The organism is Vibrio rarus (assembly GCF_024347075.1).
Lineage (GTDB): Bacteria > Pseudomonadota > Gammaproteobacteria > Enterobacterales > Vibrionaceae > Vibrio > Vibrio rarus.
The window spans coordinates 1,441,543-1,556,885 of record NZ_AP024900.1; the positions used below are offsets into that span (position 1 = coordinate 1,441,543).

General features: G+C 42.9%; 96 protein-coding genes and 1 pseudogene (2 of these 97 only partly in view). 37 read left to right on the forward strand and 60 right to left on the reverse strand.

Annotated features, from left to right (window positions below; all coding sequences use genetic code 11):
- The 7 genes from OCU56_RS06780 to brxL all read left to right on the forward strand — a co-directional run.
- Positions 1–110 carry the final stretch of a DUF1788 domain-containing protein gene (locus OCU56_RS06780; RefSeq protein WP_261872477.1) on the forward strand. It extends 454 nt beyond the left edge of the window, so the window shows 110 of its 564 coding nt (coding positions 455–564); its start codon lies beyond the left edge, outside the window; its stop codon occupies positions 108–110.
- 51 nt (positions 111–161) lie between these two features.
- Positions 162–3,881, forward strand: a complete 3,720-nt coding sequence (gene brxC / locus OCU56_RS06785) for a BREX system P-loop protein BrxC (RefSeq protein ID WP_261872478.1) — start codon at positions 162–164, stop codon at positions 3,879–3,881.
- Between the two features lie 72 nt (positions 3,882–3,953).
- On the forward strand, positions 3,954–7,709 hold the full coding sequence (gene pglX / locus OCU56_RS06790) for a BREX-1 system adenine-specific DNA-methyltransferase PglX (protein ID WP_261872479.1): 3,756 nt from the start codon (positions 3,954–3,956) through the stop codon (positions 7,707–7,709).
- A gap of 129 nt (positions 7,710–7,838) precedes the next feature.
- Complete coding sequence (locus OCU56_RS06795) at positions 7,839–8,981, forward strand: AAA family ATPase (RefSeq protein ID WP_261872480.1); 1,143 nt, start codon at positions 7,839–7,841, stop codon at positions 8,979–8,981.
- Between the two features lie 2 nt (positions 8,982–8,983).
- Positions 8,984–9,730 carry a hypothetical protein gene (locus tag OCU56_RS06800; protein WP_261872481.1) on the forward strand — a complete coding sequence of 249 codons (747 nt, stop codon included), beginning with the start codon at positions 8,984–8,986 and terminating at the stop codon, positions 9,728–9,730.
- Between the two features lie 3 nt (positions 9,731–9,733).
- A complete protein-coding gene (pglZ, locus tag OCU56_RS06805; RefSeq protein ID WP_261872482.1) occupies positions 9,734–12,508 on the forward strand; it encodes a BREX-1 system phosphatase PglZ type A in 2,775 nt (924 codons plus the stop codon).
- Between the two features lie 45 nt (positions 12,509–12,553).
- Complete coding sequence (brxL, locus tag OCU56_RS06810) at positions 12,554–14,593, forward strand: protease Lon-related BREX system protein BrxL (protein WP_390904863.1); 2,040 nt, start codon at positions 12,554–12,556, stop codon at positions 14,591–14,593.
- A 251-nt stretch (positions 14,594–14,844) separates the two neighbouring features.
- Here brxL and OCU56_RS06815 read toward each other — a convergent pair.
- From OCU56_RS06815 to OCU56_RS06830, 4 genes are all read right to left on the reverse strand, one after another.
- Positions 14,845–15,929 (reverse strand): IS3 family transposase gene (locus OCU56_RS06815; RefSeq protein WP_261872484.1). Its coding sequence is split into 2 segments (ribosomal slippage): positions 14,845–15,677 and positions 15,677–15,929, totalling 1,086 coding nucleotides; the frame shifts between segments, so codons are not numbered across the junction.
- A 426-nt stretch (positions 15,930–16,355) separates the two neighbouring features.
- Complete coding sequence (locus tag OCU56_RS06820; RefSeq protein ID WP_261872485.1) at positions 16,356–17,519, reverse strand: PcfJ domain-containing protein; 1,164 nt, start codon at positions 17,517–17,519, stop codon at positions 16,356–16,358.
- Between the two features lie 69 nt (positions 17,520–17,588).
- Complete coding sequence (locus OCU56_RS06825) at positions 17,589–17,828, reverse strand: hypothetical protein (RefSeq protein WP_261872486.1); 240 nt, start codon at positions 17,826–17,828, stop codon at positions 17,589–17,591.
- Positions 17,829–17,937: 109 nt separating this feature from the next.
- The gene (locus OCU56_RS06830; RefSeq protein WP_261872487.1) at positions 17,938–18,090 is read right to left on the reverse strand and encodes a hypothetical protein; all 153 of its coding nucleotides are present in this window, start codon (positions 18,088–18,090) and stop codon (positions 17,938–17,940) included.
- Positions 18,091–18,186: 96 nt separating this feature from the next.
- Between OCU56_RS06830 and OCU56_RS06835 the strand changes: the two genes are divergently transcribed.
- Positions 18,187–19,200, forward strand: coding sequence for a helix-turn-helix transcriptional regulator (locus OCU56_RS06835; RefSeq protein WP_261872488.1), 1,014 nt, complete (start codon positions 18,187–18,189; stop codon positions 19,198–19,200).
- A gap of 58 nt (positions 19,201–19,258) precedes the next feature.
- Here the strand turns inward: OCU56_RS06835 and OCU56_RS06840 are convergent, their stop codons facing one another.
- From OCU56_RS06840 to OCU56_RS06895, 13 genes are all read right to left on the reverse strand, one after another.
- Positions 19,259–20,320, reverse strand: coding sequence for a polysaccharide deacetylase family protein (locus OCU56_RS06840; protein WP_261872489.1), 1,062 nt, complete (start codon positions 20,318–20,320; stop codon positions 19,259–19,261).
- Positions 20,304–20,744 carry a lysozyme inhibitor LprI family protein gene (locus tag OCU56_RS06845; RefSeq protein ID WP_261872490.1) on the reverse strand — a complete coding sequence of 147 codons (441 nt, stop codon included), beginning with the start codon at positions 20,742–20,744 and terminating at the stop codon, positions 20,304–20,306. The genes OCU56_RS06840 and OCU56_RS06845 overlap by 17 nt, the downstream gene beginning before the upstream one ends.
- Positions 20,745–21,124: 380 nt before the next feature.
- Positions 21,125–22,078 carry a lactate/malate family dehydrogenase gene (locus OCU56_RS06850; protein WP_261872491.1) on the reverse strand — a complete coding sequence of 318 codons (954 nt, stop codon included), beginning with the start codon at positions 22,076–22,078 and terminating at the stop codon, positions 21,125–21,127.
- Positions 22,079–22,316: 238 nt separating this feature from the next.
- Positions 22,317–22,868 (reverse strand): bifunctional adenosylcobinamide kinase/adenosylcobinamide-phosphate guanylyltransferase, encoded by a 552-nt coding sequence (cobU, locus tag OCU56_RS06855; protein ID WP_261874785.1) that lies wholly within the window; start codon positions 22,866–22,868, stop codon positions 22,317–22,319.
- Positions 22,862–23,683: an adenosylcobinamide-GDP ribazoletransferase gene (locus tag OCU56_RS06860; protein ID WP_261872492.1), complete on the reverse strand. Its 822-nt coding sequence runs from the start codon at positions 23,681–23,683 to the stop codon at positions 22,862–22,864. Before OCU56_RS06860 ends, cobU begins: the two co-directional genes overlap by 7 nt.
- 73 nt (positions 23,684–23,756) lie before the next feature.
- Complete coding sequence (gene cobT, locus OCU56_RS06865) at positions 23,757–24,806, reverse strand: nicotinate-nucleotide--dimethylbenzimidazole phosphoribosyltransferase (RefSeq protein ID WP_261872493.1); 1,050 nt, start codon at positions 24,804–24,806, stop codon at positions 23,757–23,759.
- A 55-nt stretch (positions 24,807–24,861) separates the two neighbouring features.
- Complete coding sequence (locus tag OCU56_RS06870; RefSeq protein WP_261872494.1) at positions 24,862–25,620, reverse strand: histidine phosphatase family protein; 759 nt, start codon at positions 25,618–25,620, stop codon at positions 24,862–24,864.
- A 462-nt stretch (positions 25,621–26,082) separates the two neighbouring features.
- Positions 26,083–27,057: a nicotinate phosphoribosyltransferase gene (locus OCU56_RS06875; RefSeq protein ID WP_261872495.1), complete on the reverse strand. Its 975-nt coding sequence runs from the start codon at positions 27,055–27,057 to the stop codon at positions 26,083–26,085.
- Positions 27,058–27,214: 157 nt separating this feature from the next.
- Complete coding sequence (locus OCU56_RS17510) at positions 27,215–27,445, reverse strand: cysteine-rich CWC family protein (RefSeq protein WP_390904827.1); 231 nt, start codon at positions 27,443–27,445, stop codon at positions 27,215–27,217.
- A gap of 130 nt (positions 27,446–27,575) precedes the next feature.
- Positions 27,576–28,067 carry a porin family protein gene (locus OCU56_RS06880; protein WP_261872496.1) on the reverse strand — a complete coding sequence of 164 codons (492 nt, stop codon included), beginning with the start codon at positions 28,065–28,067 and terminating at the stop codon, positions 27,576–27,578.
- Positions 28,068–28,141: 74 nt separating this feature from the next.
- Entirely contained in the window at positions 28,142–32,047 is a 3,906-nt protein-coding gene (hrpA, locus tag OCU56_RS06885) for an ATP-dependent RNA helicase HrpA (protein ID WP_261872497.1), read from the reverse strand.
- Positions 32,048–32,192: 145 nt separating this feature from the next.
- Positions 32,193–33,530 carry a MipA/OmpV family protein gene (locus tag OCU56_RS06890; protein WP_261874786.1) on the reverse strand — a complete coding sequence of 446 codons (1,338 nt, stop codon included), beginning with the start codon at positions 33,528–33,530 and terminating at the stop codon, positions 32,193–32,195.
- Between the two features lie 180 nt (positions 33,531–33,710).
- The gene (locus OCU56_RS06895) at positions 33,711–34,400 is read right to left on the reverse strand and encodes a sulfite exporter TauE/SafE family protein (protein WP_261874787.1); all 690 of its coding nucleotides are present in this window, start codon (positions 34,398–34,400) and stop codon (positions 33,711–33,713) included.
- A 139-nt stretch (positions 34,401–34,539) separates the two neighbouring features.
- On the opposite strand from OCU56_RS06895, the gene OCU56_RS06900 reads away from it, so the two are divergent.
- The gene (locus OCU56_RS06900; protein WP_261872498.1) at positions 34,540–34,989 is read left to right on the forward strand and encodes a tellurite resistance TerB family protein; all 450 of its coding nucleotides are present in this window, start codon (positions 34,540–34,542) and stop codon (positions 34,987–34,989) included.
- Between the two features lie 65 nt (positions 34,990–35,054).
- On the opposite strand, the gene OCU56_RS06905 is transcribed toward OCU56_RS06900, so the two are convergent.
- Entirely contained in the window at positions 35,055–35,585 is a 531-nt protein-coding gene (locus OCU56_RS06905) for a 3'-5' exonuclease (protein ID WP_261874788.1), read from the reverse strand.
- Between the two features lie 161 nt (positions 35,586–35,746).
- Here OCU56_RS06905 and OCU56_RS06910 point away from each other — a divergent pair, with 161 nt between their 5' ends.
- The 4 genes from OCU56_RS06910 to msrB all read left to right on the forward strand — a co-directional run bounded on the left by OCU56_RS06910 (position 35,747) and on the right by msrB (position 42,491).
- Positions 35,747–36,379, forward strand: coding sequence for a DUF2760 domain-containing protein (locus OCU56_RS06910; protein WP_261872499.1), 633 nt, complete (start codon positions 35,747–35,749; stop codon positions 36,377–36,379).
- The gene (locus tag OCU56_RS06915) at positions 36,379–38,223 is read left to right on the forward strand and encodes an Hsp70 family protein (protein ID WP_261872500.1); all 1,845 of its coding nucleotides are present in this window, start codon (positions 36,379–36,381) and stop codon (positions 38,221–38,223) included. The genes OCU56_RS06910 and OCU56_RS06915 overlap by 1 nt, the downstream gene beginning before the upstream one ends.
- An 80-nt stretch (positions 38,224–38,303) precedes the next feature.
- Positions 38,304–41,129, forward strand: a complete 2,826-nt coding sequence (locus OCU56_RS06920) for an Hsp70 family protein (RefSeq protein WP_261872501.1) — start codon at positions 38,304–38,306, stop codon at positions 41,127–41,129.
- A gap of 207 nt (positions 41,130–41,336) precedes the next feature.
- Positions 41,337–42,491, forward strand: coding sequence for a peptide-methionine (R)-S-oxide reductase MsrB (gene msrB, locus OCU56_RS06925; protein ID WP_261872502.1), 1,155 nt, complete (start codon positions 41,337–41,339; stop codon positions 42,489–42,491).
- Between the two features lie 168 nt (positions 42,492–42,659).
- Here the strand turns inward: msrB and OCU56_RS06930 are convergent, their stop codons facing one another.
- The 8 genes from OCU56_RS06930 to OCU56_RS06965 all read right to left on the reverse strand — a co-directional run bounded on the left by OCU56_RS06930 (position 42,660) and on the right by OCU56_RS06965 (position 50,390).
- Positions 42,660–43,133 (reverse strand): DUF2947 domain-containing protein, encoded by a 474-nt coding sequence (locus OCU56_RS06930; protein WP_261872503.1) that lies wholly within the window; start codon positions 43,131–43,133, stop codon positions 42,660–42,662.
- 1 nt (position 43,134) lies between these two features.
- Complete coding sequence (locus OCU56_RS06935; protein WP_261872504.1) at positions 43,135–43,725, reverse strand: HD domain-containing protein; 591 nt, start codon at positions 43,723–43,725, stop codon at positions 43,135–43,137.
- A complete protein-coding gene (gene rimJ, locus OCU56_RS06940; protein WP_261872505.1) occupies positions 43,713–44,306 on the reverse strand; it encodes a ribosomal protein S5-alanine N-acetyltransferase in 594 nt (197 codons plus the stop codon). Before rimJ ends, OCU56_RS06935 begins: the two co-directional genes overlap by 13 nt.
- A gap of 4 nt (positions 44,307–44,310) precedes the next feature.
- On the reverse strand, positions 44,311–45,855 hold the full coding sequence (gene tyrR, locus OCU56_RS06945) for a transcriptional regulator TyrR (RefSeq protein ID WP_261872506.1): 1,545 nt from the start codon (positions 45,853–45,855) through the stop codon (positions 44,311–44,313).
- Between the two features lie 92 nt (positions 45,856–45,947).
- A complete protein-coding gene (locus tag OCU56_RS06950; RefSeq protein ID WP_261872507.1) occupies positions 45,948–47,090 on the reverse strand; it encodes a YcjF family protein in 1,143 nt (380 codons plus the stop codon).
- A gap of 4 nt (positions 47,091–47,094) precedes the next feature.
- Entirely contained in the window at positions 47,095–48,465 is a 1,371-nt protein-coding gene (locus tag OCU56_RS06955) for a YcjX family GTP-binding protein (protein ID WP_261872508.1), read from the reverse strand.
- A 72-nt stretch (positions 48,466–48,537) separates the two neighbouring features.
- Positions 48,538–48,723 carry a hypothetical protein gene (locus tag OCU56_RS06960; RefSeq protein WP_261872509.1) on the reverse strand — a complete coding sequence of 62 codons (186 nt, stop codon included), beginning with the start codon at positions 48,721–48,723 and terminating at the stop codon, positions 48,538–48,540.
- Between the two features lie 149 nt (positions 48,724–48,872).
- Positions 48,873–50,390: a fumarate hydratase gene (locus tag OCU56_RS06965; RefSeq protein WP_261872510.1), complete on the reverse strand. Its 1,518-nt coding sequence runs from the start codon at positions 50,388–50,390 to the stop codon at positions 48,873–48,875.
- A gap of 161 nt (positions 50,391–50,551) precedes the next feature.
- On the opposite strand from OCU56_RS06965, the gene pabB reads away from it, so the two are divergent.
- From pabB to OCU56_RS06985, 4 genes are all read left to right on the forward strand, one after another.
- Entirely contained in the window at positions 50,552–51,913 is a 1,362-nt protein-coding gene (pabB, locus tag OCU56_RS06970) for an aminodeoxychorismate synthase component I (protein ID WP_261872511.1), read from the forward strand.
- Positions 51,914–52,000: 87 nt separating this feature from the next.
- Positions 52,001–52,612, forward strand: coding sequence for a CoA pyrophosphatase (locus tag OCU56_RS06975; protein ID WP_261872512.1), 612 nt, complete (start codon positions 52,001–52,003; stop codon positions 52,610–52,612).
- A gap of 116 nt (positions 52,613–52,728) precedes the next feature.
- Positions 52,729–54,129, forward strand: a complete 1,401-nt coding sequence (asnS, locus tag OCU56_RS06980) for an asparagine--tRNA ligase (protein WP_261872513.1) — start codon at positions 52,729–52,731, stop codon at positions 54,127–54,129.
- A 190-nt stretch (positions 54,130–54,319) separates the two neighbouring features.
- Entirely contained in the window at positions 54,320–55,510 is a 1,191-nt protein-coding gene (locus OCU56_RS06985) for an amino acid aminotransferase (protein ID WP_261872514.1), read from the forward strand.
- 64 nt (positions 55,511–55,574) lie between these two features.
- Here OCU56_RS06985 and OCU56_RS06990 read toward each other — a convergent pair whose 3' ends face one another.
- Positions 55,575–56,219, reverse strand: coding sequence for a porin family protein (locus OCU56_RS06990; protein ID WP_261872515.1), 645 nt, complete (start codon positions 56,217–56,219; stop codon positions 55,575–55,577).
- A 177-nt stretch (positions 56,220–56,396) separates the two neighbouring features.
- Here OCU56_RS06990 and OCU56_RS06995 point away from each other — a divergent pair, with 177 nt between their 5' ends.
- Positions 56,397–58,274, forward strand: coding sequence for a DUF294 nucleotidyltransferase-like domain-containing protein (locus OCU56_RS06995; RefSeq protein ID WP_261872516.1), 1,878 nt, complete (start codon positions 56,397–56,399; stop codon positions 58,272–58,274).
- A 4-nt stretch (positions 58,275–58,278) separates the two neighbouring features.
- Complete coding sequence (locus OCU56_RS07000; protein WP_261872517.1) at positions 58,279–59,013, forward strand: 3'-5' exonuclease; 735 nt, start codon at positions 58,279–58,281, stop codon at positions 59,011–59,013.
- A gap of 94 nt (positions 59,014–59,107) precedes the next feature.
- On the opposite strand, the gene yqfB is transcribed toward OCU56_RS07000, so the two are convergent.
- The 11 genes from yqfB to gyrA all read right to left on the reverse strand — a co-directional run bounded on the left by yqfB (position 59,108) and on the right by gyrA (position 71,843).
- Positions 59,108–59,422 carry a N(4)-acetylcytidine aminohydrolase gene (yqfB, locus tag OCU56_RS07005; protein WP_261872518.1) on the reverse strand — a complete coding sequence of 105 codons (315 nt, stop codon included), beginning with the start codon at positions 59,420–59,422 and terminating at the stop codon, positions 59,108–59,110.
- Between the two features lie 73 nt (positions 59,423–59,495).
- A complete protein-coding gene (locus tag OCU56_RS07010) occupies positions 59,496–61,067 on the reverse strand; it encodes a BCCT family transporter (RefSeq protein ID WP_261872519.1) in 1,572 nt (523 codons plus the stop codon).
- A gap of 108 nt (positions 61,068–61,175) precedes the next feature.
- On the reverse strand, positions 61,176–62,465 hold the full coding sequence (locus tag OCU56_RS07015) for a TRAP transporter large permease (RefSeq protein ID WP_261872520.1): 1,290 nt from the start codon (positions 62,463–62,465) through the stop codon (positions 61,176–61,178).
- Positions 62,462–62,983, reverse strand: coding sequence for a TRAP transporter small permease subunit (locus OCU56_RS07020; RefSeq protein ID WP_261872521.1), 522 nt, complete (start codon positions 62,981–62,983; stop codon positions 62,462–62,464). The genes OCU56_RS07015 and OCU56_RS07020 overlap by 4 nt, the downstream gene beginning before the upstream one ends.
- 78 nt (positions 62,984–63,061) lie before the next feature.
- Positions 63,062–64,150 carry a TRAP transporter substrate-binding protein gene (locus OCU56_RS07025; RefSeq protein ID WP_261872522.1) on the reverse strand — a complete coding sequence of 363 codons (1,089 nt, stop codon included), beginning with the start codon at positions 64,148–64,150 and terminating at the stop codon, positions 63,062–63,064.
- Between the two features lie 344 nt (positions 64,151–64,494).
- Positions 64,495–64,977, reverse strand: a complete 483-nt coding sequence (locus tag OCU56_RS07030) for a type II secretion system protein (RefSeq protein WP_261872523.1) — start codon at positions 64,975–64,977, stop codon at positions 64,495–64,497.
- A 68-nt stretch (positions 64,978–65,045) separates the two neighbouring features.
- Positions 65,046–65,684 (reverse strand): MBL fold metallo-hydrolase, encoded by a 639-nt coding sequence (locus tag OCU56_RS07035; RefSeq protein WP_261872524.1) that lies wholly within the window; start codon positions 65,682–65,684, stop codon positions 65,046–65,048.
- Positions 65,685–65,746: 62 nt separating this feature from the next.
- Positions 65,747–66,229, reverse strand: a complete 483-nt coding sequence (locus OCU56_RS07040; RefSeq protein ID WP_261874789.1) for a DUF882 domain-containing protein — start codon at positions 66,227–66,229, stop codon at positions 65,747–65,749.
- Between the two features lie 185 nt (positions 66,230–66,414).
- Positions 66,415–68,013 carry a L,D-transpeptidase family protein gene (locus OCU56_RS07045; RefSeq protein WP_261872525.1) on the reverse strand — a complete coding sequence of 533 codons (1,599 nt, stop codon included), beginning with the start codon at positions 68,011–68,013 and terminating at the stop codon, positions 66,415–66,417.
- Between the two features lie 184 nt (positions 68,014–68,197).
- Positions 68,198–68,794: a GTP cyclohydrolase II gene (locus OCU56_RS07050; RefSeq protein WP_261872526.1), complete on the reverse strand. Its 597-nt coding sequence runs from the start codon at positions 68,792–68,794 to the stop codon at positions 68,198–68,200.
- 391 nt (positions 68,795–69,185) lie between these two features.
- Positions 69,186–71,843: a DNA gyrase subunit A gene (gene gyrA, locus OCU56_RS07055; protein WP_261872527.1), complete on the reverse strand. Its 2,658-nt coding sequence runs from the start codon at positions 71,841–71,843 to the stop codon at positions 69,186–69,188.
- Positions 71,844–72,109: 266 nt separating this feature from the next.
- Here gyrA and ubiG point away from each other — a divergent pair, with 266 nt between their 5' ends.
- The 4 genes from ubiG to yfaE all read left to right on the forward strand — a co-directional run bounded on the left by ubiG (position 72,110) and on the right by yfaE (position 77,166).
- The gene (ubiG, locus tag OCU56_RS07060; protein WP_261874790.1) at positions 72,110–72,817 is read left to right on the forward strand and encodes a bifunctional 2-polyprenyl-6-hydroxyphenol methylase/3-demethylubiquinol 3-O-methyltransferase UbiG; all 708 of its coding nucleotides are present in this window, start codon (positions 72,110–72,112) and stop codon (positions 72,815–72,817) included.
- 536 nt (positions 72,818–73,353) lie between these two features.
- Positions 73,354–75,636 carry a class 1a ribonucleoside-diphosphate reductase subunit alpha gene (nrdA, locus tag OCU56_RS07065; protein ID WP_261872528.1) on the forward strand — a complete coding sequence of 761 codons (2,283 nt, stop codon included), beginning with the start codon at positions 73,354–73,356 and terminating at the stop codon, positions 75,634–75,636.
- Between the two features lie 70 nt (positions 75,637–75,706).
- Entirely contained in the window at positions 75,707–76,840 is a 1,134-nt protein-coding gene (gene nrdB, locus OCU56_RS07070; protein WP_261872529.1) for a class Ia ribonucleoside-diphosphate reductase subunit beta, read from the forward strand.
- 44 nt (positions 76,841–76,884) lie between these two features.
- Positions 76,885–77,166, forward strand: a complete 282-nt coding sequence (gene yfaE / locus OCU56_RS07075) for a class I ribonucleotide reductase maintenance protein YfaE (RefSeq protein WP_261872530.1) — start codon at positions 76,885–76,887, stop codon at positions 77,164–77,166.
- Between the two features lie 351 nt (positions 77,167–77,517).
- On the opposite strand, the gene OCU56_RS07080 is transcribed toward yfaE, so the two are convergent.
- Together OCU56_RS07080 and OCU56_RS07085 are read right to left on the reverse strand one after the other, a co-directional pair.
- Positions 77,518–77,865: a hypothetical protein gene (locus tag OCU56_RS07080; RefSeq protein ID WP_261872531.1), complete on the reverse strand. Its 348-nt coding sequence runs from the start codon at positions 77,863–77,865 to the stop codon at positions 77,518–77,520.
- A gap of 147 nt (positions 77,866–78,012) precedes the next feature.
- Positions 78,013–79,281, reverse strand: coding sequence for a molybdopterin-binding protein (locus tag OCU56_RS07085; RefSeq protein WP_261872532.1), 1,269 nt, complete (start codon positions 79,279–79,281; stop codon positions 78,013–78,015).
- A gap of 187 nt (positions 79,282–79,468) precedes the next feature.
- Here OCU56_RS07085 and OCU56_RS07090 point away from each other — a divergent pair, with 187 nt between their 5' ends.
- Positions 79,469–80,362, forward strand: coding sequence for a DUF3943 domain-containing protein (locus OCU56_RS07090; RefSeq protein WP_390904828.1), 894 nt, complete (start codon positions 79,469–79,471; stop codon positions 80,360–80,362).
- Between the two features lie 65 nt (positions 80,363–80,427).
- Here the strand turns inward: OCU56_RS07090 and OCU56_RS07095 are convergent, their stop codons facing one another.
- From OCU56_RS07095 to OCU56_RS07120, 6 genes are all read right to left on the reverse strand, one after another.
- Positions 80,428–82,716, reverse strand: coding sequence for an acyl-CoA dehydrogenase (locus OCU56_RS07095; protein ID WP_261872534.1), 2,289 nt, complete (start codon positions 82,714–82,716; stop codon positions 80,428–80,430).
- 27 nt (positions 82,717–82,743) lie between these two features.
- Positions 82,744–83,370 (reverse strand): TetR/AcrR family transcriptional regulator, encoded by a 627-nt coding sequence (locus OCU56_RS07100; protein ID WP_261872535.1) that lies wholly within the window; start codon positions 83,368–83,370, stop codon positions 82,744–82,746.
- Positions 83,371–83,881: 511 nt separating this feature from the next.
- Complete coding sequence (gene nhaA / locus OCU56_RS07105; RefSeq protein ID WP_261872536.1) at positions 83,882–85,051, reverse strand: Na+/H+ antiporter NhaA; 1,170 nt, start codon at positions 85,049–85,051, stop codon at positions 83,882–83,884.
- Between the two features lie 765 nt (positions 85,052–85,816).
- Positions 85,817–86,932: a lipocalin-like domain-containing protein gene (locus tag OCU56_RS07110; RefSeq protein WP_261872537.1), complete on the reverse strand. Its 1,116-nt coding sequence runs from the start codon at positions 86,930–86,932 to the stop codon at positions 85,817–85,819.
- A gap of 9 nt (positions 86,933–86,941) precedes the next feature.
- Positions 86,942–89,395: an ABC transporter permease gene (locus OCU56_RS07115; protein WP_261872538.1), complete on the reverse strand. Its 2,454-nt coding sequence runs from the start codon at positions 89,393–89,395 to the stop codon at positions 86,942–86,944.
- Entirely contained in the window at positions 89,376–90,047 is a 672-nt protein-coding gene (locus tag OCU56_RS07120; protein ID WP_261872539.1) for an ABC transporter ATP-binding protein, read from the reverse strand. The genes OCU56_RS07115 and OCU56_RS07120 overlap by 20 nt, the downstream gene beginning before the upstream one ends.
- A gap of 157 nt (positions 90,048–90,204) precedes the next feature.
- On the opposite strand from OCU56_RS07120, the gene OCU56_RS07125 reads away from it, so the two are divergent.
- The gene (locus OCU56_RS07125; protein WP_261872540.1) at positions 90,205–91,656 is read left to right on the forward strand and encodes an SDR family oxidoreductase; all 1,452 of its coding nucleotides are present in this window, start codon (positions 90,205–90,207) and stop codon (positions 91,654–91,656) included.
- 23 nt (positions 91,657–91,679) lie between these two features.
- Here the strand turns inward: OCU56_RS07125 and OCU56_RS07130 are convergent, their stop codons facing one another.
- The 3 genes from OCU56_RS07130 to rsuA all read right to left on the reverse strand — a co-directional run bounded on the left by OCU56_RS07130 (position 91,680) and on the right by rsuA (position 94,351).
- On the reverse strand, positions 91,680–92,351 hold the full coding sequence (locus tag OCU56_RS07130; RefSeq protein ID WP_390904864.1) for a DUF2913 family protein: 672 nt from the start codon (positions 92,349–92,351) through the stop codon (positions 91,680–91,682).
- 74 nt (positions 92,352–92,425) lie between these two features.
- The gene (locus tag OCU56_RS07135) at positions 92,426–93,622 is read right to left on the reverse strand and encodes a Bcr/CflA family multidrug efflux MFS transporter (RefSeq protein ID WP_261872542.1); all 1,197 of its coding nucleotides are present in this window, start codon (positions 93,620–93,622) and stop codon (positions 92,426–92,428) included.
- A 30-nt stretch (positions 93,623–93,652) separates the two neighbouring features.
- Positions 93,653–94,351, reverse strand: coding sequence for a 16S rRNA pseudouridine(516) synthase RsuA (gene rsuA, locus OCU56_RS07140; RefSeq protein ID WP_261872543.1), 699 nt, complete (start codon positions 94,349–94,351; stop codon positions 93,653–93,655).
- 185 nt (positions 94,352–94,536) lie between these two features.
- Between rsuA and OCU56_RS07145 the strand changes: the two genes are divergently transcribed.
- A complete protein-coding gene (locus tag OCU56_RS07145; RefSeq protein ID WP_261872544.1) occupies positions 94,537–96,273 on the forward strand; it encodes a DEAD/DEAH box helicase in 1,737 nt (578 codons plus the stop codon).
- 177 nt (positions 96,274–96,450) lie between these two features.
- The gene (gene rplY, locus OCU56_RS07150) at positions 96,451–96,729 is read left to right on the forward strand and encodes a 50S ribosomal protein L25 (RefSeq protein WP_261872545.1); all 279 of its coding nucleotides are present in this window, start codon (positions 96,451–96,453) and stop codon (positions 96,727–96,729) included.
- Positions 96,730–96,961: 232 nt separating this feature from the next.
- Here rplY and OCU56_RS07155 read toward each other — a convergent pair whose 3' ends face one another.
- The 3 genes from OCU56_RS07155 to OCU56_RS07165 form a co-directional block, all read right to left on the reverse strand.
- Positions 96,962–97,156, reverse strand: a complete 195-nt coding sequence (locus OCU56_RS07155; RefSeq protein ID WP_261872546.1) for a hypothetical protein — start codon at positions 97,154–97,156, stop codon at positions 96,962–96,964.
- A gap of 99 nt (positions 97,157–97,255) precedes the next feature.
- Entirely contained in the window at positions 97,256–97,792 is a 537-nt protein-coding gene (locus OCU56_RS07160; protein WP_261872547.1) for a nucleotidyltransferase family protein, read from the reverse strand.
- Positions 97,793–97,927: 135 nt separating this feature from the next.
- A complete protein-coding gene (locus tag OCU56_RS07165) occupies positions 97,928–98,824 on the reverse strand; it encodes a hypothetical protein (RefSeq protein ID WP_261872548.1) in 897 nt (298 codons plus the stop codon).
- Between the two features lie 234 nt (positions 98,825–99,058).
- On the opposite strand from OCU56_RS07165, the gene OCU56_RS07170 reads away from it, so the two are divergent.
- Entirely contained in the window at positions 99,059–99,301 is a 243-nt protein-coding gene (locus OCU56_RS07170) for a type II toxin-antitoxin system Phd/YefM family antitoxin (protein WP_261872549.1), read from the forward strand.
- A gap of 8 nt (positions 99,302–99,309) precedes the next feature.
- A complete protein-coding gene (locus OCU56_RS07175) occupies positions 99,310–99,609 on the forward strand; it encodes a type II toxin-antitoxin system RelE/ParE family toxin (RefSeq protein WP_261872550.1) in 300 nt (99 codons plus the stop codon).
- A 155-nt stretch (positions 99,610–99,764) separates the two neighbouring features.
- Here the strand turns inward: OCU56_RS07175 and OCU56_RS07180 are convergent, their stop codons facing one another.
- From OCU56_RS07180 to OCU56_RS07190, 4 genes and pseudogenes are all read right to left on the reverse strand, one after another.
- The gene (locus OCU56_RS07180) at positions 99,765–100,067 is read right to left on the reverse strand and encodes a type II toxin-antitoxin system RelE/ParE family toxin (protein ID WP_261872551.1); all 303 of its coding nucleotides are present in this window, start codon (positions 100,065–100,067) and stop codon (positions 99,765–99,767) included.
- A complete protein-coding gene (locus OCU56_RS07185; protein ID WP_261872552.1) occupies positions 100,055–100,312 on the reverse strand; it encodes a type II toxin-antitoxin system Phd/YefM family antitoxin in 258 nt (85 codons plus the stop codon). The genes OCU56_RS07180 and OCU56_RS07185 overlap by 13 nt, the downstream gene beginning before the upstream one ends.
- A 236-nt stretch (positions 100,313–100,548) precedes the next feature.
- Positions 100,549–100,719: pseudogene (locus tag OCU56_RS17465) on the reverse strand (integrase); the annotation flags it as partial.
- A gap of 307 nt (positions 100,720–101,026) precedes the next feature.
- On the reverse strand, positions 101,027–101,284 hold the full coding sequence (locus OCU56_RS07190; RefSeq protein WP_261872553.1) for a DUF1289 domain-containing protein: 258 nt from the start codon (positions 101,282–101,284) through the stop codon (positions 101,027–101,029).
- Positions 101,285–101,441: 157 nt separating this feature from the next.
- Here OCU56_RS07190 and OCU56_RS07195 point away from each other — a divergent pair, with 157 nt between their 5' ends.
- Positions 101,442–101,924 carry an META domain-containing protein gene (locus OCU56_RS07195; RefSeq protein ID WP_261872554.1) on the forward strand — a complete coding sequence of 161 codons (483 nt, stop codon included), beginning with the start codon at positions 101,442–101,444 and terminating at the stop codon, positions 101,922–101,924.
- 19 nt (positions 101,925–101,943) lie between these two features.
- On the opposite strand, the gene OCU56_RS07200 is transcribed toward OCU56_RS07195, so the two are convergent.
- A complete protein-coding gene (locus OCU56_RS07200; protein WP_261872555.1) occupies positions 101,944–102,333 on the reverse strand; it encodes a hypothetical protein in 390 nt (129 codons plus the stop codon).
- Between the two features lie 458 nt (positions 102,334–102,791).
- Here OCU56_RS07200 and OCU56_RS07205 point away from each other — a divergent pair, with 458 nt between their 5' ends.
- The 5 genes from OCU56_RS07205 to cydC all read left to right on the forward strand — a co-directional run bounded on the left by OCU56_RS07205 (position 102,792) and on the right by cydC (position 109,966).
- Positions 102,792–104,480, forward strand: coding sequence for an NAD-dependent malic enzyme (locus OCU56_RS07205; protein ID WP_261872556.1), 1,689 nt, complete (start codon positions 102,792–102,794; stop codon positions 104,478–104,480).
- 149 nt (positions 104,481–104,629) lie between these two features.
- Positions 104,630–105,271: a SanA/YdcF family protein gene (locus OCU56_RS07210; protein ID WP_261872557.1), complete on the forward strand. Its 642-nt coding sequence runs from the start codon at positions 104,630–104,632 to the stop codon at positions 105,269–105,271.
- A 125-nt stretch (positions 105,272–105,396) separates the two neighbouring features.
- Positions 105,397–106,353, forward strand: coding sequence for a thioredoxin-disulfide reductase (gene trxB, locus OCU56_RS07215; RefSeq protein WP_261872558.1), 957 nt, complete (start codon positions 105,397–105,399; stop codon positions 106,351–106,353).
- Between the two features lie 108 nt (positions 106,354–106,461).
- Positions 106,462–108,234: a heme ABC transporter permease/ATP-binding protein CydD gene (gene cydD, locus OCU56_RS07220; protein WP_261872559.1), complete on the forward strand. Its 1,773-nt coding sequence runs from the start codon at positions 106,462–106,464 to the stop codon at positions 108,232–108,234.
- Complete coding sequence (gene cydC, locus OCU56_RS07225; protein WP_261872560.1) at positions 108,227–109,966, forward strand: heme ABC transporter ATP-binding protein/permease CydC; 1,740 nt, start codon at positions 108,227–108,229, stop codon at positions 109,964–109,966. The genes cydD and cydC overlap by 8 nt, the downstream gene beginning before the upstream one ends.
- Before the next feature lie 64 nt (positions 109,967–110,030).
- On the opposite strand, the gene OCU56_RS07230 is transcribed toward cydC, so the two are convergent.
- A complete protein-coding gene (locus OCU56_RS07230; RefSeq protein WP_261872561.1) occupies positions 110,031–111,044 on the reverse strand; it encodes a zinc-binding alcohol dehydrogenase family protein in 1,014 nt (337 codons plus the stop codon).
- A 102-nt stretch (positions 111,045–111,146) separates the two neighbouring features.
- On the opposite strand from OCU56_RS07230, the gene OCU56_RS07235 reads away from it, so the two are divergent.
- The gene (locus tag OCU56_RS07235; protein WP_261872562.1) at positions 111,147–112,064 is read left to right on the forward strand and encodes a LysR family transcriptional regulator; all 918 of its coding nucleotides are present in this window, start codon (positions 111,147–111,149) and stop codon (positions 112,062–112,064) included.
- 224 nt (positions 112,065–112,288) lie between these two features.
- On the opposite strand, the gene serC is transcribed toward OCU56_RS07235, so the two are convergent.
- Positions 112,289–113,377 carry a 3-phosphoserine/phosphohydroxythreonine transaminase gene (gene serC, locus OCU56_RS07240; RefSeq protein ID WP_261872563.1) on the reverse strand — a complete coding sequence of 363 codons (1,089 nt, stop codon included), beginning with the start codon at positions 113,375–113,377 and terminating at the stop codon, positions 112,289–112,291.
- Between the two features lie 149 nt (positions 113,378–113,526).
- Positions 113,527–114,792, reverse strand: coding sequence for a YdgA family protein (locus OCU56_RS07245; RefSeq protein ID WP_261872564.1), 1,266 nt, complete (start codon positions 114,790–114,792; stop codon positions 113,527–113,529).
- Between the two features lie 164 nt (positions 114,793–114,956).
- Between OCU56_RS07245 and OCU56_RS07250 the strand changes: the two genes are divergently transcribed.
- Positions 114,957–115,343, forward strand: the beginning of a protein-coding gene (locus tag OCU56_RS07250; RefSeq protein WP_261872565.1) for an ATP-binding protein. 1,545 nt of this gene lie beyond the right edge of the window; the window shows 387 of its 1,932 coding nt (coding positions 1–387); it begins with the start codon at positions 114,957–114,959; its stop codon lies beyond the right edge, outside the window.

Here is a 115,343-nt window from a genome sequence, read left to right on the forward strand (position 1 = left end):
GGCTGGTGCCAACCGTATTATTTTACCCAGGCGTTTACAATAATGGTGAACTACAACCATTCGGACGCTTAACGTCAGACAACTATTACCGAGCCTTCCAACTGGTTTAACACCAAATTTGACAAGGCAACCTTTAAGTAATCGTTTAGCTAGGAAATAAAATGCAAGTAAAACAGCTATTTAACAAAGACATTACTCGCCAAATCAATGGCGTAGTTAAAGCAGATCAGCTCGGTAACGAAACAGTCTTTACAGAATTAGATGAATACGTAGTGACATCTGAACTTCATGAACACATTACACAGTTCTTTGACTACTACATGCCATCTGTCGATAACCCTGATGAAGCATCAAAAACTGGTAAGTCTGGCATCTGGGTATCTGGCTTCTTCGGTTCAGGTAAATCGCACTTCATTAAAATCATGTCTTACTTGCTTAAGAATGAGGCGACATCTCACAGCGGTATCACCAAAAAAGCGATTGAGTTCTTTGAGGAAAAACTAAGCGAAGACCAAATGTTGCTTGGTGACATGCGTAGAGCTATCCAAAAAGATAACCACGTGATCCTGTTTAACATAGACAGTCGTGCAGATACCGATGACAAAGAAGATGCGATCCTCAAGGTATTCCTAAAAGTATTTAACGAATATCTAGGTTACTCATCAGATCACCCTCACCTAGCAAACCTAGAGCGTACCTTCGATCAACAAGGTCAGTTTGATGATTTTAAAGCGAAATTCAAAGAAATTTCGGGTAAAGAGTGGGTGGATGTACGACACAACTACTACCACTACTTGGATCAGTTAATTGATACCTTCTCTCACCTCACAGAACAGAGTGAAGAGTCGAGTGAACTGGCTATCGAAATGCTTGATGAGAACTTCACACTCGATATCCAAAATTTTTGTAAGTGGGTTAGCCAGTTCCTAGAGCAAAACCCAGAAAGTCGTATCAGCTTCTTCGTGGATGAGATCGGTCAGTTCATCGGTCAAAACACCCAAATGATGCTCAAACTTCAAACCATCACAGAGAACTTGGGTACACACTGTAATGGTAAAGCATGGGTTGTCGTGACATCTCAAGAAGATATCGATGCTGTACTAGGTAAGATGCAGGAAGGCTCACGTAAAAACGACTTTTCTCGTATCCAACAGCGTTTCCAACGTCTTTCTCTATCTAGTTCGAACGTAAACGAAGTTATCGAAAAACGTCTACTAGACAAAACTGAGCCTGCACAAGTTGCCCTAGCCTCTCTGTATGAGCAGAAAGGTGATATTATCCGCAGTCAGCTTAGCTTTGAAAAAACCAATACCGCTGAATTTTCTAACTTCTCTGGTATAGATAACTTTGTTTCTAGCTATCCGTTTGCCCCTTATCAGTACAACCTGATTCAGAAAGTATTCTCTGGAATCAGTCAAACTGGTGCTGCTGGTACACACCTTGCTAAAGGTGAACGCTCACTGATTGAAGCTTTCCAAACCGCAACAAATCAATTCTCAGATGATGATATTGGTCGCCTAATTCCGCTTTACAGCTTCTATCCTTCCATCAAGAAGTTCTTGGATACGGCTGTAGTGCGTGACATTAACCACGCTGCTGAGAAAAGTTCGATCTCAGATTTCTCAGTAAAAGTTCTACAAACACTGTTCATGATCCGCTATGTGGAAGAGATGAAATCGACCATCGATAACATCGTAACTCTTTGTATCTCGGAGGTTGATCAAGATAAACGTGAACTGCGCATCAAGATTACAGATAGCCTAGATACTCTAGAGAATAACCTACTTATCTCTCGCCAGAATGACGAATACATTTTCCTGACCAATGAAGAAAAGGAAATTGAAAAAGAGATCCAGAATACAGACATCGAAACGTCAGATGAAACACTGGAGTTAAGTAAGATTCTGTTTGACGAAATCCTAAAGAAAAGCAAAGTCTACCGTTACCCAGAAAACAACCAAGACTTCCCTGCTTCCCGCTTCTGTAACGGTCAGCCTTTTGAAAAAGGTTCAACGGACAATGACCTATGCTTGAAGATCATCTCACCAATTGACGCAAGTTACGATGAAATGAGTGATGCGGTTTGTGGTAATGAATCAAAAGAAACGGTACTGATTAAACTTCAAGATCACCCACGCCTGTTCTCGGAGCTTCGTACCTACATCCGCACCGCTAAATATACTCGTAAGAACTCTGGTCGTGATGCTGAAATGGAACTGCTTATTCGTGCCAAAGCAGCAGAGAACAGTGCGAGACGCAAACAAATTGTTATCGACCTTGAAGACATTATCAAAGAGTCTGACTTCTACCTGTTAGGTCAAAACTACAATGCAAAAGGCACATCCTCTACTGCAATTATCGAGAACGCTTACCATCAGTTCATTGAAGACACGTTTGATAAACTGAAATACGTACAACCGTATAAAGGCAGCATCAGAGAGCAGATCCAACAAACCTTGATTGTTGACGATCTAAGCCAGATGAACATCGACCTTACTGATGTAGAAGCAAATCCAAGAGCACTACTAGAACTTGAGCAGCATATTTCGATCAGTGATGAGTATAACCGTACTCTAACGGCTGGTGATTTAGTGAAGAAATTCTCTCGTAGACCGTTTGGCTGGCATGATAACGAAATCATTCTGATGATTGCCCGTCTTGCTGCATCTGACAAAATCAAGTTCCAGGCAAACCAACAACATGTACCACTTCGTGGAGCGTTTGAGCACCTTGATAAGCCAGCGAAGCGTGCAAACCTACGAATTCGTAAGGTTCAAAAGCAATCAGATGCCAACCTAAAGAAAGCATCAAAACTGTATAAAGACGTATTTGAGAAAAACGCTCCAGCTTCAGAGAGTGAGTTACACACCCAAGCCATCAATGCATTTAAAGCTATTCTGGCTAAACTGAAAGACTTTAAGGCAAAATCAACGACTGGTCGCTACCCAGGTACTATCGTCATCGAAGAAGGCATCGATATGCTGAATATCCTAGTGGAGCAACAAGGCAGCTATAAGTTTATTGATGAGTTCCTACGTCAAGGCAATGACCTAGAAGAGTTCATCGAAGAGTACGAAGAGATCGAAGTCTTCTACGACAAACACTTCAACACTTGGCAAAACTTGGCAACAGCGTTAAATGTTGAGTTTGCAAAAAACCGAAAACTACTTGAGACCTCTTCTGAAGCAAAAGCTGCATTAGAGAAGCTAGAAGCGATCTACAACAGCAAACAGCCTTATGGAAAGATCAAGCAGATTAAACCTCAAATAGACATCGTAGCGGGTGTTAATAACGACCTACTGAACGCTCGCAGAGCTGACGTAACAAGCAAGATTGAAACTGCCATCCTTGACGTACAGCAACATATTGCTGACTGTCATGCACCTGACACCATCAGTAATCAAGCACTGCGACCTTTACAATTATCTATTAAGCGCCTTGAAAGCCTGATGAGCATCGCTGAAATCAATGAAGAGTTACGTAGCTCCGACAACCTTGTGGAAGATGCCGAAGCCATTATTAACAGCTACATCGACCAGCAAGAAAAAGAAGCTAAGCGCTTAGAAGAGCAACGTAAAGCTGACGAAACGAAAAGTAACGAACCAAACTCCAATGGCTCACTAGGTTTAGACGAACCGAATAGCCATACAGGTTACAACACGACTAACACAGGTGGTAAAGAGACTGGAACCATTAATGAGCCAACGCCAAGCAAACCTGCTGGTAAAAAAGTAGTGACCGTTAAACCAAGTACCATCTTCCAAGAGGTAGCGCATAGTGCTTACCTAGAAACCGAAGAAGAGCTTGATAAGTACCTAGCTGCGTTAAAGTCTGAACTCTCTGGGCTTATCGCTGCAAACCACAAAGTGCGCATCAAATAACTAAACGGAACAAATTATAGATTGAAGCCACGCTCATAGAGCGTGGATTTTCTAACTGAATAGAGACTTAGAATGAATACAAACAAACTAAAAGCTTACGCACCAAAAGCTCGTATCGCTTTTATGGATGCAGTAGAGAAAAAAGCAGCTACGCTCGGTTTATACACTGATCGAATCGCAGACATGTCTACTGATGGCGATAACGCAGTAATTGAAGGGCGTATCTTCACTCGCAAGCAAGGTCAGCAGCGTAACCAGTTAGTAAGACGCATCAACGAGCTTGGTACTACGAATGGTAAGTTAGATTTAGAGCTAGGCTTTAAACAGTTCGTCAATGAAACCGCTTTTACTTGGTTTAACCGTTTAACAGCAATCCGTTTCATGGAAATCAACGACTACCTCGATCATGGCTACCGTGTATTGAGTAAAGGTGAAAACGCTTTATTTGGTGAAGGTTTTGAAATTCTTGGTGCTGCGGCAGATATTGCTGATGATTTAGGTTTAAACAAAGACCAAATCATCGACATGGTGCTCGATGGCGGCAAAGAAGAAGAGCTATACCGCACCATTCTGCTTGGTCAATGTCACCAGTTAAGTGGAGCAATGCCCCAAATTTTTGGTGGCATAGGGTTTGAGAAACTTGATGACGCAACAGAGCTTCTCCTACCTGACAACCTAACCAAGACGGATTCCATCTTAAAAGATCTGATCAATGAAGTACCAGAAGATAACTGGACTGAAATTGAAGTGATCGGTTGGCTTTACCAATTCTACATCTCGGAATACAAAGATACCGTCATCGGTAAAGTGGTAAAAACAGAAGATATCCCAGCGGCGACACAGTTATTCACGCCTAACTGGATTGTGAAATACATGGTCCATAACTCGCTTGGACGTAAGTGGTTGGCTACCTACCCAGACTCTGAACTAAAAGATAAAATGGAGTATTACATTAATCCCGCAGAGCAAAGCGAAGAGGTTATCGAGCAACTTAAAGCGATAACGCCAAAAAGCATTGATCCTGAAACCATCAAAGTGATCGATCCCGCTTGCGGAAGTGGACACATTCTGGTTGAAGTCTATGATGTTCTTCGTGAAATCTACCTTGAGCTAGACTACCGTCCTCGTGAAATTCCAGAGCTTATCTTAACCAAGAACATCTTTGCCCTTGATATTGATGACAGGGCGGTTCAAATGGCAAGTTTCGCATTGCTAATGAAGGCTCGTGAAGATGATAAACGTATATTTAGTCGTGACATTACTCTTAATATCCACTCTATCCAGTCTACTGAAAGCTGGGATGTTAATCAGCTTTGGAATGATCTAGATCTAGAGGGTCAGAGGCAAACAGGCTCAACAGCTGATCTTTTCGCATCCAATGCTCCTGAAAGCATTAATTTGAGCGATAAGAGCAAGCGATATATCGAGTTGCTCAATTACCTTAAAGAAACCTTCATTGAAGCTAAAAGCTTGGGTTCATTAATTCAGATAGACGCTGGGTATTCCGAAACGGTAGAACAATTGAAGTCTGAGAGTTTGAAAAAATTATCTTCAAACTCTCAGGTTGCTGAGCTGGCTGCTCAGCAGGTACTGCCTGTTTTATATCAAGCACAACTTCTAGCTACTACGTATGATGTAACTGTGGCAAATCCACCTTATAACGGTAGTAAATACCAAACACCAAAAATAAAAAAGTATCTTAAAGATAATTTTAAAGGCTATGAAAAAGATTTATTTTCTGCATTTATAGCTCGAAATCTACAACTAACTAATAAACATGGTGAATTAGGGTTTATGACACCATTCGTTTGGATGTTTATATCAAGCTATGAAAAGCTTAGATCTAATTTGATTAATAAAGAGATAATATCAACACTAGTACAGCTTGAATATTCTGGTTTTGATGGAGCAACGGTACCGATTTGTACTTTCACTTTGACAAAAGGCCATATTCCCAATTACAAAGGCTCTTATATTCGTCTATCTGAGTTTAAAGGTGCTGCAAACCAAGGACCAAAAACGCTTGAAGCAATACATTACTCTAAATGTAACTATCTTTTTGAAGCAAAGTCTGATGATTTCAGTCGCATACCAGGTAACCCTATAGCCTATTGGGCTTCAGAATCTACCTTCAGTCAGTTTGGCAAAAGTTCATTAGGTGAAATAGGAAAAGTTAGACAAGGACTATTAACCTCGAATAATGATCGTTTTCTACGAAGATGGACTGAAGTTTCAATATCTAAAACTGGATTAAACTTAGATAGAGAGTCTGCTCGATTAAGTGGAAAAAAATGGTTTCCAATCAACAAAGGGGGGGACTACCGAAGATGGTATGGAAATCTTGAATTTGTTGTTAATTGGGAAAATGATGGTGAAGAACTACATAACTTTATCATATCAAAATATGATTATTTAAATGGAAATTCAGGTCTTGTACTTAAAAGAGGGAATCCCTACTTTGAGCCTGCCGTGACTTGGACCGATATTAGTAGTTCATATTTTGGTGCTAGATATATGCCTAAAGGAATGCTTTATGAGAAAGGTGGATCATGTGCTTATTACAACAACAATAAAGTACTGTTAGCATGTTTATGTTCAAATGTTACAACTCACTTTCTCAGATTTTTAAGTCCCACTCTTCATTATCAAGTAGGAGACATTGCAAACCTTCCAGTAATTGATGATATCGACTTAGATACTACCAATGAAATAGAAATGATACATGATAGAATCGTTAATATTTCTAAGTTGGACTGGGATAGCCAGGAAACTTCTTGGGATTTTAATACTTTACCTCTTGTGAACTATGTAGATGATAAAAACCTGGAAGAAAACTACAATGCTCTTATTAATGACCAAAATAACAGCTTATACGAATTAAAGAACCTTGAAGAACGAAACAATACAATTTTTACGATGCTATTTGGTTTAACGGATGAACTTGAATGTGAAATGCAGTTAAAGAGCTTAACTCTTTCTACCAATCCACACTTTAACGGAAAAAGAACAGACTCGGATTCTGCCAAAGAACTAATTAGGCAATCAAAGACTTTCATTGAACTACTTTCTTTTTGCATAGGATGCATAATGGGTCGCTACTCACTAGACACTGGCGGCCTACTTTATGCTAATTCAGGAAATAGTGGTTTCAAAGAACTTGTCTCTGAACATGCATATAAAAGCTATGCTGTTGACGATGATGGTATTGTACCACTAGCGGATGAAGAGTGGATCTTCGAAGATGATGCTACTATTCGCTTCCGTGAATTTGTAAAAACCGTTTGGGGAGAAGAACATCTTCAAGAAAACTTAGATTTTGTTGCAGAAAGCCTGTGCTTAGATGCTATCAAAGCCAAGAAAAATGAAAGCTCTATGGATACCATTAGACGCTACTTCTCAACACAGTTCTTTAAAGACCATGTGAAGACCTATAAGAAGCGCCCTATCTACTGGCTATTCAGTTCTGGTAAGGCTAAGGCATTTGAATGTTTAGTTTACCTACACCGTTACAATGAAAGTACGCTGTCACGCATGCGGACTGAATATGTAACACCACTGATGGGTAAACTGGAGAGTCATAAAGGCATTCTTGAGGATTCCAAGCCGACAGCTTCAGGTGCTGAGCTTCGAGCTATCGACAAAGAACTAAAAACCATCGAGAAGAAACAAGCTGAACTAGCCACTTTCGATGAAGAGTTGAAGCACTTGTCAGAGATGAAGATCTCCCTTGATCTTGATAATGGCGTAAAAGAAAACTACGGTAAATTTGGTAACTTACTCGCAGATGCTAAAGCCATTCACGGCAAGAAGCCTGCCGAAATCAAATAAGTAGAAGTCATAGCAGCCTTCGGGCTGCTATGTTGCCTATTAAGGCTCGGTTTTTATCCCTCAACCTCTCTCGCTGAGTTCCGTTAAATGATACAATTAACTCAGAGAAAAATTCTAAGTAAGGTCAGCATGATACAGTCCGTTAGCATCGATAATTTCAAGTCATTAGTAGACTTCAACATCGAGTTGTCAAACTTCAACGTATTAGTCGGTTTAAATGGTGCGGGTAAGTCTACCGTACTCCAAGGTATCGATTTATTGTCGCAAATGATGCAAGGCGAAATCGACCAATGGCTGACTCAGAGACAATGGGAAAGCTCAGATCTAAACTCTAAGCTAAGCAGCAAGAAGAACATTGCTTTCACTGTAAAGTTTGCACTTAACCCAGAGCAGACTTTAACGTGGACTGGTAGCTTCAATCTTACTTCCCTACACTGCACAACTGAAACCGTAAAGCTTGGAGTAGATACACTTCTTCAAGTTCAGAAAGGCACAGTGAAGTACCTTTCTAACAAGGGTAAATCAAGCCAATCTGACATTATGTTCACCTACCAAGGCTCTATTCTTTCAGCTTTAAAAGAGCATAACCTAGACGACTCACTATTAAGCTTCAAACAAAGCTTACTTAATGTTCGCTCGCTAGATCTGCTTTCACCAGAACAACTTAGAGCAAAATCCATTTCAGCTAATGGCAAATTAGGCTTAGGTGGTGAAAGGCTATCAGCTTTCTTGCATGAGATTAAAGCCGATGAAAAGAACAAGATAAGCAGTGAGCTAAAAAAAGTTTATTCGCAGCTAGCAAGCTTTAAAACCAAAGCTCTCTCAAATGGTGAGAAGCAACTCGATGTTACGGAGAAGTTCGGTGAAAAAGACATCACGACATCTGCTCGACATCTAAACGATGGCATGCTGCGACTCTTGGCTGTCCTATCTCAGATCGGATTAAAAGACGATTTTTTGCTATTTGATGAAATAGAAAACGGCATCAACCCAGAGCTTATTGAGTTTCTCATTGATCACTTAGTTAATGCTAAACAGCAAGTTATGCTGACCACTCACAGCCCTCTCGTTCTTAACTTTATTGAAGACGATGTAGCCAAACAGAGCGTGACTTATCTGTACAAGACCTCGGAGGGTAAGACAAAAGCCATCAAGCTATTTGATATACCTTCTATTGCCGAAAAGCTGAGTTTCATGGGTCCTGGGGAGGCATTTATCGATACAGATATGCTTTCTATCTGGAAAGAAATAGTTCAAATATCTGAGGGTTAAACATGCACTTTATGTTTAGTGGTGAAGGTCCTACAGATATGGGAAAGTGCTTCCCTGCTGCTGATGTATGTACAGGGGCGAACTATGTTCCAGGTGAAATGGCGCACATTGTCGACAAGTTGACAAATAATTGGCTTATCCAAAATAGGCAATACGAGCTTTCACATCTCGATTTCCACATGGTGACATTTGTATCAAAATCACACCTAGTAAACTCTAAACCACCAGCTAAAAGTAAAAAAAGCATGGGGCTTCGAGGAAAAGGAACACCACCAGAAACCAAATACTACTACGCAAATGCACGAGCACTTGCACAACTTGCAAAACAAAAAGCTGCTGAGCTAAATGATGATGTTGTTGCCGTACTTTTTCGAGATGCTGATGGTACGGCTTCAGCAGGACGTGGTATGTGGAAAGACAAATGGGATTCGATGGTCTTAGGATTTACCGCAGAAAACTACGAAGATAAAAGTGTTCCGATGATCCCAATGCCTAAATCAGAGGCATGGCTTTTGTGCGCATTGAAAAACAACTACCAAAATTGTAATGCGCTTGAGCAAGCTTCAGGTAATGACAAAGTCGAAAACTCACTAAAAAAGCAACTCGAAATTGTCATTGATGACCAAGACATCACAGACCCGCTTGTTGACCTAATCAAAGATGATCGTATTGACGCTTCAAAGATCAACATGGACTCCTTTGACCACTTCAAAGCTCATCTACACAAAGTATTAGCGAATGTATTGTAACGTATGAATATCGAAAAAATTAAACAAGCACTGAACAAAAAGTTCAAACAAGAAAACGGGCGCATCGTTTTTTGGCTAGATGTTGATAATGAGTTTAACGACTTAGTCGATACCTTAGAACTTGAATCGAATTATGACGATACACAGACCATCCATATTGATGCTCTATCCCACTTTGAAGTGAAGTATAGAATTGAGTTGCTAGAGCCGAACACAGCTTTCTTACTCTACTCAAACAAGAAGCCTAGTGAACCGACTCGTGACTGGTTATATGACATTCGACTATACGCAGAGGAGTTCTTTGCAGATAGAAGCTCGATGATCCTTAACGAAATTGGCATGAAAATGGAGTTCCGCTCTGTTATTGCTAAGTACAAGAATTTCTTCAATAGCGATCAACGCACAGCACGTTTACTCAAAGTTCTACCGCCAAACTCTGCAACTGAGCAGCAATTGGAGTTAGCTCTTATTGCTGCAACGTTAAAGCTTGATACAGCAACTTTTACTTCGATCCTGCAAACTCTGCTTTCCAAACTCTCTGATGATTTTGATTCTGATTCTGATTCTGATTCTGATTCTGATTCTGATTCTGATTCTGAAGAGATCTTAGCTGAACTGGATAAATACAACCTCACCAGCGCATTCTGGTCTTTCGCCAATAGTGAGATGGGTTATATCGTAGAGTCAAAAGAGGATGATGAAGTTAAACGCTCACCGACCCTTCAAGACTTTACCGTTAAACTGCTATTCACTGAGTGTTATCAGTCACTGCTCAATAGTAACTGTACTAACGATGATGAAGTGGTAAGTCGTTTCAAAGCTCACCTTCTTCCGATTCCGACACTAGAGCAAATTGAAGCGGGTTATTCAGCCGACAGAATTGGACTCAACTCACCAAGAAGAGCGCAAGTTGTAAGCTTTATCTCACAGCTTCGTGAAAGTCGCAGCTATCAAGATCAATACAACAAATTAGCTCACCGCATTGAGACGGATTATGAAATTGCATCGAAGCTGAAACTGGTAGAACGTGCAGATAAACTGACTCAAGTGGAGACCTTTGAGTTTGCCGATAAGCAACTATCTGTCCTTCTCGCTAAGAACATCGACACCTATGATCAAGAAGAACTCAATGCGATAGTAGCTCACCGTTTAGAAACTCACTGGTGTCATGTTAAGCCTGAATCTGCTGACACTAGCTACACCAGTGTTTACGAAGCAATTAAAACGGCTAAACAGCTATTTACCCTGAAAGCTAAGTATATCGATGGTCTAAATTTTGACTCGGCTAAATCACTTTACCGAGCTTACGAAAGTGACCTTTATCAATTTGATTCTGCATATCGTTCATTTACCGAACATGCAAACTACGTAGCCCATCACGGCTCTGATATTCTAAAGAAATTAAAACTGGTTGATACAATTGAAGACCTTTACGTGAACTGGTACTTACATGACTTAGCGATTGAATGGGGTAAGCATGTAGATAATGACCAGTTGCTTGAAAAGTGGAATATTCCAGGTGTTCTCCGTCAATCAGACTTTTACAAAAACGAAGTTGAACGCATCTTCCAAACCAGTCAGGTCAAGCGTGTATTTGTCATCATTAGTGATGCTCTTCGTTATGAAGTTGCTCATGAAGTCCATGAACAAGTTAATAAACAGCCTCGCTCAAAATCGACCATCACCAGTCAATTAGGTGTAGTACCGAGCTATACACAATTGGGAATGGCTTCTCTACTACCTCATAAAGAGTTAACGGCACATCTGGGTAATGACGTTAAGTACAAAGCTGATGGATTGAGCACACATGGGCTTGAAAATCGCAATGCCGTTCTAGGAAAATATCAGGGAATGGCAGTTAAGTCTTCTGATGTGCTGAACTGGACAAACGAAGAAGGACGTAAAGCGGTAGCTGATGCCAGAGTAGTATACATTTACCATGACCACATTGATGCAATCGGTGACAAGTCTGCAACAGAAAACAGCACTTTCGAAGCGTGCTCTGATGCCATTGAGCAAGTTAAATTACTGATTGACCGTATCATTAACAAGCTCAACGGTAATAGAATTTTAGTGACTGCTGATCATGGTTTCTTATTTAAATCGAGTGAGTTACAAGAGTCAGACAAAACACCTCTTTCAGTTAAACCTGTTGGAACAGTGGAAGCGAAAAAACGTTACTTAATTGGACAACAGTTGCCTGAAGAAAGCTTCTACTGGCGTGGAAGCTTAGCTACTACTGCCAATTTATCTAGCAATGGAGATGATGCTGAGTTCATCATTCCACGAGGAACGAACCGATTTAATTTTGTTGGTGGGGCTAAATTTATTCATGGCGGTATCATGCCACAAGAAATTTGTGTGCCTGTTCTTCGTATTGAACACTTAAAAACGACCAAGCAAAAGAGCACTGCGAAACAGAAAGTTGGTGTTGTTCCACTAACAAACGGGTTAAGGATGGTCACGATCAGCGAAAAGATTCCATTCTTGCAAACTAATGCTATCGGTGACGATTACAAAGAACGTCAATTGGGTATCTGGATTGAAGATCAGGAAGGTAACTTGCTTTCCAACAAGGCACCAGTGCTCTTTAACTCAACGTCTACCAACTCTGATGACCGTACTCGCAGCGTAATTCTCACCCTAAATGGTGCGAGTTTTGATCGTACCGCAACCTACAAGATGATCATGTGGGATACAGAGCAAGACGATTTATATGCTACTCATTCAGTAACTATCGATCTTGCCATTCAAGACGACTTTGATGATTTTTTCTAACGGAATTTACTAATGACGACAAATGAAGAACAAATTGCACAAGAAATTAGTGATGTGAAAGACATGACTCTTGATGACCTCATGACAACTGAGTTTAAGGGACGTGTGGTTAGAAAAGACCTAACAAAACAGTTGAAGGAAGGAGCAAACGTTCCAGTCTATGTACTTGAGTACCTACTCGGTATGTATTGTTCTGCGACTGATGAAGAGCTTATCGAACAGGGTATGGAGCGTGTTAAGAAGATCCTGACTGATAACTATGTTCGTCCCGATGAAGCGGAAAAAGTAAAATCAATGATCCGTGAACGTGGCACTCATAAAGTCATTGATAAGATCTCTGTAAGACTCAATCAGAAGAAAGACGTTTACGAAGCAACCCTATCTAACTTGGGAATCAAAGACGCTGTAATCCCTGCCAAAATGGTCAAAGATAATGAGAAACTGTTAACGGGCGGTATCTGGTGTATTGTCACGTTGAGTTACTTCTTTGAAGAAGGGCAAAAAACTTCCCCGTTCTCTGTGCTTGGACTGAAAGCGATTCAAATGCCCTCTATGAACATGGAAGAAGTGTTTAATGCTCGCAGAAACTTCAGCATAGACCAGTGGTTGGATTTACTTCTACGCTCTATTGGTATGGAGCCTGCGAACCTTGAGCAACGTGCAAAGTGGCATATCCTCGCTCGGATGATTCCATTCGTAGAAAACAACTACAACGTGTGTGAACTGGGTCCTCGTGGTACTGGTAAATCACACGTCTACAAAGAGTGTTCGCCAAACTCCCTACTTGTTTCAGGTGGTCAGACAACAGTTGCTAACCTTTTCTACAACATGTCGAGTCGTCAAGTTGGTTTGGTTGGTATGTGGGATATCGTTGCCTTCGATGAAGTAGCAGGTATTCGTTTTAAAGACAAAGATGGTGTTCAGATAATGAAAGACTACATGGCTTCTGGGTCATTTAGTCGTGGGCGAGACTCTATCGAAGCTAAAGCATCGATGGTGTTTGTCGGTAACATTGATCAAAGTGTCGAAACGTTGGTTAAGACAAGCCACCTTCTGGCTCCCTTCCCCACAGAAATGATTGATTCTGCATTTTTTGATCGTTTTCATGCTTACATTCCAGGGTGGGAAATTCCAAAAATGCGCCCTGAGTTTTTCACTAATCGCTTCGGCTTGATCACTGACTATCTTGCTGAGTATATGCGTGAAATGCGAAAACACGCCTTTGCAGATGCTATCGATAAGTTCTTTAAGCTCGGTAACAACTTAAACCAGCGTGACGTTATTGCTGTGCGCAGAACAATATCAGGCTTACTTAAGTTGCTTGTCCCTAACGGTGAGTATGACAAAGAAGATGTACGTACCTGCCTTACCTATGCTCTTGAAGTAAGAAGACGAGTAAAGGAACAGCTCAAGAAAATTGGTGGTATGGAGTTTTTCGATGTGAACTTCTCGTACATCGATAACGAAACGCTAGAAGAATTTTTCGTTAATGTACCAGAGCAAGGTGGTTCTCAGATCATTCCTCCTGGCACACCAAACGCAGGCGTTATTCACTTTGTAAGCCCAGGAGCAAACGGTAAACTTGGTGTCTTCCGTATCGAGACTCAAAAGACTGCGGGTAACGGCAAGCTAACCACTTCTGGGTTAGGTTCGGATACTGGAGCGAAAGAGCAAGTGAAAGTCGGCTTTGAATATTTTAAAGGCAACCTATCACGCATTGCCGCAAATACTCAATTCTCGGATTTTGAGTTCCACCTGCACTTTGTTGATCTTCAAATGTCTGGCAACTCTCACACCTCAAGCCTTGCTTCGCTAATCGCTAACTGTTCGACCCTGTTAGGGAAACCAATGCAAGAATCGATGGTGGTTTTAGGCTCAATGACATTAGGTGGAGTGCTAAATCCCGTTCAGGATTTAGCAAGCTCTATGCAGGTGGCTCTTGAAGCTGGTGCAACTAAGATCTTGATACCTATGGCTTCTGCTACGGATATTCCGACTGTGCCAGCAGAGACATTTACGAAATTTCAAGTTAGCTTTTACAGTGATCCCGTTGATGCGGTTTATAAAGCACTAGGAGTCAATTAAACTAAGAAATAAACACTTTTAATACAAAGTTTTACTCTTCCATTTCGTTTGTTGGTAGATAATCACGGGAAACCGTGGTTATCTATATTCGCAAAAGAAATATACAAAACTCAACACATATCTATACAAGCTGTATGGTCTTTTCTTAGGTTGTAGATACTATTCTTTATTTAAATATTGAACGCCCTCTCGTCCAGATCTTCTCTTTAGCCGGTAATCCCCCCATTAATAATTGCATTCAATCGTAGAATCTATGCTGCAACTTGTAGTGGTGGGTACCCTCCATTAGCTAAATGTGGACGCTGGTGATTGTAGAACCATAGCCACTGAGTTGCTTGATCTTGAACCTCTTCTAAGCTGTCGAACAGGTACTTACTCACCAAGCTGAACCTTACGGTTCGATTAAATCTTTCGATATACGCATTTTGTTGTGGGTTCCCTGGCTGAATATAGTCTATTCGGATGCCATGCTTGTCTGCCCACTTTGTAAATAAGTGGCTAATAAATTCGGGACCATTATCACAACGTATCGCTATCGGTTTCTGACGTTGTTCAATTAGGTTATCTAAGATCCTTGTGACGCGCTCTGCTGGCATCGAAAAATCAGGCTCTGCGGCTAAACCCTCACGTTTGTAGTCATCTATCACATTGAATAAGCGATATTTCCGCCCATCCGATAGTTGGTCATGCATAAAATCGACCGACCACACTTGGTTCGCTTTGATGGGTTCCTTGAGTGGCTCAGGTGCATGACGATTTAGGCGACGCTTAGGCTTGATACGTAAATTCAATGACAACTCACAGTAGATCCGATAAACCCGCTTGTGGTTCCATTTATACCCTTCCAAATGGCGAAGATGATGGAAGCACATGCCAAATCCCCAGTCGGATCTTTCCTCGCTGTTGCACAGCTCTAGGAGCAAGTTAGCAATGTGCTCATTCTCTGATTGCAACTTAGGCTCATAGCGATAGCACGTCTCACTAATTTTAAACCAGCGACAGGCATTTCTAATACTGACATGTTGATTCGCCACTGAATTCTGAGCCATCAAACGACGCTCACAGGGCTTCACCACTTTTTTGCCATAGCTTCGGAGATAACTTCAGCTTTGAGGCGTTCCTCTGCATACATTTTCTTGAGCCGTCGATTCTCTTCTTCAAGCTCTTTCATTCGAGTCATAAGAGATGCATCCATACCACCGTATTTAGATCGCCACTTGTAGAATGTGGCGGTGCTCATGCCATGTTCTCGACAAAGCTCTTGAATAGGGGCTCCAGCCTCTGCTTGCTTTAAGATCGCTAAGATCTGACTGTCCGTGTAACGTGATTTTTTCATAGTGAATCTCCTGTATAAATCATACGAGAAAATTCTACTTTTTCATGCTGTTATTTTTCGGGGGGATTACCCCCCTATTACAGCCACTTTACAGTTTACTTATCTAGATCGTAAGAGCGTGTCGATGTGGTTTTATTTTTCGTCACAAGCTCTTTCCAACGATTATAAAATTTGGGCGTCGAGATTATCTGGGAAACGAAAGCTTTAACTCGCTCAACGAAGTTTCTAGCCCTTTGAGCATCATACTATTAATATATTTATGTACCTATTTAACCTAAACAAACGAACGACTAATCTTCGCTCCTTAATACATAGCTTTTGCCAACTGTGCTGTTTTGTATTGGTTATCTTCTTCAATAATCACGTCCTGACTTACGCCACTTGGAAACTAAATACGCCCTTTAATCCTTTCTCATTTTATTAATTCTATTGCTTGCTACTTAAAAATGGTAATTCGCTAGATCTTGCCTTTTCGTTTTGCTTACATTGCTCAAACCAAATATGAATCAAGGCTTTACTTTCTGCTGTCGGTAGCCTATTCCTCTTTCCGCAAATTTGATCGATTTCAAACGGAAAGATCCCTTGAGGTTTTCGCCTGATTCCGATGGTTAGTCGCTGTGGTTGATGCATTTGAAATGCGAGATACCTCCCTCCTTTAATTCGGTGGTGATATACAGCAATGCAATGCATTTGTTCTTTTCCTTCTTTATGTAGCTGACGATAATTGATGATCGGTTTTATCAAATCATTACCGTTCAGAGATACCTCGTAAGGAGCATCCCAATCTATATCACCTTCACTCTCTACTTGAGAAGCCCACCGATTATGACGAATAGCCCAGCGGTCATGCAGCTCTCTAAATCTGTCTAAATTACGTTGGTTACTTATTACATCTACTGGGTTATCAACACCTAGTGCAACACCTAGCTGAATTGCATCTTGAAATTCCGATAAACGCACTCTCTGAGCTATTGAGCCTTGCTCGATAAGAGAGCCTCCAAGTCGGCTACCACTCAAGAATGGGAAAATTTGGTCAAGGCGAAGAGCTGTATAGTCAACCGTAGAGTAATGGCGCAGCTTAAGGTAACGCTGTTCTAGAGGGCTAAGCATGCGCTTTACCTGCTCTACTTCGTCGCCTTTAGTAAAGTCTAGAGTCAGTTTATCAATAAACTTCAGAGAGGCTTTAGTCCCATCAAGCCCTAACTCAGCCAGGATTTGCTTTTGCCCTAAATGGCACATAGCTAACGCCTGATCGTTATCAACGCTATGCCTATTACACACTAAAGCAAGGAGTATTGGCCTTGTTTCTAATAGTTGTTTTGCTGCCTGGCTATTAGCCGCAAGCCAGAGCATTTGATATTGGAATTCTGGAAAATCCTCTGTCGCTTTTAATAAATCTTGAGGAATAGTGTCCGTCCAACCATTGTCGTCATATTGACGTAAATAATTGAAGCCTACTCCTATACCTCCATCCAGAGGGATACGCCATTGACCTGCTGTTCTATATCCCTGAAGTTTCTGATTCCATGCTTCTAATTCAAGGTCATACTCAAAACCAAGTTCAGTGGTTGGGATGGTTAGTACTGTCATCTATTTAACTTCCTCAGTCAGGTTCTCAGGACACCAATCAGATAAATTCTCATCCTCTGATTCATCTCATCAATCTTCATCATATTCCCAGTCTTCTTCAAAGTTATCGTCAAATTCAGAAGCTTCGTCATCATCAAGAAATGCATGTTCATCTTCATCGTTCTCACTGAAAGCTGCACCAAATGATTTGATTGCCAACCAACTGAACAAACAACCTAAAAGCCAGTCTTCATCTTCATCGTTCCCAAAAAATGATTCGATTGCCAGCCAACTGAACAAACCACCTAAAAATAAATAAACAATAAACATCACTATCTCCTACTTACGCTTTGCTTTTTTTGCTAGTTTACGCTTATTCTTCACTTTCTCAGCCGAGTGGGTGTAATGTGAAGTGCTCCCCTAGCTCATGACAGCAAGTTCAACAAATAACCGTATCTTCGCCATACTCGATTGAGTCTGTAAAATAGTAACGCTTAGCTAAAACGGCTTGTTTATATAGCTCCCCCGAACCCTCTTTTAGAAAAGCGAAGTTATCTTTATTTCCATGATCAAAGTGTGGTTGTGGTTGCATTTTTGCGCTCTTAATTACGGTCTATGAACGTTATACTAAATAGACAGGCGACAATTATTATCGCTTATGATGTTTATTTTTCATCAAGAGGAAAATATGAGTAAGCAGATACTGAGATATCAAAAAATACTAGAGTCCATACCTTGCTATCCAGATTCTATATCTAGCTTAGAGTTACGAGATACGTTGATTTCCTATGGGTTGTTAGCGACTGATACGGATGATAAAAGCCAACTTCGAACTGTTCAACGCTATATTAATAAGGTCGTTGAAGATAACACCAGCATTGAAACTGAAGATGATTGTCGCCCATATCGCTACCAAATAGCTCAGGGACATCGTCATCCCATTAAGCCTGATGGGATGTCCTCCGTTGTATCATTACAAGTCATTGAGAAAGAGATTAAGTCGATGCTACCGCCAACGTTGCGCTCTGATGTCGATGCTATATTTTCTTCACTAAAGCAAGAAGACACCAAGCAAACAAAACTATGGAGTGAACGATTTTGCTATTTCCAACAAGAGCTACCGTTAGAAGCTCCACACGTAGGTAACGAGTTTTTTAAGCAGATTGAACAAGCGCTCCTCAATAGAAAAGATATCGAGTTCTGCTATCAAAAACGTGGAGCAACAGAACCAAAAGCTTATGAATTAACCCCACTAGGTCTCTTTCTTCACGGTAACAGCTTTTACCTGATAGGCATGACTCCAAACCAACCGAATAACATTCGCACCTATGCCCTGCATCGGATACACACATTAAAGGTTGGTTTTAGTAGTCACAACACTTTGGATAAGTTTAACGTCAAAGAATATGTAGAAAAAAACGCTCGTCACTTCTCTGGAGGAAACATGCAAACTGTCATACTGAAGATAGATAACCTAAATGGTTTACACCTTATTGAAGAAACTCGGCTGTCGCCCACCCAAAAAATAATCGACCAAGATGAAAAGTACACGACTGTTGAAACTGAGGTTCGCGACAGTCTGACCTTTGAATGGTGGCTGATGAAGAATGCCAATATTGTGGAGGTTATTTCTCCTATCCCGTTACGAAACAAAATTATACAAACTCTGCATGCTAGCTTAAGGTTTTACGGTCAGAGTTAGTCGTCAATGTCTATCGTTTGGGTATACCTGTTAAATAGAACGTACACTTTCTCTGGAGTTATTTAGTTATCAAGCCTTTACATTGCCCAATACTTATCAATCCAGAATGTGAATAATTACCTATAGTGTCAATTAGAGGTAATGATTTATCATTAGTGTCGTGAAATAAAATTACCCCTCTTCTTTTTAATAGCATCAATGATATAACGCGATCAGAAACTAAGTTTGAAGTCATACTTTTATGCCAGTCTTGACTATCTATATTCCACAGAACAATAGGGATATCAAGAGCTTGTAATTCCAAAGATGTTTTTTTACTCCTCATACCATAAGGAGGTCTAAATGCATGTTTTTCATTCAAGCGTTCATAGCCTTCAACTAGTTTATTCGTCCTACGAACTGACTTTATTGTTGCTGCAGTTTCGGCATGAATATTGTGTTCAAAACCATGACTGTACAGACAGTTATCTTTGTAAATACTGTTCGGCTTTCTTAACTTATACCCCAAAGCAAAAAAGCTAGCTGTTAAGTCGTTCTTCCTGAGTGAGGAAATAACTTTAGGGGTCACATTATCGTCCATACCATCATCATACGTTAGATAAAAAACGAGATCTGGAAAGTCATCCCCAGAAATTTCATTTTGTGAAAGCAACTTAATTTCGCTACTTACTTTTGAAGATAAAATAAATAGCCTTAGTTGCTCGCGTATATAACTAGTATGAAATCGAATTGAATTGACTTTTGAGTTAATGTCTTCTCTTGCTATAGCTTTATAAATTAAATCACTCCATTCAAGACTATTCCCAGATGCATAGGAATAGTTGTTCAATAGCATTTTCTTCTGTATTTCAACCCATTCGCGTGATACTTCACTATCGACGTCCATGTCAAAATCTAGAGAGTGAAAATTTTCTTTCTCTAGTTTGTTTAGCACAAAAGCATGAATTAGAATTTCGGTTTCAGAAGCTTTATTGAATTCATCTATTGAAGAAATATTATAAATACGTTCATCTTGCTCAATTATAGCAGGCGAGTCAAAAACCAACTTTGCCACCCCTTGGGATGGCAAAGTAAATAATATAAATACCAATAGTATCGTTATTTTATTGTTCTTCTGCATATTCACTCAGTAAAGCTGAAAAATCATTAGGGTTTTCGATAATTTCCCATAAATATACAATACTTGTAAGAGTTGCTTTTTTTGCACAGGTTAAATTCATAATCACAGAGTCACTTGTCACTGAAGCACAATTATCATCTCTATTCCTAATCCATTTTTTCTGAACGTTTTTTAGAGCATTTCTTTGATTTTTATTTATAACCCTTCTAGCATTACTGTATGATTCGTTCAATTCTTCATCAAGAATTGAATATATTTTTGCAGAGCAATACACTTCGTCATAGTACGTTTTAGGTGATTTACAATTAGGGAGTTCCTGTTCTATTATTATATTCTCTACACTTCTAAGCTCGCTATTTCTTACGCCAGCATTAACTGTCGAAGAAAGCAGTGCTATAAGTAAAACACTTAAGCATTTTTTCATTATTAATTCCATTTATTGAAAGGTTAAAAATCACGAAGAGTATACTAACTCATTAATATATTACGCCATGAAATCAATTTAATATTGTGAACACTATCACTACTAAAAGCTATTAAATATAAAATAACTTTTAATTATTAAGGTATTGTTAGTGCGTTGTTATGCATATCACAATATATTGATGCGTTCTTGAATATTTAGAGTTGAGTTATCGAATAAACGGCAAATAGAGAATACCGAAGGATATTTGAAATGTTTACATTCGCCTTTGCAATGCTGCTCTAGTCAGAAAAACACCTGACTAGAGAGCACATGGCATATAAAAAAGCGGCTGCGTCAAAATAAGAGATGGGCTATTTATAGCTATGCTTCAAACACTATTAATGGTGCAATCCTGTCCCTTTGGCCACGGACGCCACGTCTTGTTGGATATTTTCGGCTATATTAGCTAATACTGCTAACTCTTGAGTGGTGAATGGATGAATTAACACAGACTCTCGCCCATTTTTACCCACAACCGTAGGTAGACTCATCACTACATTGTGTAATCCATACTCGCCATCAATCATAGTGGCAATAGGAAGTACTGAACGTTCATCTATCATGATCGATTGGATAATGCGAAACACACTAGCGGCAATACCGTGAGAGGTGTTTTGCTTACGCTTAAAAATCTCAAACCCAACATGTTTTACTGATTCCAGTAATTCGTCGGCATCAATTCGATCTAACTGGTTGGTATCACAATAGTAATCTGCGGGTTGACCGGCAATACTGATGAGGCTTTTCGGTGTAAAACAGTTGCTACCGTGCTCTCCTAGCACGTAACCAAAGACGTTCTTAGGATCTAGGTTGACGCGACTCGCTACAATGGACATTAAGCGTGCTGTATCTATCACACAGCCACTACTGATCACCTTACTGGCGGCAAAGTCGGTATTTTTGACAATGAAATGAGTGACAATGTCACAAGGATTACTGACTACAATTAAGGTGGTATTGGGGGCGACAAGGTTCACTTGCTGCGCAATATCTACACCAATCTTGGCATTAATCTCTGCCAGATCCATACGAGTCTGACCTTGTTTAATTTGCGCACCTGCGGTGATCACAACAATGTCTGCATTCTTAAGGGACTGGTAATCATCACTTCCAATAATTTGAGTATTTTTAGAAAAGGTCAGCGCCGCCGTATGGCGAAAATCAAGCACTTCCCCTTCTGCTCTCTGTAAGTTTTGATCCAGCACCACCAACTCACTCACACTCCCCAGTGTCAGTAAATAATTACAGATCCCAACACCGACCGAACCTGCGCCTATCACACCAATTTTCATCGTCACTCCATGATTTAAACTATTAGAAATTAGTCTATTTTACTAACAGCAAGCGCAAAAACACCAACTTTATTTTAGCTTTTAAAATTAATTAAGTGTTATGTGCTGACTACTGACTAAAACTTAGAATATAACGATGAGCAGTAGGCAAATATTCTCCTTGTACACTAGCACTGCTACCTTTTAATTTCGCATAAAGAGGAGAAGTGCCAGCCAGCAAAACAGTACGTTATGGCTTTTACGCTTGTTTAAGCGATAGCGGCAAGCCTGCCACGACTAAGGTTACGTTATCCGCTTTCTGCGCTATCGCTTGGTTGAGCCAACCGGCTTCATCGGCAAAGCGGCGAGTTAACTCCCCTAATGGTACAATGCCAGAGCCGACCTCATTACTGATAAAAATAACCTCGCCTTTCAGCTGAGGTAAACACGCTAATAACGCCTGCTTTTGTTGTTGCCATAGTGCATCACAAGCTTGTGAATCTTCACTGGCGATAAGGTGATTGGTCAGATATAAGGTGAGACAATCGACTAAAATAACGCAGTCATCGGCGCTGTGTTGCTGTAATGTGCTGGCCAATGCCATGGGGGTTTCAATTAATTGCCAATCAAGTTTTGAGTCCATTCTATCTTGTTGGTGTCTGGCGATGCGCTCGGCCATCTCTCCATCTAAGGCGGTGGCCGTTGCAATGTAAATACAGCGCAAGCCTTGCTCTGCATACTGTTTGGCCATGGATTCCCCATAGCGACTTTTTCCCGAACGCGCCCCCCCTAATACCAGATGGATCATGATGATAAACCTATAGTTAAAATGATGATGTAACACACCAGTTCGCTGACTTGTTGCGCAGCGCCTAATGTATCACCGGTATAGCCCCCGATTTGGCGATGAAATCCCCATACCAGAAGCTGTCTTGTGACCACTAATGTCAGCAACAAGATACACGACAACGTCAGCGTCAATATACCGCTTAAACCCCCTAACACAATAAGACCCGTTACGCATAAAATGAGGAGATCATTGATGTGCTGAAATTGTGCTAACGGCTTGGATTTACTTCCATTATCTTCGCTGACGTATTGCTCAGAGTAAATGATACTGGCGGCCACTACGCGACTTAAACAATGCGCTGCAATTAACGCAACCACCGCATACACCGGATTAAAAGCCGCAATTTCCACCAACAGTTGCCACTTTAACAGTAAGGTGAGCCCTACCGATAAAGTGCCGTAAGTGCCTATGCGTGAATCTTTCATAATGCGCAATTTGTCAGCCACTTCCCAGCCACCGCCAAACCCATCGGCGGTATCGGCAAGGCCATCTTCATGGAAACCGCCCGTCACCATTACGCTGGCCATCATAGCTAAAACGACACTGACCCCATTAGGTAACACATATTGGCAAAGCCAAAATACGGCGGCGCTGACTAGACCAACCAACAAACCCACCACAGCAAAATATCGGCTGGCCTTATTGAGTTTATCACCATCAAATTCCACCCATTTTGGAATAGGTATTCGGGTAAAAAAGCTCACCGCAATCAACAATAAATTGAGCTGTGTTTTAAACCAATGAGGCTTTGTTACTGAACCCGATTGCTGCGACATGATCATCCTTGCTTATATAACTGATTATTCTAATTTTATGGCTCATTAACCTGACTCACTAGCCAGTATGCCGTTACACCACATTGCTCACGCCGGCATGTTCAAAACTGGCCATTTCGTTATAAAAGTTTACCGCAGCTTGAACAATGGGCAACGAAAGTGCGGCTCCCGTCCCCTCACCTAAGCGCAATCCTAATGATAACAAGGGGCTAGCTTGTAGTGATTGCAACATTTTTTGGTGTCCTTGCTCATCAGATTGATGGGCATAGATAAGATAATCTTTACAGTTTTCCTGTAATGCTACCGCCACGAGCGCAGCCGATGTGGCAATAAAGCCATCAATGACCACCAGCATTTTCTTTTCTGCCGCGGCTAAAATGGCTCCCGTCATTTGGACTATTTCAAAGCCCCCTAAGCAGGCCAACACATTCATTGGATCGCTAATGTTCTCTTGATGCAAGTCCATTGCTTGGCTTAGCAGTTCACGCTTAATGGAAAGTGACTCGTCATCGATTCCTGTACCGCGCCCAACGCACTCTTTAACATCTAAGTGAAGCATAGCGGCCATAATGGCAGACGCGGGTGACGTATTACCAATACCCATCTCCCCTAAAGCAATGAAGTTACAACCTGCATCAAAATGGCGTTGTACCGCATCACGGGCGAACAAAAAGCCCTGTTCAACGGTCTGCCGATCCATTGCTGGCTGTTGATGAATGGCTTGTGTGCCTGAGCCTAATCTATGGTTGGTCACGCTAGGATGATCCCATGGGGTTAACATGCCGCAATCGATGACTTCTAATTTCAGCCCCATTTGACGACAAAAAACATTCACCGCCGCCCCGCCGCTGGCAAAGTTCATCACCATTTGCTTGGTCACTTCACTTGGGGCAATGGATACGCCATGTTTGGCAATGCCATGATCGCCAGCAAACACCAACATCGCAGGCTTGTTGATGGCTAATTGCGCAGTGGGATCAAATGTATCACCCAACTGCACTCGTGCAATCTGCATAGCGAGTGACTCTAACTCACCTAATGCACCTAATGGTTTGGTTTTTTGGTCAATTTTATGTTGGATTTGCTCATCCAATTGATGATTAACGGGATCGACTGCAAACATACTTGTTCTCCAAAATACGCCCAAATGGCGTAGACATAAAAATAATAAAAACAGATTACCAGTGAAGCCTAAATTTAGGCTCCTTTTCCTCATCAACCCAAAAAAGTGAGATGGATACCGTCGCGGCATATTCAATGGCTAAGGTATCGTAAATACCTCGGCACTGTTTCAGCCCTAGCACTAAGGAAATAATGGCGCGAATAACACCGCCATGGGTAACAATAATCGCCATGGGCTCTTGGCTTTGTTGAGAGACTTTTTGAGGAAGGTGGTCTAACTCAAGTTGGTTTATCCATTGACGCAATTGATTACACGCTTTATAAAATCCACTGGCTACTCTTTGCTCAAAATGCTGCATGGTTTCAGCATTTGGCGGCGTGTGTTGCCATGGATTTTGCCAATATTGATTCATACTGTCGCCAAACTCAGCATATAAGCGTTCAAAAGAGAGTCCGTCCCAGTCACCAAAATCAATCTCTGCCAACTCCGGCATTAATTGCAGTGCGGGCAACGTTAACCCATCACCCTGGCTAAGGTTGTCATTAGGATTGGGGGTTAAAGACGAACTCGAGACGGAAGGCTCCCTTAAATCAGATAACAGCTGCTCAGCAAACTGGCTACAGCGGTTTAATGGAGAGCTGAACACTTGGATTTGTGGCCAGTGCGGTTTAAAATCCAACTGTTGGATGCTACTGCGCATCTTCGCAAACCCTTGCTCGGTAAGCTCAACATCAATTTTGCCACGTAAAATATTACCCCCTTGGCATTGACCATGGCGTAATAACACAATTTTAGCTTGCCTTATTTTCGTCACTTAACCAGCCCTCCCTATGGCTTAGGCACTCACATCATTCGCTGAATATCATGCCCATTATCTTGTGATCTACTACAAGCACACATTGCTGAGGGAAGTGTATTGGATTTAATTGCCCTTTTACACAGTAAATCAAGATATGCTTATTTTTTATCAATTAATTCTATGGTTTACAAAGGAAAATCACGGGTAACAGGCGCTGGAAGCACCAAGCCTACATGAACTAGTTATTGGATAAACTTAGGATTTGATCAACCAAAACACACTTATGAGGGAAATAGACGTAAAGTTACCGCATAATTAGCGTTTTTTGGGTCAATCATAGCAGCTTCGACTTGATAGTTTCGTATGACTTGTTGAAAGTAGATGAGGTTCATTTCAAGCGACTCAAAGAATAGGAGATACTCTATCTTTAACTAATTCAAAAACGACTGGATCATTACAATCGCCACGGTCAATATCTCAACCTTTCAACGAAAAAGGCTTATACCCTCGCCCTACTTTAGCGATCTCTTTACCGTCAATACGCACGGCGTCAGCGGTAAAAGTATTATGGATAGTGAGTAAGGATGCGCCAACCCCATAGATGTCCACAGGGGCGTTGTGCTGTTCAAACCGTTTAATTTTAGCCACATCAAAACCAGAAGAAACAATAATTTTGACGTGTGCGCCGTTATGTTTATCCAGTGCTTCTCTTAACTTGGTCACCATATTAGGGGTCACACCAAACTCTTCATCATTGGTAAACATTGCATCGGACATGTTAGCGGAAGTGTCTACTCGCACCGAAACAAGACGCTTCCCAAATGCGGCTAATGCTTTTAGTGAGTCTTGAATAACATCATTGTTAAAATCAACCAATGCACTGAGGTCTTCATCGGGGAAAGTTTCATGGTATGCATGTAATGCTGCCACTAAATCCCCTTCAAACATTTGAATCAATGCATGAGGAATGGTACCCACTGCGTTTCCGTCATGTCTCGACACTTGCGCATCGGTAACTTGGGTTTTGATCCCGCCTAGAGCAATGGCATAGCCATCTAGTTCTTGATTAAGATAATGGTCAGCTCTATCACCCATAAAAATGACTTTTTTGCCGTTGGCCACTTGCATCACTTGGTGAGCGTTAGTTGCCAAAGAAGTATTTCGGGAAAGGATGCCATCAATAATGCCTTCATATTCCCCAAATAAGGAATAGTGCCCTTGCAACTCAAGCACCACCTCACCTTTAGCAATATGCGCCCCTTCATTTAAATGCTTAATTGAGTAGCTTGCAGTATTCGTCTGACTGTTTAGCAGTTGCAACACTTCATTCATGCCACCTAAGATTGAATCATCTAAGCGCTGAAAAAATTGTAAAGTGACCACCGAGTTCGGTTTGTGCTTACTCACTATTCTTGACGTTTTATCAAAGTATTTAGCCGAATACTTAAGCATTTTGACTTCCTTTAAAAGAGGGGCTAGGCGTGGTTGACTGTTGCATTTTTATGCACATTTAACCGCCACCTTTAAAACAGTGCCACATTAGCAACTTAATAGTGCAAGGTAAATGACTGCCGATGCAATCGTCTATAAACAGAGCAAAGATGCACTATTATTGCTGTTTTAAGGACAATTTTGCCGAAAATGTCTCAGGATTTGCCTTATAGGCCGTAATGCATGATAAGCAAATACAAGATTTACCCTGAAATTGCGTCGGCAGCAGCTGCAATAATTCTGCCGGTATATGAATATTTTGACACCAACACGGCATCAAAGACTTTGCCGTGCAGGCATTCAACTCCTGACAAAAAGGGCAACGCTGCTCATTTATGTTGTTGTTCATTTTATGCACTTATCTTCATCATCTATCATAGGAGCGACCTTGGGTTCAAAAAAAAGGCAGAGTGTTATTGAATAACATCGCTGTACTCAATAAACGCTCCACCCCTTTATGAATAGGGAACGGTTAACTCTTACAAGAAATGGAAAGTCGCATTTAATGTAAATGAATCCACATTGCCGTCACCTACCTCAAAGTTTTGGTAGCCAGCACCAACAGAAACCATGTCAATGACAAAGTATTCAACGCCAACACCGTACATAATATCAAAACCATCGTCGTCTTTAACTGCGCCAGACTTACCATTTAGGTCATAGTTATGAGCGCCTAAACGACCGTATAGGTGCACAGGGCCAAGATCGATACTTGGTTTAATACCTGCATAAAACGTTTGGAAATCGTATTTTTCCGGACCGTTTTCAAAGGTACCTAATTTCCAGTAACCTGCTTCTAAACCAATAATAGGTAAGATGCCTGTACCTACATGAAAACCAAAGGTAGAGGTGTTGTCACTTTTAAAAGAAGACTGCCCTACAGAGCCCCCAGCGTACAGCCAAGAATCTGCAGCTGCCATTGATGAAACACCCATTAGGCCAATGGCAAGAGCATATTTAACGTACTTCATTCTAACTTCCCGTTTAATTATTTCTTTAGAATCATATTATTATGTATCACAAATAAGAGTTTCGCAGTAAAGATTTACACATTATCTATCGCATTTCTTATTCGTTTGTCCGAAATCGGATACGGAGTGCCTAATTGTTGTGCAAAAAAGCTCACTCGTAGCTCTTGTAGCATCCAATGGATCTCTTTTACCGACTCTGGCACCACAGCCCCTTTCGGGATCTTGTTCTTCAACTCTTGATAGTCTCTGTTCACCGATTCTATCTTAAGAAGTTGCACACGGTCGCGATTAGGATCAATCGGCAGTTTCTCCATGCGTCTTTCTATTGCACGCATGTAACGTAAAATATCCGGTAATTTTTTCCAACCGCAATCGGTAGCAAAACCGCGATATATCAGTCCTTCCACTTGCGCTTTAATATCCGATAAAGCAAAGGCCATGCTTAAGTCTACTCGCCCTTTCAGTTTTTTGTTAATGTTGAAAGCGGTAGTTAAAATGGTCTCTACTTGCTTTGCAATATCCACTACTGTATCGCCTAACTCGGCGCGCACATGCTCTTTTAGCGCTTCAAATTGTTCTGATTGCCACACTAATCCGCCGCGCTGCTCAATAAGTTTATCCACCCCACAAGCAATGCAATCATCAATAAGATCTAATACTTTGCCATAAGGGTTAAAGTACAAACCCAGTTTTGATTTGTTCGGTAAATTTTGGTGCAGGTATTTCACCGGCGACGGCACATTGAGTAGCACCAAGCGGCGCTGACCGGCTTGCATTGCTTGCTGTTGCTCGTACTCAGTCTCAAACAGTTTAATTGCAACGCTTTGCTTGGCATCGACAATGGCTGGATAGGCTTTTACTTGATAACCCCCACGCTTTTGCTCATACACTTTCGGGATCTCGCCAAAGCTCCAAGTATGCAAGTCTTTCTGCTCTATATCATCGTCGGCCACTTTAGATAGCGTCTGTTGCACTTTCTCTTTTAAAGCGTCTTTCAGTTCATACAAATCCCCATGCTCTTTAAGCTTACGATGACGGTGATCCACCGCGCGGTAAGTCACTTTAAGATGTTCAGGGATCTGCTCTAACTTCCAATCATCTCGCACCACTTCAACCCCGGTCATACGGCGTAACTCTTTTTCTAGGCTGTCTAATAACGGCGCTTCAAGGGGAGTTACGCGGGATAAAAATGCATCGGCATAATTTGGCGCCGGTACAAAGTTACGGCGTAAGGTTTTCGGTAATGACTTGATTAAACTGACCACCAATTCATGGCGTAAGCCTGGGATCTGCCAATCAAAGCCTTCAGGTTTCACTTGGTTTAATACCGGTAGCGGTATGTGCACTGTGACACCGTCATTGTCATCCCCTGGCTCAAATTGATAGCTGAGTTTCAGTTTCAATCCGTTTTGATGCCAAAAATTAGGGTAGTCCAACTCAGTAACATGAGAGGCATCGCTTCTAAACAGCATCGCCTTTTCAAAGTTCAATAGCTCGGCATTGCTTTTACGCTCTTTATTCCACCAGCTATCAAAATGACGCCCAGAAATGGCCTCGGTAGACACTCGTTGGTCATAAAAGTCAAACAGCTCATCATCGTCCACCAAAATATCGCGGCGACGAGACTTATGCTCTAGCTCTTCCACTTCTCGTAATAATTTGCGGTTTTGCTTAAAGAAGTGGTGTTTAGTTTCCCAATCCCCTTCCACCATCGCCGAACGAATAAAGATTTCGCGGCATAAAGTAGAATCAATAGGCCCATAATTAACGGTGCGTTTTGCCACAATGGGGATCCCATACAGGGTCACTTTTTCATGAGCCTGTACCGCAGCCGATTTTTTCGACCAGTGCGGTTCGCTATAGCTGCGCTTAATTAAATGTCCTGCCAGAGGCTCAATCCATTCAGGCTGAATTTTAGCGACAATTCGACCCCACAAGCGTGAGGTTTCCACCAACTCTGCGGTCATCACCCATTTAGGCTGTTTCTTAAACAGTCCTGAGCCGGGGAAAATATGAAAACGAGCGTTACGCGCCCCTTGGTATTCATTTTTTTCTTGGTCTTTCACACCGATGTGCGACAACATACCACTGAGCAATGCGCAATGTATGGCTTCGTAGTTAGCCGGCTCTTGGTTTACTTTAATGTCTAGCTCACGCAATGACTGACTTAATTGGAAGTACAAGTCTTGCCATTCGCGCACGCGTAAATAGTTAAGATAATCTTGCTTACACTGGCGACGGAACTGATTGGAAGACAATTGTTGTTGCTGATCGATTAGGTAATCCCAAAGATTAACAAAACTGACAAAATCCGACTCTTTGTCCATAAAACGGCGGTGCTTTTCATCGGAGGCTTGCTGCTTGTCACTTGGGCGCTCTCTAGGATCTTGAATAGACAACGCAGACGCGATCACCATCACCTCTTTTGCGCAACCAAGGCGTGGCGCTTCAATGACCATACGTCCTAAACGCGGGTCAATAGGCAAACGAGCCAATTTACGGCCAATGGCGGTTAAGCGTTTACGAGGATCGGAAGCGGAACCATTAATGGCCCCCAACTCTTCAAGCAAGCGTACCCCATCTTGAATATTTCGACGGTCGGGTTTTTCAACAAATGGGAACGCTTCAATGTCACCGAGCCCTAGGGCGGTCATTTGCAAAATAACCGAGGCTAAGTTGGTTCGTAAAATTTCCGGATCGGTAAACTCTGGACGAGATAGAAAATCCTCCTCATCGTACAGACGAATACAGATACCCTCTGCCACACGTCCACAACGACCTTTACGCTGGTTGGCACTGGCCTGAGAAACCGGCTCTATAGGCAAGCGTTGCACTTTGGTACGATAAGAGTAACGACTAATACGCGCACTACCGGGGTCGATAACATAGCGAATACCCGGTACCGTTAATGACGTTTCTGCCACGTTCGTCGCCAGCACAATGCGACGACCGGTGTGCGATTGGAAGATACGGTTTTGTTCAGAGGAAGATAGCCTTGCATATAAAGGCACTACCTCAGTATCTCTAAGGTTTCGTTTATTTAACGCATCGGCGGTATCACGAATTTCTCGTTCACCGTTCATAAAGATCAGGATATCCCCCAACCCTTCATCGCACAGTTCATCCACCGCATCAAAAATGCCTTGTAGCTGATCTCGATCTTCATCGTCATCACCAGAAAGTGGACGATAACGGGTATCGACAGGATAAGTGCGCCCGGAGACTTCTATAATTGGCGCGTTATTAAAGTGTTTAGAAAACCGCTCGGGATCGATGGTTGCCGAGGTAATAATCACTTTTAAATCGGGGCGTTTCGGTAAGATATTTCTTAGGTAGCCTAAGATAAAATCGATATTGAGGCTGCGCTCGTGCGCCTCATCTATGATGATGGTGTCGTATTGATTTAAATAGCGGTCGTGTTGTATTTCCGCTAATAAGATACCGTCTGTCATCAGCTTAATTTGCGTATTTTCGCTGATCTTATCGTTAAAACGAACCTTATAGCCGACAAACTCACCCAATTGCGTTTGCATTTCTTCGGCAATGCGACTGGCCACTGATCGCGCAGCTAATCGTCGTGGCTGAGTATGGCCAATAAGCCCATTTTTGCCACGCCCTAACTCTGCGCAAATTTTCGGAAGCTGAGTGGTTTTACCCGACCCCGTTTCACCGGCCACTATCACTACTTGATGATGAGCAATGGCATCACTGATATCTTGTCTTTTTTGGCTAACCGGTAATATTTCCGGATAGTCTATATGGGGAGTGTTAGCACGACGGGATTCTACCGTCATCATTGACTTGGCAATGTCTAAAGCGATTTCATCAAACACCGCACTTTTGGCGCTCTCTTTTTTGATGCGACTGGCACCTTGAATGCGTTTAAAGAGGCGAAAGCGATCCTTAATCATGCACTCATTGAGGGCTGATTTTAATGAAGATGCGGTGTTTGTCTGTTTGTGAGGATGAGATTGGGTCAAAACAATTCCGAACTGATAACTGTGAAAGGTGAAACTGGGTAAAGTGTATCACAACAATCATAAAAAAAGCGCAGAGCATTTGCCTGCGCCTTAATAGCGAACTGAGTTGAGCTAATAATTTTATGTACAATCAAAACATACGGCGCTAAAAATCAAATTGTACGTACACCGAATTATAATTACTGCCCCCTTTGATGCGGCCATATTGTGAGGATTTTTCAAAAATCGCAGAGCGGTGATGAATAGAATATCCTAACCACACCTTATCCATTGACCGAGCGTTAAACATTGAGCCTAAATTCACATCCAATGAAAAGTCTAAGTAGTTTAAGAAGTTATTAGGTTCATAGTTTTTATCAGCAAACTCGTTTTTCTCTAATGAGTTAATCTTCGAGGTATAAGACATGCCCTCAGCTACCCCAAAACGCCAATCAAACGGCCAGGTAAAGGTGTAATAGGCTTTAATGGCTAAGATATACTCTTGACTTGAGGCTTGATCTTGATGGCTCCAGTGCCATGCAAAGCCTGGCGTTAAGTAGATGTCCAGCGGCAAACCAAACAAACTGTCAGTAAGCGGGTGTCCATAAAATAGTGAAGTAAGCTGACTGTTATAGGGATCATCTTCAATATCACCCCCAATAATATCCCCTAAATTGGATGGCGTGCCCCAACCATGGGCCACTCTCAAGTAAGGTTTATTGGATAAATGGGATTTGCGCTTTTTATCGGGGTTATTGAAAAAACCAACTCCTAAGTAATATTCCGTCTGTAACTGGCTATCAATGATAAAGGCATCCTTGGCGTTGTTATCCAAAACATGCACATTGACTGCCCCCAATAAATACAGATTGGACACCACATGATAATTGGCTCGAATGCCGGCAAAATAATCCACTCCAGCATCCACTTCTTCAAGGCCAAGGCCATAATAGGCGCTGTTAAAATCGCGGCTTTTCAAACGCAAACTGGCATGGGGTTGCAGGGTCACATCCCCAAATACATATTCTCCTTCCGTGCCAAGCGTTGTATACCAATTACCGTGTTTTTCTGTCATTAACTCGGAATAAGCAAACCAATCTTCACTGTATTGGTATTGGGCACGAATCCCCATATCAAACTCATCTGCACCATATTCATTCTGGATTTCCGCAGGGATATCAACAAAGCGCAGCCGTCCCAATAGCGATACATTCCAATCACTGTGTTGCGGTTTATATACATACCCCCCGACAGTAAGTCCTTTTACGTAGATATAGTCATTTTCAAAATAGAGCATTGGAATAAAAGTGCTGACCCGTTCGGCATCATCTAAACCGAGCACATTCACATACGGCACAGAAGCTGAGCGGACGATGCCAGCCAAACCCCATGTTTGCTCGGGGTTTGGGGATGCTATGGGGGTATCATGCTCTAAGGGCAAGGCATTGTCTGTTTCTTCGGCCATCACTGGGGAAAAACTCACAAGCGCTGAACTGACCAGCATTGAGCGCATAAACTTTGCATGAGTACACTTTAAATAAGTAAGCCTTAAATTATAAAACGTAGAGGGTGTCACTGTATTCATAGCATCCTTGCCAATAGCATTGAGATTAACATCACTACCAGTATAGGCACTGTTGTGCATAAAGTTGTGTTTTATTACTATTTAATCATTAACTTAGGATCAAAAAAGCCCTTGCCAAATGGCATAGCTACCACTGACAGCACACAACAGTAATGAACAGCGTCTCATCCATACCTTTGATAAATACTTCACACAACGCATTGCGCTCCAGTAGCCCAAAAATGCGCTGGGTATCAAGGGGATCGTCATAATGAGATGTTGCTGTGTAAATCGCCCTACCGCCATTAATACCAACAAAGAAATAATCGAACTGAAAACAAAAAAGGCCGATAAATTGCCCCGTAGGTTATTGGCATCTTGATGCTGCAACAAAAGCGCCATAGGCGGACCACCAATACCTGAACTGGTTCCCATAAATCCAGACAGAAAACCCGCCACTAACATACGCTTACCCGTAGGTTCCATCCGAAATGGCAAGGCACTGATTAATACAGCCATAAGTACAAAGACACCCAATGCCAGTGACAGCATACTGGCTGAAACGTAAAGCAAGATGATACCGCCAACAATGGAGCCTGGCACCCGAGCGTATAACGCCATTTTTAAACCACCAATACTGATATTAGTGCGATATTTAAGGGCGGTAATCACCGAAATAAACAACCCAACCAAACAAATTGGTGTGGGTATATACTCTACAGATAGATGAAATAGCAAGGGCGCGGACACTATGGCTAAGCCAAAACCAATTGAGGTCTGAACGAATGCGCCAAGAAAGATCAACAGCATGGCTAAAAGGGTTGAGGTTTCAAATAAACCTAACGGCGGCATGACTGACTCCAAAATAGTTTTGCAATTTTCGTTATTGACTTCATTCCCTTTCCTACTGCATATAATAAGGTGTTACTACAAGTTACGAGGAAAACGTATGTTTAATACGCTTCAATCTGTATTTAAAAAGCTGTTAGATGGCAACGATCTTGCTGGGCATAGTAAAGCACAACCAAAATTAGCCATGGCGGCACTACTGTGCGAGGTCACCGCTGCCGATCATACGCAAGATCCCAGTGAAATTACGGCTGAGCGACAAATGTTGCAAAAGTTATTAGATCTTTCTACTGAAGAAACGACCGCTTTGTTAGCCAACGCACGTCAACAAGCGGAGCAATCCGTATCACTGTACGACTTCACTTCTCAATTAAGAGATTTGCCTCGTGAGCAGCGCAACGAATTAATCAAAGCGATGTGGACTGTGGCCTATGCTGATGGGGTGCTCGATCCCATTGAAGAGTCGGTCATTAGGAAAGCGGCTGAGCTTATCTATGTGGATCATAGCGATTTTGTGAAAACCAAACTCGAAGTGCAACCGCCTCTTTAAGTGTCTCACCATGCTTCATTTATGATGCTTGGTGCGAGTGAGTAATACAGAGCATTCGTCATGTTTTACAACATCACTAAGGCAATTTTTGCAAGATTGTAAGCGTCAACATAACCAGAATGTTGACGCCCTTCCCAATCAATATTAAGGGCTTGTTGCGCCGCTTTGTGCCCTATGCGTTTATCTTTAAGACGATGTTGCATGCGATATAAAGTGGCCAGATTGACAAACTCAACAAAGGGAAAGTCTATGCCTTTTGCCAAACATTCTTCTTTAAAGATGAGGTCGTCTCGTCCCCAACTGGCATAAATTTTATTGGCGCCGCCAAAGTTTTTCACCATAGATTTCATCACCGCTTGCAAAGGGCGTCCCTGCTTTTCTATGGTGCGAGGGGTGATACCGGTGAGCTCAACACAAAATTTGGAGACTTCATCGTGATCAGGCTTCACATAATATTGAGCACGTTTTACTATTTCTTGCTTGGCGAGGTCGATTTCAGCTAGGCCAATTTCGATGATTTCACCAGTTATGCCCTTGCCGTTTTCATTCCAGCAACACATTTCTAAATCAAAACAAACAACTCGGTTATAGTTCATTAAATCTTGTTCATAATCGGGTTTAATTGTCGCTAAGTTTACCTTAATTTGACACACTCAATCACCAACTAAATTCATTTAACACCTTGAATTTCTCTTAGTTAACCCGCACATTTAGAGCAATTACCTTTTCCATTACCTTATCTAATGAGACTGAAATCATGATCATCGACCTATCCGTGCCACTGACTACGTTTGATATGCTGCATGCAGGTTTGGCTGCGTCCAGTGTTGTCCTACTTGCTATTGCCATTGCACGTAAGCCAAAGACCATAGAAAAGATCGTCGAAAAACCGGTTGAGAAAATCGTCGAAGTAGAAAAACCGGTCGAAAAAATTGTCGAAATTGAAAAAATTGTTGAAGTTGAAAAAGTGGTTGAGAAAGTTGTTGAAGTGGAATCAAAGCTGAAAACAGCCTCAACGGACTCGGCACTGCAATTGTTGTCTCTTTTACAACAAGAAGCGCGTCTTGTGGATTTCCTAAAAGAAGACATCTCCTCTTTTGCCGATGACGAAGTAGGTGCGGCGGCGCGTGTTATCCATAGCGGTGGCCAAAAAGTACTGAAAGATTATGTGTCACTGTCTCCTGTACGCAGTGAATCAGAAGAAAGCAACATTCACATTGTTGAGGGTTTTGATCCTCAGCAAATTCGTTTGGTGGGTAACGTGACAGGTAGTGCACCTTTCAATGGCGTGCTCATCCATAAAGGTTGGAAAGCGGATAAAATTGAGCTTCCAAAACTTGCAGAAAACTATAACGCAACAATTATTGCGCCAGCTGAGGTTGAGCTTTAATGACTGAATCTTCAAAATATATCGTTGGTATCGATTTAGGTACTACTCATAGTGTGTTGTCGTTTGTTGATAAGCAACAACAAGACGGCAAAGTTCAAGTGATGCCTATCGCCCAACTGAGTGCGCCAGGGCAAGTAGAAAATCACAACCAACTGGGCTCATTTATTTACCAGCCTAGCGAACACGAAATGGGCGCAGGCTCACGTACACTGCCATGGACAGACTCTCCGGAAGCTCTAGTCGGTTCGGTGGCAAGAAAATTGGGCAGCAAGACCCCTATTCGTTTAGTTGCGAGCGCAAAATCTTGGCTTGGACATGCTGCCGTTAACCGACGTGAAGCCTTCTTACCCGCGGGCAGTCCTGAAGAAATAAGTAAAATTTCGCCTTTGCGCGCTACAGAGCTTTATCTTGAGCACTTGATGCAAGCTTGGAATCATCAGCATCCTGAACACTTATTGCAAGATCAAGATGTTACCATTACCGTTCCCGCCTCTTTTGACCCTGCAGCCCGGGATCTCACAGCAGAAGCGGCACGTAATCTAAACCTGCATCATCTCACCCTGCTAGAAGAGCCACAAGCGGCGCTGTATAACTGGATTGAAAAGACCGGTGACGACTGGCGCAACCAATTGAGCGTTGGCGATGTGGTTCTAGTGGTCGATGTGGGTGGCGGTACTACCGATTTATCTTTAGTAGCGGTGACCGAAGAAGACGGCAACTTAACTCTAGAACGTGTCGCTGTTGGTGAGCATATCTTACTGGGCGGTGACAACATGGATCTCGCTTTAGCTTACCGCATAAAAGTGAAAATGGCGCAGCAAGGTAAAGATCTACAACCTTGGCAAATTCAAGCCATAGTCCACGCCTGTCGTGATGCCAAAGAAGCCCTATTAAACGACAAAGAGCTAAACTCTGTGCCGATTGTTATCCCAAGTCGTGGCTCAAAGCTAATGGGTAGCACATTAAAAACAGAGCTAACCGGTGAAGAGGTACAGCAAACTTTAGTTGATGGTTTCTTCCCTGTTGTGGATATTGATGAACATCCTAAACAGGCGCGTCGCGGCGCATTAACTCAAATGGGTCTACCTTACGCTCAAGATGCCGGCGTAACACGTCACATTGCCGCTTTCCTTAGCAAACAAGCGGAATCAACGGCCGATGTCTTTGGCGGCATGTTTGGCTCTGATAAGCCTGAGTTTATTAAGCCTACCGCTATTTTATTTAATGGTGGCGTATTAAAAGCCGACGCCCTTTCTGAGCGTTTATTTGAAGTCATTAACCTTTGGTTATCTGGCGCTGACGCACCGCAAGCGAAACTTTTACTGGGTTCTGATCTTGATCTCGCCGTATCATCAGGCGCGGCTTATTACGGTCAAGTGCGTCTCGGTAACGGCGTTCGCATTCGCGGCGGTATCGCTTCTAGCTATTATGTGGGTATTGAAAGCGCCATGCCGGCTATTCCAGGAATGGCTCCGCCGATGGAAGCCCTTTGTGTGGCACCATTTGGTATGGAAGAAGGTTCCGCGGCAGACGTACCGAGTCAAGAGTTTGGCTTGGTAATTGGTCAGCCTGTGCATTTTCAGTTTTACGGCTCCACCGTGCGTCGTGATGACAATGCGGGTACCCATTTGGATTATTGGCAAGATAATGAGTTGGATGAGTTGCCTGAAATTCAAGTCACTTTAGATGCTCAAGAAGGTCGTGAAGTGGGTGAAATTGTAGCGGTGAAACTGGCTTCTCGCGTTACCGAACTTGGCACCTTGTATCTTGAAGCTATCGCTCAAGATAATGGACAGAAATGGCATGTAGAGTTTAGCGTTCGTGAAGAATCCCCTTCTGTTTAGCCTATAATTATTATCTATAATTCCTCCAACAGCACTGGTTCATTCAGTGCTGTTCATTCTATTCTGGCTTTGAGTTAACTATGGCACCGTCAAAAAAATCTCGCTTTCTGGTCGGCATCGATCTTGGCACCACCAACACTGTGGTTGCCTTTTGTGAAAACAGTGAACCTTTAAAAGATTCACCCCTGCAACTATTTGAAATTGACCAATTAGTGGGGCAAGGTGAAGTGGCTCGTCGCCCTCAGCTGCCCTCTTTTCGCTTTCATGCTACCCCTTCGCAATTTTCACAAGATGCCCTGCAACTGCCATGGACACAGCCTGCGGTTGATGGTGATATTGAGCATGTCATCATTGGTGAGTGGGCTCGGGAACTGGGCTCTCAAGTAGAAGGTCGTCAAGTATGCAGTGCCAAGAGTTGGCTCTCCCATAACAATGTGGATCGCGAGTCTGACATCTTACCTTGGGCAGGTGCTGATGATGTCGAAAAAGTCTCCCCTGTGATTGCCAGTGCCAGTTACTTAAATCATATTCGCCACGCATGGAATCATCGCAATCCCAGTCATCCTTTAGAAGAGCAAGAAGTGGTGATCACCGTTCCGGCCTCTTTTGATGAAACGGCGCGTAACTTAACTCTCAAAGCGGCCAAGCTTGCCAATCTAAGTCACGTTCTATTACTTGAAGAGCCACAAGCGGCTTGCTATGACTGGTATGCCCGCTTCGAACAGCAAGATAATCCCGATCTTTCTGATATCCCACTCATCTTAATTTGTGATGTGGGTGGCGGTACTACGGATCTTAGTTTGATCAAAGCCAACTATACCGATGGTCAGTTAAGCCTAAGCCGTATTGGTGTAGGTGAGCATTTAATGCTGGGTGGCGATAATATTGATTTGGCGCTAGCGCACATCAGCGAGCAAAAACTCAACAATAAAACCCCGATGAAAGCTCAAGCATTAGGCAAACTCATCTCACAAACCCGAGCGGTAAAAGAGAGTTTACTTAGCCTAGATGCTCCAGAAGAAGGTAAAGTCACTATTTTGGGTGGCGGTTCGCGTTTAATTGGTGGTGCGCGCAGCGTTGCTATTAGCAAACAAGAAGTGCAACAACTTGGTTTAGAAGGTTTTTTCCCTAATATTGAATTGGATCAACTGCCTAGCCATAAACGCAGTGCCGTGGTTGAATTTGGCTTGCCTTATGTGTCTGATCCTGCGGTGACTAAACATGTGGCACAGTTTTTAACACAGCACCAAGCCGCTTGCCAAGATGCACTCAATGCTCAATCACAAAAGACCCTGTCACAAAATACCCAGGCAATCCCCGTTGCCCTCTTGGTTAATGGCGGTGCATTTAATAGCCCGTTAATCAAGCAACGTATGCTCGGTGTGCTAGAACATTGGCGCGGTGATGCGGTCACGCTGTTAGATAACCCGCATCCAGATTATGCCGTTGCCTATGGCGCTGTGGCTTACAGTAAAGCCCGTCGCGGGGCACAACTAAAAATCGGTGGTGGTAGTCCCCGCTCTTATTTTTTACATCTACCAAGTAAAAAAAGCCAAGCACTCTGTTTACTTGGTAAAGGGGCCGAAGAAGGCACTGAAATCCGTTTAACGGGAAGACGTTTTGCCCTCACTTTAGATCAGCCCGTGCGCTTTAACTTGCTCACCACCACAGTAGATGCTCTCAGTGATGCGTCCATTCCCAACAATGGCTCACTGCATGGGGTTGATAGTGATTTAATGCAAGCACTGCCCCCTTATGTCGCCTCGCTAGACAGTGGAAATGATGAGCACTTATCTGCAAATCAAAAACGGCGTGTGGAAGTGCAACTCAGTAGTAAACTCACCGAAGTGGGAACCCTACAACTTGAGTGTGTTGACATCAACAACGATGAAAACCGCTGGCAAGTAGAGTTTGAAGTGCGCAATCAGAAGACGGTGAAAGAGCAGGAGATCCCTGTCAATTTACAACAATCAAAAGCTCTGATTTCCACTTTATATAGCGGCAGTAAAAAACAGACCGACACCAAACAAATCAAACTGTTACCTAAACAATTAGAACGCAATTTAGGTAAACGCGAGCAGTGGGATCTCATGACCTCTCGCCATCTGTTTGATGCTTTAGCCTTGGGTAAAAAACGTCGCCGTCGCTCTGAACCTCATGAAAAGAACTGGCTTCGTCTTGCTGGATTTAGCCTAAGACCGGGCTTTGGTGACCCTGTAGACTCATGGCGTATGGAACAAGTTTGGCCGTTATACCAGCAAGGTATCCAGTTTAAGAATCAACAAGGTTGGAGTGATTGGTGGGTATTCTGGCGCCGTGTCAGTGGCGGTTTAAATCAAGAGCAACAAGAGAACATTCTTGCTGACATTGCTAAATACTTACACCCTGGTGCATTGAAAAACCCGCAATCAGCCAAAACCGCCCATGAACATGGCTATGAAGGTATGGTGAGATTATCGGCTTCTCTGGAGCGCTTGCACTTTGAAGATAAAACCCTGCTGGCAAATTGGTTTATGAGTAAAGCCACTCATAATGAACAGTACCGCGATGCACATTGGTGGGCGTTAGCGCGTCTAGGCAACCGACGCCCGTTATACGGCAGTCAACACAATGTCATTCCAGTTGCTGAAGTACAAGCGTGGATTGTGCGCTTACTGGAGCTTGATTGGAATAAGCAAACCATGGCGGCTTTTGCAGCTGTGATGATGGGTGGTAAAACGGGTGATAGAACACTGGATATTCCAGCTGAGCTTCGCGCGGACATAGTGGCAAAAATCACGCACAGTAAAGTTCCGCAAACTTGGCTGCAGTTACTTGAAACCAAACAAGATTTTAACCAAGAAGAAGCACAAAAAGCCTTTGGCGATACCCTGCCAGCTGGTCTACAACTGCTTCGAGATGAGTAACAGTTACCCATTACGGTTACTTTCATATTGAACTTATGCTTACCCTGTCAACGTGACAGGGTAACTAAGTATTTTCCCCTCATTTCAATCTCGCTCCCCTTTCCCTTCGTATACCTGAAAACTACACTCAATTTATTGGCATGAAATTTTTTGTCGATTGCAGCGTTCTAATATAAAGACAACTTACGCAAGGGATACGAGGTTTGTATGAAACGACTGTATAGCACACTGTTAGCCATTATCATTGCTTCACCATTTATTTGGCTGATACCGGCAAGCACTTTAGCCAAAGACAGTACATCGACAACAGCAATGGACACTGCCACCAATATTGAAACCGCCACACTGGCCGGTGGTTGCTTTTGGTGTACTGAGTCTGACTTAGAAAAATTGCCCGGCGTCATCAATGTAATTTCAGGCTATGCTGGTGGCACTCAAACAAACCCAACCTACAAACAAGTGTCCGCCGGAAAAACGCAACATATTGAAGCCATTCAGCTCACCTTTGATGCCGATAAACTCAGTTATAGGCAAGTGCTCGATCAACTCTTTCGTCATATGGACCCAACCGATGACCAAGGTTCATTTGTGGATCGTGGTCGCCACTATCGCCCTGCCGTTTTCTATCATAACCAACAACAATACGATATCGCGGCCAAATTTATCAAAGACGTGGATGCGTTAGGGGTATTTAAAAAGCCTTTAAAAACAGAGCTCATTCCATACAGCACATTTTGGAAGGCAGAAGAGTATCACCAAGATTATTACAAGAAAAACCCCATTCGATATAAATACTATCGACATGCATCGGGCCGAGATAACTACCTAGACTCGATTTTTGGTAAAGACCGACAAAGCAATGGCGTCACCTTAATATCAATGATTGATGGTGCAGCAGCCGTGCAAAGTCCATCTTCTCGCGCTAAAAAATACAGTAAGCCAAGTGATGCGCAATTAAAACAGCAGTTAAGCAAGGTGCAATATTACGTGACGCAACAAGATGGCACTGAGCGCCCTTTTAAAAACCCATATTGGGATAATAAAAAACCAGGCATCTATGTGGATATCGTATCCGGTGAACCCCTTTTCAGCTCCACCGATAAATACCGCTCTGGCACAGGTTGGCCAAGCTTTACTAAACCCATAGACAAGCAATTCATCACCGAGCACAAGGATAAATCTCTATTTTATACTCGCATTGAGCTTAGAAGCCGCTTTGGGGATTCCCATCTAGGGCACGTATTTGAAGATGGCCCTGAGCCAACGGGTTTACGATATTGCATCAACTCAGCGGCACTTAAATTTATACCTAAAGAGCAGTTAGCTGAAATGGGATATGGGGAGTATGTGTCGCTGTTTTAACTGACAATATAAACAGCTAGCCAACCGCCTTCATTAGGGTGATTACGGTTGTCTGGCTGTTTGTTTCACCTAGTATTTGCCATCCGTATTTTACAGTGTGTTTTTTCATAAACACTGTACGCATTGTACGCAGTAGCTTCTATGCCGTCACTACAGCTATAAACTCACTTAAGGGCGATTGCCTAATTTAACTTGCCCATCGGTGCTAAACCACAAGGCTTGTTTGCGACGGCGACCGAGTAGGATTGGGCCATCATCGAAAAATAGGAAGTTCTTCCAATGTTTTTTGAATATCGCCCATGTTGTTTGCACTACGTTGTATTTTTCGTAGCAAAAATAGACGGTGACATCATCTTGCCAATCGATGTGTTCGGTAATCTCTGTTGGCAACTCTTCGTTATCCGACTCCCATTGGCTCATCCAGTTAACCGAATTGGACCAGTTTGCGTCTCTGGTTGGCCAATCTTGGCTACTCATGCGTTCGGCGTCTGGACTTTGCTTGCTGACGTTATCTTTCCAGAACTGCGCACTTTTACCTTGGCTCATAGGCAGAATGGCGGCTAAATCTTGCTCTGGAATAGGCATGGATTGGTGGGTAAAGATCCACTTACGGGAATAGTCATCTAAAGATATATAGTCCATATTACTCATCTTTTAACCAGCCGTTTTCCACGGCTTCGTCTATTATTTGTAGCGCTTTCTGCCATAGGGTTTCGGAGCCCTGCTGAATGCGACTATTAATGGCGATCACTTGGCTGCGCTTCACTTGATGCTCAACCCAGCTTTGCCCTTGATTATGATAGTTCAAAAACATTGGAATAAAGCGATCTAATGCTTTAGCAAACTTAGCATCATCGGAAATGGCAGCTTCGAACTCATCCCATATACTGCGTAATTCTATGCTCTGATCATCCGGTAAAAAACGAAACAGTCTATCGGCAGCCTGCAACTCATTTTGTTGTTGTTCTTTGGATGCGACGGCGTCATACACAAAGGTATCTCCCGCATCGATTTCCACAATATCATGCAAAAGTAACATTTTGAGTACGCGGCTGATATCCACCTGACTATTGGCGTGCTCTTGAGTTAATAGCGCCATGGTGGCCACATGCCAGCTGTGCTCGGCACTATTTTCTAAGCGGCCTTGAGCGCTTTTCACTCGGGTACGTCTTAGAACATTTTTTAATTGGTCGATCTCTTTCAACATTTCTAACTGCTGATTTAATCTTTGCATGCTTCTTCCCAATGTTGATTAATTAATGATGACTGCACATGGTCCTGCCAGTGGCCATCGATCAAAAGGTACTGCCTTGCTACCCCTTCTTCTTCAAAGCCTACGCGCTTTAATACATTTGCACTTCGTTGATTTTGACTAAGATAAGAGGCCTGAATTCTATGCACGTTAAAAGAGCGGAAAACATAATCGCAAGCCATTTTCAGACTGTAGTTCATCAGCCCTTTCCCTTGCGCCTGTTCATCTAAAGAGTAGCCAAGATGACAGCTATGATAAGGATAACCAATGATCTGACTAAAAATCACCACACCCAATACCTTACTTTCCAGCGGGTCAAGGATCAGCACAAACAAGCCTTGCTGGTTTTCCTCCAATTCTTTTAATAGGGTAATTTTATGTTTCCACCCTGAAACTGTATGAAAATGTTCATCTCTAACAGGATCCCAAGGTTTAAAGAATTCTCGGTTACGTACAAAGTAGTCACACAGCATTTTAGCATCACTATGCCCTACAGCGCGTAACGTGGGCTCTGATATGGAAGTACTTTGGTGAATAATGGTCGGTTCAAAACTACAAAACATTCCCTTACTTTTTCCCAATATCATAATCACGAAGCTTATTGGCAATGGAGGTATGAGACACATTTAAACGTTTAGCCAGCTTTCTACTTGATGGAAATGCTTGATACAGTTTGTCTAGCACCTGAGACTCATGACGTTTCATAATTTGCTCAAGGGAGCCTTCCATATCAATCTTCCCTTGCCCATGATGTAAATTATCTAAAGTAGGCAAATGAAAATGGTGAGTGGTGAGTTCAATTCCGTCAAGTTCGGTCAATGCGCGAAGAGCGGCGTTGTCTAGCTCGCGTATATTACCCGGCCACATGTAGCTGTTTAAGGCATCCATCAGGCTTGCTGAACATGTGGGCTTTTCAATGCCCAATTGGCTACTGTGTTTAAGCAATAGCATATCAAGCAGTGGCGCTATGTCGGAGGTACGCTCTCGTAATGGAGGTATATTTAAATTGAGCACATTCAGTCTAAAGTACAAATCTTGACGGAAAGTACCTAGCTCCATCAACTGCTCTAAAGTATGCTTGGTTGAGGCTATCACCCGCACATCCACACTCACTTCATTGTCTTCACCGACACGCCTAAACGTGCCATCTTGTAAAAAGCGCAATAACTTGCTTTGCAGATGCGCGGACATTTCGCCAATTTCATCCAAAAATACGGTGCCACCATCGGCATTTTCAAAAATACCTTTATGAGGTTTTCCTTGATTCAGCGCCCCTTCCGCATGACCAAACAGTTCGGTTTCGGCCACATCATCTGGCATAGATGCACAGCTTAATACAATAAACGGATTATTGGCTCGGTGTGAGCGAGCGTGACAGGCACGGGCTAACATCTCTTTGCCAGTGCCCGTATCCCCTTCAATGAGTAAAGGTTGATCTAACATAGACAGTTTTTTAGCTTGTGTTATCAACGCTTTGTGGCGATTTGACACCCCCACAAAATGTTCAAAGCCAAGAGGGTCATGATCGGCGACTGACTCAATGTTTCCCATATTATGACGCGATGGTCTGAGTTGAAAAACGGTGCTGGTATGAACGGCGGTGTCGTTATTTTGTTGTAAATGAACAGGAATCACTTCCAGTAGATAATCGATGCCAGAGACAACGATGTTATGCTTTTCTCTGGTTGCAGATTCATCTAGCCACGATTGATAAGGGAATTTAGGTAAGATCTGCCCAATCGTTCCCCCCACTAACGACGGCACGAAACTGTGAAACAGCTGTTTGGCCTTTTGATTGGCCATAGCAATTTGACCATTAAGGCTCACAGAAAGCAGCGCCTCAGACAAATTATCCAACACAGCGGTCAGTTCTGTATTTTTTCGTTCACTGGGCATAAATTGAATGCGTCTCACATCGGAGACACCATCAATTCGCCTAATTTGCGCCATTAAACTGCTAAAAGAGTCAAAATCGAGTTCGGGACAATTTAGGTAGATAATGCCTATGGGGTCAATATCTATCCCTCGCAAGTCCAAATTTTGTGAGGTCAATATATCTAATAGTTCGCGAGTTAAACCTAAGCGATCTTCACACAATACTTCTAAACGCACGTCCGACTCTCTAGTGTTCAATAATGTTTACATGAGTGTCTAGCAGAAGGCCGTTTCAGTCAAGTAATATCAAGTTTTATAAGGGTTTAACCCTAGTCAGAGCTCTCAGAATTTTGTAAACGATGCTTAACAGAAAGAAAAACCTGATCGCGTACATCTTTAAGGCGCAATTGGTTTCCCTCAGAAAATGGGATGGGTCTCATCAATTGTACCGCTTTTATTCCCAATCGAGCGGTCAATAACCCCACCCCAACACCTTGAGCGGCGCGACTTGATAATTTTGCGGTTAAATCCATCGATAGCAGATCCATTCCTGCATCCAGAGCCAGCTCCGTGCCCCCTGCGGCAGCCATATTCATCAAGGTTAATCGTAATAACTGAATACGCGACCAGTAACCCAACTCAACACCGTACTCTTTGGCGATTCGGTTAATTAATGAAATATTACGCCACGCAACCAGCATCATATCTACAGCGGCTAATGGGCTAACTGCCACCATGACCGCCGCTTCCGACGAATATTTAGCAATGGCTTTATTCACTTTTTCATCAATTGGCGACAACACATAGCCCTGATACAGCTCAAGAGTGTCACGGTCGGAGTGGTTATCGGTGCAGTGTTGTGACCACTGCGATAAGCCTACATTTTCCACACCTTTCGCCGTTAAGCTACGAGATAAGGCATCACAAAATGCACTGGCCTTACCATAACCATTTTCATCAAAGATCTGTTGCGCTTTCATCACAGTATCACCCTGACGGCGTAAACGGCGCATTTTGATAAGTTCGCCAAGCAGTGCGCCTGCACCAATGAGCGCGCCACCACTTAATAAGGCGCTCCATGCGAGCCCTAAATAATCCATTGATTGAAAGGAATGAATCACTGAATCCACTAACTGCCATGCGCTCAAAGTGCCCAAGGTAGCAAATAATAATTTCCATTTAAGGGGCACTTTCTTTTTAGTAAATAAGGTCTGTACTTTCTCTTCAATGTCATCTGCAGCGCCCTCTTGCTGTGAGGCAACTAAGGGGTCACTTTTAATAAACTCATGCTCGGCAAACGTTTGTTTTGCACTTAAATCTGGCTCAGGCTGCGTATTGGCACCATCAGCAAATAAGTCATCACCGAATTGGCGGGGATCCTCTTTAGACGAAGCCGGTTGCTTCGCACTTTTTTGCGACGAAAACGCATCAGACGTTGCCGAAAAAACTTGTTTTTGTTTATATTCGCTCACAGCGCTACCTTAATTTATCACCTAATAAAAACTGCATCACTTTATCCATACCTATATGAGGTAATGGTTGTGTTTCTAGCGCATCTTTTGGTCTGAAACTTGAAAAATCAAAGCCTTGTTTTTGCCAAAAATCCGCTTTCGGCAACGTCGCTGGCACCTCACCTGGGTACAAAGTCACAGACTCCCCCTCCAATGTGGTGCCATGTATCACCGGCGTTGCCCCTGATTTTTGCTCAACAAACCCTGTATCGGTGGATTGAATAGAGGCAAATGGAATGCACTCCATCGCAACACTTTCAAAAGAAACATGCTGCCAAATGGGTTGCACCAAATGGCGCAGTAACAAATTCAAGTTAGCGTGCTGATCTGGGGTAATGTGGTCGGCTTTGGTGGCAGCAAACAGCAATTTATCCGTGCGTGGGGAAAACAAACGGCGCAGCAAACCATTTTTACCATAGCTAAAGCTTTTCATGATTTCTGTTAATGCGATTTGCATGTCACAAAAAGCGTGCTCCCCTTGGTTGAGTGGCGTTAGGACATCCACCAGCAAAATCTGCCGATCAAATGACGAGAAGTAATCACGATAAAACGGCTTAATCACTTGTGATTGGTACTCTTGATAACGCTTAACCAACAAACTAAGCGCGCAGCCCTTGGCGGGCTTTTCTTCACTCACATAAGGGAAAAACAGCACGACTGGTGCCTCGGCAAGTTCACCCGGTAACACAAATCGTCCCGGTTGAATGAGCTGATAACCTTGAGATTTTAGGCTCAGCAGTAATTGGGTAAATTCTGTTGCTACACGATTAATTAACTTATCGTCTTGTTCGGCGAGTAAATCCAGTGTTGCAGCACGCTCAAGCCAAGCCTTTACCTCAGGCAAGTCTATTTGCCGTAAACGGTGAATCTGTTGTTGTGACCAATGAGTAAAGTCCATATCTAACATAGGAAGATCAAGCAACCACTCTCCTGGGTAATCCACTAGATCAAGATATAAAGTGGCGTTACGACTGAGTAATTTGCGGGCTTTACTGCGTGGTTTGTATTTGATGGCAATGCGAATCTCACTCACGTCACGAGTGGGCGTAGGCCACTGAGGGGGCGTCGCCCGTAGCGACTCATAAGAAGCATCGAGATTAAAGCGGGCCGTAAGCAAGTTTTTTTGCGGTACTCGTCTTGCACCTAGTAATCGTCCATCACGACTTGCGGTAAGTAGCGGTAGGTTATCATGGGTCGAAGTGTGCAACAGTTGATCGACAAATGAGGTGATAAAGGCGGTTTTTCCGGCACGAGAAAGGCCGGTGACACCAATTCTAAGGTGTGCATCCAGCCCTCTATTAAGTAATTGTTTTGCTTCGCTTGTTATTTTGTTCATATCACGCTCCTAGCTTCAAGATATTGAATTCGAATCCAAATATCCAGTGTTAGAGCGCAACATTAACAAGATTTAATCATCTACGATGAGCTTATAGATAACAAATAGAGACAATTCGAGAAGTAATGTCAATACAATGGTAATAGTAATGTATTTCTCATGAAAGATAGCAATTCCATTCAGAATTAAGTCGTAGCAAAGAAAGCCGCCAATAACGATAGCAACGATCATTTGAAGAATTTTTACAAAACGTGGCATAACATCCCCTGTTAAATAGAGTCACTGTTAATTGTATCAGCTATCTCGCTGAATTCTCGGTAAAAAGCGCAATCTTTGGTTTCATCGAGTATGCAGATCCTATCCGTTAACGTCACTCAAGTATTGCGCTTGTACAAACTTAAAACAAATTACTCGTTCATTTCAGCTATTTTGACTTTCCAAATATCGGGGCCTGTTTGATGCGCATTTTCGCCATTGGAATCCACGGCCACCGTTACAGGCATATCTTGCACATCAAATTCGTAGATAGCTTCCATGCCTAACTCTGCAAAGGCAATTACTTTTGCGCTCTTAATGGCTTTTGATACTAAATACGCAGCGCCACCTACTGCCATTAAGTAGACCGCTTTATTTTGTTTAATTAACTCCACTGTTTGTGCGCCGCGCTCCGCTTTGCCTATCATCCCTGCGATGCCGGTTTGTGAGAGCATCATATCAGTGAATTTATCCATGCGGGTAGAGGTGGTTGGTCCGGCCGGCCCCACCGCTTCGTCACCTACCGCATCTACCGGTCCAACGTAGTAGATAAACTTGCCATTGAAGTCAACACCTTCAGGTAGCCCTTCACCACTTTCAAGGAGCTGTTGAATGCGCTTATGTGCCGCATCACGGCCTGTGAGCATCTTCCCTGATAGAAGTAACGTCTCCCCTGTTTTCCATGTTTCAATCTCTTGCTGGGTTACGGAATCCAGATTGACACGGCGAGCTTTCGCCCCCGCTTCCCAAGTAATTTCAGGCCAATCTTCTAATTTAGGCGGGGTCAGTTTGGCAGGACCTGAGCCATCTAATGTAAAGTGTACGTGACGAGTGGCGGCGCAGTTTGGGATCATACAAACAGGTTTTGATGCGGCATGTGTAGGAGCGGTTTTAATTTTAACATCCACCACGGTGGTTAAACCGCCTAACCCTTGCGCGCCAATACCGGTGCGGTTGGCTCGCTCAAAAATATCCAAACGCATTTTTTCTTCCGTGGTTTGCGCGCCGCGTTCCATTAACTCATGAATATCAACAGGGTCCATTAATGATTCTTTGGCCAATACCGCCGCCTTTTCTGCCGTTCCGCCTATACCGATACCTATCATTCCAGGTGGACACCATCCTGCCCCCATAGTCGGCAAGGTTTTTTCGACCCACTCACCCACATCATCTGATGGGTTTAGCATTACCATTTTTGTTTTGTTCTCAGAACCGCCGCCTTTCGCCGCAATTTGCACCTCCACTTTATCTCCCGGCACCATATTGATGTGCACGACAGCAGGTGTGTTGTCTTTACTGTTAATTCGTTTCCCAGCAGGATCTAATAAAATAGAGGCTCGCAACGGGTTGTCTGGATTGGTGTAGGCTTGTCTTACCCCTTCATCCACCATGTCTTGTACTGTGACATCGGTATCTTGCCACTGCACTTTCATACCGATATTAACAAAGCAAGTGACTATGCCCGTGTCTTGACAGATAGGTCGATGCCCTTCGGCAGACAAACGCGAATTGATTAGAATCTGAGCAATGGCATCTTTCGCCGCGGTACTTTGCTCGGCGTGATACGCTTTTTCTAATGCTTGCACAAAATCAAGCGGATGATAGTAAGAGATATATTGCAGCGCATCTGCCACACTGCTGATGAGATCTTGCTTACGAATTACGGTCATTCGTCGAGGCCCTTTTAGTCAGTCGGATTCCATTTCATATTACGGGTCAGTCAAAGACTTAACACACGTTCTGAACTATTGATAAATGTATGATACCCTTGCTGCGAATATCAAACCACACTCACCCTTACGGTGTTGTCACATTTCAAGCAATTTGATAGATGTCCGATTTAAATATTAAAACCTTATCCGTTAGTTATCGAAAAAACCTGGCTGTTGAACTCTTTGAACAACTGGAGCGACGCCCTTACGCCATGCTACTTAGGTCTGCCTCTGATGATCATCCCAATAGTCGCTACGATATCCTTGTTGCTGACCCCATTGTAACAGTGGAAACCTTTGCCGATACCCATCAGGTGACAATGGGTGACAAGGTCACTCAATCTTGTGCCGATCCCTTTGAGCTGTTACGTCAATTGCAACAGCAGTATCTGCCCGACGCTAAAAACCCCCAGCAATATCCCTTTATTGGTGGTTGGCTTGGGTATTTTGCTTATGATTTAGGCCGTTGCATTGAAAAAATAGACAGCATTGCCCACAAAGATTTACACGCCCCAGACATGGCGGTGGGTTTATACGATAAAGCGCTCATTGTTGACCATAAACTTCAGCGCGCCTACTGGGTTGGGGAACACCTTGAGTCTTTACCCGTAACCCATGCCCAAAACCAGTCCCATGCGCATACCAAAGCAGAGTTTCATTTAAATAGCCCTTGGCAAGCCAATATGACCCGAAGTGAGTACCAAACTCGTTTTGCTGCTGTACAAGAATATCTCTTATCGGGTGATTGCTACCAAATCAATCTGGCTCAGCGTTTTAGTGCACACTATCAAGGGAGCGAATGGCAAGCCTATCGAACCCTTGAAGATGAAAACCAAGCGCCCTTTTCCGCTTTTATCAGGCTGCCACAACACGCTATTTTAAGTGTCTCGCCTGAGCGTTTTCTGCTTTGTCACGAGATGCAGGTAGAAACCAAACCCATTAAAGGAACGCGACCTCGCTTTAATGACCCTATAGAAGACCAAAAGCAAATTGATGACTTAAAACAGGCGCAAAAAGATCAGGCAGAAAACCTAATGATTGTTGATCTGTTACGTAATGATATTGGCCGAGTGTCGGCCCCTGGCACAGTAAAAGTGCCGCATTTATTTGAAATTGAAAGCTTTCCTGCGGTTCATCACTTAGTGAGTACGGTTACCGGTGAGCTCGATAGTCGTTTTGATGTGTACGATCTATTAAGGGCTTGTTTTCCTGGAGGCTCTATCACTGGAGCGCCCAAAGTACGGGCGATGCAAATTATAGAAGAGCTGGAACCTCATCGTCGCAGTGTGTATTGCGGCAGTATTGGTTATATTAGTCGCTGTCAAAATATGGACACCAGCATCACTATTCGAACGTTAATCACAGAGAACCAACAGATCCACGCCTGGGCTGGCGGAGGCTTGGTTGCCGACAGTGAGTGCCAACTGGAATATGAAGAAACCTTGCACAAACTGGGGAAAATTCTGCCAATATTAGAATAAGTCACATAATGCAGTTCACATAGTTCAGTTCACACGCTACTCATCACAGTAAGTCAGTGAGCAACATTACGCAAAGTAGAGGGTGAGATGACCAAAAATGAATTTGTACAACGATTTATGCTTGTTGAGCCTTTTGATTATGACTCTCTAAGTCTAAAACGGTTAAGCTCTCTTGATCACAATCAACTGCGCCCTGCGGCCGTTTTAATTTGCTTAGTTGAACGAAACCACACTTTGAATGTGCTATTGACTAAGCGTGCGGCACATTTAAAGCATCATCCCGGCCAAGTGAGCTTCCCCGGGGGTAAGTTTGAGCAAAGCGATAAGAAACTTTGCAATACGGCAATTCGTGAAACCTATGAAGAAGTGGGTATCCCACCCTCCATGATTTCGGTGATGGGTGCCCTACCGCCCATCGCCACTATTAGTCAATTTGCCGTGACTCCATTTGTTGCTCTGGTGGATGCTAATTATCAGGTCAAGACCGACCCAAATGAAGTAGCCGAGGTGTTTGAAGTGCCCGCGCAATTTCTTTTTTCTGCGGCTAATTTATTCCATTGCCATTTTCAATTAAAAACCGCCACCCATAAAGTGTTCGCCATTCCCTATCAACATCATTTTATCTGGGGGGTAACAGCGCAAATTATTGAAGCATTACAAAGACAGCTCTCTCATTTTGGTCGAATAAACAGCGCTTAAAAAAAATTTCCTAATAAATCGCTACTCAATACTTGATGCAAAATTATTGGCGGGTAAACTGATACCTTCTATTTCTTTACTATTTCTCAATAGCATCTATTGGAGAGTTAAACCTAATGACTTACGCGCCTGTAACAGACGTACTTAACGGAAAACTAGCAGTCAACAGTGAAGTCACTGTTCGTGGGTGGATCCGTTCACGTCGCGATTCCAAAGCTGGAATCTCTTTTCTTGCCATCTATGACGGCTCTTGTTTCGACCCGATTCAGGCCGTGGTCCCAAATAATTTGAGCAATTACGACGAAGAAGTCCTAAAACTGACTACAGGTTGTTCTGTAGAAGTAACGGGCACTATCGTTGAATCTCCGGCTAAAGGTCAGGATTTCGAATTGGCGGCCAGCAACGTGAACGTTGTGGGTTGGGTTGAAGACGCAGACACTTACCCTATGGCTAAGACGCGTCACTCTATCGAATACCTTCGCGAAGTGGCGCACCTTCGTCCACGTACTAACGTGATTGGCGCTGTGGCTCGCGTACGTAACTGTTTGTCTCAAGCGATTCACCGTTTTTACCACGAGCAAGGTTTCTTCTGGACATCGGCTCCGTTAATCACCGCCTCTGACGCAGAAGGCGCAGGTGAAATGTTCCGCGTTTCTACGCTGGATCTGGAAAACCTACCACGTACCGAACAAGGTAAAGTAGACTTTAACGAAGACTTCTTTGGTAAAGAGACCTTCCTTACGGTGTCTGGTCAATTAAATGCCGAAGCATACGCTTGTGCATTAAGCAAAGTGTACACCTTTGGTCCTACTTTCCGTGCCGAAAACTCAAACACCAGCCGTCACTTAGCGGAATTCTGGATGGTTGAACCTGAAATTGCTTTTGCTGATCTTGATGATGCTGCGAAACTGGCAGAAGACATGCTTAAATACGTATTTAAAGCGGTACTTGAAGAGCGTCGTGACGATCTTGAGTTCTTTGCTCAGCGTATTGATAAGCAAGCCATCACTCGCCTAGAGCAGTTTGTTGATGCTGATTTTGCACAAGTGGACTACACCGATGCGATTCAAATTCTACAAGACTCTGGCCGTGAATTTGAATTCAACGTTGAATGGGGCATTGATTTGTCTTCAGAACATGAACGCTACCTTGCTGAAGAACACTTCAAGGCACCGGTGATTGTTAAGAACTACCCTAAAGACATTAAGGCATTCTACATGCGCCTTAACGAAGATGGCAAAACGGTTGCCGCTATGGATGTCCTAGCACCGGGTATTGGTGAAATCATTGGTGGTGCACAACGTGAAGAACGTTTAGACGTTCTCGATGCACGCATGATCGCTATGGGTATCGACCCTGAGCACATGGGTTGGTATCGCGACCTTCGTCGTTACGGCACTGTGCCTCACGCAGGTTTTGGTCTTGGTTTCGAGCGTCTTGTGTCTTACGTAACGGGCATGGGTAATGTTCGTGATGTGATTCCATTCCCACGTACACCACGTAGCGCCAATTTCTAAATAAACGCCTAATCTAAAAAACCGCCTTTGGCGGTTTTTTTGTGCGTCGTTTTCATAAATACTTGATATAAGTGCATTGCATAGACTTGCACAGATAAATTAGTCATAAACCTATTGTTTTGCCCATTTTCTACAGGTATAAATAAATAAGGTCATTATCCTTAAATTACATTAGTACGGACGGAATCTCATGTTTGAAAAAGTAGTCGCAGCGCCTGCTGACCCAATCCTTGGTTTAACTGAAGAGTTTAAAAAAGACACTCGCGATAATAAAATTAATCTTGGTGTTGGCATTTACAAAAATGAGCAAGGTACGACTCCTGTTCTCGCAACAGTAAAAAAAGCCGAGCAAGCGATTCTTGAAACCGAAACCACTAAGTCTTACCTTACTATTGAAGGTACAGCGGAATACGGTGTCGCGGTTCAAAAACTACTTTTTGGTGAAAACAGTACTATTGTCTCTGAAAAACGAGCGAAAACAGCGCAAGCACCCGGTGGTACAGGTGCACTTCGCGTAGCCGGTGAGTTTATTAAACGTCACCTTGATAGTGCAAAAATTTGGGTAAGTAACCCTACATGGGCAAACCATAAAGGCGTATTTACTGCAGCAGGTATCGAAATTGCAGAATATCGTTACTATAACGCTGAAACTAAAGCCAAAGACTTTGACGCTATGCTGGCGGATCTTTCACAAGCAAGTGAAGGGGATATCGTCCTATTCCACGGTTGCTGTCATAACCCTACTGGTATTGATCCAACGGCACAAGAATGGAAAGAGCTTGCTCAATTAGCCGCTGATAAAAAACTGATACCTCTATTTGATTTTGCTTACCAAGGTTTTGCCAAAGGTGTTGAAGAAGATGCTGCCGGTCTCCGTGCTTTTGCGCAACTCAATAGTGAAATTCTAGTGGCGAGCTCTTTTTCTAAAAACTTCGGTTTATACAATGAACGTGTCGGTGCATTTACCTTAGTGGCCAGCAATAGCGACGTTGCACAAACGGCATTTTCACAAGTTAAAGGGATCATCCGTTCTATCTACTCTAACCCTCCAGCACATGGTGCGGCGGTTGTCACTTACATCTTAAATGATGCCCAGTTGCGTAAAGAGTGGGAAGGCGAAGTGAAAGAGATGCGTGATCGTATTCAAGAGATGCGTACTTTGTTTGTAGAAACCCTGAAAGCACAAGGGGTTTCTCGTGACTTTAGCTTTATTGAAAGTCAAAACGGCATGTTCTCTTTCTCTGGCTTAACCAAACAACAAGTCACTCGTCTTAAAGACGAATTTGCTATCTATATTGTAGGCTCTGGCCGCATCAGTGTTGCAGGTATGACCAAAGACAACATGCTGCCACTTTGCCAAGGCATTGCTGCAGTACTTTAAAGCAACAAGGATTCATCCTATATAGGCGGGTCATTACCCGCCTTTTTTGTGCCTACACACCGCACTAAAAACGAATTTTGGCCACGACTCCACCTTGATCAAGGTTTGCATCATCATTCCAAATCGTGCGCGCGTAAGCCCCTAATGAAAACTTCTCACTAAAATAGTAATCCAGTGACAGCTCAAAAGAGGATTCATGAATTAGGTCATACTCTAAATATTCAAGCAACATAGTGCCTTCCAGCGCATCGGTAAAACCGTAGTTCACCCCAGTAAATACGCCCAGTAAAAATTCTTTTTCCGTAGAGAGTGTTGAGCCGGATTGATCTCGCAATTTAATTTTGGCACCGCCAATTTTCACCCCTGCGTACACATCCCCCTTCTCCATCACCGCAAAGCGTCTTGCACCAGACAGGGTTAAATAATCAGCTCTATCGTTGCTATCCCCAAAATGGGTAAAACGTCCTTTATATTGCACATTGGTGATCCAGTGCTCGTTAATTAGCCACCTTAAATTTAAATCACTGATGGTGACATTATCCCTATCACTGTCGATATCTGTATTGAGTTTACCGCCACCAAGGGCAACACTAAAATAATTGTAATTTACAGGGGCAGAATAAGTGCGATACCCCCAGTCAGAAGCGAGGCTTTGAGGCATAAAGACGCTGGTCAGGCTAAGCAGTGCAATCGATGAGTAAACCCTCATACGCTCTCCAATTTGAGTGTATATGAAAAAAGACGCTTATATTCACTCATAATAATAGTCAATAAATGATGATAGTTTAGTGACTTAACAAGGATTTAGCGCCAAACTATACAATAGATATTTATTTTTCCATTCTGTGCTGTTCAGAGTATAGAATCGCGACAATTAAGGCGTCTCATGGAAGTTGAACTACTCGAAATAAAACAGTTTCTCGCACAATACCCCCCGTTCACTGAGTTGCCCGAAGAGGTGCTCAATCACATTGCGTTAGCCACTGAGATTTCTTATATTCGGAAAGGAGAAATGATTGTTTCTCTTGGAGAAGCTATCTCTGATTTTTATATTGTACGCAGTGGCGTGGTGGAGATTTCCAAACGTAATGGTTCACTGTATAACCGCCTTGATGAGGGTGAAGTTTTTGGGCAAATGGCACTATTGAGTAACGGTAAAGTGTTGTTTCCTGCGACCGCTATTGAAGACTGTTTACTCTATTGCATTCCAGTAGATACCTTTCAAGATCTCTACGACAATTACGACTCATTTGCCGACTTTGTGGCACTAGAAGACAGTGCACGTTTACGCAGTGCCATGGCCAATAATGATGAGAACGATCTTACCACTGCCAAAGTAACCTCATTAATTAACCACCCCGCCTCTACCATTTCAGAAGGTTCATCTATTAGAGATGCGGCCATTTTAATGGATGAAGAAAATACCTCTTGTCTGCTGGTGGTTGATGACGAAGACCCACTCACCGCTAATGCTGATAGACTGCGTGGCATATTAACCGACCGAGATTTATGCACCCGTGTGGTGGCACAAGGTGTCTCACCAGATGAAACGGTGCGCTCGGTCATGACAAAAGACGTGATATCCCTCGACAGTAACGCTTATGTGTATGAAGCCATGTTGACGATGCAACGCTTTAATGTACATCACCTACCTATCGTCAAGAAAAAGAAACCCGTTGGCATCATAGAAGCCAGTGACATTGTTCGTTATGAGTCGCAAAACTCGTTATTGTTGGTCAGTTCCATCTTCCAACAAAACAATATTGATGATTTAGCGGTATTGTCAGAGCAGGTCAGTGACAGTTTTGTGCGCTTGGTCAATGAAGACGCTAACTCACATATGGTTGGCAGTGCTATGGCCATCATCGGCAAGAGTTTTAAGCAACGTATTATTGAACTGGCGGAAGAAGAATTAGGCCCCTCACCTGTCCCTTATTGCTTTTTAGCGCTAGGGTCAATGGCCCGTGATGAACAGTTAATTGTCACCGACCAAGATAACGCCATTATCTTGTCTAACAGTTTTGATCATGACAAACACGATGACTACTTTGCACAGCTTGCGCAAAAAGTTAGCGATGGGTTGGACAAATGTGGCTACCCATACTGTACCGGGGATATTATGGCCACTAACCCCATTTGGCGCATGACTCAAACCGAATGGGAAGAGTGTTTTGCCGACTGGATAGATAACCCGAACGCCAAAGCGCTATTAAACGCATCCATATTTTTTGATTTAGTGGGCGTTCACGGTCAATTAAAGTGGGCGGAAAATCTCAATAGCTTTATTACCGAACGGGCTAAAAATAACTCTAAGTTCTTATACTGCCTTGCCCGCAATGCCCTCAACCGCACTCCGCCTCTCGGCTTTTTTAAGAGCTTTGTGATGGAAAAAGACGGCAAACATAAAAACTTTATTAATTTAAAACGTCGCGGTACAGCCCCATTGGCGGATCTTATTCGGGTGCATGCACTGGCGGTCGGCTCAACTCAGCAAAACTCATTTGAACGTTTAGACGACATTCTGGATGCGGATATTTTGCCTCGTGGACGTGCGCAAGATCTTAAAGATGCTTTAGAGTTCATTTCTCTGGTTCGCATTCGCCACCAAGCCATTGATATTAATGAGCAACGTGACCCCGACAATAACATTGAGCCAGAAAATCTGTCCGACTTTGAAAGAAGAAATCTTAAAGATGCCTTCCAAATTTTAAGTAATGCACAGAATTTCTTAAAATTCCGCTATCAAGGCACAGCACTGAAGTAATCCTATGTTTAAAAAAAATAAAGAGATTAAAGAATTAGCCGAGCCCATTAAAGATTGGCGTAGTCATTTTGATACCTTGCTCAATGACAGCAAGCACGGGCACCTTAAACGCTTTTATGCCACTGAGATCATTGAAAATAGTACCCCAATAAAAGACGCCCCCTTACTGGCTTTGGATTTTGAAACCACAGGGCTTAACTCAGAAAAAGATGAAATCATATCTGTTGGATTAGTGCCTTTTGATCTGAACCGCATCTATCTAAGACAAAGCCAGCAATGGCTGATCAAACCGCAAAAAGCATTGAATGCCGATTCGGTGGTCATTCATGGCATTACCCATTCGGAGCTTCAATACGCTCCGGATATCATGACCGTTTTGCCCGAAATACTGCAAGCCATTGCCGGTAAAGTCTGTGTGGTGCATTATCGACAAATTGAACGAAACTTTTTAGACAGCATTTTAAAGCGTCGCCTAAACGAAGGCATCCAGTTTCCACTTATAGATACATTGCAAATTGAGTGGGATATCCAACAAGAACATGCGGCGGGATTTATGAACCGCCTAAAAGGAAAACGACCGGGTTCTGTGCGCTTGGCAAAAAGCAGAAGGCGTTATAACCTACCTACTTATACTCCACACGATGCGCTTATTGATGCCATTGCTACCGCTGAATTGCTGCAAGCCCAAATAGCCCATCACTTTGGCCCTGATACTCCGATAGAAGAATTGTGGCTGTAATGTTTATTTAAAAACCAATAATGCTAAAGCTTGACCTTAGCATTATTGGTCTGCACTGTGACTGTCATGACATGCTGCGCGCTTCTGAACGCGCTTAATCTAGCAATGAAAATTCAATGACAAACAACTGCTCTACATTAGGATAAATCTCGCTGATCACTTGTTGCAGCTGTGGCAATGTCATATTTTCTTGCTCAGCATGATATTCGGTCAACTCTGAAAACAGAATTGGAGTAACAGAGTCAATCTTTAGACGACAAAACCGTCTTCCCTGCTCAAACGTCGCCACCTCAACCTCAGAGTTTGTCGCATAGTCACACTCATTCTCATCTCGGATAGTAATGGTCTTTTTACCCGATACAATATCTGCCTCAAACCGTTCAAAGAACGTCATGCTTGTTAAACTCATCTTAACCTCTCTATGAATAAAAAAAGGCCTGATATGATCAGGCCCTTTAGATAATTTGCATATTGCTGAGCAATTAACGCTCTTCTGTTGCCATACCCATTAACAAACTCACACACATGGCAAGTAAGATAAAGGTAAACGGTAATGCCGTTGAAATAGCACCCGCTTGCAACGCTTGCACCGCTTCTGAGCCACCGACCCAAAGCATAGCGACAGCAATCGCCCCTTCCATAAATGCCCAGAAGACACGTTGTGGAACAGGTGCATCTAGCTTACCACCAGCGGTGATACTGTCGATAACCAACGAACCTGAATCTGAAGACGTTACGAAGAACACCAACACTAACACGATACCAATAACAGACAGCATATTCGCCATTGGCATGGCATCAAACATTTCAAACATCGCCAAAGAGACGTCTGTCAGTCCTTTACTACCTAAAATACCCACATTATTGATCACTTGATCAATAGCGAGGCCACCAAAGGTAGACATCCAAATTAGAGTCACTGTTGTCGGTACAATCAGTACCGCAATCATAAACTCACGAACCGTACGACCTTTTGATACGCGAGCGATAAACATACCTACAAATGGGGACCAAGAAATCCACCAAGCCCAGTAGAATACAGTCCAACCTTGGAACCATGCTTCATCTTCACGACCGTGAGGATTACTTAATGGAATGATATGTTCAATGTAAGAAAGGAACGTAGTAGAAATGCTACCAAAGGTGACGTGATAACCGATTAACATAACAAACGCCAATAGCACAAAGGCAATCAGCATATTGATGTTAGAAATCACTTTTACGCCACCATCAATACCACGAACCACAGAGATGGTTGCCAGTAAGGTGACAAAACAGATGATACCAATTTGCAGCCCCAGCCCGGACGTTAATCCAAACACATGATGAAGACCACTGGCTGCCTGTTGCGCCCCTAATCCTAGAGAGGTTGCCAGTCCAAATAAGGTGGCTAATACTGCTAAAATATCAACAATGTGCCCAGGCCAACCCCAAGCTCTATCACCCAATATTGGGTAGAAAATAGAACGAATTGAAAGTGGAAGTCCCTTATTGTAGGTAAAGAAGGCCAATGACAATGCTACTACCGCGTAAATCGCCCATGGGTGTAAACCCCAGTGGTACATAGTTGCACCAAGAGCCAATTTGGCGGCTTCTGGACTGTATGCGGTGACATTAAGTGGTGTTTCATACCAACCCGTATAATAAGCAACCGGTTCAGCAACACTCCAAAACATTAAACCGATACCCATGCCAGCGGCAAACAGCATTGCTATCCACGACATCATAGAGTATTCAGCTTTGGCAGTTTTACCGCCTAAACGGATTTTACCAAATGGCGAGACGATAAGAGCAAGACAGAAAATAACAAAGATGTTACCAGCCCAAATAAACAAAGCATCAAAAGAATCAATGATTTGCAATTTTATTCCGTCAAGCACGCTCTTCGCTGTATCAGCATCAGAAACCAGCATTGCCAGTAGAAAAAGAATGGTTAGACCTGCACTAATGGAAAAGACCACGTTGTGTACATCAAAACCCCATTTTTGGACATTATCCTGCCCTATTTGATAGTCAGTACTGTCAATACTGTACTTATCAATTCCCTTGGTCATTTGACCTCCTGTTTGTACATAAATCGTACCACTTACAATTTCATTATGTAATTAACTTTCAATTATAACTTAATTGCGAGTTTATTTCGATTAATCAATATTTTAAAACTACATTGATAAGCCGTACAACCCAGGAAACAATAATAAAGAGGCCAGCACCACCACCTGAATAGCAATAAAAGGCATGACCCCTGCATAGATATCTCTCGTAGTCACTTCTTTAGGGGCGACCCCTTTTAAGTAGAATAAACTAAAGCCAAAGGGCGGGGTTAAGAAGGAGGTTTGTAAGTTCATTGCCACCAAAATGGCAAACCACACCATGTTAATGCCGAGTAACTCAGCCACTGGCGCAATCATAGGCACAATAATAAAACAGATTTCCACAAAATCGATAAAGAAGCCCAGTATCAATATGACCAACATGACCAATATCAAAAATCCCCATTTTTCACCGGGAAGGGCCAATAACCACTCTTCAACTAAGTAATCGCCACCTGTGTAGGTAAAGGCCATAGAAAACGCCGTCGCACCCAACAATATGGCAAACACCATAGCGGTCACTTTTACCGTTTCTTTGGATGCATCATACAACATGCGCCAGCTAAATTGACGGTAAAGCATAGCAAGAACCACCGCTCCTGCCCCGCCCAGTGCAGCAGACTCCGTGGGCGTTGCTACACCGGCAAAAATAGAACCCAGCACCACTACAATCAGCGCTAATGGTGGCACGATGGCCTTCAATGCCGTGATCACTTCTTCCTTTCTACTTTGGTCGTCCAACTTAGGAATTGCTTGCGCCGCTTGAGGATTACAGAATGCATAAATGGCAATATACAAAACATAAGCAATCACCAGCACTAACCCAGGCCATAAAGCGGCTTTAAACAGATCCCCTACCGGGACACCCAACACATCACCGAGCAAAATAAGCACAATGGAAGGGGGAATAATTTGTCCCAAAGTGCCTGACGCACAAATGGTGCCACAGGCCAGTTTTTTATCGTAATTGTACTTCAACATCACGGGTAATGAGATTAAGCCCATCGCCACCACTGAGGCGCCAACCACCCCGGTGGATGCTGCCAACAGCGCCCCCACCAACACGGTGGATATAGCTATCCCGCCACGCACCCCACCAAACAATCGGCCCATGGCTTCTAATAGTTGTTCGGCTAAACGGGTTTTTTGTAGCACTAATCCCATAAAGATGAATAAGGGCACGGCCATAAGCACTGTATTTTGCATGATAGATTCGATGCGATATGGCATAAAGGCAAACATATCCCAACCTTCCGACCACACGCCAAAAATCAGTGCAATACCACCAAAAGTAAAGGCTACTGGAAAGCCGAGTAGCAGTGCAAACAACGCAACTGCAAACATAATAATCCCTATCATGCTTTTTCCTTATGAGACGTGCTATTAAGTAATTGATTGAGAGATTTGCACAGCAAACCTAAACCGCTAATGGCTATAAATAAAAACGAAACAGGGATCACCGCTTTAATTATCCAGCGGTAAGGCAAACCACCAGGATCGCCTGATGTCTCACCAATATCATAAGCTTGATAGGCAAAATCAATGCCGTACCAAGCCACCAATAAACTAAATGGCAGAAGCCAAACAACAGTGCCAAAAATATCGATTAAAGCTTGTGTTCGCGGTGTAAATTGTTCGTAAAATATATCCACACGAACATGACCACTGGTTTTTATGGCGTAGGGTACGCCCAATAAGAATACAGCTGAAAAAAGATGCCATTCCAATTCTTGAAACGCGATAGACACATCATTAAACACATAACGCATCACTACATCGTATACAACGTTTGCTACTAAAAGCAGAAACAACACACTAGAGATATGCCCTAATGCGTTGCCTATTCTATTAATTATCCCTTCTAATACGGTCAGCAATTGACCTCCCTGTCAGCTGCAATACTTAATAAAAAGTGTGTCAGGCCTTAGCAAGCAGTGCTAAGGCCTTTACCTCTGTTATTTACCCGCGGAGCTATTTAAATACGCACGTTTTGAAATATCACTCCAAGAGCGTGTTTGCTCTAGGTATTGCGCTTGTGACATTTGGATTTTTTTGGCCATCTCATCTTTTGCCGCATGTTCTGCAAGCAAACTGTCATTGACCGCACGCAATTCTTTCATCACCTCAGGTGGGAATTGTTTCACTTGTACGTCAGGGTATTGGGTTCTGATGCTCGCCCAGTTTTTACCACTTTCGTGAGTAGACTGTATGTACATGTCATAGGCGGCAGTGCGCATGGCAACGCGTAAGATCTCTTGCAGATCGGCTGGTAGTTTGTCCCATACACGCTTGTTCACCAAAAACTGCAGCTCTGTTGCAGGCTCATGCCAACCGGTATAGTAATAAGGGGCGATTTTATGAAAGCCCATACGCAAATCTAAAGATGGGCCTACCCACTCTAGTGCGTCGATGGTTTTTCTTTCCAGTGCGGTATAAAGCTCACCTGGGGCAATGTTGGTGGGCTTGGCCCCCATTTTCGCCAATATTTCACCGGCAAAACCTGGAATACGCATTTTCAGACCTTTAAGATCGTCAACACCGTTAATTTCTTTTTGAAACCAGCCCCCCATTTGTACATCGGTATTACCACCAGGAAATGACATTAGGTTATGTGGGCCATACACCTCGGCCATCAACTCCATACCGCCACCATGGTAAAACCAAGCATACTGCTCTTCGGCGGTCATACCAAATGGCATAGTGGTGAAATATAAGGTGTTAGGTACTTTTCCTTTCCAATAATAAGAGGCGGAGTGCCCCATGTCATATTGTCCCGATTTCACCATATCAAACACACCAAACGGCGCTTTATGTTTGTTGGATGAATCCACGCGAATTTGCAAACGTCCGTTTGACATTTTTTCGGCCATGGCCGCCATGTTCTTGGTTGCATCACCAAAAATAGGAAAGTTTGGTCCCCATGTTTCAGCCAATTTTAATCGATATACTTTATCGTCGGCAACGGCAGTACTCATACCGGCCACCCCAACCAGGAGAGCGATACTACGTACGCAAGCCTTGACCCATTTTGATTTTACTACCATGTTAGTGCTCCTTGTGCAGTCAAAATGTCTAAAAAATCAACTGATTATGGAACGATTTTTACAATAAGGCTAAATAAATGTTAACAATTTGTGACTTGCGTCTTTTTTGTTTGAGTTGCAGGTTTTATGATTGGTATACAGAACTGAGAAAACCACTAGAATTAATCCATAACCTAGCGCGTTTGACCCGTTTTAATTTAGCACTTTGCAAGACGTCACTATTTCTAAAATAGTAGGTTTAATTAGTGTGAGGTTAGATTTGTAGCTGAACGCTGGTTTTAAAATTAAAAAAGCCTAAATTCTATCTATTAGAATTTAGGCTTTTTGTTAACTAGATAGATAAACTAGCAACCACTTGATTCGATGGTAATCTCAGGCTCATCACCATTATTGGCACTTTGTGTATATTGAACATAACACTTACCTGCATCAATTGCATTTATATCCTTACCAGCTCTCAAATAAGGGTTAGAAGAGATAGGTACATCATTGGCATCTATAGTCCATTCTTTATTATCATTTAAACCTTGAACAGCATTACCAATACCATCAGGACTTGCTTTAGGGTAACCATGCACAATTGCGATTGTGTTTATGCCATCAGAAATAGAAGCACCAGCCGAAACTGTTTCTAATTCAGCTATAACCGCCTTACTGTACACAATATTACTGGCACTGGCCATTGCGCCTTTCATGCCTTCTAAAGCAGATAAACGTGCATCAGATTGTAAATTTAAAAAACGAGGCGCAGCGGTAACCGCTAATATGCCAAGAATTACGATAACAATGACAAGCTCAATTAGTGTAAATCCATTTTGCTTATGCATGTTTTGCACCTCTATAAATAGTTAACAATTTTACAACCAACCTCTATCTAACCTAAACCAATGAGTATTTAGTCTTCAACAAATGGGTTGCATGCGCGTTCAACGCCAAATGTAGACTCAGGACCGTGACCTGGAACGAATCGAGTGTCATTACCCAAAGCCCATAATTTCGTTTTAATGGAGTCAATCAAAGTGTTAAAATCACCTTTGGGAAAATCTGTTCTCCCTACTCCACCTTTAAACAATACATCACCGACAAATGCCAGTTTTGCTTCTTTGTTAAACAGTGTTATATGACCAGGAGTATGCCCTGGAGTGTGTATAACGTGTAATGATTGCAGACCAAAGGTAATCACGTCACCTTCATCAAGCCATTGACTGGGTTCAAATGCTTCGGTCAATGGAAAACGAAACTCCTGACTTTGCCTTTCTAAGCCCTGTAACCAAAAATTGTCTTCTTTGTGCGGGCCAACAATTGGCTGATTTAACGCCCTTGATAGCTCTTCACTGCCACCGACATGATCTAAGTGACCATGAGTTAACACTAGCTTCTCAACATCTACTTTTAATTGTTCAATCATCATTAAAAGGTGCTTCACGTCGCCACCTGGATCAATGACCACGCCTTTCATTGTCTCGTCACACCACACAATAGAACAGTTTTGTTGAAAACGGGTTACCGGAACAACTTGATACTGCAACGCCATGAGAAACCTTTATATTGAGTAAATTGTTGTAAATATGCCATTTTAATCGATAAAACTCAAGCTTAGCCACGCCATGAACGCACAGGTCCAGTGTCAATATGAACAAACTGACTTCTCGGATAGTAACCCACACCACCCGCTTTTATGGACAAGGCCGCATCATGCACTTTTGAGATATTCACCCCAGCAATACGTATGTCCATTGCGCGCCCTTGCATGTGCAAACTTTTACGTGCGACCCCCTTATGTCCATGAGTGCGTAAATAGTGGTTCGTTGCAGCAGAGCGGTAACCCGAGATAATTTGCACTTCGGCATCGGTGTTTAATACCTCTTGAATTTGGCTGATTTGACTCAGTAACCGTTTATCCATGACGTGTGTTTCGTTACGTCGAAAATCACGGCAAATATGATTAATTTTATCAAGTTCACTTTCTACAAAGTGTTGCCCATCAAAATAACAACTAGTGAGGTGTTCACCTGTGTGCAGGTTATTGAAATTAATAACTTTAGGCGTTTGCGTGGCGGCAAAACTGAACTTTGGCATGGCGAGTAAGGCAAAACTACCCGCAGAAAACTGCAAAAAACGACGACGATTTAACTGAAACTGACTCACTCACACACCTTAATCGAACAAAAAAACAGTCGCATACTGTACAGATCGATCAAAATTTAAGCAAATAATTCCATAGAGTTAATTCATAGAAAATGACAAAAGGAGCGAAGCTATGCTCAAAACGCCTGTTGCGACTCTTGCATGGCTAGGTCTTGCACTGTCGGATTATAGTCATAACCATAAATGTCATCTCTAAAGAAAATTCGTCCAGATTCTATCCAAGAGGTTTTATAGATAAGGTGTACAGGTAAGCGACGTTTCAAAGGAACTCGAGCGTTAGATCCCTGCCCATTCGGGGAGATATTATTGCTTCTAAATCCTTGGGTTTTCGCTAAAGTATGAGCAAATTTATCCGCATGTTGCACTCGAATACACCCTGAACTAAACGCTCGTGACGGTTTATCAAACAAGTATTTAGCTGGGGTATCATGCAGATAGATGGCTCTTTTATTGGGGGTATTAAACTTATACGTTCCTAAAGCATTATAATTGCCGGACAACTGACGCATGCGAAATGGAAATGTTTTCGGGTTCACTCTATGCCACTGTATGGCGCCGTGATCAATCACTACCGGGTTACTCCACCCTTTGATGACTTGTATGCCTTTGTTAGTCAAATAATTTGGGTTATAGCGCAATATAGGAATGATATCTTCACGCATAATTTTAGGAGGTACGTTCCAAGTAGGGTTTAACACTAAAGAGTCCATTTTAATGTCTAGCAAGGGGGTTTTTCTCGCCTGTTTCCCCACAATGACCTTAGAATAAAACGCTCGGTTTCCCTTATAATAATAACTCAGATCAAAACTGGGTAAGTTCACCAATACAATGGCTTGTCGCTGCTGCGGCCAAAGAATGCTACGCTCTGCATTTAACGCTAAGCGACGAATGCGCTCTTGTAGTGGATAATTTAGCCATTGCATGGTTTCAGGGCCAATAACCCCATCGGCCTTTAACCCGTGTTGAATTTGAAACTGTTGCACTACTTTTTTTAATTCTTGCCCATACCAATCTTGCTTTTTTATCGCAAAAGGAACTGACAACCCCGCCATTTCAAGGCGGGTAAATAAGGTTTCTTTATCAGGTAACGTTTCCCCTACTCGGATCAAATTCTTATGTTGCAGTAAAGGGGTACTGCGCAATGCATCATGGGTTAATTGTTGAATCGCTTTTTGATACTGCTGATAAGCGGGGGAATTTGCACCGAGCTGGTGTAAATATTCACTTAACTGTTCCTGTGCAATGGCCTTATTGAAATCGTCAACCGTTTGTAGCGAAGGTTGCGCCCACACTTTAGGCAAGCCATGCCCATATAACCAAGTCGTTTTATTTTCCCGTAATAACTCCCGGTAACTGACAAAGGCTAATAAGGTGTCTGTTGCCGTGAGATCGTAGCGATAATATTGCTCGTTAAGCTTAAACTGCTGCAACTGCTGTAAACGGGTCGCAAAAAAAGGGCTGAGTTTTGCCTGTACTACCATCTGTAATAACTGTTCAAGCAACACTCGGTCTGTGGGTTGTAACCAAATGAGTTGATGATGATGAGTTGAATAGACAAACTCGGTTAATTGGGGATAACGAAAGGTCTCTTCTACGGGCGTAAATGTGCTGACCCAACCTAAAGAGTGGAGCATACTTTGTGAATATGTTGCAAAAGAAAGGAGCAATAAAACGAGCCAGATCGCCCAACGCGTCCCTTTTATTCTCAAGGTCATGGTTGCTACTCAAACAGACAATTACTTTGAGTATGGCAAACAAGCTCATATTTCTCTAACAAATAGCTGAGGATTGTTGTATACCTCAGCTATGTTATTGTTAACTATAGATGAATATTTTTATAACCATTACAGTCAACAAATAATGACAAATAGCGCAGTGATAAGGGGGGACAACCCGCTCTTACACATCAAGATTGTGCTTACCGTGGGACGCTTTGGCTTTTAAATAGCTTTCATTGCCACTTTTAAGGTGCGCCATGGTATTAATCACCTCATCAATCACAATGCCGTGCTCTTTCAGTTCACGTATTTTTTTCGGGTTATTGGTCACCAAACGTATATGAGCCACATCGAGAGCTCTTAACATTTGCGCCGCTTCTTCAAAATCACGCAAATCATCGGCAAAACCCAATTCGTTATTGGCTTCGTAGGTATTTAGACCTTCACTTTGTAACTGGTACGCATCAATTTTATTGTAAAGACCTATACCACGCCCTTCTTGGCGAAGATACAATAATATCCCCCCTTGTTCGGACATTTTATTGATAGTTTCATCCAATTGTTCACCACAATCACAACGAGAAGAGTGAAAGACATCGCCAGTTAAACATTCAGAGTGCATACGAACAATAGGGGAAGTTTGTTTATGATCGGCAGATTTAAAGATCATCGCCACATGCTCTTTATCGGTTTTTAAGCCATGGAAAGAGAGAAGTTCAGCGTCAATATCACTGTTAACTCCAACTTTTAAATTTACCCGAGCTCTTATTTCTGCCATTACTCTATCTCTACATTTTATATTGAGTGTGCCTAAAATGAATTAGGTGTATTAATACCATTAATCGTACTAAATAACGGGTCATGCTAGCTTGTTAAAATGCTCGATAACTGCGTTAGAATTTTTGATTGTAGAATAACGACTTATCGAAAAACTCTGCCTTGTTTTCGAGCCTTTTTCCTGCGCTATTTCTGAACTCTGACTTAGTGTGATTGGTATAACTATAGGCTTTATATTGGGTTTATTACATTCATTTCAAGCCTTTGACCTACATCAATTTTTTACTTTATGCTTTTTTTGTCAATGGGGTGCTGTAACCGTTATTTCTTTGACAAGTACCGACCAAAAAAAACCGAGCCATTTGGCTCGGTTTATCTTTCACTATAGCGTCTTATTGATCGTTGTCATCCGGCTGTGATTCATCATCTAATGGCGCGTCCGTTGCTGGCGCTTCACTAGATGCAGCGGTTGGCTGTGCATCAGAATCAGAGATCTCGGCGTCCTCTTCAACTAACTGAGCTTCTTCAACTTCATCAATACGTTGCAAGCCCACAACATTCTCACCTTCGATAGTACGGATCAGAGTAACACCTTGTGTATTACGTCCCACTTGGCTCACTTCTGATACGCGGCTACGAACTAACGTACCCCCATCAGTGATCACCATGAACTCATCCCCTTCCTCGGTTTGCACTGCACCAACGACACTGCCGTTACGCTCAGAAACCTTAATGGAAACCACACCTTGTGTCGCACGGCTCTTCGCTGGGTATTCCGATAATACTGTGCGTTTACCGTAACCATTTTCAGTGATGGTTAAGATGTCACCGTCATTTTGAGGCACAATCAAAGAAACCACTTGGTCGTCGTTAACCAGTTTAATACCGCGAACACCTGCCGCTGTACGGCCCATGCCACGAACTTGGGTTTCATTAAAGCGAACCACTTTACCCGCTTTAGAGAACAACATAATGTCACTGTCACTGGTGGTAATATCCACACCAATCAATGAATCATCATCACGTAGGTTAACGGCAATCAAACCGTTACTGCGTACGTTAGCAAATTGATCCAGTGATGTTTTCTTCACTGTACCCGATGCTGTCGCCATGAAGATAAACTTATCTTCACTAAATTCAGATACTGGCAAAATAGCCGTAATACGTTCACCCTCTTCAAGAGGGAGAATATTAACGATAGGTTTACCACGTGCGGTACGGCTTGCAAGAGGCAATTGGTACACTTTCAGGCGGTAAGTTTTACCACGAGTAGAGAAGCATAAGATGTTGTCGTGAGTGTTCGCCACCAGAAGACGCTCAATATAGTCTTCTTCTTTCATCTTAGTGGCACTCTTACCTCGACCACCACGACGCTGAGCTTCGTAGTCGCTAAGAATTTGGTACTTAACGTAACCTTCGTGAGAAAGAGTCACAACAACGTCTTCTTGAGCGATCAGCTCTTCCATATCGATATCATGAATCGCGGCCGTAATTTCAGTACGACGTTCATCACCATAACCTTCACGGATGGCTTCTAACTCTTCAACGATCACTTCCATCAAGCGTTCAGTGCTCGCTAGAATGTGCATTAGCTCTGCGATTTCATCTAACAGTGCTTTGTATTCGTCAAGAATTTTTTCATGCTCTAGACCGGTCAATTTTTGTAGACGCAGGTCAAGGATGGCTTGTGCTTGCTGTTCGGTTAAGAAGTATTGACCGTCACGAATGCCAAACTGCTCTTCAAGCCATTCTGGGCGAGCCGCATCTGTACCAGCACGTTCTAGCATGGTAGACACAAGACCAAGATCCCAACCGCGCGCCACTAAGCCCGCTTTTGCTTCAGCAGGTGTCGATGCTTGACGGATCAGTTCAATGATTTCATCAATGTTGGCTAATGCAAGAGCTAAACCTTCTAGGATATGAGCACGATCACGAGCTTTACGCAGTTCGAAAATAGTACGACGTGTCACCACTTCACGGCGGTGATCAACAAAAGCTTTTAGCATTTCTTTTAAGTTGAAATGCTTAGGTTGGCCTTTATCCAATGCCACCATGTTGATGCCGAAAGTCGTCTGTAACTGTGTGTGTGCATAAAGGTTATTAAGAACAACCTCACCCACGGCATCACGTTTACATTCAATCACGATGCGCATACCGTCTTTATCAGACTCATCGCGCAAGGCACTGATGCCTTCCACTTTTTTGTCTTTTACTAACTCAGCCACTTTTTCAATTAAGCGCGCCTTGTTAACTTGGTATGGAATTTCAGTCACTATGATGGTTTCTTTGCCCTTGCTGTCCGCTTCTATATTAGCTTTAGCACGCATGTAAACCTTACCACGCCCCGTGTTATAAGCATCGATGATGCCTTTACGACCGCTAATCAGCGCAGCCGTCGGGAAATCTGGACCTGGAATATAATCCATCAACTGAGCAATGGTGATCTCTTCATCTTTAATGAAGGCCAAACAACCATCAATGACTTCAGTAATGTTGTGCGGAGGGATATTCGTCGCCATACCCACAGCAATACCTGATGAACCATTAATTAATAGGTTCGGTACGCGTGTCGGCAGTACCGCAGGAATCTGTTCCGTGCCGTCATAGTTAGGTACAAAGTCGACCGTTTCTTTGTCAAGGTCAGCGAGCAACTCATGAGCAATTTTCGACATACGAACTTCGGTGTAACGCATTGCCGCAGCTGAGTCACCATCGATAGAACCAAAGTTGCCTTGCCCATCAGCCAACATATAACGTAATGCAAAGGGCTGCGCCATACGTACGATGGTGTCGTATACCGCACTGTCACCATGAGGGTGATATTTACCAATGACATCACCAACAACACGTGCTGATTTTTTGTAAGGCTTATTCCAATCATTACCTAATACGTTCATCGCGAACAATACGCGTCTGTGTACTGGTTTCAAACCATCGCGAACATCGGGCAGTGCTCGTCCCACGATGACGGACATTGCGTAGTCAAGGTACGAACCTCTCAGTTCGTCTTCAATATTTACCGGTGTGATCTCTTTTGCTAGATCGCTCATAGAGCCATTATCCCTCTATTATTAGATCGTCTTTTCGATTCCTATAAGAAAGGAAAATATAACACAATTTTTCCAGATTCTGCATTACTTTCATCAGTAGATCCCCCCTGTGTGACACTCGTTAGTCTTAAGCTGCACATTATTTAAACGCCTTGGGATGAACCCCTACCCAAACCGACTCACTCACATCCCAATTACGACAAATGCAATCCTTGCTTAGTTAAGGTTATAATACGCAAAATGTATCAGTTTAGTGATGAGTGATGATGGAACAAGGACAAAACGTCGACCCGAAGGAAATTCAAAAATTTGCTGACATGGCTTCTCGTTGGTGGGACAAAGACGGGGAATTTAAACCTCTGCATCAAATTAACCCTTTACGCCTGAAGTATGTTCAAGACTCTGTAGGCGGTTTATTTGCCAAACGTGTCTTAGATGTAGGTTGTGGTGGCGGTATTCTCGCTGAGAGCATGGCGTTAGAAGGGGCACAAGTGACCGGCCTTGATATGGGGCGAGAACCCTTAGAAGTGGCCCGACTGCACGCCTTAGAAAGTGGCGCTAAGCTCGATTACATTCGCACCACAGTAGAAGAGCACGCTGCCACCCATGCCGAACACTACGACGTGGTAACTTGTATGGAAATGATCGAGCATGTCCCTGACCCACAATCGGTTATCTCTGCCTGTGCGGCCTTAGTCAAACCCGGTGGACATGTTGTGTTCTCAACCCTCAATCGCAACTTAAAATCCTATCTGTTTGCTATTGTGGGCGCTGAGAAAGTATTGAAACTGTTACCGCAAGGCACTCATGACTACAACAAGTTTTTAAAGCCTTCTGAACTGGTAAAAATGGTTGACCATACACCACTGCAAGAAAAAGGCATCACAGGGATCAGTTATAACCTGTTATTTGACCGCTACCGTTTAAGCTCTAATGTAGATGTTAACTACATAGTACACACGCAAAAGCGTTAATAGGGCCCAGTGCTACCAATCTCAGTAAGTCAATGTTAAGAGCCTTACTATGATTGGTATCATTGCCCAGGCAAATCGCTGTTTTAGATACCGCACTTTTCTGGACTATGCAAACCGTTCATAGGCAGATATTTGAGCATTTTCACTCAATTTATGCGCAGTTTTATCAACCAGTTTCACCATGCTGAAGGGTTCTAATTGTTTGATAAAGATCAAGTAATTTTTTTTTTGCCCTGTTCGATTTTAAATCACCCACAAGCCTGAAAAAACCGCAGGTCAATTTCGCCTTAAACTGCAAAGTAAGTGACTGCTAACAGAGAAAATTCCATACACGGTTTATCCACAGGACAGATTTCACCTCGAACTTGAAAATTCCCTGCAACCGCACTATCTTGTAACTCGTCAAAGGGAACACCCCTACATATAGTGTTTCCATCTCTAATACGAGATGGATATAGATCACAAAATAACCAATATTTTTCAACCTAACATGAAAAATGTGGCTTTAACCATTGATGTTATGGATATCTAGTAGAATGAATCAAAAACTTACCGTCACAAAGCGTCACGGACGCAAAGAAGCGATAGATCTGGAAAAGATCCACCGCGTGATAACTTGGGCAGCAGAAGGCCTAGATAATGTCTCTGTTTCTCAGGTAGAACTCAAGTCGCAAATTCAGTTCTATGATGGGATAACCACTTCAGATATTCATGAAACTATGATTAAAGCAGCTGCGGATTTGATTTCTGAAGAAACCCCAGACTATCAATATTTAGCCGCTCGTTTATCCGTGTTTCACCTTCGTAAAAAAGCCTACGGCCAATATGAGCCGCCAACATTATTTGAGCAAGTGTCAAAAATGGTGGAAACAGGCAAGTACGACAAACATCTGTTAGAAGATTACACTCGTGAAGAGTTCGAATTAATGGACTCTTTCATTGACCACCGCCGTGATTTAAACTTCTCTTACGCTGCGGTAAAACAGCTTGAAGGCAAATATTTTGTACAAAACCGTGTGAGCAAAGAAATTTACGAAAGCGCACAGTTTTTATACATTCTAGTCTCTGCTTGTCTGTTCTCTAAATACCCAAGAGAAACGCGCTTAGATTACATTCGTCGTTTCTATGATGCGGTCTCTTTATTTAAAATCTCGCTACCAACGCCAATCATGGCCGGCGTGCGTACTCCTACTCGCCAATTCAGCTCTTGTGTGCTCATTGAGTGCGGTGACAGCTTAAATTCAATCAATGCTACCGCCAGTTCCATTGTTCGCTACGTGTCACAACGTGCGGGTATTGGTATAAACGCAGGTCGAATTCGCTCTTTAGGTTCAGAGATCCGTAATGGGGAAGCCTTCCATACTGGCTGTATTCCGTTTTATAAATACTTTCAAACTGCTGTAAAATGTTGCTCACAAGGTGGGGTTCGTGGCGGTGCGGCAACGGTTTTCTATCCATTGTGGCATGGTGAAGTACAAAACTTATTGGTTCTAAAAAACAACCGTGGTGTAGAAGAAAACCGTGTTCGTCATATGGATTACGGTGTTCAGCTTAATAAACTGATGTACTCACGATTGATCGAAGGTAAGAACATCACCCTATTCTCCCCTTCTGATGTTCCCGGACTGTATGATGCCTTCTTTGAAGATCAAGACGAATTTGAACGTTTGTACCTTCAATATGAAAATGATCCAAGCATCAAACAAGAGCGTGTTAAAGCGATTGAATTGTTTAGCATCTTAATGCAAGAGCGCGCGTCTACTGGGCGTATCTATATTCAAAATGTCGATCACTGTAATACCCACAGCCCATTTGATTCAAAAGTGGCTCCTGTTCGTCAATCGAATTTGTGTTTAGAGATTGCGTTACCAACCAAACCTTTAACTAATGTGGAAGATGAAAATGGCGAAATCGCCCTTTGTACGCTCTCTGCATTTAACTTAGGTGCGATTAACGAGTTAGACGATTTAGCGGAGTTATCGGATCTTGTAGTGCGAGCTCTTGATGCGCTATTAGATTACCAAGATTACCCTCTGCCAGCGGCGCGCATTTCTACCATGAATCGCCGAACTCTTGGTGTGGGCGTGATTAACTATGCTTACTACTTAGCAAAAAATGGGGTGAAATACTCTGATGGTTCAGGTAACAGCCTCACTCACCGCACTTTTGAAGCCATTCAATATCATTTATTAAAAGCTTCTGTTGGTCTTGCTAAAGAACAAGGGGCTTGCCCATCGTTCCACGAGACAACTTATGCTCAAGGCATTTTGCCTATTGATACCTATAAGCGCTCACTGGATCAAATTTGTGATACTCCATTACAATACGATTGGGAAACACTGCGTCAGGAGATCAAACAGCACGGCCTGCGCAACTCGACGCTCACCGCCTTAATGCCATCGGAAACATCATCGCAAATTTCAAATGCCACTAATGGTATTGAACCACCGCGTGGCTACGTATCGGTGAAAGCATCTAAAGATGGCATCCTAAAACAAGTTGTCCCTGAGTTTATCCAATATAAAGACAATTACGAGTTGTTATGGGATATTCCAAGCAATGACGGTTACTTAAACTTGGTTGGTATTATGCAAAAATTTGTAGACCAATCCATTTCTGCCAACACCAACTACGATCCAAACAAGTATGAAAGTGGCAAAGTACCAATGAAACTGTTGCTTCGTGATCTTCTCAGCGCCTATAAGATGGGTGTAAAAACCTTGTACTATCACAATACGCGTGACGGTGCGAAAGACGACCAAAACGATGTCGTTGTAGAACAAGATGACGACTGTGCCGGTGGTGGTTGTAAAATCTAGAGATTTAAGCTGAAGGGGTGCAAGCTCACCCCTACTTTAATGTTTCACTTATCAAATTATCGAGGTTGAGATGGCCTACAGTACTTTTACTCAAAACAGAAATGACCAGCTTAAAGAACCTATGTTTTTAGGGCAGCCGGTAAACGTGGCTCGCTACGACCAACAAAAGTTCGAAATTTTCGAAAAACTTATCGAAAAACAACTGTCTTTTTTTTGGCGTCCTGAAGAAGTGGATGTGTCCAGTGATCGCATCGATTACAACAAGTTGCCTGACCACGAAAAACATATTTTCATCAGTAACCTAAAATACCAAACCCTTCTTGACTCCATCCAAGGACGCAGCCCAAACGTGGCACTGTTGCCTTTGGTTTCGCTTCCAGAAGTGGAAACTTGGATTGAAACGTGGTCATTTTCAGAAACCATACACTCACGCTCTTATACCCATATTATTCGTAATATTGTCAACGACCCTTCTACTGTGTTTGATGATATTGTTGAAAATGAACATATTTTAAAGCGCGCTAAAGACATTGCTCATTACTATGATGACCTCATTCAAGCCACTAATGATTACCATCGTTATGGTGAAGGCAAGCATCAAATCAATGGCGAGCAAGTAGAAGTCAACCTTCATGCACTGAAGAAAAAACTGTACCTTTGCTTAATGTCTGTGAATGCCCTTGAGGCCATTCGTTTTTACGTCAGTTTTGCTTGTTCTTTTGCCTTTGCAGAACGAGAGTTGATGGAAGGTAATGCCAAAATCATTAAACTGATCGCTCGCGATGAAGCCTTACATTTATCGGGCACTCAGCACATGATCAACTTACTGCGTAATGGACAAGATGACTTCAGTTTTATGCAGATCGCTGAAGAATGTAAGCAAGAATGCTTCGATCTTTTCAAAGCTGCCGCTGAGCAAGAAAAAGAGTGGGCCGATTACCTATTCAAAGACGGTTCTATGATTGGTCTAAATAAAGACATTCTTTGCCAATACGTGGAATACATCACCAACATTCGCATGGGAGCTGTGGGTTTAGGCACCGCCTACCCTGAAGCGACTAATAACCCAATCCCATGGATCAATGCGTGGCTATCCTCAGATAACGTTCAAGTTGCCCCTCAAGAAGCGGAAATCAGCTCTTACTTGGTTGGACAAATTGATAACGAAGTGTCTGCCGATGATTTTGAAGATTTTGAACTGTAAATAATCCGTGCACTTAACGCATACTCATAGGACTGAAAGAGAGCATGTATAAGGTTACTATTAACAAAGTTACTAAATTAGTTAATTCAAAAAATACGACCCTGCTTGAATCCATGGAAATGTCAGGATTAAAGCCAGAGTTCAATTGCCGAGATGGTCACTGTGGTGCTTGCCGTTGTAAATTGAGTTCTGGGGAAGTTGAGTACGTCGAGTTTGCCATGGCGTATCTTAAACAAGGGGAGATTTTACCTTGTATTTGTCGTGCCAAATCCGATGTCTCTCTTGAAGATGTGAATGTGCATAAAGAGATTATGTCAGCGTCTTAGTGACATCTTATAAGTACCATTGCTGATAAATTATACCAATCACACCAAGTAAGTGATCAGAAATAGCGCAGGAAAAATGCTCGAAAACAAGGCAGAATTTTTCGTCAAGTAGTTATTCTACAATCAAAAATTCTAACGCAGTTATCGAGTATTTTAACAAGCTAGAATGAGCAGTTATTTAGTACGATGGGTATTAACACGCCCCAAACGATGATCTATAGGCTACGTTCTACAAGCTATGATCTGGTTGGGGCGTTGTTGTCATGTCTAAATGAGCAATGAAATATCGGAATGCGCATTGCATTACTTACGGCTATGGCTATGGCTATTTGAGGCTATGTCTGTCAATACTTATCCTGCCACCACAGGTACCCAAGTGTATAGTGCATCAGCACGGCTAAAACGGTTGCGACTTTGGTGAACCATCCAGTGATCGTGCACTAATATCTTCTCAGCATCATCTTCACTCACCTCTTTACTACCGATCTGCTGCCCACCGTCATCTAGCAACTTAATTCTATAACTGCCGGTGTTTTCCTTGCCCGGTTCGCGCCTGTCACCTGTAGTTAAGGTATTAAGCATGGACACACTGCGCCACAAGGCCAAAAGATCGACTTGATCCGAATGTTGCACTTCACCAAGTAACACCTTATTTGTGCCCATAGAGTACCAAATCTCTACTCTTGATTGATTTTGCATCACAGTCCTCCCTAACGGTTAATAAGGCCACGCTTCACAGCGAACCCTCATTATATGCACTTAATGGCATGAGGTCAGACATATTTTGCACTGTTTTTGATATATGCAATTAATTCAGATATTTAATATTTAGAATAAAAAGTTATATTAAGGTGTTGTGATGCAAGATGACACACGAGTGACGCTGCCATAGTCCACACAAATATCGCGATGTTGTAAATGACGGCGTAACATATCTATGGCAATAGCAGAAATAACGACTCTTCTAGCACTAAAACTGTATTGTCTCTTAAAAACAAATTGTTGAGTGGATATCTTATCTTCAGAGAACACCGATAACCTCACTCCACCATCGGCAACATCGCTAATGATCATTTCATTACATTGGTGTTTCTCGAAAGAAAATTGGCTATAAAGCGCCACCAATCTTGCTAACTCATCTTGCTCTTGGGTTTCATCAGGTTGGCGATTAATCGCCACGGAATTAATGGGCACTTGATGAATGCTGGCAGCCTCAGACAACCATTGGTGTAAATACCCTTGAGTGGAGCAATCAAAAAGCGTGAGGCTCAGTTCCTTGTTTTTCAATAGTGCTAAAGTGCTGTCACGGACATCTTCATTAATGGCAATAGTATGACTGGCCAACTCGGTTTCAATGCGGTGCAATAGCTCACGCACAGGAGAGGTCAGTTCACTATAAAACACTTTCACCTCAATAAAAGGTAATGCAGAGCGGTACCCCAAACTCACCCCTTCTGGCAGTGACATGGATTGCAGTTGATTCGCAATGCCCGACTCGGTTAAACCAAAAGTGTGAATGCGATGAATGTGCTTTTGTAGCACACTCGAATGCAATTTTTGCATATGTGGCAGTATTTGTTCTTTTACCATCACTTTAAATTCATGGGGTACCCCAGGGGTAAAATAGCAACTGGCCCCATTGATGTTAGTGTTAAAACCACACGCTGTGCCTCTTGGGTTATCCAACAGTAAGCTATTTTCTGGCAGCATCGCCTGTTTAATATTAGAGGGAGCCATTACTCTGCCCCAACCATCAAACATCTGTTGCATTCGCTCTACCCACAGAGGTTGTAACTGTAAACTTGTCCCAGCGGCCATTGCAGCCGCTTCAGCTGTTTTATCATCGCTGGTAGGCCCAAGACCTCCGTTAACAATAATAATATCGTGGGTTTTGCATAACTCAGTTAACGCGTTAGAAATGGCGAGTAATGAGTCTCCTACCGTTAACCTAGATGTCATTTGAAAGCCATTTTCAAACAAATATGTGGATAGCCAACTGGCATTAGTATCCACTATATCGCCAAATAACACTTCTTCTCCTGTGCTTAACATTGCGATTTTAGGCGGCTGTATCTGAGGCACGGTTTGGCTGTTGTTACGATTAGTTGGTTTCATAATGCACACTTCAATAGTTGCTGATTATTAAAATATATGTGGGTTTGTGAGGATTTATGGTTATTTGTAAGCAAATAACACGCTTAGCCACAACAAAATGAACACATAATGTTAAGTCACTGTTTTATTTAATCTAAAAATAATAGATAATTGCATTCAAGGTCGAAATTTTTATGCATGGGAGCATTTGGTGAAGCTTAAAAAATTTACCACATCGTTACTGGGATTGTTCACTAGTGCTGCTGTTGCTGAGTATGACACAAATCGACATATAGAGCTTTCCTACGAAACCAGCTGTAGCAATACCTATCAGTATTGCGTAACCCAGTCACCGCACAATAGTTTACTCTCCCTTGATGACAGTTCAAGTGAACTGAACTTACACGCCAACCCGTACCCTATGCATTACACCATCTCCGATGGACGTGATTGGGATTACTTAGCTGAACAAACGTATACCATCTTAGGTTTAAGTGTGGTGACAGTAGGACTGATGACGCTACTGCCAGAAAGCATTACTAAGTGGGAAGATGACGATAGAGATCTCAGTAAGCTAGGGGATAAATGGGTAGAGAACGTCAAAGCAGGCCCAGTATGGGATCGCGATGAACATGTACTTAACTATATCATGCACCCCTACTTTGGTGGGGTGTATTATACTGCGGCCCGTCATGCGGGATTTAACGAATTTGAATCATTTGCTTACTCCTTTACTATGTCCACTTTCTTTTGGGAGTACGGTGTAGAAGCCTTTGCGGAAGTGCCATCATGGCAAGATCTGTTTGTTACCCCCATGTTCGGTGCTGTGGTAGGCGAATTAATGCTACAAGGGGAACAAAATATCTTAGCCAGTGGCGGTAAGGTGTTAGGCTCCTCCACTATGGGGGATGTCTCTTTGTTCTTCTTAAATCCAGTAGGTCAAATTCACTATTGGATCACCGATGCTTGGGGCGGAGAAGCTCAAGCGCAATTTGTCTCTAATCCGTGGTTTGGCTACCAAGATGCGGCTGTATTTGCACTGAATGCGGGGGCACCGTATGACAGGCAGTTCATCGGTATGCAGCTCAATTTAAAGTTTTAATCCCTGTTAAAAATACAAAAAATCGCACCAAGGTGCGATTTTTTATTGCTGTCTAACTCAGCTAATTAAGCCGCATCATTATCCACTGAGCGTATCGGTTGTGGTGTATTGGTACGTACTTCAGCAAAATCATGACTAAAATGATCCACTTGAATCGCACGATAACGCAATTTATCCGCTTCAATCACCTCATTAACCTCTTGCTGAGAAATAATACCTAACTGTTTCGCTAAATTGAGTTTATTGTGCAGCGGTAACTTTTTATCAATGCGACCGTCTTTAACCCCTTTCGTTATTTTTTTCTCAATTGGCGCAACCGAGTGCATGGCTGCAAAGGCGCGTTCCATAATACCTACCGCATCATCATCTCGATCACTCACATAACACAACTGAGTTAACCGTTCACGTTGCTCCCCTTGCTCCATCAATAAGTTAGCCACCTTGAGCGTCAATGCATCACTCGGTGGTTTAAAATGATTACCTAATGGGAACACAAGTGCCTTCATCGCATATTTTGCCCAGCTAACAGGGAAATTAGCATAAGCTTGTTGTAACGCTTTAGCTCCGTTATATAAACAATGATCTAGGGCATATTGTACAAATGGCAGATCTTGCTTTTGTTCTCCTTCATCTTGATATTTTTTCAACGCAGCTGACGCCAAATACAAATAGCTCAGTAAATCCCCTAAGCGTGCAGAGATCAGCTCCTTACGTTTTAAATCGCCACCTAAGGTCAACATGGCAAAGTCGGAGCTCACTGCTAATGCGCGGCTTAATCGCGTTAATTGCTTATAATAAGATTTGGTTGCTCCCGTTACAGGAGCCGAAATAAACAATGAGCCTGTAAGGGCTGCGCTCAATGCCCCCACACTGTTTTTCGTTGCATGTGCTATATGTTTAAATAGGAGTCCATCAAACTTACTGGCCGCCAGTTCAGTATCTTGTTCAGAAGCCAATTCCATTTCACTCAATACATATGGGTGACATCGTGTTGCCCCTTGACCAAATATCATTAAGTTTCGCGTTAAGATATTAGCCCCTTCAACCGTAATAGCCACCGGCATACCGTAGTATGGATGCGACAGATAATTCATAGGTCCTTGCTGAATTGCCCGTCCCGAATGGATATCCATAGCGTCATTTAACACTGTGCGACCCATTTCCGTCATATGATACTTAGCAATGGCCGTTACGATCCCCGGCTTTTCACCACTATCGAGGGCAGTCGTAGTTAAGGTACGGCTGGCCTCAAGCAGATACGTGAGCCCACCAATTCGACCTAAGCTTTCCGCCACCCCTTCAAAACGCCCAATGGACAACCCAAACTGTTTACGTACAAAAGAATAGGCACCGGTTGTTTTGGCGGTTAAATGCCCCACAGAAGCCCCTAATGCCGGCAGAGAAATACCGCGCCCTGCTGACAAACACTCCACTAACATGCGCCAACCTTTGCCCGCGTAATCCGCGCCACCAATTAACCAATCAATTGGAATGAATACCTTCTCACCTCGAGTTGGTCCATTCATGAACGCCAAACCTAATGGATCGTGTCGTTCACCATTTTCTACTCCAGGGTGATCGGTCGGTATTAATGCGCAAGTGATGCCTAAATCTTGACCTTTACCTAGCAGGTTTTCTGGATCTTGCAGCTTAAAAGCTAAGCCTAATACCGTTGCCACTGGCGCTAAAGTGATATAGCGCTTGTTCCAACTCAATTCAATGCCTAAAACTTTCTCACCATTATGCTCGCCATAACAGACATGGCCACTATCAGGAATAGCCCCCGCATCCGATCCCGCTTCAGGCCCTGTTAGAGCAAAACATGGAATCTCTTCACCTACTGCTAACCTTGGTAACCAATACTCTTTTTGTTGCTGGGTACCATAGTGTGACAACAATTCACCGGGTCCTAATGAATTGGGCACCATCACCGTGACTGCAGCACTTAAACTGCGGGATGCGATTTTGGTCACTATGGTGGAATTGGCTAATGATGAAAACTCTCGGCCTCCGTATTGCTTGGCAATCACCAACGAGAAGAATCCTTCTTTTTTCAGGTAACTCCATACCTCTTCCGGTAGATCGCGATCTTTTTGCACAATCTGATAATCGTCTATCATATCCAGTAGAGCTTCTACTTGAACATCAATAAAGCTTTGCTCATCACTGCTTAATGTTGGCTTTGGATAGGCGTGCAATTTTTCCCAATCAGGCGCACCAGAAAATAAGTCCCCTTCCCACCAAACACTGCCGGCTTCCATTGCCTCTCGCTCAGTGTCTGATAATGGTGGTAACACCTTTTTAAACATTTTAAATGCGGGATCACTGACCCATTTCCTTCTGTAAGAAGTCATATTCTTCCCCTTATCCATATTGGTTAATTATTGTGCACACATACCCGAAGCAAGAAACGGAACAATTTGTTCAAACATCTCTTCAACATCAGAGCTACCCTCAAATTCACTATTAGCGATATCCAATAAAGCCTCGCTTGAGGCCATAGTGAATACACAAGTCCCTAGCGTGAAATGCAGTCGCCAAAATAAAGTTTGTTTATCGAGATTAGGATTGGCGGTTTGCACCGCACAGTAAAACCTCTGCAATACATCACCGTAACGAGTGGTAATAAACCATCTTAAGTGACCCTGAACATCGCTGTAACCGCGACCGACTAGAAGTAAAAACCGGCTCGAGCCTCTATCAAATTCATGGTCTAATTTAATTAATGGTGATTTAAGCGCGTAAAATACATCACGCATAGACAAGGCTTCCCTTAACTCTAACTCATTGAGTTCACTATCAAGTTCTCTCATAAACTTTTCTAGATAACGGTTTAACACCGCTCGAATTAGGGTTTTCTTATCACCAAAATGATAATTAACGGAGGCAAGGTTAACGTTCGCTTGACTGGTTATGGCTCTCAGGGAGGTATCTTTAAAGCCTTTTTCAGCAAATAAAGATTCTGCCACCTCGATGATCTTCTGTTTTGTCAGCAATGTTGCGCCCATATTCAATCACTCGTATTAAACAGTTGTTTGAATTTAACAAAAACACAACAATAAGGCAACACAAAATAACAAAGAAGTCTGACCAGTCTCTTTTTTAGCTAATGAGAAATTAAATATTATTTATAAAACAATTAGTTACGAGGATTTCAAAGGGAAATTAAAAAATAAATGAAAAAATGTGCAGATAAATTGAACTCTTTTAAAAATGGCCGGTCATATTATATGTAGACAACAGAGCCACATGTATTTGAATTAATGTTTACTGTTGATTACAACTAATGTTTTTTCTTTTAATTCCTATGTTTGTATCAGCCCAATCCATTTTGATTGGGCTTTTTTTTTGTTGGTACAAAGGGACTCTCAGCAACCGCGCCGAAAACACCCTTGCCAAAAAGCAACATGTTGATCACCTACAATCACCATGATTAGCACTATGAGCATCAATTGCTTTCTTCACCATAAAAAAAGGGAGAGCATAAATGCTCTCCCTTATCATTCACTTTGTTTAAAATTAAGCCTCAGCTTGCACCTTGGCTTCTACCCTCTTTGGCAAAGAGATACTCAACATAATATAACCAATAACAGCCGCTAATGTTGAACCCATCAAAATACCTAAACGAGCATGGGTGTTAAAGTCAGCATTGGCACCGGTAAAGGCAAGTGACGCAATAAACATCGACATGGTAAAACCAATACCACACAACACTGATACGGCAAAGATATGACGGAAATCAATTCCTGCAGGCAATTTAGCAATACCTGACTTCACCGCAACCCAACTAAAGGTAAAGATACCCAATGGCTTACCAAGCAATAGACCCAAAGCGATACCCATTGGTAACGTAGAACCTAATGTAGACAATGAAATACCTTCTAAGGAGACGCCTGCATTTGCAAAAGCAAAGATAGGTAGAATTAAGAATGAAGACCAAGGATGCAATGCATGTTCAAGATGCTTCAGTGGTGAATGCTCCCCTTTTTTACCTTTAAGAGGAATAGCAAAACCAATAACTACCCCAGCAAGTGTTGCATGAACACCAGACTTCAGTACCGCAAACCACAAAATAGCACCCACTAATAAATACCATTTTAACGGTGTGACTTTCTTATGGTTCATATAGAACAGCAAGCCCGTCATGGCAAAGCCAACCGCCAAGGCCAAAGTGGACAGATCGCTACTATAAAATAGTGCGATGATCACCACGACACCAAGGTCATCAATGATAGCAAGAGCAAGCAAGAATACTTTAAGACTCACCGGCACGCGGTTGCCAAGTAGCGCCATGATACCCAGAGCAAACGCAATGTCTGTTGCAGCTGGAATCGCCCAGCCCGCAAGCGCATCAGGGTTACCCATATTAAATAAAACGTAAACTAAAGCAGGCGCAAGCATACCACCTACAGCTGCAATAGCAGGGAAAATAGCGGTCTCACGTGACTTTAATGCACCTTCTAGCAATTCACGTTTTACTTCCAAGCCGATCAGCAAGAAGAATAACGCCATTAGACCGTCGTTAACCCAATGTGAAACAGACATACCTAAAAAGTAAGAATGCAGAGCGCCGTCATAAACTTCATTAAGAGGCGAGTTCGCCACCATCATTGCTAATGCAGCCGCAATGACCAGAATAATTCCACCGGCTGATTCCATCTTAAAAAAATCTTTCAGCATTTGACTCATATTATAACCTTTACACTTGTGATTAGAATCACACAACTAAGTGGCACATATATTACACGGTACAGGGATTAACAAAATTCGCTTGTATAGACCAATAGCTTCGGTTTTTCCGAATAAATAGCCAGAATTACAATAATTGCTCATTATGCATCAACTGTAATGAAGCTAGTGTATAATTCAAAAAGAGACCTTGCATTGCCATAATAGTGAGTCAATGCCAGCAAGTAACCGTTAAGGGAAAAACACTTAAATACAAGGCAAAATAGTCACTCTCTTTGTATCCCCATGTAATAATTTTTGATTGTAGAATAATTACTTATCGAGACATTCCGTCTTGTTTTCGTGCATTTTTCCTGCGCTATTTATGCTCACTTACTTAGTGTGATTGGTATAACAAGTCACTGACCCCTTAGCAGGGTTTAATACCAATCGTACTAAATAACTGGTCATTCTAGCTTGTTAAAATATTCGATAACTGCGTTAGAATTTTTGATTGTAAAATTACGACTTATCAAAAAAACCCCTTGTTAATCGGTGTTTTTCCGACCCTTTTTTGGCTACCATTTTACGGTAATGGGTATTTCGATTAGCGTTAGTTATTGCAATAGGGGTATCGCTATGTAGCACAATATCAAAATCAGTGACTGACTAAGATAGCTATAAGCTTAGCAAAGATATGCAGAATGTCAGTTACGTGATTGGAGAGGATAGACAGGAGGTCGTAGAGCAAGGTCAACCTTGGCAGGTTAACCTCTATTTGCCCACTTAATAACCAACAAGCTGCAAGAAACCTTGCGCCTTTATATTGCCTGATACGGTCATTCTTCCTGACCAAGATGGAATAGAAAGGTGTGTCCATTGGTCAAAGCGAGTGGCTTTGGCCGTTAAGTACACATTATAATTAGGCACGTTTACAACCCACTGCAGTGGCAACACTTTGCCGTTGCTGAGTGTGGTAGTGCCAATGGCATGCATTTCAATTTCGTCGTTTGAAAGCGTCACATGACGTCCATCAGGGGTGAATAGATTACCATAGCTATAAGGTAACACATCCCCTTTTAAACGGCTTTTCACCACAGACAGAACTCTACCGTCTTGCAGTCGAAACAAAAAGTGGCTGAAATTTTTATGCTCTCCGCCAATAAGGTCGGTGCCCCATACTTGAGACAATGCAGCCTGACCCGTGACTTTGATGGTCTTGCCTCCCACCACAATTGTCCCAGCGACCTCAATATACGGCGCTGAATAGCCATACAATGCAAGTGATTGAAGTTCATGGGTTACTTGATAGCCTTTCATACCTAACGGAATAAACGCTTTATTTAATTTGTTGCCTAAGTTCACATCAAATTGTTCCGATGAAATCATCAAATTTCCAGGAGCGGGTGAACGAGTAAAAGAACGAATCGACCAGTTATCAATAGACAATTGATAAGGACGTTTACGCATCCCCACCAAACCGATTCCACCCCGGGCAAAACGTTGGTCCCGGTACACTTGATCTGGGGTGGTCACTATGGCCTGTGAGGTATAAATTTGTGGTGACTCCCAACCTACGCCCGCTTCTTCAAACATAGAAATGCGAAATAAAGACCACTGAACAAGGTACTCATTACCTTGCTCATCTTTAAGGGTTGCAATATAGCGCCATATTTCATGTTGGTATTTTGGGTGAATGGTAAAGTCTTCGGGAAAGGTGACTTCCTTCCCCGGAAGAACAGGCTCAAATGTCCTTTCAACCCCAGTATCGATACTATCAATGGTGATCAAAGGCGGTTGGGCCGCCTTCCAATATCGATAGATGACCAAACTGATTATGGCAATCGAAACCAGAACAATGCTCAGGATTAATATGAAGCGGGGTTTTAATAGTTTCTGCATCAATTCGCTCTACATTGCATCTCTAAGTGATTTCATTGGCGTACGCCTAATGACTTGTAATACGGGTATTGCTCCCGCTAACATTAACGCACTGACCGTTAATGCCAAGGTACCAAGATAATCCCAAGGAACAACATGTAACTGCATACTCCAACCAAACGTTTTCTTCAAAATCAGTTCCACCACATTACTCGCAAGAACTAAACCTAATGGAATAGCCACGCAAGAGGCGACAATGCCAAATGCAAACAGCTGTGCCCCACCCACAAACACTAACTCTTTACCAGACACGCCCAAGCAACGCAGCAACGCGACATTGCGAAGTCGCGACGCCTCACCGGCTAAAGTGGCAAAGAAGATACCAAACACAGCAACAATCAGCGTTAAATTGCCTAATGTATCGGTAATACCAAATGTTCTATCAAATATTCTCAGTGCTTGTTCGTGGATAGTATGGTTGTTAACCACCCTATCTGCTGGAGTGCGATAGATGGAGATCAATTTAGAGGTTAAATGATTGGCTTGTGTTTTATCACCCAGCACCACCCCTAAGCCAATACTTCCTTGACCCGGTAGTAAGCGTTGCCAACTGTTTTCAGACAACATCACTTGATCATAAGGGTTACCATAATCGTAATAAACCCCCACCACTCGCCACTGTTGTCCTACCGGTGCAGGAAGTGAAATATAGTCACCTACCCTGATATTACGCTTATTGGACATAGACTCGCTGATCATCACACTACGAGAATGATGTAAATGATGCCAGTAATCGGGAATGGAGACTTTTTCAGCCAGAGACTTTTTCTCACCTTGACTGCTACCGGTACTAACCAGGTCAATGTTGCCATCTAAAGTGATCAGTTCCGTTTCCCAACGTTGCCATACTTCTTTTACCTCTGGTTGTTTTTCAAGCCATGTTTTCATTCTTGGGGCCGCATTCACCGTTGGGTGTATATAAACATCAGCGGCCAATCGCTGTGATAACCATTGATCCGTAGTTTCTCGAAAACTACCCACCATAGTTTCAACACCCACATTAGCGGTAATAGCGAGCATAAAGGCCATTAACGCTACCCCTCTGTAGCTCATTGAAGCGGCAGCATCAGAGAAGAACCAACGTACTTTAACCCAACGTAAACGATAAGAAAGATAAGTAAACATCTCAAAGATGATATAAGGAACCACCAATGCCACGCCCACCAGCATAAAGGCTAAAATACTAAATCCGGCATAAATACCTCGGCCAAATTGCAAAATAAAGACCGCGATAAATAGGCATATTGCGGCTAAGATAGCCTGCCAAAAGAACTCTTTACCAGCAAATCGAACGAGAGAGAGACGAGCGGTTAAACGAATAGGCTGAGATCGTATTAAGCGAAATAACGGCCAAGTACACGAGAACAACACTCCGACGATCGCCATTAATAGACTTTTTGCACTCCAAGCCCAGTTCCAATTAATCACCAGATCAATATTGGCATTATAAATAGCGCCAATACTCATAGAAACCGCTGGCAGTAATTGATTGGCCAGTGCTAATCCTAACACGTTGCCAGAAATCCAACTGACCGTCACCAGTATAGCCAACTCGAAGCTCAACGCAGCCACCAACTGCCAACCTGCTACACCAAGTTGACGCAATGAGCCAACCACGGTTTGTCGCTGAATAAATGACAAAGACATGGCTTGGTAAAAAATAAATAAACCAATTAAAAATGAAAGCATGGCCATTGCAGTAAGGTTTAAGTGGAACGCTTCTGTTAACGAAATCAATTCTGCACGGGTATTTTTACGTAATGTCATGCCTTCTGGCAACATAGCGCGGATGTCATCCAACTTTTGTTGGCTCATGGTGCCGCAACCTATCATTGAAAAGCCGGTGCCTTGTCGTAACTTACGGCTCACCGCCATATCGATAATCAAATTAGAACCTTGGACTAATTTTTGATTATCCACCACTAAAGGACCTAACACTTGCCCATCGGCCAACTTAAGTCGTTGTCCTTCATGCCATCCCATATAGGTCATAAATGTATGATTAACAATCACGGGATGCGGTGGTTGCATCATTTTTAAAATTGGATTTTCTAGAATGTTCGAGCGAAAGAACACCTCTGCGGTAGCTAAACTGTCTATACCGAGCAGTTGGATATCTTCACCGGTATCCGTACGCGTGCGGTACAGATCAAATGGAATGCACTGACTAAAGCCTTCACGGCGCATTTGTACGTAAAAGCCTTGCGGAATGGTATTAGAATTACTTTTTGATTGAATGCGATACGGCAATGGATTAGAGAACAGACGTTCTCCATGAGTGTAAGAAAGCTTGGCATGTTGATTAATCGCCAATACACCAACAAAAACGGAAATGCCCAAAGAGAGCCCCAACCACACAAGGAGCATTTGTAACGGGTGTTTCTTATAATGACCAACCAGTGCTTTAGCTATTGGCCATAACATGCAATTGCCCTCCTTGTAAGCGGACAATTTTATCCATATAGTGCGCCACTTTCTCACTATGAGTCACCAGTAACAAAGTGCATTGAAACTCTTTGGTTAAAGATGAAAATAGACGCATTACCGCCTCAGCATTTTTCTCATCTAGGCTACCGGTAGGTTCATCTGCCAATAAAAGAGAAGGCTCCATATACAAAGCGCGAGCAATGGCTGCCCGTTGCTGTTGCCCCCCTGATAACTCTTCAGGATAACGACCAAGCAAAGGCATTAAATCTAAGGTCGCTAAAATTTGTCGCCACAACTGACTGTTTTCTGGCAAGCCCTTTAATTGACGGCAAAAGCGAATATTATCCGCCACGTTAAGCGTCGTTAATAAGTTGTACTGTTGAAAAACATGTCCTATATGATTACGACGATAACGAGTGCGATTATTCTCTTTAAAGTTATGCATGTCATAATCGTCAAACCAAATTTCACCCGAGTCCACTTTATCAAGACCTGCGATCAAATTAAGAAGCGTACTCTTTCCTGAGCCCGACTCCCCCATCAATGCGATCTGTTCGCCTCTCGCCACCGAAAAATTGGCACTTTGTAATACAGGGTTAAATTCTCCACCGTCAACAAATCCTTTGCTAACACCAACCAGTTTCAACATTTATGATTACCTTTTAACCATCTTAAACTCACCCAATACCGCATTTAGGCTATTTCAAGAAAAATGTGATGTATTTTTCAACAAAACGATGAAAAAGTGAGAGTTTTCAGTAATTAGTATACTCTTAACTTTAGGGTAGAACCAAGCAGGAATAAGAATGAAGGGAAAAAAGGTCTTAGTGGTGGGTGCCTCAGGTTATGTTGGTTCACAGCTTGTGCCTTTGTTGCTCGAACAAGGTTTGCAAGTCACCGCCAGCGCTAGAAATGCCACCTTGCTTAAAAGCCGTATCGACCATCACAAAAACCTCTCTTTTGTTGCATTGGATTTGGCCGATAAAGGGCAAACTCTGCAAGTGGTTAATGACTTTGATGTGGTGTATTTTCTAGTGCATGGTATGAATCATGGCCATGATTTTTTAGACTACGAACTCTCCCTAGCTCATCACTTTGCAGCAGCCCTCAATCAAAACCCGATTGGCCATGTTATTTTCTTAAGCTCGTTACAACCTCAAACGGGCCACTCTGCACATTTGCAAGCGCGCCGAGAAACGGGCAATATTTTACGTCAAACTAAAGTGCCCATTACTGAATTGCGCGCAGGCGTGATCATTGGCCCCGGCTCTGCCGCCTTTGAAATCATGCGTGATTTTGTATACAACCTACCTATACTCGTTACCCCTAAATGGGTGGACTCTAAAGCCAACCCCATTGCATTGGCCAATCTCAACCATTACCTGCTGTGCCTTGCTCAGCAATCTCCAACTGACAGCACGTATTATGAAGTGGGTGGCCCTGATATTTTAAGTTACCGAGATCAATTTAAACTCCTTTGTCATGCCACCAGCAACCGCTATCGTTTGTGGGCGACCTCTTTACTCACCCCCGCTATGGCATCGGCTTGGTTAGGCTTAGTCACATCCGTGCCAAGTAATATTGGCCGAGCTTTACTCGCAGGCTTGAGTCACGACTTTATTGCCCAGTCGCAGCCCATCCGTAAGCGCTTTCCACAAACTTTACTCTCATACCAACAGATGATTGATGACAGCCTACGTCATGAAGACGAATTTGCACGAGGTAAAGTATGGGGATATGATCCTGCAGCATTACAGCGCTGGCAACCGGGGTATGGCTATTACCCTAAGCAAGCGGGAGCTTGCATCACCACACAAAAAACCGCTGAACAGCTGTGGTCTGTGGTCACGCAACTTGGCAGCCCCGAGCAAGGGTACTTTTTTGCCAATGTGTTATGGCGTACGCGTGAATGGTTAGATTTATTGTTTGGCGGTGGACGACCAAAAAGACACATCCCCGCAGGCCCTAGTTTAACCATTGGCGATCAAATCGATTCTTGGAAAGTGATTCGTATTCAACCCAATCACTTTCTCTCTTTGCTGTTTGGCATGAAAGGGCCAGGATTGGGGCGCTTAGAATGCACCATCATAGACCATGGCACTCATAGGGAGTTGGACGTAAGAGCATGGTGGCACCCAAAAGGCTTTTTGGGACTGTTGTATTGGTATGCTATGTTCCCCGCTCACCTGTTCATATTCAAAGGTATGGTTAAAGCTATATGCAACAAAGCTGGGAAAAAGGCTAGAGTGTCAATCTAGCCATTCTCTATCAATACTGAATTTTATATAAACTCAGCGGCAGTGAACCCAATGGGGATCTCCGCAAGTATCGGGCCTAAATTGCTTGGGTAGACGAGATACTCACCGTGATATTTCACTTTCGATTTATAGTCGGTCTGCTTATGTAAAATTAAGCCACACTTTAATGCTTGATGAATAAACTGTTGGTGATTGCCCCGTACATAAAAACTCATTGGGCGAACCAATGCCTCGCCTGCACCGCCATTACTGCCACCGTCAAAACAAGACTCACACTGTTTTGCACACAATACAAACGAGCTTTCGCCATCAGTAAACACTTGGCTTTTCGCCGACCCCGTTAAATCATACTCATTCGATACGCTCCAACCCAACGCTTCCATATCATCCATTATTTGTTCAATGTGTGTATCTAATAGCGGCGCAATGGGTTGATCTTTGGTAAAAAATAGTGAGTAAAACTGCGATAAAGTGTGAAAACGTGCATACAGCGCCGTTTTACTGCCTTGGCTACGACCCAATTTTTGCCAAGCTAATAAATCTTTGGCCATTAAACTTGAAAAACGCTTTTCCTTGATGCTCTTTGTTATCCAACGTAGCAAAAAGTTAGTATTACTGACCGGCGTATCCGCAAGCTTACCTAATTGATGTTCTTGTTGGATCTCTTGTAATGCCGTATCTACCAGTGCAAGCATTTGCTCGGCATAGCTTTGTCCTGCTTTATTTTGTTCGCTATGAGGTGGCGTTTGTTTACTTTTTTCTGTACCAGTTAGCACTTTTTAGATTCTCCAAATACTTTATACATGGTGATGGATAACACCGCACACAGCCCCATTAAGGTTAACATGGGCCAACTTTTATCCCCAGGAAGGCTCGCCACAATAAACCCCATTAACGAGGCCAAACCAAAGCGCAAAGTGCCAGCAATGGATGAGGTGGTGCCCGCCATATTTGGGTGGTTATTGAGCAGTAAAGCCATGCTATTACTGCCTATTGTGGATATGGTGCCTACATATAGCATGACGCAGGGCACAATGAATACCAGACCAAGATCGCCTATCCAACATAGAAACAGTCCTACCCCAGCGATCAGCTGCAAACTCAGGCCAAAAAGAATCATTTTCGGTGAGCCATATTTCTTAACGACTTTGCCATTTAAAGTGGTAAAAATCACTAATGTTAAGATATTTAAGCCAAATAAATAGCCAAAGTCTTGGGGGGCAACGCCATATATATCAATATAAACAAAGGAACCTGCGGTCAAAAAAACAAACATGCCTGAAAACGAAAAAGCGCCACATAAGATCAACCCCATGGCCTGACGATTAACCAGCAATTTTACGTAGTTTCTGAGCGAGGTGCGTAAATGAAAAGGCTGCCTATTTTGTATCGCTAATGTTTCGGGTATTTTAAAATAGATGGCCATCAGCATCACTAGGGCAAACAGAGCCAATAACGCAAATACCGCACGCCAACCAGCCAAAACAGAGACATAACCACCGATTAAAGGAGCAACGAGGGGGGCAACCGTCATCACTAACGTGATAAATGACATGGTACGAGCGAAATCTTCCGCTTCAAACATATCTCGTACTACAGCCTGAATCACTACAGCGGCGGCCGCACCAGCAAAGCCTTGCAGTAACCTCACCCAAACCAATACGTCTACAGACGTCGTAAACGTGCACCCTATCGCTCCCAGCATAAACAACGCGACACCACCAAGTAGCACCGGCTTTCGGCCTATACTATCGGCTAACGGTCCGTAAAATAGCTGACCTATAGCAAAGCCAAGAGTATAAATGGTTAAGGTAACTTGCACATCACCTGGCTTCACCCCAAAGTCGTTGGCTATGGCGGGCATGGCAGGCAAATACATGTCGATAGCTAGTGGGGTCAACGCGGAGATCGCCCCCAGCAGAACAAACATAGTGAAACTCAGCTGAACGGCTGAAGGTTTCGTCATAATGGTGGCTTCCTAATCAGTTGGCGCGGGTTACTTTTGAAATATAGAGTTAATTTCTTGCTCTGTCAGATCGCGATATTCCCCTAGCTCTAGATCCGCATCCAGTTCAATCTCACCAATACGCTCTCGATGCAAACCGACCACTTTGTTGCCTAATGCGGCGAACATGCGTTTAACTTGATGGTATTTACCTTCATGTATGGTTAATAACACTTCTTTTTCTGTAATCACTTCTAACTGAGCAGGTAACGTAGGTTCACGTTCATTACGCAATAAAATACCTGTCTCTATCTCTGTTTGATAATTATCTTGTACCGGGTCGGCCAGCCACACGCGATAAGTCTTAGCGCACTTATGCTTTGGTGAGGTAATACGATGGGACCACTGACCGTCATCAGTAATGAGTAATAACCCTGTGGTATCCACATCAAGACGACCGGCAAAGTGCAAATCATCTAAACGCACTTCATCAATAAGCACAAATACGGTGTGATTAAACCCATCTTCGTGAGAGCACACCACACCTTCAGGCTTGTTCATCATTAAATAACGAGGACCACGCAGTACAATAGGACGCTCTTGCCACTCTACCGTTTGTCCTTCTTTTACTTTCACAGAGCCGGATTTCACTACAGCATCATCAAGAGTCACATCGCCGCTTTTTAGAAGCTTAGTTGCCTCTCTGCGACTGATACCTAAACCATCACACAAATACTTATCTAAACGCATCTTTACCTAGGAGTTATTGTTGATTGAAATAGCCCTTATCCCATAGCCACCAACTCAACTGCTGGTTTTAACGTCAATAAACAGAGAATGTGCTACTGGGTGGGGATATTCCTTTTTAAGGAAGTTAGGTAGTATACCTGTTTTGCCTTAGCAAAAATTAACTTTTTTAGGAAATTGTCCAGCGAATGTACACACTCAGGCCATACCAAGCTGATTCTGTTAAAGCGGTTATCCACTACTTTAGAAAACGCAGTGAACCTGCCGTCATCGTATTGCCCACAGGTGCAGGTAAAAGCTTAGTCATTGCCGAACTGGCTAGATTAGCCCGCGGCAAAGTACTGGTTATGGCCCATGTAAAAGAGTTAGTTGAACAAAATCATGCTAAATACGAAAGCTATGATCTAAAAGGGGCGATATTTGCAGCAGGACTGGGGCGCAAAGAAACGCAACAACAAGTGGTCTTTGCCTCAGTGCAGTCGGTGGCTCGTAATCTAGATGCTTTTAATGAGCCTTTCTCTTTATTGGTTATCGATGAGTGTCATCGCGTTCCTGAAGACAAAAATAGCAGCTATCAAAAAGTCATCAGCCATTTAATGTCCCTCAACCCTAAGCTAAAGATTTTGGGATTGACGGCCACCCCTTATCGCCTTGGGCTTGGTTGGATTTATCAATATCACACTCGTGGGCAAGTACGCTCTCAACAGCCCCGCTTCTTTCGCGATTGTGTCTTTGAATTGCCCATTCGTTACTTACTTGACCAACAGTTTCTCACTCACGCAAAAATTATTGACGCGCCCTTATTCAGTTACGATTTTTCTGAAATCTCGCCTACCCATATGGGCCGTTACCGAGAGTCCGATATGGACTTGGTTATCGAAAAATCCAAACGAGCCACCCCGCAAATTCTTAATCAGATTGTGACTTTGAGTAAAAACCGCAAAGGGATTATGATTTTTGCCGCCACAGTAAAGCACGCCGAGGAAGTACACGCGCTGCTACCGCAAGGGGAAGCGGCCATCGTTATCGGAGACACACACACTAGCGAACGAGACCGCATTATTAATGAGTTTAAACAGCAAAAGATTAAATATTTAGTGAATGTCTCGGTACTCACCACCGGATTTGATGCCCCCCATGTGGATCTGATTGCCATTTTACGCCCAACAGAATCCATCAGCCTATATCAACAAATTATTGGCCGAGGACTGCGCTTGTGTGAAGGAAAAAGCGAATGCTTAGTGCTTGAATACGCAGGTAACTGTTACGATCTTTACCAGCCTGAGGTGGGAACCCCACAACCGGATTCTGATAGCGAAATTGTGACCATTCCCTGCCCTGCTTGCGGATTCAACAATAATTTCTGGGGGAAAACGGCAGAAAATGGTTTTGTGATTGAGCATTATGGTCGCAAGTGTCAAGGGTATCTAGAAGATGATGACGGCGAGCGTGAGCATTGTGATTATCGATTTAAAGCCAAGTACTGCCGAGAATGTGGCGCTGATAACGATATCGCAGCGCGCATTTGCCATGAATGTGACGCGGTATTGGTTGACCCTGATAAAAAGTTAAAAGAAGCATTAAACTTAAAAGATGCCCTTGTTTTTGAATGTACTGACCTTGAATTTGTGGTAGCTAAAGACAGTAAAGGCAACAATTACCTCAAGGTTTCCTATTTAGGAGCAAGTGGCAATAAAGTCTCTATTCAATTTTATCTCAATACTCCCGCTCAGAAGAAGAGTTTCCAAGCGCGTTTTGTTAAACTGCATTTAGCCGATAAGCATCATGGGTTTGAGGGTATATCGCCCACTAAAGTGGTTCGCCAGCAACACAGATTTCGTTTACCTAAGTTTGTCATTGCAAGAAAAGACGGTCGATTTTGGAAATTACGGGATGTAATTTTCGATAATGAGTTCAGCCTATGAATGATGAGCCATGCAAATACAAAAATGGCACACATTGCTATTGCTCATCGTTACGTAGAATGATAGTATCCGCGCTCGTTTTAACGATTTCTCGTTATGAAACGAACGTCATCAACCAACAGGTCGCTAAGTAGTTGATGAAAATCTTTTTATTTTACTAATTTGAGAGTAAATACTATGAAAATTGAAGCAGTAGTACGTACTGAACTAGGTAAGGGTGCGAGCCGCCGCCTACGTCACGCTGGCCAATTCCCAGCAATCGTTTACGGTGGTGAAGCAGCGCCAGTATCTATCGCGCTAGTTCACTCTGACGTGATCAACCAAATGGACAAACCAGAATTCTACGAAACAATCACTCTTGTGATTGATGGCGCAGAAGTTAAGGTTAAGCCACAAGACGTTCAACGTCACGCGTTCAAGCCTAAAGTTGAACACATGGACTTCATCCGTATCTAATTCCCTACCAAGGAATAAGATTGGATAATCTCCATCCTTTTGCATAAATAAAGAACTTAAGTCTTACCAACTCAAGTTTCTTAAAAATTAGAAAGCCCGATTGCTACCAACAATCGGGCTTTCGCCGTTATTGAGCCCTCAAAAACGTCGTAAATCTCGCGCAACACTGAAAATAATCAACTTTCCTCTTCCCCACTTTATCCAGTCTTGCTTGGGTGGATTAAGGGTGGACTTATACAGTCGTTTTTCTAACAGTGATCAGGTTTGTTTTATTGTTTACATCATCAATCAGCTGAACTTCCCATGCAGGAGAGTTTGGACTTGCTACTTCTACTTGTTGATCAGTTAGCTCATCCAATATCTCTTTAGCTGACGCATCAGCATATAAATCAACCAAGCTTTGAAGTTTATATACTACATCACACATCGCCACAGACCACAACATAACAGGGCAACCGCATGAGTGCCTAGTTTTTAGTCAGCGTTCTAAATCCAGCATTAACATTGATGCATTTTGAATGCTTTGTTATGGCGTAATTCTCAACGATGACCACCTAACTAACCATCCTTTTGAATTTACACGACTTTCAAACGTCTCTCGTGACCTTTTAGGGTTATGTGTGACACAACAGCTAAACAAAGACTCAAACCCAAAAGCCGCAACACATTCATAATGACCCAACCTAGTTTTACGGATTGCTACCGCAGTCTCTTTTTCCGGCCAATAACTCATTGCGTCCACTGAGCTTTGATAAGGTTCATCGCTATTACGTTCATGCATTTTCACTTGATTCCGAACCTGCCAATTTAGTTGAGGCATACAACCTTTTAACTGCGCTTCATATTCCAAATAAGCGTCAGGATCGCTTTCTGTAGGGTCAAAGTAAATCACATCAACATCATTCAACAAAGTCGATAATTTAAACTCATGTAGCGCATCCCAAACCATATTCCGAACAAATCCCGCAGCTATGTAGCACTGAGGCAGATTCAACTGTGATACACATTCAAGGGCTTCAATTCTTATCGGATCTTGCTGAATTAATTCTACGATTCTGTCCATTTTTACCCTGCGCGATAACGCCACGTTAAGTGGTGAGCAACGCCTACCACCCTACCTAAACCATTATGCCGTAAACACTAAAGCTGAAAATGCCAAGCGTTGGGAGTCACTCTTAAATGCTTTGTTAACTGTATTTTAGCTCGACTTTTTTGGTGGAGCTTCGTCCATAACTGATCTTGTTATCGGCTTTTGTGGTGGAGGTGGCGGCGGTGGTGGAGTTGCTTTTTTATCAGTCATAAGATCCTCACATTTTTTTAGGTGGTTGACCGTTTTCAATAATTCTTCGTGGTTTTGGCGCTGTTGGAGCGCTTGGTGGAGGTGGTGGAGCACCTGTTCCTGGTTTTTTAGGCATAACTGCTGTACCTCCAGCATGTTTTGATTGTGTAGTACTGCATTTGCAATATTACTATCTATATTCTCTAGTTTGTCTACCAAAGAACGATTATATATTAGTGTCTCTTTTCGTGGAGACGAAGTATCAAGGTCAAAAGTTACAAATAAAACACTCGCTAAGAGAAAAGGGACAGAAGCGATTAGTAACCAACGCACTGAATTATGAATACGTGCAAAACGGGTATCATTTATATCTGTGTTGTGACTTGAGCAGTCTCTTAACTGCTCATAGATAAATTGCGACACCATTTCGTCAACGTCTACTACAGGCTGTTTATTTTCTGGGTAATCTTCATTGTATTGATTAATTGAAACAACATACTGCTGTACTTCTACTCGGTATCCATCCGTTTCCTTGGGACTCGGAACCCCTTTGTACTCATTTCCCCAAAAAGCTGAAATTAAGTGCCAAACTCCAATAGCAGATAAAGCAATACTTAAAACTGCTAATACTACAAACGCTATTGCTGCTTCTCTATAGACAGAAAAGTCTAACATTCTGAGCATATAGCTAACGATTGAGAAACCAGTAAAGATTAGTGCGAAGTTAATCTGTACTCGCGTAAACAATTTTTCCCTAGTTTCCATTTCGTGAAAATACATCTTTTCATAGAATGGAAACAGCTTATCTCGATTCACGAAACCTCCTATACAGTTAACACTGCGTTAAGTAGTGAGCAACGCCGACCACCTAACTTAAACCATTGTGCCGTAAACACTAAATTCAAAGTAAACCCAAAATGCCAAGCGTTACGAATCTGCCTTAAACACTGTGCCAGTTTGATTTTCGCACAAATCGCACGATTTAATTAAATTGAACATTTCGTGCAAACAATTATACTCTTACTGATAACTCAAGTTTGGAGCTTTAAAATGCATACATTAACAGCAAATGACGCTAAACGTAATTTTGGCGAACTACTTCTAAGGGCTCAACGAGAACCTGTTAAAATTAGTAAAAACAGCAAAGATGCGGTCGTTGTAATGTCCATTCAAGACTACGAAGAACTTGAAGCAATGAAAGCTGATTACATTAAACATTGCTTTGAGGCTGCAAAAGTCGACCTAGCACAAGGTAATACAGTTGATGGCGAAACATTCTTGAAGAGCCTGTAGCCTAACGTATGCGAACGAATAAATATAAGCTAAGTAAATTGGCGCAAAGCCATTTGCGTAAAATTAAAAGCTACACAGTTACAAACTTTTCCGAATTACAATGGAGTAGCTACAGAGACAACCTACTTACTGCTTTTCAAATGCTTGCTGACAATCCAGCAGTTGGTAGAAGCTGTGATGAGTTGTACCCAAGCGGCTTCTACTTCCCTGTTGGCAAGCACACTGCCTACTTTACCAAAGAAGACGGCTTTATTCTGATCGTTGCTGTTCTTGGTCAATCGCAGCTACCTCAGAATCATTTGAAATAATATCCACGCCCTAAAAATTACAGTTAGGGTGCTGAACCTAATTGGTAAACTAACGCGTGTTAAGATGCGACAAACAAGTGTGCCATACTTGAACGAAGCGAAAACGGCTCGCGTTTGGAGTCACTCTTAAATGTTTGCTAGCCGCTCATTTTTGCCTACTGTTTACTCAGCAAAAATTTACGTAGATCTCGTTCTTCTCGCATCACATACAAAATGTAAACCTTGTCATTGCCTTGTTTGTAGAAAACACGGCAAGGGCTAGCAACAACTTCACGGTAGTTTAAATAGTCAAGTTCGGGTGGAATACGTCCCGATTCAGGGAACATTTCTAAACGATCCACTTTGTCAAAAACTGATTTAACTAACAGTTTAGCCGCAACCATATTTTCTAACGCTATGTATTCAGCAATGTCATTTAGATCTGATAAGGCAGGAGCTGTCCAGATTATTTCAGCCATTTTGACATCTTATCTTTCGCTTCACTATGAGAAATAATCTTACCATCAGCGATTGCACGTTCACCTCTAGCGATACCTTCAAGGATAGAAAGACGATTCTGCATAGACTCATAGTCATCAACATCAACTAGATAAGCTGATGGCTTACCATGCTCGGTAATCAACACTGGCTCTTTACTATGATGAAGATCCGATAAGATTTTTGTAGCCTGACGTTTCAAGGATGTGACAAGTTCAACTTTCATGAGTACTGCTCCAAGTGAAATACTAAAGTGATACTATTCTATCACTTTAAGTATAGCAATCCTCGTGACGCTAACGCCGCGTTAAGTGGCGAGCAACGCTACCACCACACTCAAGACATTATGCCATAAACACTGATGCATATCTTTAAACTGAAACCGCCCAGCGTTGGGAGTCCGTCTTAAACGTCGTTTGTTAACTCTGAATAGTATCTCGAAAGGAACTCATTGATGTGCTAAAACTTGATCGATTTGGTTGGCAACCGCCCCATGAACTCATCAAGGCGGTAACAGTCCCTCTCCAAATTTCGATAAACGTCTTTGGAAAGCCGTTCTTCTTTCTTCACACGAGATAACACTAATGGGAGCCACTCTTTTAAAGGCCGATTAAATTTGTCCTTTCGGCCTTTATATGCACGATTTTTCAGTGACATTGTATTTGCGCAGCAATTAACGAAAAGGATTCCCGAAGCGTAAAATGATTCAACGAATCGATTTCAAGCCCACTTTAGGGTGGACTAACACAGTAGAACTAAGTTGCTAATCTATTGATTTTATTTGACTATTTCATTGGCCTTTTTAACCGTTTTTTAGGTCAATTAGAGCTTAACCACCAGCTCTAAATACATGAAATTCATATAAATCAATACTATACAGATAAGATTACTACCAACAATCGGGCTTTCGCCTTTCTTAACCCTTATCTCTCGCCATCCCTTAAAAAAGCTCACCTTGAGTGCTGGTGTCATTATCACTCGGCTTTGTACGACCATCAGTAGGCGCATTTTTTGCCACCTGGCGACGATAACGCTGACGGCACAAACGTATCACATGTTTTTTTTGTACGCTGGACAGTTTTTGCCATGCAAAACGCTCTTCTCGATTGCGCATGCATCCCTTGCAGTACCCTCTTTCATCGGAACTGCACACACCAATGCAGGGGCTAGGTACATCAAAAAAGTCTAACTGCTCCACCCTTCCCCCTTGGTCTGGCTACCTTGATACCCACAGTATTTATCAAAGGCGTTAAATATTCAATTGATTGCCATGCAATCATTAACTTATTCATGACAAGTTCCCCTTGCTTTGATATACACTTAGTTGATTATTTACTAACTTGCTAGGTCATAACATGTATAAAAAACTTACTGTCATTTCTATCGCATTACTGGTTTCAGCGTGTTCGAGTCATGGGGATCACGAGCAGAATAAACAAGCTATGTCGGCAAAAGCCGAAGGGCAAATGAGTACCCTTGCCGTAAATGAGCAAGCACTTAAGCATCATCACTGGCAACTGACACACATAGATGGTGAGGCTATTGTTACCCAACCAAACTTTAAGGCCCCGACCTTAGAAGTGGGTGAAAATATGACTACCAATGGCAATGCAGGGTGCAATAATTTCTTCGGCCAAGGAGAGCTTAAACAAGGCAGTTTTCGTATTGAGCAAATGGGCATGACAATGAAAATGTGCCCAGAAGAGGTCATGAGCACAGAAATGACTTACGCTAAAGCACTGTCTCTATGGAATACAGTGACGTTAACTCAGCAAAGCCTAGAGCTGAAAAGTGCCGAACATACGTTAACCTTCACTCTAAAGGACTGGGTTAACTAAGAGTTTGAGGTGTGACGAATCACAAGGTTACTGTCCACAGTTCATCGTGAGTGCCGAGCACCTCAACCTCTATACCATCCACAATTGTTGCGATCTGCTCAGCTTCCAATACGTAAGGCAAAGAGACTTCCAGCCGCTTGATATGTTGCGACTTGGCAAGTTTGAGCAGTTTGAGCAAATTTTTTTCATCGCTATGCGTTGAAGAAAGCTGATCTAATGCGCTCTCCCAGAGGATCTGCTCAGCGCTTCTTGCCTCTGTCAACTCTTGTTGCCAAAGGGTAGCAAAAATAGGGGCAATACTATAAATGACGTCGACAAAACGCCAACGATGACCTCGACTACTGACCCCTAAGAACTGGGTGTAATCAAATCGAATAATATCAGTTTGCTCTGCAGTTGCGTTCATCATATGCACCGATTAGATATTAAAAGTAATGCCAATCACACTAAGTAAGTATTCAGAAATAGCGCAGGAAAAATGCTCAAAAACAAGGTAGAATTTTTCGATAAGTAGTTATCCTACAATCAAAAATTCTAACGCAGTTATCGAGTATTTTAACAAGCTAGAATGACCCATTATTTAGTACGATTGGTATAATCAACTTGCTGGTATTTTAATCTCTATCATTCACCGTTATCCCCCTTATAACAACCCTGTATGCAATAACGTTCCACTACGCAGTGCTTACATGACCAAAAGGTATATATGAAACCAATTGCTAACAGTTTCATTAACAATATCGCTACCTTATATAAAATAAAGGCTACATTGTGAAAAAAATGACATTTACATCGTTCAATTTGTAAAGGGGATACTTTACAATGCCCTACGCCAACACCCTCAGTCTCTCTCAACTAGGTTAAACAATGAAAAACGACAAAAGACCACTGTATATCCCACACGCAGGGCCCGCACTTTTAAGTACACCTCTCCTAAATAAAGGCAGCGCATTTACCGCCTCTGAACGATCACACTTTAACCTAGATGGCTTACTCCCTGAGACGACTGAAACCATCGCCGAACAAGTAGAACGTGCCTATCAACAGTATCAACATTTTGATAATGACCTAGACAGACACATCTATTTGCGCAACATTCAAGACACCAACGAAACTTTATTCTACCGTCTTGTACAAAACCACATCTCCGAGATGATGCCGATAATCTATACCCCTACAGTGGGTGCGGCCTGTGAGAAATTCTCCAATATTTATCGTCGCGGACGCGGTTTATTTATCTCTTACTCAAATAGAGATCGCATCGACGATTTGCTTAACAACGCCTCCACGCACAACGTAAAAGTGATTGTAGTGACCGATGGCGAACGTATTCTTGGTTTAGGCGACCAAGGCATAGGCGGCATGGGTATCCCTATTGGGAAACTGTCTCTTTATACTGCCTGTGGCGGTATCAGCCCAGCCTACACCTTACCTATAGTGTTAGATGTGGGAACCAATAACCCGCAACGTTTGGCCGATCCTATGTATATGGGTTGGCGTCACCCCCGAATTACCGGGGCGGAATACGATGAGTTTGTTGAAGAGTTCATCCAAGCGGTTCAACGTCGCTGGCCAGAAGCACTGGTGCAATTTGAAGACTTTGCACAAAAGAATGCCATGCCTCTTTTACAAAGATATAAAAACCGCATCTGCTGTTTTAATGATGATATCCAAGGAACGGCTGCAGTCACCGTTGGCTCACTTATGGCGGCTTGTTACGCTGCGGGCAGTAAGTTATCAGAACAGCGCGTCACCTTTGTTGGTGCCGGTTCTGCAGGTTGTGGGATTGCCGAAGCTATCGTTGCACAAATGCAGGCGGAAGGCCTAGCTGAAGATGAAGCACGCGCTCGCATCTATATGGTGGATCGCTGGGGTCTATTACAACAAGGAATGCAAAACTTGTTGGACTTCCAAAAACCGTTAGCGCAACACGCACACAATCTTGAAGATTGGCCAGCACAAGGGCAAGACTACGCCTTACTCGATGTAATGGAAAATGCCAAACCGACAGTGATGATCGGCGTCTCTGGGGCTCCTGGTATTTTTAGCCAGCAAGTTATCGAAACCATGCATAAGCATTGCCCACGCCCTATTATCTTCCCGTTGTCTAACCCTACCAGTCGCGTAGAAGCCGTGCCAAAAGATATTTTGCAATGGACGCAAGGCCAAGCATTAGTTGCTACAGGCAGTCCATTTGACCCTGTGATGATGAATGGCAAACAAATAGACATTGCCCAATGCAACAACAGCTACATTTTCCCTGGTATTGGTCTGGGTGTATTGGCGGTTTCCGCTTCACGTATTACCGATCAAATGTTAATGGAGTCCAGTCGCGCTCTTGCACAATGCTCCCCATTAGGGATGAATGGCAAAGGGGCATTACTGCCACCTTTGGAAGAAATTCATTCCGTATCAAAGAAAATTGCTTTTGCTGTGGCTAAGCAAGCGATAAAACAAGGCGTCGCCTTAGAGATTACCGATCAAGCCATTAAAGAGGCTATCGACAATCACTTTTGGCAACCTGTTTATCGTCGCTATAAGCGTACCGCTTTTTAGTGAAGCATTCTGTTTGCTCGAAATTGCGCCAATATTGGACCCAAACTTCATTTTGGCGCAAACTGTTGCGCCTCATTCAAATCTTTGTATTGCTCATTAGCGGTATCATTCTCTCTTTGATATTGACTTTATCCAGTGTGGATTTTTGGATGAGCTATCAAGCACAAGGGCGAATTTACCAAGATGTTGAGTCAACACCGACCCGCGACATTGCGGTTATTTTGGGCACGAGTAAGTATATAGGGCGCACGCGCAACCCATATTATACGTACCGTATAGATGCGGCTATCGAACTGTATAAACAGCATAAAGTCCGTGGCTTTTTATTAAGTGGGGATAACGCGCACCGCTCCTATAATGAACCGTGGACGATGAAGCGCGATTTACTGGCAGCGGGGATCCCAGAAGAGCTGATCTTCCTCGATTACGCAGGATTTCGCACCTTAGACTCCATCGTCAGAGCAAAGCAAATTTTTAATCTGGATGACTTTACTATCGTCACTCAAACCTTCCATTGTGATCGCGCCTTGTTCATTGCTAATTACTACCAAGCCGATGCCACCTGCTTAGGGGTGCCTTCACCTACCCCCCGTTCTTGGTTTAACGTTCGACTCAGAGAGGTGTTTGCCCGCATTAAAGCCATGTTAGATTTGTATATCATGAACACCCAACCCAAGTTTCTTGGCCCACAACAACCTATTTTACAGATGTTGCCTGTTTATGATTACGGCCCAATAATGCCTCGATTTATTCCAAACAACCTTCAAAATCAACACCATGAACCCAAGTAAACAAACAAATATGTGCTCTATGCTTGAGTTTTTCCGTTTCGAACCAATATACCGTTAAGCACCATCTTCTATTCAACGCCTGAATTACTTACAATCGAGGCACAATTATAAAAGGTCAAATTGATATGAGTAATGTTAAGCACTGTAAACTACTTATCCTAGGCTCAGGTCCCGCAGGATACACAGCGGCCATTTATGCAGCCCGCGCCAATCTCAATCCGGTGATCGTCACAGGAATGCAACAGGGTGGACAATTAACCACCACCACAGAAGTGGAAAACTGGCCAGGTGACGCCACTGATCTCACCGGTCCTGCATTGATGGAACGCATGCAAGCTCATGCAGAAAAATTTGACACTGAAATCATTTTTGACCATATCAATAAAGTCGATCTTAGCCAAAAACCGTACCGCCTATTTGGTGATAGCCAACAATTTACTTGTGACGCCTTAATCATAGCGACTGGCGCTTCCGCAAAATACATTGGCCTTGAGTCAGAAGAAGCCTTTAAAGGGCGTGGCGTATCGGCATGTGCAACTTGTGATGGTTTCTTTTATAGAAATCAACAGGTAGCGGTTGTCGGTGGGGGTAACACAGCGGTAGAAGAAGCCCTTTATCTATCCAATATCGCTGCTAAAGTGCACCTAATTCACCGCCGTGACTCTTTCCGCGCAGAAAAAATATTAGTGAAACGTCTTATGGATAAAGTGGCATCTGGGCATATCGTGCTGCACACTGACCGCGTTTTAGAGGAAGTGCTCGGTGATGAAATGGGCGTAACCGGAGTGCGTGTGAAAGATACCCAATCCGATGCCACACAACAAATCGACGTGATGGGCGCCTTTATTGCTATTGGCCACCAACCTAATACACAGATTTTTAAAGACCAATTGACCATGAATCATGACTATATCGTGGTGAACTCAGGTCTCAATGGGAATGCGACACAAACCAGCATACCTGGCGTCTTTGCCGCCGGTGACGTTATGGATAATCATTATAGACAGGCCATTACTTCTGCAGGAACCGGTTGTATGGCAGCGCTAGATGCTGAACGTTATCTCGACGAAATAGACGCTTAAAGCACATTTTACCCTCTCATATTGAAATCTTATCGTCCGCAGCCTACATCTGTGGACGTTTTTCGATATACTCTCTAGATCTAAACTATTCTCATTTAAATCATACTCATGGATAAGAAAACCCAAAGCGAATTAAGCCGATGGCTTAAACAGCAAAGTAAACTGGCAAAACGATGGCTGACACTCACTGTGGTCGCTGGCATTGCTTCGGCAGTGGTGCTTATCATTCAAGCCTCGCTGATTGCGCAAATTTTGCATAGCTTGATCATTGAGCACACCGATAAATCTGCATTAATCCCTTACTTTATTGGCTTAGCCGTGAGTGTGGCATTACGCAGTTTACTGGCTTGGGGACGAGAAATTGCTGGGTATCGCAGCGGTGAGCAAATTCGCGTTTATATTCGGGGTTTAATTATTGATAAGATGCAACGCCTTGGGCCTGCACATATCAAAGGCAAAACGGCGGGCGCTTGGGGAACCCTGCTCATAGAACAGGTGGAGGAAATGCAAGACTTCTTCGCCAAATACCTGCCACAAATGGCCCTCTCCGCCTTAGTTCCATTGATGATTTTAGTGGTGGTTTTTCCATTAAACTGGATCAGTGGCTTAATATTCTTACTCACAGCCCCTTTAATTCCATTTTTTATGGCATTAGTTGGCAAGCGTGCAGCCGATGCTAACCGCAAAAACTTCAAGGCGTTGCAACGTCTATCAGGCCATTTTTACGACCGATTGCAAGCCATGACAACCATTCGTCTGTTCGATAGAACCCGTGATGAAAAAGAGCAATTGCATGCCGCCTCCGAGGTCTTTAGAGAACGCACTATGAGCGTACTAAAAATTGCATTCCTTTCTTCTGCGGTACTTGAGTTTTTCACCTCTATCTCAATTGCATTAACCGCGGTGTATTTTGGCTTTACCTTTATTGGAGAGCTAAACTTTGGTCACTATGGATCAACTGTCACTTTATTTACTGGTTTGTTTATCTTAATTTTGGCCCCTGAATTCTATCAACCGCTGAGGGATTTAGGCACCTATTATCATGCTAAACAACAAGCCATAGGGGCGGCGGAAAGTATTGTGGACTTTCTTAATGTCGAAGAAAGTGAACACACAACTGACCGTCAAGTCATCACTAAAAAGAGCCATTGCGTTATACAAGCCACAGACCTTGTAGTGACCAGTACCGAAGGAAAAGTATTGGTGGGCCCTATCAGCTTTACCTTACAAAATAACCAGAAAACCGCCCTTGTCGGTCCCAGTGGTGCGGGTAAAACCTCTTTAGTCAATGCATTGCTAGGGTTTCTTCCCTATCAAGGGAGTTTAACCGTCAATGGCGTTGAACTCGCTAAAGCCGATCTTGATAGTTATCACTCTATGGTGAGTTGGGTTGGACAAAACCCCTTGTTGGTGCATGGCACCATTGCCGATAACTTGAATTTGGCAAATAAACCAGTGACAGAGCAGCAATTGCTGGATAAAACCAAACAGGCACACGCCGATGAATTTATTCAAAAGCTTGGCTTAGACCATCAAATATCCGATCGCTCAGGAGGCCTGTCTGTGGGTCAAGCACAACGTATCGCACTCGCCCGTGCCCTGCTGCAAGAGGGGCAATTTTGGTTACTTGATGAACCCACCGCCAGCCTTGATGCTCGCAGTGAATCGTTAATTAATCAAAGTCTACACAGTGCATTAACGGGCAAAACAGCCCTTATGGTGACCCATCAATTGAAACATTTGCAGGAAATGGACCAGATATTAGTTCTGGAAAATGGCCAACTGACTCAACAAGGACACTTTGCTGACTTGCAACACCAAGGGACATTCAAGGCCATGTTACATCAGCAACACTCTTTAGGAGGCGATATCGATGCGTGAGTTACTCCCCTATCTCAAATTGTATAAAAAGCACTGGTTTGGTCTCTCTCTTGGCATGATCTTAGGCTTTTTAACGCTATTTGCCTCCATCGGTTTACTTACGCTGTCCGGGTGGTTTTTATCCGCGGCCGCGGTTGCTGGCCTGACTATTGCTCGAGAAACATTTAACTATATGTTGCCCGGTGGCGGCGTGCGTGGCTTAGCCATGGGACGTACTGCGGGACGTTGGGGAGAGCGTGTCGTATCACATAATGCGACGTTTAAACTTCTCACTGATCTACGAGTCTACTTTTATGAAAAGCTGACCCCGCTTATTCCGGGTCGAGTGGGTGTATTAAGAGATGCGGATCTGCTCAACCGCTTAGTCGCTGACGTATCGGCGATGGACCATGTGTATCTACGCCTCATTAGTCCCGTTATTTTAAGTGTATTAGGCATCACTTGCCTAAGTGCCTTTTTAATGTGGTTTGATTACGATATCGGCCTCACCTTAGGGGCAATTTTAATGGCGCTGGTGATTATTTGGCCTGTGCTTTTCTATAAACTGGGCAAAGGCAACGGGCAACGACTCACGCAAAACCGTGCCGATTTACGCATTTACGCTCTAGATTGGATTGAAGGTCATAGCGAATTATTGTTATTTGGTGCAGAAAAACGCTATCGTCAAAAAATAGACCAAGCGCAAATGGCACTCATGACTAACCAAGCCATTAACGCCCATATTACCGGTCTTGCCAATGCACTACTGTTACTGGCAAACGGCTTCACTCTTATTCTTATTCTTTGGTTATCGGCAGATGGTATTGGTGCATCAGGCCCTAGCCCATTAATTGCTTTAGTGGTTTTTGCCGCTCTAGCCAGTGTTGAGTTGCTGATGCCCATCGCAGGCGCTTTCCAATACTTAGGCCAAACATTAGCCTCAGCGCGACGTCTTAATGAAGTGATAGGCGCAGAAGCGGACGTGCAATTTCCCGCGCACACCCACAGCCCTGTTTTTGCCAATAATCAAGGGTGTGACATTCAATTTCAAGAGGTTTCCTTCGCCTATAGTGCTGACAATAATGCCCCTTTAGCCGTTGATAATATGACCTTGAACATAGCCCGTCGTAGCAAAGTGGCCATTTTAGGTAAAACAGGCAGTGGTAAATCCACCTTATTGCAATTACTCACTCGCTATTGGGATGTACAACAGGGACAAATCTCTATTGCCGGTCAACCACTGAACACTTTTTGTGAAACAGAACTGCGCCAGCTTATTTCTGTAGTCAGTCAACGGGTGGACATTCTTAACGGAACCTTACGCGACAACTTACTCATTGCCAAACCCAATGCCGATGATAGTGAGTTAGCTGCAACCCTCGTCAATGTTGGTCTAGGGGAGTTAATGAATGAGCAAGGGCTTAACCAATGGCTAGGTGATGGTGGTCGTCAATTGTCAGGTGGTGAAAAGCGCCGCATAGGCATTGCAAGAGGGGTGTTACACAATGCACCTATCCTGCTCCTTGATGAGCCCACTGAAGGATTAGATCGTTCCACTGAGTCACAGATAATGGCACTATTGGAGCAACACTATCAAAATAAAACCGTGATTTTTGTTACTCACCGCTTAGTTGGATTAGCACACATGGACAACATTGTGGTACTTGAGCAAGGGAAGTTAGTTGAGCAAGGACAACACTCAGCGCTACTCAAGCAACAAGGTCGCTATTACCAATTGCATCAATCTTTATAATCTCGTCATTTTAAGCCCCTGCAGGTATCCCATGCAGGGGCTTTTTATACCAACATCTCTTTGCTTACGAATGTGATTGGTCTGAAAAGCCCTCTAGGACCAATTTACCCCGGGCTTTTTGCGACTCTAGTAAAGCATGAGCACGCTTCAAATTGGTGGCATTAATGGCCCCGACCACCTCGCCTAATGTCGTTTGAATTTGTCCTGCATCAATCATCGACGCCACTTCCTGTAATATAAGGTGCTGCGCTTGCATATCTTCGGTTTCAAACATGGAGCGAGTATACATAAACTCCCAATGCAAAGAGATGCTTTTGGCTTTTAAGGCGCGTATATCAAACGAGCTAGGATCATCAATTAATCCAAACTGCCCTTGTGGCTTAATGAGTTTCATCACCTCTGGCATGTGTTGCTCGGTGTTATTCAAACTCACCACATAATCAATACAATCACACATGCCCAGTTGCTCACTCATACTGGCGTGATGGTCAATCACTTGATCGGCTCCCAGTTGCTTTAACCAATGTACCGACGCTGGGCGCGAGGCCGTGGCGATGACATGCAGTTGCGTTAGCTGTTTGGCTAATTGCACCATAATGGAGCCTACGCCACCCGCTGCGCCAATGATCAACAAGGTTTTTTTACTTTGTGTCTCCACTTTTAACCGGTCAAATAACATCTCCCACGCGGTCAACGTGGTCAGTGGCAAGGCGGCAGCTTGAGCTGAGTTAAGTGATACTGGCGCTTTGCTGACAATGCGCTCATCCACCCGTTGATATTCTGCATTACTACCAGAGCGGTTCAAATCTCCGGCATACCACACCCTATCACCGACTTTAAATAGCGACACTTGCTCTCCCACTTCTTGCACTATGCCTACCGCATCCCAGCCAATCACTTTGTATCCCTTAGTTGCCGCTACATTGGCACGAATTTTCGTATCCACAGGGTTAACTGAAATGGCCTGCACATTCACTAATACATCACGCCCTGTAACCGTGGGCTTTTCTAACTCAATGTCTTGTAATGACAATGCTTCTTCTATAGGTAAGTTGGCTTGATATGCCACCGCTTTCATGTTCTCTCCTAGATTTTTCCCACAAAGTATGCATCAGTTTAATTGACGCTGTAGATTTTAAAAACTAAGCTAGCTTTAAACACTTTTAACAAAAAGTTAATAATGAAATCTTTACATGATATTAAGGTTTTTCTCGAAACGGCCAAATTAGGCAGTCTTTCTGCGGCCGCACGTAGCCTAGATCAAACCCCTGCGGCGATCAGTCGTACGATTCAGCGCTTGGAAGTCGAATTAGGTGTCCCCCTGTTTATTCGTTCTACGCGAAAACTGCGCCTTTCCTCGCAAGGTCAACTGTTTCTGCCCCGCTGTCAGCAAGCCATGCTTATTGTTGAGCAAGGTATCGATGAACTGTCAGAAAAACATCAACAGTTATCGGGTAACCTCACCCTTTCCATGCCGTCTGATACCGGGCGTGGCATTATCATGCCGCTCATTGATGAGTTTCTTACCCTCAATCCCCAAGTGACGATAAACGTTCATTTAAGCGACAGTTATACCGATCTTTATGAGCAGAACATTGATGTCGCGTTGCGAATTGGTGAGCCTGAAGATTCTAATATGGTTGCGGTGCCTTTGTATAAAGACAATTATCGTATTCTTTGCGCCTCTCCTGAGTACCTCAAGGCGCACCCTGCAATTGAGCATCCTGACGATCTCAAACAGCATAATTGTTTGTGCTTTGCCCTAAATAATAAACTTCACAACCGTTGGCAATTTGTCAATCACGACTCCAATGAGCAGCACATCGCCAAAGTCAGTGGTAACCGAAGAAGCAGTGATGGTCATATGGTGAGATATTGGGCCGTACAAGGCTATGGGGTAGCCTATAAGTCGCGGATTGATGTGTATGAGGATATTAAACAAGGGCGTTTAATCACCTTGGCGGCGCAGTGGCGCGGTGAGTACGCTCCCTTGTATATGGTACTGACTGATAGAAGCCAATTTAGCCGCTTGGTAAAAGCATTAAAACTCTTTTTACAACAAAGACTTGAACAAACTCTTACTGCAAATGATGCATAGCGATATTTTATACCAATCGTACTAAATAACGGGTCATTCTAGCTTGTTAAAATACTCGATAACTGCGTTAGAATTTTTGATTGTAGAATAACGACTTATCGAAAAATGCTGCCTTGTTTTCGAGCATTTTTCCTGCGCTATTTCTGATCACTTACTTAGTGTGATTGGTATTAAAAAAACCGCCGATGAGATCCAGCGGCGGTTTAGAGAACGATTTGCTCGTCTTAACTATCGCTATGTTGCTCAGCAAAGTCATGCATGAATTGAACTAAGGCTGCTACCCCTTCTTCTGGCATCGCATTATAGATAGAGGCGCGCATACCACCTACCGCTCTGTGTCCTTTAAGTGCCACTAAGCCTTTTTCTTCAGCTTGTTGTAAAAATAGGCCATCGAGCTCAGGTTTAGCCAATTGGAAAGGAACGTTCATCAAAGAACGGTTATCCACATGCACATCATTTTTATAGAACGGCAATTCATCAATGGCTTGGTACAGTGCAGCGGCTTTATTGCGGTTGCGTTTTTCAATTTCTACTACGCCACCAATGGATTTTAGCCACTTAAATACTAAACCCGATAAATACCATGCATAGGTCGGTGGTGTGTTGTACATAGAGTCCTTCGCATCCAGCAATTTGTAGCTTAAAGTGCTTGGCAGTGCGTCAGTGGCTAAGTCCAACAGATCGTCACGTACAATAACAAGAGTGATGCCAGCAGGGCCCACATTTTTTTGTGCGCCCGCATAAATTACACCAAATTTGCTGACATCGATTTGTCGAGATAAAATCGTAGAAGACATGTCAGCCACAATAGGCTTATCCGTTACCGGTAGATCATTGATTTCGATGCCGTCGATGGTTTCGTTTGGACAATAATGCACATAAGCTGCATCCTCATCAATCTGCCAAGTGCTGGCAGCAGTGGTGGCAGCCTTGCCATCAACGGTGGTTTTAGCATCAATCACCTGCACGGTACAATATTTACGCGCTTCTTCAATGGCACTGTGTGCCCAGTAGCCACCATCCACATAACATGCCTTGCTAGACTTACCTAACAAGTTCATAGGGAGAGCGGCAAATTGTGCTCGTGCCCCACCCTGGCAAAACAACACTTTATAATTGTCAGGTACGTTGAGTAACTCACGTAGGTTTCGCTCTGCACACTGTGCAACTTCTATAAACTCTTTACTTCGGTGACTGATCTCCATCACCGAGCGTCCCATACAGTTCCAATTGATAAATTCTTTTTGAGCTACAGCCATCACAGCTTTTGGTAAGCCTGCAGGTCCTGCACTAAAATTATAAATGGGGTTCATTTCGTTTCCTTACCGCAAATGATTTAATCAATGAGTTAAATGACTATACCCCAGCTTGAAACAAGATTTAAGTGCCTACGCAATATAAAAAGCCATAGTCTGCTTTAGGGGCAAAACTATGGCTCTGAGTGTCAACAACTGTGTTGTTATTAGTGCGCTTTTGGCATCATCATTGGCATTAACAATGAAATCAGTGGCATTTCTTTGCCGTTAGCAAATTTTATTTTGCCATCTTGCATTTGTAACGACATGCTGTAGCCGTCATCGGTTTGCTTAGCCACTTCCATAATGAGTAGTTCATCTAAGTTTTGCTGGATGAACGGATAAGCCATCACCAGATCACTTGACACAAACGCATTCATATCACCTTGCATAACATCCACTAAATGCATTGGATTATCAATAGCGTTATCCTTAGCCGACGGCAAGCTCATGTGCCAATCAGACTTAAAGTGACCTTCATCCACATCCACACTAAAGTGATTTAGCGACACAGAAAAGCCTTTCTCCAATAGTGCATTAATATTTGGAATGGCTTTTGCGGTATCTTGCTCTGTCCATACTGGGCTGTTTTGATACATTTGCGTTAATGCTAAAAAGGCCGTTTTATCCAAACCGCCTGCCGTAAATTTCAGGTCAAGATTGGCAGCTTCACCATCGTGATTCTTAAACTCTTTTAGTGCCAGTGCATAATCCGCTTGCAGCGTTTGCGCCGCTTCATCTTGCGTGGTTTCAAACTGATAGGTTAAACCACTCAACTCGAATACGTTATTGCCATCATGGTCATTCACCACAAAACCATCTAATGCTAGTTTTTGTTGACCCATCCAAAAATCTTGCTCAAATTTGCCATTACCATTACTCGATAAACCATCAAAGTGCACAACCGCGCCGTTTTGGTAATCAATCTCTAGAGAAGGCATGTTCATGGTGTAATCTAACTGGCCTAATACGGTGATAGAGCCACTAATAGACAGTGAGTTCAACACTGCGGTAAAAGGTTCACTGCCCTCGAATTTAAATTGCTGCTTAGCGATATCCGTTGAAAACTCGGTATTGCCGTTAAGCTGAGTTTTTGTATTCAGTTTAAGCTCGGGGTTTTGTGCATAATAGCTGTCGCTGTTTAAGCTCACAATACCGTGGTGAATCACGTGCACAAATTCATATTCTGTTGGCAGGCCCAAGGTGTTTAACTGCGCTAGCGCCTGAGGATCCGTCACTGTGACTAAGGTTTTTGCTTCAGAAGTGAGATAGCCTCGGTGATACTCTTCTAGAGACACTGTCACGTCTTGGTTATGAATATTTTTCACACCATCGGTAACTATGGTTTGTCCGATCTGTCCTACGGCTAATGGCCAAATGGCTACCAGAGCGACTGCGCCACCTGCTGCGGCGAGTAATTTTAATTTTTTCATATTGTTGATTACTTCATTACCTGTGAGTTGCTCTCTTTATACAGATATAATTGAGATAAATCAGAATTTTCTATATTACTTTTCTTTAGATCGCGGTTATTTTAACCGGCTCTCAGTTACAGTTGCATAAGATTGCTACATTACAATAAAATTCTGGGCGTATTATGACTCAATATTGTGTTCTTTGTATCGAAGACCAGCCACACAATCTCGCTCTGTTTGAGCGTGCTCTCAAGCCATTTGAGCGCAAATTTAAACTGTTCACGGCTCAAACCATCACAGAGGCATACGCACACCTTGATACTATTCGACAACAGCATAATGAGCTTGCGTTAGTCATTGCTGCGCAATCCATCAATAATAGCGCCTCACAACTGTTAGTGGAATTAGAACCACATTATAGCTGTTGTCGAAAAATCCTTACCTGTGATCCTTCGCAATTAGAAAGCGTACTTATTACTATTAATGAGGGACGCCTAGACCATTGCTTTACCCCCCCTTTGCAATTTGAACACACCTATGACATCGTCAAAAAAGAGCTCACTGAATTT

Coding starts and splice junctions, on each gene's coding strand:
- brxC (WP_261872478.1), top strand. CDS start 162: ATGCAAGTAAAACAGCTATTTAACAAAGACATTACTCGCCAAATCAAT.
- pglX (WP_261872479.1), top strand. CDS start 3,954: ATGAATACAAACAAACTAAAAGCTTACGCACCAAAAGCTCGTATCGCT.
- OCU56_RS06795 (WP_261872480.1), top strand. CDS start 7,839: ATGATACAGTCCGTTAGCATCGATAATTTCAAGTCATTAGTAGACTTC.
- OCU56_RS06800 (WP_261872481.1), top strand. CDS start 8,984: ATGCACTTTATGTTTAGTGGTGAAGGTCCTACAGATATGGGAAAGTGC.
- pglZ (WP_261872482.1), top strand. CDS start 9,734: ATGAATATCGAAAAAATTAAACAAGCACTGAACAAAAAGTTCAAACAA.
- OCU56_RS06820 (WP_261872485.1), bottom strand. CDS start 17,519: ATGACAGTACTAACCATCCCAACCACTGAACTTGGTTTTGAGTATGAC.
- OCU56_RS06825 (WP_261872486.1), bottom strand. CDS start 17,828: ATGTTTATTGTTTATTTATTTTTAGGTGGTTTGTTCAGTTGGCTGGCA.
- OCU56_RS06830 (WP_261872487.1), bottom strand. CDS start 18,090: ATGCAACCACAACCACACTTTGATCATGGAAATAAAGATAACTTCGCT.
- OCU56_RS06835 (WP_261872488.1), top strand. CDS start 18,187: ATGAGTAAGCAGATACTGAGATATCAAAAAATACTAGAGTCCATACCT.
- OCU56_RS06840 (WP_261872489.1), bottom strand. CDS start 20,320: ATGCAGAAGAACAATAAAATAACGATACTATTGGTATTTATATTATTT.
- OCU56_RS06845 (WP_261872490.1), bottom strand. CDS start 20,744: ATGAAAAAATGCTTAAGTGTTTTACTTATAGCACTGCTTTCTTCGACA.
- OCU56_RS06850 (WP_261872491.1), bottom strand. CDS start 22,078: ATGAAAATTGGTGTGATAGGCGCAGGTTCGGTCGGTGTTGGGATCTGT.
- OCU56_RS06860 (WP_261872492.1), bottom strand. CDS start 23,683: ATGTCGCAGCAATCGGGTTCAGTAACAAAGCCTCATTGGTTTAAAACA.
- cobT (WP_261872493.1), bottom strand. CDS start 24,806: ATGTTTGCAGTCGATCCCGTTAATCATCAATTGGATGAGCAAATCCAA.
- OCU56_RS06875 (WP_261872495.1), bottom strand. CDS start 27,057: ATGCTTAAGTATTCGGCTAAATACTTTGATAAAACGTCAAGAATAGTG.
- OCU56_RS17510 (WP_390904827.1), bottom strand. CDS start 27,445: ATGAACAACAACATAAATGAGCAGCGTTGCCCTTTTTGTCAGGAGTTG.
- OCU56_RS06880 (WP_261872496.1), bottom strand. CDS start 28,067: ATGAAGTACGTTAAATATGCTCTTGCCATTGGCCTAATGGGTGTTTCA.
- OCU56_RS06890 (WP_261874786.1), bottom strand. CDS start 33,530: ATGCTGGTCAGTTCAGCGCTTGTGAGTTTTTCCCCAGTGATGGCCGAA.
- OCU56_RS06895 (WP_261874787.1), bottom strand. CDS start 34,400: ATGCTGTTGATCTTTCTTGGCGCATTCGTTCAGACCTCAATTGGTTTT.
- OCU56_RS06900 (WP_261872498.1), top strand. CDS start 34,540: ATGTTTAATACGCTTCAATCTGTATTTAAAAAGCTGTTAGATGGCAAC.
- OCU56_RS06905 (WP_261874788.1), bottom strand. CDS start 35,585: ATGAACTATAACCGAGTTGTTTGTTTTGATTTAGAAATGTGTTGCTGG.
- OCU56_RS06910 (WP_261872499.1), top strand. CDS start 35,747: ATGATCATCGACCTATCCGTGCCACTGACTACGTTTGATATGCTGCAT.
- OCU56_RS06915 (WP_261872500.1), top strand. CDS start 36,379: ATGACTGAATCTTCAAAATATATCGTTGGTATCGATTTAGGTACTACT.
- OCU56_RS06920 (WP_261872501.1), top strand. CDS start 38,304: ATGGCACCGTCAAAAAAATCTCGCTTTCTGGTCGGCATCGATCTTGGC.
- msrB (WP_261872502.1), top strand. CDS start 41,337: ATGAAACGACTGTATAGCACACTGTTAGCCATTATCATTGCTTCACCA.
- OCU56_RS06930 (WP_261872503.1), bottom strand. CDS start 43,133: ATGGACTATATATCTTTAGATGACTATTCCCGTAAGTGGATCTTTACC.
- OCU56_RS06935 (WP_261872504.1), bottom strand. CDS start 43,725: ATGCAAAGATTAAATCAGCAGTTAGAAATGTTGAAAGAGATCGACCAA.
- rimJ (WP_261872505.1), bottom strand. CDS start 44,306: ATGTTTTGTAGTTTTGAACCGACCATTATTCACCAAAGTACTTCCATA.
- OCU56_RS06955 (WP_261872508.1), bottom strand. CDS start 48,465: ATGAACAAAATAACAAGCGAAGCAAAACAATTACTTAATAGAGGGCTG.
- OCU56_RS06960 (WP_261872509.1), bottom strand. CDS start 48,723: ATGCCACGTTTTGTAAAAATTCTTCAAATGATCGTTGCTATCGTTATT.
- OCU56_RS06965 (WP_261872510.1), bottom strand. CDS start 50,390: ATGACCGTAATTCGTAAGCAAGATCTCATCAGCAGTGTGGCAGATGCG.
- pabB (WP_261872511.1), top strand. CDS start 50,552: ATGTCCGATTTAAATATTAAAACCTTATCCGTTAGTTATCGAAAAAAC.
- OCU56_RS06975 (WP_261872512.1), top strand. CDS start 52,001: ATGACCAAAAATGAATTTGTACAACGATTTATGCTTGTTGAGCCTTTT.
- asnS (WP_261872513.1), top strand. CDS start 52,729: ATGACTTACGCGCCTGTAACAGACGTACTTAACGGAAAACTAGCAGTC.
- OCU56_RS06985 (WP_261872514.1), top strand. CDS start 54,320: ATGTTTGAAAAAGTAGTCGCAGCGCCTGCTGACCCAATCCTTGGTTTA.
- OCU56_RS06990 (WP_261872515.1), bottom strand. CDS start 56,219: ATGAGGGTTTACTCATCGATTGCACTGCTTAGCCTGACCAGCGTCTTT.
- OCU56_RS06995 (WP_261872516.1), top strand. CDS start 56,397: ATGGAAGTTGAACTACTCGAAATAAAACAGTTTCTCGCACAATACCCC.
- OCU56_RS07000 (WP_261872517.1), top strand. CDS start 58,279: ATGTTTAAAAAAAATAAAGAGATTAAAGAATTAGCCGAGCCCATTAAA.
- yqfB (WP_261872518.1), bottom strand. CDS start 59,422: ATGAGTTTAACAAGCATGACGTTCTTTGAACGGTTTGAGGCAGATATT.
- OCU56_RS07010 (WP_261872519.1), bottom strand. CDS start 61,067: ATGACCAAGGGAATTGATAAGTACAGTATTGACAGTACTGACTATCAA.
- OCU56_RS07015 (WP_261872520.1), bottom strand. CDS start 62,465: ATGATAGGGATTATTATGTTTGCAGTTGCGTTGTTTGCACTGCTACTC.
- OCU56_RS07025 (WP_261872522.1), bottom strand. CDS start 64,150: ATGGTAGTAAAATCAAAATGGGTCAAGGCTTGCGTACGTAGTATCGCT.
- OCU56_RS07030 (WP_261872523.1), bottom strand. CDS start 64,977: ATGCATAAGCAAAATGGATTTACACTAATTGAGCTTGTCATTGTTATC.
- OCU56_RS07035 (WP_261872524.1), bottom strand. CDS start 65,684: ATGGCGTTGCAGTATCAAGTTGTTCCGGTAACCCGTTTTCAACAAAAC.
- OCU56_RS07040 (WP_261874789.1), bottom strand. CDS start 66,229: ATGCCAAAGTTCAGTTTTGCCGCCACGCAAACGCCTAAAGTTATTAAT.
- OCU56_RS07045 (WP_261872525.1), bottom strand. CDS start 68,013: ATGACCTTGAGAATAAAAGGGACGCGTTGGGCGATCTGGCTCGTTTTA.
- OCU56_RS07050 (WP_261872526.1), bottom strand. CDS start 68,794: ATGGCAGAAATAAGAGCTCGGGTAAATTTAAAAGTTGGAGTTAACAGT.
- gyrA (WP_261872527.1), bottom strand. CDS start 71,843: ATGAGCGATCTAGCAAAAGAGATCACACCGGTAAATATTGAAGACGAA.
- ubiG (WP_261874790.1), top strand. CDS start 72,110: ATGGAACAAGGACAAAACGTCGACCCGAAGGAAATTCAAAAATTTGCT.
- nrdA (WP_261872528.1), top strand. CDS start 73,354: ATGAATCAAAAACTTACCGTCACAAAGCGTCACGGACGCAAAGAAGCG.
- nrdB (WP_261872529.1), top strand. CDS start 75,707: ATGGCCTACAGTACTTTTACTCAAAACAGAAATGACCAGCTTAAAGAA.
- yfaE (WP_261872530.1), top strand. CDS start 76,885: ATGTATAAGGTTACTATTAACAAAGTTACTAAATTAGTTAATTCAAAA.
- OCU56_RS07080 (WP_261872531.1), bottom strand. CDS start 77,865: ATGCAAAATCAATCAAGAGTAGAGATTTGGTACTCTATGGGCACAAAT.
- OCU56_RS07085 (WP_261872532.1), bottom strand. CDS start 79,281: ATGAAACCAACTAATCGTAACAACAGCCAAACCGTGCCTCAGATACAG.
- OCU56_RS07095 (WP_261872534.1), bottom strand. CDS start 82,716: ATGACTTCTTACAGAAGGAAATGGGTCAGTGATCCCGCATTTAAAATG.
- OCU56_RS07100 (WP_261872535.1), bottom strand. CDS start 83,370: ATGGGCGCAACATTGCTGACAAAACAGAAGATCATCGAGGTGGCAGAA.
- nhaA (WP_261872536.1), bottom strand. CDS start 85,051: ATGAGTCAAATGCTGAAAGATTTTTTTAAGATGGAATCAGCCGGTGGA.
- OCU56_RS07110 (WP_261872537.1), bottom strand. CDS start 86,932: ATGCAGAAACTATTAAAACCCCGCTTCATATTAATCCTGAGCATTGTT.
- OCU56_RS07115 (WP_261872538.1), bottom strand. CDS start 89,395: ATGTTATGGCCAATAGCTAAAGCACTGGTTGGTCATTATAAGAAACAC.
- OCU56_RS07120 (WP_261872539.1), bottom strand. CDS start 90,047: ATGTTGAAACTGGTTGGTGTTAGCAAAGGATTTGTTGACGGTGGAGAA.
- OCU56_RS07125 (WP_261872540.1), top strand. CDS start 90,205: ATGAAGGGAAAAAAGGTCTTAGTGGTGGGTGCCTCAGGTTATGTTGGT.
- OCU56_RS07130 (WP_390904864.1), bottom strand. CDS start 92,351: ATGCTTGCACTGGTAGATACGGCATTACAAGAGATCCAACAAGAACAT.
- OCU56_RS07135 (WP_261872542.1), bottom strand. CDS start 93,622: ATGACGAAACCTTCAGCCGTTCAGCTGAGTTTCACTATGTTTGTTCTG.
- rsuA (WP_261872543.1), bottom strand. CDS start 94,351: ATGCGTTTAGATAAGTATTTGTGTGATGGTTTAGGTATCAGTCGCAGA.
- OCU56_RS07145 (WP_261872544.1), top strand. CDS start 94,537: ATGTACACACTCAGGCCATACCAAGCTGATTCTGTTAAAGCGGTTATC.
- rplY (WP_261872545.1), top strand. CDS start 96,451: ATGAAAATTGAAGCAGTAGTACGTACTGAACTAGGTAAGGGTGCGAGC.
- OCU56_RS07155 (WP_261872546.1), bottom strand. CDS start 97,156: ATGTGTGATGTAGTATATAAACTTCAAAGCTTGGTTGATTTATATGCT.
- OCU56_RS07160 (WP_261872547.1), bottom strand. CDS start 97,792: ATGGACAGAATCGTAGAATTAATTCAGCAAGATCCGATAAGAATTGAA.
- OCU56_RS07170 (WP_261872549.1), top strand. CDS start 99,059: ATGCATACATTAACAGCAAATGACGCTAAACGTAATTTTGGCGAACTA.
- OCU56_RS07175 (WP_261872550.1), top strand. CDS start 99,310: ATGCGAACGAATAAATATAAGCTAAGTAAATTGGCGCAAAGCCATTTG.
- OCU56_RS07180 (WP_261872551.1), bottom strand. CDS start 100,067: ATGGCTGAAATAATCTGGACAGCTCCTGCCTTATCAGATCTAAATGAC.
- OCU56_RS07185 (WP_261872552.1), bottom strand. CDS start 100,312: ATGAAAGTTGAACTTGTCACATCCTTGAAACGTCAGGCTACAAAAATC.
- OCU56_RS07195 (WP_261872554.1), top strand. CDS start 101,442: ATGTATAAAAAACTTACTGTCATTTCTATCGCATTACTGGTTTCAGCG.
- OCU56_RS07200 (WP_261872555.1), bottom strand. CDS start 102,333: ATGATGAACGCAACTGCAGAGCAAACTGATATTATTCGATTTGATTAC.
- OCU56_RS07205 (WP_261872556.1), top strand. CDS start 102,792: ATGAAAAACGACAAAAGACCACTGTATATCCCACACGCAGGGCCCGCA.
- OCU56_RS07210 (WP_261872557.1), top strand. CDS start 104,630: ATGAGCTATCAAGCACAAGGGCGAATTTACCAAGATGTTGAGTCAACA.
- trxB (WP_261872558.1), top strand. CDS start 105,397: ATGAGTAATGTTAAGCACTGTAAACTACTTATCCTAGGCTCAGGTCCC.
- cydD (WP_261872559.1), top strand. CDS start 106,462: ATGGATAAGAAAACCCAAAGCGAATTAAGCCGATGGCTTAAACAGCAA.
- cydC (WP_261872560.1), top strand. CDS start 108,227: ATGCGTGAGTTACTCCCCTATCTCAAATTGTATAAAAAGCACTGGTTT.
- OCU56_RS07230 (WP_261872561.1), bottom strand. CDS start 111,044: ATGAAAGCGGTGGCATATCAAGCCAACTTACCTATAGAAGAAGCATTG.
- OCU56_RS07235 (WP_261872562.1), top strand. CDS start 111,147: ATGAAATCTTTACATGATATTAAGGTTTTTCTCGAAACGGCCAAATTA.
- serC (WP_261872563.1), bottom strand. CDS start 113,377: ATGAACCCCATTTATAATTTTAGTGCAGGACCTGCAGGCTTACCAAAA.
- OCU56_RS07245 (WP_261872564.1), bottom strand. CDS start 114,792: ATGAAAAAATTAAAATTACTCGCCGCAGCAGGTGGCGCAGTCGCTCTG.